This is a genomic window from Solibacillus sp. FSL W8-0474, assembly GCF_038004065.1.
In the GTDB taxonomy this organism is placed as follows: domain Bacteria; phylum Bacillota; class Bacilli; order Bacillales_A; family Planococcaceae; genus Solibacillus; species Solibacillus faecavium.
The window spans coordinates 3110043-3223053 of record NZ_JBBOQJ010000001.1 but is presented as its reverse complement, the minus strand read 5'-3'; the positions used below and the strand labels follow the sequence as shown (position 1 = coordinate 3223053).

The window sequence follows — 113011 nt, the reverse complement described above, 5'->3', positions numbered from 1 at the left end:
TATTCTTAAATACTCATCAAATCCATATTCTCCACCTACATCTTCAGGCGGACGTTCGCCGTTTCCTTCTAAAAATACTACTTGTAATGAATGGGCTTGTACTTTTTTTTCTAGCGTAATGATATGCGTCCAGGAATCGCCGAAATCATACTGATACAAAACATCTGAGTGTGTTGAGAAGACATCATGTAACGACACAAAGCGCTCTTGTAAGATTCCTTCATTATCAAAATCGAAGAATTCCATTGTGTGTGGTTCATCATCCATCACAATTTTAAGCGGTTTGTTGTTAGTACGTTTGACGGTAAATTCATGTAAGTGATAGTTTTGCCAGTCAAAAACTGTTTGAATGATATTATGAAGATGCCTAAACGAGAAGCTGGAAGGTACGAGTACCCGTCGCCAAATGTGATGCCCCTCTATATCTAGTTGAATATTTAGTTGATAAAGCTCGATATCCAATACTTGTTCGGCTGCCTGATTTGCATCTAAGCCATTTAACATCGCTAAACTTTCTATCATTTTATTTCTTGGGTAAAATCCTTTCTTTGGTCCATCTAGTTGAATCATTCTACTTACTACGAGACTAATATATCGTTGAATTGTCGTATCTTTATCCAGATATTCTGACATCGCTTCAATGTCCCGCATGGTATTGTTCAGTTTTCCAACCATGCTTCTACTTGCAGTTTTAGAAAATGTAATGTCTCCATCCGAAGCTAAATAATCTTCAATAATGGCTTCTTTGATACCCTCCATTCGAAGAGCTACTCGAATCGCTTCTTGAATTACTGCGTTGATATTAGAAAGGTCTTTCTTTAATAGACGGTTAATAACGACTGGATATCTTGTTTCATTGTTCAGCAAAATCATGACTTTTCTTCTATGAATCGTTACTAGGTTAGCATGCCAGCCCATCAAACTTTTATGGAATTGCTCGTAGCCTTCTGGCGAAACTAAATCACTTTTTTTAATTTCTAGTTTGTCTAGTAATGCCTTTGTACATTGGATAATCATCGCGCTTCGTCCTTTCATTCCGTGAATAATTAGAATAAGCTCTCACATGGCTTATCAGTATTGTTTAAAGTATAAGTATTGATAGTAATCACTGCAATGTTTATATAAAAGTATTTGCATCTGTACACGGTACTTTAATCTTCTAAAGTGTACTTGTACATAGGTTGGGTATCTTCGTATAATTAAAATACCGGAATAATGCAGTTTTATAGAGAACAGAACATATACAAATTGAGTGGAGGAGAAAAGGTGTTAGTAATTCGAATTGAAAGTTTAAAAAATCCCAATATTTATCGGGTTGTTCAAGTAAACGATCAATTAACATTTTTTGATTTTGATACAATTATTTCTACAGCTTTTATGATTGAAGAAGAGAATGAAATTATTTTTTATTCAGTTCGATTAAAAGGTAAGGAAAACGATCAATTCATACCTTTATATGAAAATGATTTTTCCACATATGATAGTTTGGAAGAGACGGTTGATGATTGGTTTGTGGAACTTGGGGATGAGATGAAGTATGTAAATGAGGCAGGCATTCAACTGAAGCTCACTTTAGAAAATATGCTTGAAATTGAAGGGTTAGAAGATTCCATTATAGAGGGTAAAGGGGATTTATTCTCAAGACGAAAAAATATTGAAATCGATAAGTTAAATAAGATATTACAGCATGAAAGGGAGTTAGATGAGCTTTTATTTGAGGATGTTGCGAATTCTTTTGCGCAGTTTTTACCCCCGGATTATTTAACACTGTTTCAAGTAGCGGATGAATTAAAAAAAATGAAGCCGTGGAATTATTTTGAAAACGGTGATATTGTTGCGATTCAATTAGGTGGGATGAAATTTTTCGTTTCAGTAATGGGCGCTGGTGGTCAAGAGTACGGATTAATGATGTATGATGAGGAAATTGGCTATCATTCATTAGAAAAAATAATTACAGGTGCACAATTGAATGAAGATTTTACAGTTGAATTGAGCGCCCTTACTGTCAATTATTTAGACCGAGATGAACTTGAAAAAGATGACTATGAATTAATTAAGGAGCAAGGCTTAACATTCCGAGGTAAAAAGAATTGGATTTCGTTTCGAACATATGATCCAGGATTATTTCCAGCGCATCCTGATTTTGAGGATGTAGAAGTGATGATTGATTTAATTAAGGCAATGATTTCTATCACAACAATGCGTATGAACGGCTGGGCGTATCCAAGTGTAGCTATAAATGAATTTCCCTTTTTTGAAGTACGAGATGATGGGGAAATGGAACTGCTAGGCATTATTCAAATGGAACGTTTAGAAAATACAACGATTGAAATAGAAATCAATGATCTTGAAATTATGAAAGTGAAGAAGAAACCTAAAAGTGCGTTACAAGCAGAATTTGACTGTCTTTATTTACCATTCCCAGTGTCGGAACAAGGCGAACGCCCAATATATCCATTAATAAATGTAATTGTAGACCACTCGACAGGTGCAGTCCTTGCAAATGAAGTAATACCATTTCCGAAGCACACATTCGTTCAACAACAATTATTTTGGAAAGTGTTAAAAGAAATGCCGTCCCTACCTAGCAAAATTTATGTTACGAAAGAAACTCACCACATATTAAAGCCGCTTGCTAAACTTGTTGGTATTGAGCTAGTAGTAAGTGAGTTATCTAAGATCAAGGACTTGAAAGAAATGCTATACATTAACCCACCATTTTAAGTTTCTATAATTGTATAAAAAACAAAAAAATCAATTATGATCCAGGTGTGAAGGGATGAAAAGAATGATGGACGAAAAAGTAAAAGAATTGACACTATTACTCTTATATTTAACCTCTTGGGAGGATGACGAAGATTTTGTAACGCTGAAAAAAAGCTGGAAAAGCTATCCCTTCCATATATTGGATGATTTAAAAGAGGCAGATTTTATAAAGGGCAGCAACAAGTCAAAATCGGTCTATTTGACAAAAGGCGGTGTTCAGCAGGCAGAAAAGTTAGTTGAGAAATATTTTGTACGGTTGGAGCGATAGAGCGTTGAACACAACAGCATGCAACTGCTTGCTTACATATTAAATAAGCAAAAAGCAAAACCAACGTCTTTCAAATATCTAATAAGTTGATAGTTTATACTTCATAAAGATTAAACGAAAATGAGGGATAAGAATGAATCATTTTATAGAGCGTGTAAAGGAAAATATTCTGAAGGAGGATGAAGTACTTCAAGATGTTTGGCTTTCTCAATTAATGGAATATCCATTGGTGCCTGCTGAATTTACAAATGAGCTTGTTGCATTTGCAAAAGAGCATGAAAGATTTCAAAAAAAACTGCTACTAAATGGCGATGGCTTTGAAAAGAATAAAGAAACGATAACATTATTGCAATCATGGATAACAGGGGTTCCGGCTGATAAAAAGCATTTAATTACGAGATTTTTAATCAAAACACCGACAAAGACTTTATTGGAATTTGAAAAATCGTTAACACCCTATATGCCAAAAGGATATTTCGATGTTTTAAAGAGGTACAGTATTTTTGAAACGAATGTCGTACATGACTTTGAGCCACTTTGGGAACATTTTGGTGAGCTGCTGTCAGAAATGGATATAAAATTTGATTCGGATATATACTTTACAGCCAAAAAGGTTCAGGATTTATTAATTCGTTCAGGTGAATATGATCCGACAGAGGTTGAGTATATACTTCGCGATGAGGTAGAGGAAAAATATATAAGTGTTAATGGGATATTAGCTGTACGCGCTGTAGGATGTATGGGGCTATCTCAACATATTCCAAAGCTTGTGTCACTGTTAAATCGTATTGAAGAGGATATTTTGCAGGAGGAAGTGTGTGAAGCGCTTATTCGCTTCCAATCGGATGAAGTAGTAAAGCTGCTAGCACCACATGTTGTAGATGAATCATTATTTATATCTGTCATTTCGGTTTTAAAGCATACGAAAACAAAATTAGCCGAGCAAGTTTTGGCAGAAGCTTATGGTAAGGCGGAAGATGTCGATATGCAGGAGCTAATTCTTGAAGGCTTAGCTGCCCATTTTTCAGAGGCAGCATTTGAATGTATTGAAGAATATATAGAGCGCGGAGAAACTGGCTATATGGTTGATATGGATGAATTGTTCTATGCCTATTTTAAAGCAATGAACCAAGACCACCCATTATTAGAAACATGGCGTGCGGATGCAATCGAGCGCAACGAGTTTTTTGAGGAAGAAATGCAATCAATGAAGTTGCCGTCCTTCACGGATGAACAGACGACTAAAGTTGGCCGAAATGATCCGTGTCCTTGCGGGAGCAAAAAGAAATATAAAAAGTGCTGTGGGAAATAAATATAATCTAACTTGGTTCTTTCAAAAAAAGGATCAACTATTTCTGTAATAACATCGGCCCAAAATGCGCATAATAAGTACGATTGATAATTTGCCTCAAAAATAATGAAGATGTATATTTAATTTGTTAATGATTATAATTATTTAACGATACTGGGAACAATCACGTGAGTGTTGTGGTTTTTCTGAGAAGGAGAAATTGTATTGAAATTAAAAGACAAGGTAGTGATCATTACAGGTGGTGCTGGCGGTATTGGCGCTGGTATGGGGCGTGCGATGGTGAAAGAGGGAGCAATTGTTGTAGCAGTTGATCTTAATCCGGAAGCAGGCGCAAAAGTATTGGCGGAATTACAGCAACATTCACCACAATCTAGCTTTATTGAATGTGATTTGACAAAGCATGATCAACTAAAAAATGTAGTGGAACAGGTTGTCGAGAAATATGGTCGTTTAGATGTGTTAGTGAATAATGCACACGCTTCGAAACAGGTACCATTCCTAGAAACAACTCCAGAACATTTAGCATTGTCAATGGATACAGGCTTCTATCCTACATGGTACTTAATGCAGGCGGCTATTCCACATTTGAAGAAAACTCGTGGTAATATTATTAACTTTGCTTCAGGTGCCGGGTTAAAAGGGCATAAAACACAAGCTGCTTATGCGGCAGCAAAAGAAGCGATTCGCGGGATTACGCGTGTCGTAGCCAATGAGTTTGGAGCAGATGGTATTACAGCAAACTTAATCTCACCAATCGCCAATTCAGAAGGTGTACAAGCATGGGCAAAAGCTCAGCCGGAATATTATCAAGGGGTACTTGCAGGTATTCCGATGGGTAAATTCGGTGATCCGGAACAAGATATCGGACGTGCTGCTGTCTTTTTAGCTTCAGAAGACTCAAAATATATAACAGGTCAAACATTGATGGTTGATGGCGGCTCAATCATGCTCCACTAATATCGTGAATTTTATATAACAACAAACCGGGTGCACGAACAATTGATGAAATTGTTGATGCACCCGGTTTTTTATATTACGGAAGATGACTGTTTCAAGCTCACCTAATTTTATTCAAAATCCTCACCCGGTTCGTCTTAAACATGACATATACCATGATGTAAATGAGTATCGAGGAGATGACGATATTGCACATGGCACCTGTCAGAAAGATGAATCCACTTGAATGGGAACTCACAATTCCTGTATAAGCATGTTCGATCGCGTCAATGTATCCTACTTCATCCAGTTCGGTGACTTTAGTATTTCGATCCAATAGCAAGCTCCCGACCTGATAATTTAAGAAGAAAAGCAGTGGCCAAATAAAAGTGCCCATGACACCACCGACAAGTGCAGAAACGGTATTCGCCTTTACGATTCTGGCCATACCGACAGAGAGTACGGGGCCAAGTCCGAATGTAGGCAACCAGCTTGGAATAAACCCAATCGTTACCCCTGACGCCACTTGATGTGGACCCGATTTAAGCCGAAATAGACGGATTAAATTATATTTAACGGTTCGTGTTATTTTCATAGCTGACTATCCTCTCCAAGTAATTCGTCCCAAACGTTAAATGGTCATTATAGATATATTATACCGAATTTACAACATATAGAATTATTTTTTCCAAATAATTAAATTAGTAAGGTCGGACCGAAAATTTATTATACTGATTGATGATTCATTATGTAAGAAATAGGGTAAAGATAAGAAGGTGCTTATTTACAGCGTGTTAAATGCGGGCTGCAAGAAGCATGATCAAAGGGTGACAACACAGATACTACATAAAAAAGGGGACATGAATTATGCTACAATTATTTTTTAACGACGATAATTTAATTTCGATTACAGGAGATGAAGATATTTTATCGAGAATTCCTGACCACTATGAGCATTATGATTTAATTAACATTAAAAATGAATTGGTAACAACAGAGCATTTAGTGGAGGCATTCGAGTATGCTTTACGTAAAAAAGGTGAAGATGCAGTCAATGCAGCAGCTTATTATGCGAAATTAAAAGATATGTACGAGATGAAAAAACGTTTACCGATCGAAAACTAGTGAGTTGGCAAAGTGGATTTTTAAACGATGAGGCATGGTAACCTGGCACAGCATAAATGTGCACAGGTATAACCAGGCTTTTTTTGTGTTTGAAAATTAGTGGGAGCTAATATTGGAGGTAGGGAAAAACAGCTGTAATAGCAGCTTCCTTGCTTGCTCAAAGATTGTATATTCCTGATAGAAATGATGATAATTTGCTATGTGGTCTTCTAGAAATTCATATTGATAATGCTCAAAAAAAAGATTGAAATAGCATATCGATTTGACCTTGGGGGATTTGATTTATGTGATCGCTTAAAACATAACTTAGCGTGCCGGCTATGTTCATGCAATAAAAATGAAAATCATCATAGAAATCCACCTCATTAGGTAATTTCATAAACTCTGTTCGGAAATCTTCCGTTATTTTATTAATATCTTGGGTGGGGAATGGTTTTCTTAATTCAGAATCAATTTCGATTAATTGCTTTAAAATCGCGTTCATAGGATCTCCCTTAATGTTGGGGCTATTTTTTCTTTGCTTTCTTCTTTTTTGACTCCTCTTTTTTCTTTTTATCTTTCTTCTTGGATTTTTTCTTTTTTTCCTTTTTTAATTCGGACTTTTGAGAAGCCGGTTTTAATTCTGTTATATCAATTTCAAAGGGAATTAAATCCGCTTTCTTACTTTCTTTGAGCTCTTCTCTAACATCTATTTTCCCTTTTGGATATTTAATAATATTGTTTTTCCGTAAATCCTTTTTATTATTATTTAATGCACAGGTATCCTCGTGTTTAAGAGCATTGGTAATGAAACGTTTATACATAACGCGTGTCTTATTTTCATCATGGTAATGGAGGCTATGGGTATCACACCCACCTTGCTTCCACGTGTATTGTGGCGATTCGATATAGTGACGATCTTCTGTATCTATAAAGTAAGTGATGCTTGCAGAATTTGACGCAGGATGAAACGTGACGGTCGTGATGTTGTGCTCGTAATCTACTAAGGTATAGTGCATAAAAATACCTCCTAGGGAATAATAGGTAACCTTGTAAATTAAATGGTAAATTAAAGGGTATTGAATGTCAATATTCTACGGTAACAACTTAAAATAGAACTGAATATCTAAAAAAATTTTCATTATATACATCTAAAAAGGTATCTATTTAACTTAAGAAAGGCCTATCTCACCATCTAATGAATAAGAGCATCCTCCCAAGTTCATCGCTAAACTAAACACTATTATTATCGAAATATAACAAAAAATCTAAAAATTTGCATAACTAGTTGTTAAGTTTTTCTTGCTTTGTTATTCTTTAAAACATTAATCATCTAGGGGGGCGCATATGGAAAACAAAGTAGTAAAGAAAAAAATGGTAGATCGGTTTTTAGATGGAATCGAACGAGCGGGTAATAAACTGCCAGACCCAGTAACATTATTCGTCATTTTGGCATTTTTTGTTCTGGCGCTATCATTTGTTCTATCAAAAATTGGGGTTTCGGCCGTTAAGCCAGGAACTGAAGAAACAATTGAAGTTATTAACTTGATGAATCGTGAAGGACTTATTCAAATCGTTACGAACATGGTGACGAATTTTACTGGATTTGCTCCACTTGGTATCGTAGTTGTGACGATGATCGGTATTGGGGTAGCTGAAAACAGTGGTTTAATATCGGCATTAATGAAAAAGACGGTGTTAAGTGCACCTAAAAAACTTATTTTGCCTGTTATTATCTTTACAGGACTTGTCGGGACGGTTGCCGCAGACGCAGCGTTCATTATTTTACCTCCAATTGCCGCAATGATTTTCATGAGTGTTGGACGAAATCCACTTGTTGGGTTAATCGCTACATATGCAGCAATTGCCGGAGGGTTTAGTGCTAATATTATTATTTCGTCTTTAGACGTTTTATTACTAGGTATTACACAAACAGCAGCACAATTGGTTGATCCTACATATACAGGACTTGCAACGATGAACTATTACTTCATGATTGTTTCAACATTTTTAATAGTGATTGTCGCAAGTTGGGTAACCGTAAAATTCGTAGAGCCCCGCTTTGGTAAGTACAGCGGAGAAGTTGAGGTGGCTGAACCACTTACAGCTCTAGAAAATAAAGGGCTTCGCTGGGCAGGGATTGTCACGTTAGCCTATATCATTTTAATCGCTATTTTAGTCGTACCAGAATCAGGTTTATTACGTAATCCAGAAGATAACGGCTTTTTAAACTCACCGTTTATGACGGGGATTGTGCCGATTATGCTGTTCTTCTTCTTACTACCGGGCTTAGCATATGGTATCGTAACGAAGAAAGTAAAATCGGACCGCGATGTAGCGGAGCAAATGTTTAAATCAATCGCTGACCTTTCTTCATTCATCGTATTGGCATTCGTAGCAGCACAAATGATTGCTTATTTCGGATGGAGTAACATTGGACCAATCTTAGCGATTAAAGGTGCAGAATTTTTACAAAATATGAACTTTACCGGCGCACCAATGTTTATCGGCTTCATTATTATTTGTGCGTTCATTAACTTACTCATTGCAAGTGCATCTGCAAAATGGGCTTTACTTGCTCCAATCTTTGTACCGATGTTCATGTATTTAAACTATTCACCAGCTGTTACACAAATGGCCTACCGTGTAGGGGATTCCATTTCGAATCCGGTTACACCGATGCTTGCATACTTTGCGATTTTACTAGCATTTGCTAGACGCTACGACAAGAATATCGGGATTGGTACGTTAATTTCAGCGTTATTGCCTTATTCAATATTCTTCGCGATTATGTGGATTATTTTATTTGCCATCTGGTTCATGTTTGGCCTGCCATTAGGTCCTGGCGATGGTATTTTCTTAAAGTAATATTTTAGGATTTTGAACAGTAGCCTTTAGAAGCAGTGTAATGTTTATTCAAATACAGACAACTTAGAAAATGGAGACGAGATAAATGACGAATATATTTGAAATACTAGAACAGCATTTTGATGAAATGGTAGCGATTCGTCGTTACTTGCATGAAAACCCGGAGCTTTCACATGAGGAAGTAGAAACGCCAAAATATATTGCTGCGTACCATCGTGCCCTTGGACATGAAGTGCGTGAAGGTGTAGGTGGTCGTGGGGTAGTCGCTACTTTAAGAGGCGGCAAGCCAGGTAAAACGGTTGCGCTACGTGCAGATTTCGATGCATTATCAATTCAGGAGCAAAATGATGTTCCTTATAAATCTAAGGTTGATGGCAGAATGCATGCATGTGGTCATGATGGTCATACCGCGTCACTACTAGTATTGGCAAAGGCGCTGAACAAAATTCAGGATGAGATTCAAGGGAATGTCGTATTCATCCACCAATTCGGTGAAGAAATTGCACCGGGTGGGGCGATTCCGATGATTGAAGATGGCTGCCTGGACGGGGTCGATGTTATTTTCGGTCAGCATTTATGGGCACCGGTTGAGCATGGGAAAATTGCTGTTTGTGAAGGTCCGTTAATGGCTGCAGCAGATGCCTTTTACATTACGATTAAAGGAAAAGGCGGACACGGAGCAAAACCACAGGAAACGAAAGACTCAATTTACATCGGCTCACAATTTGTTGTGAATGCCCAGCAGCTATTAGGGCGACGTATTAATCCAGTGAGACCGGCTGTTGTTTCAGTTTGTCACTTTGAAGCGTTAAACCCATTCAACGTTATTGCCGATTCGGTAAAAATTAAAGGAACGGCCCGTGTATTTGATGAAGAAACGCGTGACATCATTGAACGTGAGCTAGAAGATGTGCTGAAGGCATCGTGCTTAGTGATGAAGGCAGATTACGAATACAATTATGTGCGTGGCTACTCGGCTGTCATTAATGATCGTGAAACGACGAGATTCTTCATCGAGCAGGCAAAAGAAACACCAGGTGTTGAGGAAGTTGTCATTTGTGAACCAGAAATGGGCGGCGAGGACTTTGCTTACTATTTAGAAAAAGTACCGGGAACATTCTTCTTCACAGGTGCTCGTGATCCTGAGAAAGAAGAGGCGTACCCGCACCACCATCCGAAGTTCGATATCGACGAGCGTGCACTTTTAGTTGCTGCCAACACACTTGCGAAGGCAACGTTGGAGTATTTGAAGAAGCATGCTTAAATTGGAGGCGCGAAAACCTGTTGAGTGTAACGGTTTTCGCGTTTTTTTGTTTAAAATCATACATAAGTAGGGATTTTCATTATACACATCTCTATTTTCAATAACTTTCATAGTAAAGGGTATTAAATATCGTTGATTTTTAATAAATTTCTATGTTTCCGGTTATCGAAAACATCTATAACACTTAACAATTTGCCCTTTGTTATGTTAGACTCCTAACCAATTACTTAGGAGGGATTTTTTGAAAAAGGATACGGTAAAAAGAATGACGTATATGATTATAGGAAGCTTAATTGGTCTAGCGATAGCGAGTTTTTTTAATAACGGAAATGAAAGTTTTTTAAGTAGGGATAACGTGCTAACCGTTATATTAATTGTGGTAGTTGGTGGGTTGATCGGAAGTATAGGGAGAGGATGGCTGGATAAGGTCAATCATCGTTCATCTGACGAATGAGGGAACGGAGTAAAGCGGTCAAAATAGAGGGAGGAATTCCCCTTATTAAGAAAATAATGTGAAAATGCATCTAAATAAGAGGAGAAATTCCGGTTATTGACTAAAAAAATATAAAAATCAGTGTTGAAAATGAAAATAAGAGTAAATCCTCCGCTTATTTTCATTAAATTGAGTGAAATTTCCCAAATAAGGGGAGATCCTCCGCTTATTTGGTATGGGAATTAATGTTTTTTATTAACCAAACTAAATATTTTGCTGCAAAGTATGTTAACGGGATACCTAATAACAAAATAACTAAGCCGAAATAATAACTATCAAAAAAATATTGATTTGATATATACGCAGCTATGTTAAAGAATGGAATATAAAGTATAATCATTAACGCAATAATGCCCACTTGTCTTATCATTAATTTATTTTCTTTCCCATTCAGCTCTTCTTTACGTTTTTCATCCATAAGTAACTTCACCTTTCCCATTCATAGATTTTTGGAATACTCGTGTTGCAGAATTGGGATTCATCTTGTTAATGTGAGTGTAACATAGTTCGGTTGTGTTCATAAAAAATATTATGGAAATGGCTAGAATTACTAATGCGGCAGTTCCAACAGGAGTCTTAACGCAATAAAAGGGGGATGATGTTATAGTGACTTTAGTCGTTTTAATGGTAGGTTTATTTTTAATAATCTATTTGAAGAAACCCTATCTATTTAGTAAAAGAGTATTTGATTCTATATATTTAGGTGGTTATTTATTACTTCTTACACTTTATATTATTAACACATCTTTTTCTAGAATAATGTCTGATGAGTTATTTTTAATTGTTACAATTATTTTCCTATTACCTTTGTTTATTAGATTTATTACAGTTAAAAGTAGTACCCAATAAAAGATTCAAGGAGGTCGGAAAAATGGATTATACAAAAGTCTATAATGAGGAACTGATTATTTTAGTAAAAGAGAAAATACAGTCCGTCGGTGAAGTGAAGGCAGTGAAGTATGTAAGAGAACAAACAGGTTTGTCCTTAATACAGGCAAAAAAATTCGTGGATTTTTGTAAAGAATAGATATAGAAACTCAGACTGTAGACAAACTCGAAAAAATTCGGGTTTGCTTACAGTCTTTTTTATTAAAATAAAGTTAACTAATCATAACCGTTGATTTCCATTCCGGGACCGATGCTTTCCCCGGGCACGGCTTCAGCTAACTAAATTGTGCCATGGGCGGCAGGCACAATTTAGTGGATCTTCCGCGCGCACCATTCCCGGTGGAGTCACGGTCCCTCCATTCCAATCAAAATTCATCACTTTAAATAAAGTGAGATACGATATCTACGATGACTAGTAATCAAAATATATAATCAAACATTTGAAACATTTGTTCCTTCCGAATCATTCGGATAATAGAGCTCTTTTCGTAGGCACACGTCTTTATGACGTAATTTTTCACCCTTAAATCGTATCCAAATTTCGTCATCTGCCATGACACCATGTGTTTTACGAACAATGCCCCAACGATTATAGGCTTGCATGTCAAGGCTTTCAAGTAGTTCATTGGCATTGGCACGTGTTGGTGGGAACGTACGCCACTTAAGCCATTTTTCAAGTTCTTCTAGTGTAATATGCCCTTCCATCATTGGTGAAAACTGCTTGTTAAAGTCATCAATATAATTTAAAACATAAGGAGATCCTCCATTTGCAGGCTTTAAATCGACTGTTGCAATGATGTCATCCATCCACATGACATTAAACTTCATATAATCAATCATGTGTTTCACTACCTTCCACGAATAGATGTTTAAAAATCGGATCATTCAATTGTGAGAGAAGAACTTGCTTCGCTCGCCCGAAATCAATAGTACTTGATTCAATCGCTTCTAAAAGTGCCTGTTTTTTAATAAAGGCTGGTCCTGTATAAAGGGCAAGTTGTTTTGAAAAGCTTGAATTGAATGGTTTCGCTTTCACTTTACGCTTTAAAATCGTCAATGGCTTACCTTGTGTGTAATCTTTTTCATCAGACAATAAACTTAGCCCATTATCAAAAATAGGTGCAAGCTGCCATGTTTTTTCGATTGGATTGTATAGAAATAGAATATTATTTGTATGACGGTCTTCGTTTAAAATAAGGGCATCGAACGCAAGTAACTGGGCGATTTGTACCCGGAAGTCTAGTCCTGTAAATTGTTGTACTTGCTCCATGATTTGCTCAAATTTTTCACCCGTTGATAACGATTTATTATTTAAAATAGGATCTGTCGACGTGAAGTTTGCTTCAAATAATCGTTCAAACGTTACTTCTTGCAGTTTACCCCTGAAATCGTGTGAATAGCAGCCCAGTGACTTGTCACCATATGGGAGAATGATTTCACAAGGATGATACATAACATAATCCGTTTGTTTTAACGTAGAATGCGCCAAGACTAGTGAAGCAAGAACCTCTGCTTGCCCTTCGTACCCTCGTGTATTTTGTTTTACCCATTTGTCACCAACACGCCATTTTGATTGGTCGCCTTTACTACATATACTTAAAATTCGTACAGCATGAGGGATAAGAATGGTTTCCATAATTCTCACGTCCAATTATTATGAGTTTCCACTATTATATAGGGAGTTAGAAGTCTTTTCATTAGAAAGCTGCTGAGACGAATCACTAAAGCATCGAGAACCAATTGATCAGTCAAAGGGGCTTATAGATTTCAATAATTCTAGATAAATGTCTTTTACACCTTTAAATGATGCAAGTTAAATGGTTTATGTGTTTTTGTAAGTTATCAAATCATTCAAAAGTAGGGGGTTTCTTTCTCGAAAGCGCTAGTTTGAATAGATTTATATTAAACTTATTTTATTTTTATTGTATTAATAATATTTTTTTGCGGTTTCGACTATTAGTAGCATGCGAGCTAAAGAAAAATTTACTTTTGATTATGGTAAACTCCTAAGTAATCACTGTGAAGGCAATTATTAGAAAGATATTTACTGAGGAGGGGAAAGATGGATTTTTTATCGAAAAAGATTTTAGGCAATACATTAATTTTCTGGCTACTCTTTTTTACATTCGGGTTAACAGGATTTTATTTAGTGTTTATGAAAAGCGATATGAGAGGGTTTTATTTGTTATTTTTAATGGTCGGTTTATCCATTCTTTTTGAAAAGGTGTTATTTAAAAAGAATAAATAAAGGAGGCGTATTTGTTGAAAAACATATGGCGTATAGAAGAAGGAAAAGAAAAGCTAACTGATGATATGGTAAAAAATGCAGAGAAAAAATTAGGTGTGACATTACCGGCTGCTTACATTGAGCTATGCAAAATTCAAAATGGCGGCTATATCACTTACGATGCTTTTCCAACGTCGGTTCCTACAGGGTGGGCGGAGGATCATATTGGTATTGACCACATTCGAGGTATTGAAGAGGAGGGCATCCTTTCCAATGATTATTACATAGAAGAGTGGGACTTACCGAAAGATATCATCCTTTTAGGCGGAGACGGGCATACGTGGACGGCAATGGATTACAGAAAGACGAAGGAAAATCCACCTATCATTTATATAGATTTGGAATGGGGCGAAGACATTTTTATTTTGCAGCTAGCACCGGATTTCGAAGCATTTGTTGATGGGTTGTTTCATTACGATGGTTGATCATATTGTCATTATGTATAAAGAGCTGTAGCCTCTTAAGTACAAAGGGAGGGGAAAATTTTGAACAAAGGGTTCGTTATCTTTGTTATAGGAATAATCATGTTCATGTTAGGGATCTATTTATCTACTAGTTGGATTGTAGTTGGATCTATTATTGGGATTAGTGGAGGATTGCTCTTAGGCCTTAGCTCTTATTTTATGGCAATGGAGGATTAAACCAAAAAACATATGTTACAATAATGAAATTAAAAATTAAAGGAGAAAAAGTACAATGGAAGAAACAGCTATATTCAAAAGTTATTCTAGAAAATTAATGAGAGATTTAAATGATATAAAGAAAGCCCTAAAAGAAAAGGATTACGAAAGTGCGGAAAAACTTTTAGATCATCTAATTGAAGATACTCAAAAGGGTATTGAAGACTAGTATAAAAGGTGCCAGCAAAAGCATCTTTTTTATTTTGTCGTTTTTTCCTTTCGAAAGGAGCACCTATTATGAAAAAAATTTGGCTGATAATTATTAGCTTTATAGCAATTTCAATGATCATTATTATATATCAGCAAAATCAATTAATTAATGACTATCGCAGTTTACTTCATTCTGAAATGGAAAAATTAAATGTTCCGATAGAACGTATTCTCGAATTTCATCAAGAAGCCGAAAATTATAATGAAAAAGAACGTGCTGAAAAACTTGAGCGTATAGATGAAACCTTTGCGGATTTTTCGAACTATACTGGGAGTGGACTGCAATTAGAGTCTTGGATAAGGGACAGATATTTTATAACCTATAATGACACTAAATTAGCTTATTTTTATTTTATTAAAAATTATATGGCCGCACCAACCACAGAAGAAAGAGATATAATTTATAAAAATTTAAAGGAGCGATATGACCAATATCGTGAATTTCTTAAAGTTGCTGAAGAAGAGTTAACGGAACCTTTTGAATGAGGGGTATTCACTACAAGCAAATTTTTCTACGGGACTCAAGCGCGTGGAAAGCACAAAAAAAACACCATTTTTCTGAAGTGACCCCTAAAAGTTAGACACGGTTATTTCATCTAGGCAGCTTGGGTGAACTGAGTTCGGTATTGCACCGGACTCAGTTTTAATTTTGCCTTGATTCGTTTCGTGTTGTAATATTTCATGTATTTTTCTAGTTCTACTTTAAAATGCTCGACACTTTTGAATTCCTTTAAGTAAAGGAATTCAGATTTCATAATCCCAAAGAAATTCTCCATCACTGCGTTATCATGACAATTCCCTTTACGTGACATGCTTTGCACAACGCCTTTTGCTTTTAGGGCATGGCGATATTGTTTCATTTGATAATGCCAACCTTGATCGGAATGCATCAATAGCTGGTGTTCCTTTGGTAATCTTTCTAAAGCTTTCTCTAACATCTCTGAAACCAATGAATACGTTGGTCTTGAGCCAATCGTATATGTAATAATTTCTCCGTTAAACAAGTCTAAAACAGGCGATAAATACAGCTTCTCACCAAACAATTTAAACTCTGTAATATCCGTTACCCATTTCTCATTAGGGGCGTCGGCTTTAAAGTTGCGATCCAGAATATTATCCGCAATTTTACCAACTGTGCCTTTATACGATTTATATTTTTTCATGCGAACGATGCACTTCAAACCTAGAACCTTCATGATGCGTTGAACCTTCTTATGATTCACTTTTTGCCCACGATTCGCGAGCTCGTCCCGAATGCGACGGTAGCCGTAACGACCCTCATGTTCGTCATAAATCGCTTGAATTTCAGCCTTTAAATCAGCGTCTGGGTCTGGTCGATTCATCTTCTTCACTAAATTGTAGTATGTGCTACGTTTGATTCCTGCGAATACCACAAGCGCCTTCACCGAGTATTTATGCCTTAATTCATAGATGACCTTTACTTTGTCTTCTTTGGTGATTTTTTCTTGGCTTGAACTAAGGCGTTCAACTTTTTTAAATACTCGTTTTCCATACGTAGACGATTGATTTCCGCTTGAAGCGCTTCAGGTGAGCCTTCTACTGGTGCTATTTTTGATTGTTTGTTCGTTTCTTTTTTCATGGATGGACGCCCCTTTTTCTTTGATTGAAGGGCATCGAATCCTTTTGTTTCAAACTGTTTTCGCCATTGAAGTATGGTTGATGGTGCTGCTATACCAAAGATAGCCGCTGTTTCATTTAAGGACGTACCGTATTCAATCATGTAATTTAGTACGTCTAGTTTAAACTGCGCCGAGTAATTTGTATATCGTTTTATAAAGGCTTCTGCTCCGTTATATTTATATTGTTTCGTCCATTTTATAATTGCCGCATGGTCTGTTCCTATCGATCGGGCGATTTCGATAGAACTCTCTTTCCCCTCTAGGTATCGTAAAACGGCTTTCAGTTTGTCCTCTGCTGAATATTTCGCCATATAAAAACTGCACCTCCAATTGTTAGATGTGTCTAACAATTGGGGTGCAGTTCATTCTTTGAAAGAAAAATGGTGTTTTTGATTCTGTCCAGCCTTCTTTTTGATAATTCCGGGCAGCTATTATCCTACTTACTAGGGGTAAAAGATTCTAATAAAGCCTTCGTTTCCTCGAGTGTGATTTTTTGACTCACGACCTCATATATATAATCACCTTTCATGCCTATAAACTTGGCACCTAAAACATCTTTTATTTCATAGCTTTTCCACTCAATGCCGTTTAATGTAAAGGTTTCTAGTTGTTCTCCCGTTTCCTTATTAAAATCAGTCGAAGAACGAATAAAGGAATCCTCATGATAAGTGCGTACGTACACTACTCCCGTTTCATTTTTGGGAATATACGTAAGGTAAGCATGGTGGAAGTTTTTATATTTTTCATAGCCTGCTGAGAATAGATCAAGATCGGGATGAGTAAATTCATACAAGAAAGGCAGGTCCTTTCGAAGTAAATCTACCACAGCCTCTGTATCTTCTTTAAAAGTGTCTGCATAATCTACAACTTCTATTTCTGCTTCTCTTGGATCAAGATCAGGCTTTTTCCCGTAAGGAACAAAAGGTTTATAGCCATCTAAATTTGGCACAAAATCTTGCGGATCAATAGGTATATTCACTTCCAAACTTTCTGGATGGAGATAGCCTGTAAGTTGACCGTCCGTATCATACGTTTCGTATTGAACTAAGATTCCAGTATCTTTATCTACCCAAAAGCGAAAAGTGTCAGTCGTTCTTTTCATTTGGAATCTATTTATCACTTGCTCATCCATTTTTCCGTATAAAACAATGGTATTATGACCTAACAATTCTTCGTTTTGTTTTTCTATGTCCCAAAGCTCTGTATTTCTTAAGTAACTTGCTGTGATTTCATAGGGAAACAAAGACATGCCGCCAGGGGCAATTTCCGGGCTTTCCCTAAAATTGGCCTTATCTGAATAAATGTCTTTCAATTCTAAACTAAACGCTTCCTCTGGTGTTATCGGATCTCGTGTGGGTTTAGATTGATAGTCATGAACGAAATATGTTTTATTTACACTTTCTTTATGCCAGCGCTTTTCTTCATTATAAATAAATTCATTTATCATTTCCGCATAACCCATTAACTCTTCATCAAATTGAGAGGTACTTTTCTGATAGCCACCAATTACATTTTTTATACTTACTTTGTACTCAGTCACTGACTTACTATCTGAGTCGTCATAATATTTGGCATAATCTTCAAATTTACCGGCAGCTGTGTAAAAATAATCCACCGTATTTAAAAGCTTGCTAACCACATCTTCTTTTGTCATCTCTTCGTATGATTCTTCTTGTGCGGGAGGCGTATAGATGTTGGTTTCATCTTTTGATCCTGGTGGAACATCTCCCTTGTTGTTATTTAAACCTGCCGTCTGCTCTTCACGCGAAAAAATTTCCAACTCACTTGCAATATAATAACTTGTGCCTAAAAAAAACAAACTCGCTACAGCTATTGGCAACAAATAATTCAATATTGGCTTGATATGGCGCTTCTTTTTTCTTTTGTATATAACTTGCCTTACGTTTTCTTTTTGTTTCGCATCGAAGTGAATGTCCTTTAATACAGTTTTGTTCATAGTCTCTACGATTTGTTTAAACATGTCATCCATGTTTGATGCTCCCTTCTAGTGACTTTTTTAACAAGAGGCGCGCCCTATGTAATCGGGACTTTATCGTTTGTATACTCAAATTTAATAAATCTGATATTTGGTTATATGACATTTCTTCATAGTAATATAAAATTACTACTTCTCGATACTTCACGGGTAAGGAAAGTATTTTTTCTGCAACTAATCGTTTTTCCTCTAGACCGACTAATTCCATTTCAGGTGATTTATTTGTACTTTTTATTTTTGTGAAAAATTCAGTAAGGACGATATTTTTAAAAGACCAGCTCCTTAACTTATCTTTACAGAGGTTCACCGTAATACGGTATAACCATGTTTTATAAGAAGATTCATTCCTAAAGTTGTCTAAGTTCTCGTAGCACTTAATAAAAACTTCTTGCGCAATATCTTCTGATAGTTGCTTCTGCTTAGTATAAGTAAATGCTAAACGAGCTATATTTTGGCCGTATTCATTCATCAACCATTCAATTCTCTCCTCTTTATTTAACTCATTTTCATCTACTTGTTCTATCACTCGTTCAAGCATCCTCCTCACCCTTTCAATTATTAGACGGAGCAAATCTGATTTGGTTGTAAAAAAATTACTGTAATGAAATATTAAAACACATTGGCTTATTATAAAAGTCAACGGGGCTTACTGAAGGGAGGGGGCGGAACAAAATAATATTGAAGCGCGGTTAAAATAGAGGAAGAAAGTTCCCTTATTTAAGAATTCATGTGAAAATTCGCATAAATAAAGGAAGAAAATTCCCTTATTTACTAAAATAATTTAAAAATTAACCATTTTTACGTAAATAACGGAAAATCCTTCCGTTATTTTCACTAAAATGAGCAGAGTTCTTCAAATAACGGAAAATCTTTCCCTTATTTAATTCTCTGAAGGAGTATCCGTACTAGTTAGAGAAGTAACATAAAAAGTCAGTGGGAGGTATTTATGTTGAAAAAAAGAATCCTTTTAATCTTCGCATTAATTTTATCGTTTGCAATTGCAGGCTGTAAGGAAGAGGAGTCCATTGGAAAAAATGAAAAAGTAATTAAAAACAATTGGAAGGAAAGTTCACTTTTTGAATCAGGCGGTTACACAATGATTGGAGAAGAGGGGCGATTAGGTTTTATTTACGATGATAGTGAAGAAGTTCGGTTCTATCCTGATAAAGAGCAAAAGTACATGTGGCATTTTTGGGGGGAAGAACAAGAGCTAGAAGGAGAACTAAAAGTTGTAGCCACACAGGAAAATGAAGATGAAGAAATCCTTGTAACCAGTGGCGTACTAGGTGGTGCTAATAATGGAGCAGACAAACACGCCCCATCTAACATGTCATTACCGAAAAGTGGAATATGGAAGTTAGATGCTTATATAGGAGAAAGCCTATTTGGAAGCGTATATGTGAAAGTTCATGAGAAGTAGTAATTTATATTTGATTGAAACTTGCTGTTAAATATAGTTAGCTAATAGAGGATATCCTATTTTATACAAAAAGGTATCCTTTTAATTTTTACCCAAAAAATGCATACTTCAATTTTTATATGGAAAATTTATGGTAAAATAAATGGATTGTGAAATAATGTGCTTTAACTAACGAAACGAGGGGGAATTAATTGAAAATTATTAAAATAATCCTGGCTTTAGCTGCAATGGGAATATCAGCATATGGCTTAATTACAAAAGATTTTTCGTATGGTCCAATATCATCTTTACTACTTGGTATTTTCTTTGCACTTATTGGAATAGAGGAATTTAAAACGAAAGGTAAAAATAGCTGGGCAATATTTTTTATACCCGTATCATTAATCATTATCGTGATGGCGCTTTTTACTTTCTAAGTATATTTAGCAAGGAGTGGAGTACATGAATAAACGTGGAACTGGGGTTGCTTTTATAGCGATAGCTGCATTTTTATTTTCAGCAAATTACATTAGCGCAGCTATTTTTGGTTCGAGTTTAAAGGCTATAGATTGGAGTGTAGCGTTATTGGTTGTAGGGGAAACTTTAAATATATTTAGCAGCATTGCTTTAATCATAGGTATAGCATACATAGCCTGGGGAGAATATGAAGAGTTTAAAAGTAAAAAGCAATAATTAATGGCCTTAAGATATAGAAATTCTTTATAAAGAAAAGGTTGGTGAAAGAAAATGAAATCAATACTCAAAATACCGATGAAGCCAATTGCTAATCTGAAAGAAGAACTGAAAAAAATGTCGCCTCTTTCAATTGCACTTGGACATGAAAACGATGTATTTGTTCTACTGAGGGAAGAGCAAATTCCACTAATTGGTGGTTCCTTCCCTGCAACTGTTACGGAAAAAAGCTATAGATATCAAGTCGTTCATCTAAAAGATGGACAAAAGAAAGTGCTGGATTTGCCGGAAGAGACATGGAATTATCATTACATACAGCCGATTGATAACGGTCACATTCTACTTGTAGGTGCGCGGTCGGTATACTATGATGCGCAAAATATTGAAGAAAACGCACGAGTCTATGATGAAAATGGGTATTTTATCCGTTCATTTTGTTTAGGGGATGGTATAGAGCATGTGTACGTAACGAAGAATCAAGAGATTTGGACAGGCTACTTTTCTGAAGGCGTTCACGGCAATTACGGTTGGAAGGAACCAATTGGCAGCAGCGGGCTAGTTGGCTGGGACGCGTCGGGTGGTAAGAAGGATTCGCTTGAAAAGGATACGGAATATTATATTTTTGAGTGTTTGGCGTTGAATGATATAACTGATGAAGGAATTTGGTTTTACTTTACCCTGGATTCAATGATTGGTGTACGGAAAGAAGGTGTCACAAAGTATTATTCAACTGAAGATATGCATTTTAATGCATTTGCGGTAAAAGGTGAGACAATCGTTGCGTATCATGGGAGAAGGGAACATGCATTTTTTGAGCTACAACGTGAAGGCAATGAATATAAGATGGTCCGTAAACTCGAACTGATGAAACCAAATGGTAAGCCTCTCGAACCGCAATTAGTGAATAACCGGGAGAATAAGTTGCTGTTTTTGGACGGGAATGAGTTGTATATGTATGAATTGAAATCCGGTGTGTGATCGTTATTACTCAGTAAATGAGACGTTTGAATAATTAAAAGTAGAGGGAAATAGGGAGAGCGGATCTGAAAGTTAAGGATCGTGAGGGGGTATGGTGTGAAAAATATACTTGGATTAATATTGGGTTCTTTAGCGGGATGGCTTATATGGGGGTATTTTACGAATGATTTCTCTGTAGAAAGACTCTTCATGTTTTTAATGGGTATCATTTTAGGATACATATTTGGCAGAAGTAATCCAAAAAAAGAAAGAAACAAAATGATAAATTCATAACTGTACTGCAATCGGGGGCTTTCTTTGAAATAAGGAAAGGCTCTTTTTTTGGGGAACTAAATAAAATTAAAAAAGTCTACAGTAAAAGGAATTATTTAACTTTTCAACGAAATAACAAAAGGGGTGTGTTTTATGAATGCTAACTCAACGATAAAAAGGCCAAAGCGAAAAAAGATTGTTAAAATTTCATTGGTTTTTAGCTTTTTAATTATAGGGTTTATTGGATATGGAGTTTATTGGGCATTTTTCGATATGAACAGGCTGCCCACTGGTAAATATCTTACGGAAGAAACCTCCCCTGATGGTACATATACTTTAAAAGCCTATATATCGAGCCCAAGTTTAAGTGCTGATGCTGTAAGAGGTGAATTAGTATTTAATGAACGTAATGGCAAAACAAAAAATATCTACTGGAATTATCGAGAATCAACAGCCAAAATTGAGTGGTTAGATAATAAAACAGTAGTAATTAATGGGCACACTCTTGAAGTTCCTAATGGCAAATTCGATTTTCGTAAACAATAAATCAGTTTTACAGTTTTCTTGCAAATATATAAAAGAGCTACGATATTACTTTTCAAAATTAGGCGGAGTTTAAAAATATATGGAGGTGAACATATGAAAACAAAAGTTCGTCTTGCGATAATAATGATTTCAGTTCTAGCTATAGCATTCGGTTGTTCAATGCAGAATGATGAAAATGAAACAGAACCTTATCATGGCAAGCCGTTACATATTGGGATTATTGGTGAAGAACCAGATGTTAGAGAAGAACAAATACAATTTACAAGCATCGATTTTACTGATCTGCAAAAAGTAGAAAATTATGATGCTATATTTATTACGAAGGAAAATCTCAAAGAAGCAGATAAAGCTCAATATGCGAAGGTTTATAATAATAGTACTCGTCCATTCTTATTTATCGACTCACAAAAAGGATATGTTCCTTTCATTAAAGAACAGTTTGATTTTGAAAATTATCCGGATGTTGAGTCAGGTGTTTACGCCTATCTTTATGATAGTAAGAGTCAAAGGTATTGGGGTTATGTATTATCTAATGAAGTAGTAAACGAACAAAGTATTCAAGGTGTATACTCAAGAATTTTTGAAACTATTGAAGATTTATCAGGAACTAACTCGGATTAAAAAGTAACTTTAAATAGAAAAAGAGCAACGCCATAAAATGAAGTTGCTCTAATGTTTGTAAGTATTTAAAATTGAAAATCCTTGCCGTTCTTGTCTTGGATAATTAACTCATAACCTTGATTGTCTGTCTTTATTTTTACTTCTTCACTATTTAGGAATTCAGTAATTCTTTCATGGATTTTGTTTACTGCCTCTTTAGCTTCAGTATGCGATGTGTTCATGTTCAGCTTGATGGTAATAGATACTTTTTCAGGTTTGAAGGTATAACGAATGTCATCTACCCGGTACTCTTTTCTCAGGTATAACTCTTCTTCAATACTCGTAATGACGGGCATCCACTTTGTTTCAAGTTCCTCAAATGAAACATCTTTCGTTATAATGTGTACACTTTTCAATGAACCGTTTGATTCCAGAAATTCATTCGCTACCGTGTTAATTTCTGCTTTCTTAGCTTCATCAGTAACCGGTATATATACTTTGATGATAGGTGAGTATGCGTTAACATCTAAAATCGTATAGCCTGCTACTTGCAACTCCGACTTCAACTTTTCGCCTATTTCGGCCCTTTGATTAAATATTTCAGCTAGCACAGGTGATATTTCATTCGTCTCAGAAATCGTTAACTCGTAGTTATCATAACCTCTTTTTTCCAAAACTCCCGACAAAATAGCTAAAACATTGTCTTCTTCTTGATTGACGTATTCTTCCGTTCCTTTTAGTTGTATGTCAAAAAGTGTCATATCCTCCCATCTGCTCATACCGACTCCTGCCGTGTTATATCCTTCTTTCTCCAACACTTCTGTAATTACTATTTGGATCGGTTTTTGGAATACTTGTCCTACATATGGGATTTTTGAAACCATTTCCGCCATAGTTGGATTCAAAAATGCAGAAGCTGTTAGGACACTAAGGCTGATCACCGCTGCAACTGCGAACTGGAACTTCCTCCAACCTCTTTTTCGTTCTTTTGTATTTACGAAATCCACTTTCATTTCCGACTCTTCCTTAATATTTTTCGCAAATGTATATAAGGAAGATGGTGCCTGGATTGTTTCCATCTCTTCTTGAATCTCTTTCTTCATTGAGTCATCGATTTTCATGTGAATTCACCCCTATAAACTGATTTTCCATCAATCTTTTTTTCAAAGCGTTACGTGCTCTGCGAAGGTGGGATTTGACCGTCGAAGTTTTCATTCCCAGCAAATCTGATATTTCCTGTATAGCGTGGTCTTGGTAATAGTAGAGGATGAGGACATTTCGATAGTCCCTGTTGTCGAGGGATAGTATGCCTTTTTTAAGTTCATTTTCGGTTTCCTCTTTTAGCACGCTTTCCATGACGCCAAGTTTTTCTTTCCCCACATCATGTTCAAGCGGAGATTCCTTCAGCCGGTCATTCTTTCTCCATGCGTCTATTGAGCGGAGGGAGACGAGTTTATAGAACCAGGTATTGAAATAGGTGATTTCTTTTCCGCTCATGATGTTGCGGTACGCCTCAATCAATGCATTTTGAACAACCTCTTCAGCCTGTTCTTTTGACTTGAGGATACTGAAACTGGTCCTGTATCCCTTTTCTATCAAGGGGTTTACGAGTAGAGCAAAAGCTTCATCCTCACCGTTTCGAATTCGTTTCATCAGTGTTTCTTGTTCCATTAGGATAACCCCCTTTTTTGTTTTTACCTTATAGGCGATGGCGGAGGAGCTTAGGATGCACAATATGGAAATTAAAAAGAAAAAGAGCTGACTTATGAACAGCTCGATTTTCGAATGAAATAATGGTTTGTTTCAAAATTTAATTAATATTATTTTACAGCACTTCTGGTTTTTATTTACAAAATATGTTTTATGTAGTAAATTAAATAAAAAGATTGATTAATCAATCAAAAGTAGGTGACACAAAATGAAAAAGACAATTGAAGAAAAGAGAAAAGATATTTTAGAGGTGGCGACTCAATTATTCGCAGAAAAAGGATACGAAGCTACGACAATGGCTGAAATTGCTAAGCTAGCAAACGTAGGGTTTGGGACAGTGGCTACATATTTTGAGAACAAAGAAAATTTACTATTAAAGTGTGTTGAGGAACCTATGGCAGATTTTTTGGAGGAGGTATTAAGATTTAATACGCAACCGAACGATTATCAAGAGGAAATTCATCAAATGACATTGCGGCATTTCCAACTTTTTAGTGAAAAACGTTTATATTTACTGTTATTAATTCATGTGACATCCCAGTGGGAGAAGTATATGAAGCCCTATCTTATTGCGAATAAGGCTGCTCGGGAAATGTCAGATAAATTTGAGCAGTTGATTCAAAATGGTCAGCGAGAAGGGAAGCTTGCAGAGGCCAATGCAAATGTTTTAGCTATTTCATATATATCCCTTTTATTAGGCCTGTTCTTATCTAATACAGATCAATTTTCGGAGAGTGCTTTAAAATTATATGCTGAAAATGCTACGCGTTTATTTGGATTGCAATAAGCAATCCTTTTCTTAAACAATTTATTGATTGATTAATCAATCAAAACAGGGGGCTATGTATGAATTTCCGAGATTTTAATAGAAGTGTACAAATACGAATTATATTAAAATTTATTACCGTTATAACAAATACAGCAGTGTTACCATTTATTGTTTTATATTTTGCGAATGAAATCGGAAGTGTAAAAGTTACTATTTTAACATTAGGGATAGGGGTAATAACTTTATTTGGTGGTTTGCTTGGCGGTCAACTAGCCGATTTAAAAGGGAGAAAGCTAACGATTGTTATAGGAGAATCGATGACAGCGGTTGGTTTTATGTTGTTATTGTTAGGACAAATACTGAATGAATACATGATTCTTTTGAGTGTAGTAGCCTTTGTTTTAACAAACTTTTTTACAGCCATGGCTTTACCGGGATATAGTGCACTAATATTAGATGAAACGACTAGGGAAAACCGCAAAAGTGTTTATATTTATTCAATGTGGACGGCATACTTAGGGTTTGCAATAGGAAGTTCACTAGGGGGACTATTATTTGCGGAATATAAAATTTTACTGTTCACTTTCATCATTATAAGCTCGATTATTACTGTTATTGTGATCATGAAGTGGATTCCCGAAACGCTTCATAAAGCGACACAAGAAAATTCTCTATCATTCAAAGAAGAGGAAGGACATCTAAAGAATAACTCCATCTGGATGGTTGTATGGAACAATAAGATTTTACTTTTATTATTATTTTTAGGCTTTGTATTTAGTTTAATGGATCAACAAATTGGTTATTATTTAAGCTTGCATTATTATGATTTATTTGGTGAAGACAGCTATTCTTTATTAGGGTTTTTACGGACAGAAAATACGGTGATTGCCGTGGTATTTTTATTAGTAGCAAAAAAATTACTCGTTCGTTTTAATGAAATGAACGTGGCGTTAACGGGAGGAGTTTTGCTGTTTGTAGGTTATATTTTGCTAAGTATGCTGCAAACGCAACCACAACTATTTAGTGCCATGTTTTTAGCAGCGGTAGGTGAAATATTGCTTTTCCCCGCATTACAGGGCATTTCAGCGAACTTTATTCCAGCATCTTTTCGAGGAAGATATTCAAGTCTAGCAAATAATGTAGGGATGCTAGGAGGCATGTTCGCAGTGACGTTTATGTTACTTCATCCATTAGGATTACCACTTATAGTAACCATTAGCTATCTTATAGTAGGTATATTAACGATTTTATCGCTATCCATTTTAAAAATAAAAGTTGAGAAAATACAGCAGGAAGAATATGCGTAATTCTTCACTTATAATAAACTCAGCATGCATTTAAATGAAACATTAACTGTTAGGTTGGCTAGAAGTCGAGCTATTTCTTGAGGGAATTCTTTTCTTCTCGTTTCTAGCCATCTTTGTATCACTCCGATAGGTGTCGATGCAACATACGCAGCTAAATAGTGTTTGGAAACAAGCAAGCTCCCCAAAAGCCCATTATACTCACTTGCACTAGTGCAATGCTTTCTTGAATAGGCGTAAACCAAAGTAAACAAAAGCAAGGAAGCCAATTAACGCAACAAGAATATTTAAAATATTACCAAGAACTCCTCCTAGACCGATTAATCCGAAGAACTCTGAAATGAATCCTAATAATGCTAGCAGCAGCCATATCACACCTGTAAGAAATCCAAGGAAAATGCCATTCATAGAAACACCTCCTTTTCAAAGATGGTTTATTATTATAGTAAGCAGATGCAGTCAATATGATTGGGTTATCTAGATTAAGACTTAAGGCTTATTACAGTCAAAGGTGAATTTGATGAGCAAGTTTTAGCACTAGTAGATCATAGAAAAAATATGGGAAACAGCAGGAATAGAGAAGAACGAATCGCTGCCCACAACTTATATGGAGATTTAGTATACTTAGGAAAAAGTACGGGTTTTACATTAACGATTAAAAGGGTGAGTATGTTGAAATTTAATTATAAAATTATAGGCATAGGATGGGCTATATGCGAAATACAGACAGTAAATGAAACGTTTACTTTTAGAGCGAGTTATCTTTCTGATGCTTTAGGTGATTTGTTAAATGCTTTACTGTCACTGAATTCTGATATGAATACAGAATCTTATGGCGATGAAACGAATTTTAGTTGGTATCAAGAACCAGGATTAACAGAGTGGCACATCAAAGCGTTTGATATAAAAAGTAACAGAGAAAACCTACACTTTAAAATCAACCAGTATGTAGACGACACTGAAAAAGGTGCTCCAGAGACTACATCAGCATTTACGTGTAATTATGATGAATTTGTATATTCAGTAGTAGAAAGTTTGGACCGTCTGATGCAAAAATTTGGCTTAGTAGGTTATCGGGCAATATGGCTTGATTCAGATTTTCCAGTGGTCGCCTATTTAAAGTTAAAGCATTACGCTATTCACAAAACAGCATTTCCATTTGTTGATGGAAAAAATGGGACTCTTAAAACGATGACAAGTAGGGACTATGAAATGAAATTGCTCACGACGGATTTAAAAGATTGTTAAAGGGGGAGGGGATTGAAGGGAAAATAGCTTGCAGGTGTACAAATAAATGTACACCTGACTATTATATTTTTCTTTGTTCCAATTAAGGGTTCCCATGTAGACGCATAACATCGCGCATCAGTTTGTCATACGCTTCTTGTTTAAATTCAATCGGTTTTAATGGCGCACTTTCAATTATTTTTAACTGATCGGCAGTCGTAATCGTTACAAAGTAGTGTAGTTTATCATCCAAAAAGGATGGACTACCAATGATTTCTCCTCTTACATCAACAGCATTCGCATAGCCAATATTAAACTGAATTAAATAGTCGCCAAACTGTTTAGCAAAATAGCCTGTTTGTAAATTAGCTTGATGCATATAAAGCGGATTATAAAGGATTTTCATTTTTTCTTCATACCAATCGATTGCTTTACTCGCTTCGGTTTTCATTAAATAAGCTAAAAATTGATTGAGTACCTCTTTATTATTATAGTAAGCATTAATTACGATATTATTTGCCTGCTGATTAGGACCCTTTTTCGGTAAAGTTATATTAAAGCTCGGATTATTATTAGGGTTGTGGAAAAATGATATACCGTTCACATTATCGTACCGTTCATAATCGGTTGAATTTAACTTCAAGTCTTTCTTTACAAATTGCTCTACTTCATCAGGAGTAGGCATGCTGTAATTGGAATGTTCGGCTATTTTTTTAGCCACATCATTTGAATAATAATATTCATTTTCACCCGTTTTCATTAAATACTTCACTGGTTTTACTTCATAACCTAAAGATGGTGTCCAACTAGGGAATAATGGATGGATGACATGAGTTGGTCTGTTATCACCTATAGTTAAGTACTCATAGGCGAGTACAAATCGACGATAATCTTCACTTGTGTAATTTGTCGGTAAAAAGATGGCACCGCTCAACTCAGTTCCTGGCATGTTACCCATTTCTCGCATTGCACGATAAATAAAAGCAGTGTAGTGCGCACGTGTTAAATACGTGTTTTCACGAAACGTTCCATCTTCATAGCCTGATGTCACATTTGCTTGGTAAAGTGCCGTTATATAAGAATTGTATTTCGAGGATACATCCCGGAACGGATGTTGTCCTGTTGTATCTAGTTGATAAGCGGTAGTAATGATTTTCGCCATTTCGCCACGTGTTAATGGAGCATCGGGATTAATATTACCCTTCTTATCCAGTTCCAATAATCCAGCTTCCATTAATATTTTCATATCCTTGTAGTATGCGTTCTTTGTAGATAAATCTTTAGGTGCTTTAAACACGGTTGTTTTCGGCAATGTTTTGACAGTTCGCGTAATGAGTGCCGCTGCATGTTTACGAGACAACGTTTGATTCGGTTTGAACGTACCATCAGGATAACCACTAATAATTCCTTTATCTGCCATCATGTGAATAATTTCAAAGTTTGGATTCTTTTTTGTTACATCTTTAAAAAGTTTTGTATCAGTAGCCGCACCAGTTGTAGTTGGCGCGATGAACACAGGCGTCATTAAAGATAACGACAATGCCATTAATGCGACTTTATTTGGTCGTAATTTCATTGTTTATCTCTCCTAAGTGAAGGATTTGTTTGTCGGTAAACTTTTTATTACTAAATCCTAATATACTAGTAGAAAAATTTAATATCAAATTTTAACAAAAACATCCATCCACCCGTTAGTTCAATAAAAAGTAAAACAAAATCGCTACCGCAAAATTTGGAATGGCAATTAATACCGAATGTAAAACAGTATCATTTCTTTGTTTACTACCTTCGACTGATTCAGTAGCTAAGTTAGCCCGCATCCGATCTCCACTTACAAATGCACCCGAAATAATGAACGAAATCACAATAAAAAACAAGCCAATTCCACCTGTAATAGTAGTAACCATTTCAATATCCCATATCACAATAGATGCTAACATACCTACCAGAGCCAGAAGCGTACCAAGTAATAAATATTTCATTTTATCCCTCCTAAAAGTTACTACGGCTATGTATGGAAAAAGTTACAGTCATTAAAGTATTCTGTTTCGTTAGTTTTATAAAACCTAACCCAAAAAATCGTAGGGAGAACCTAGTGGAACAATATATCATTTTCAAATTTATCACTTGAACCTCAAGTTGCTTGAGGTTTTATAATAAACTTATACTTTTGTTGGGAGGAATTTTGATGAATAACAATAACAGGTTTTCCATTGGGGAGTTTTCAGAAAAAACAGGAATACCTATTCCTACTTTACATTACTATGATGAAATTGGTTTATTACGACCAGAAAAGAATCCTTCTTCAGGGCATCGCATTTACAATTATCAAGATATTATAATATTACAAAAAATTCTGAGTTTAAAATTCCTAGGATATAGTCTGGATGAAATAAAAAATTTATTAAATAAATCAAGCTTTACCGTTGATTTAAATGAAAGCTTGTCTCTCCATTTTCAAGCTTTAGAAAAAGAGAAAAAACGAATCGAACAGTCAATGAAATCTATTAATAGAGTAATTAGGTTAATTGAGGAAGAGGGAACAGTGGATAGTAACTTAATACTTAACCTTATTCACAGTATGCGTACTGAACATATACAAGAAGAATGGATGGATCGCCATATGTTAACGGATTTCAAGGATGTCATGGAAGAGTTAGAAAAGAAATCGGAAGAAGAAAAATTCCCTTTAGATAAAACGATTTATCAAGTGTCTAAAGAAGTGAAACAATTATATGGTAAACCCGTAGAGGACCCGAAAGTACAACGAATGATTAAGAACTATGTAGAAGAATATTTTTCATTTCTTGGTGAGGATTTGATGCAAAAACTCGCTGATAAGAAAATAGAAGGAGAAGTTGATATGCAAGAACTTGAAAATATGACACCTTCTCCATTTACAGAAGATGAACAAAAATGGTTTGATCAAGCGATGGAATATTATATTCAGCAAGAAGAAACGGAATAGATCGGTATCATATTAAAATAACAAATAAAACCTGTATCACTTCGTATGCCCCAATCTATTATGTATTTCAAAGTTGATGGCAAATTGTTTCATTTACTTTTACTTTTTGATGCATGAGGGAGGTTTGCCCAATTAAATATTACAAATGCTAAGAAAACAATTACAATAGCAATTACTGTAAGGGATAAATTTTCCCTCCATCTAATATTTCCACTTGTAAAATATTGACCAACTGTTGCAATAATAAAATATATTATAGGATAAATAAGATAGTATAATTGATTTTTTCTCATATAACCCCTCCACTTATTTCCAATCATACTATTAATAATAAATGAAAATGGGTTAATAAATTTAATTATCTTAAACTTGACAGAGAAATAACTAAGTATTAATATTTTTATATATTGTAAATAGCGTTTTATCCTTAGTTTGGTAGTCAATATTTTGGACATTGGTTATCCATTCAAAAAGGAATTAGAAAAATAATTTTAAATAATAGGTAGACATTTTAGAAAACCTAGATTAGGTTAGTTAAAAGTAAACCGACAATTTTAAAAGTAAATGGTTTGATAGTTGAAACCATTATTTTTGGATTGTCGGTTTTTCGTTTTTTAGAAAAGGTACAGAGAAAAAATATTTATATATGCATATGGGAGAAGCTAGAGGTACCATTGACTATAAAATAAATGTATAACAATTAATTGTGAAGTGGAGGGGTGGAAGTCACGATGGATAAAACAAAAGGTGCTCTTGAAGCCGAAATCAGTAAAGTGTTAACTAATTGGGAGAAAAGTTATCTAGGGCGCGGTTCCGTATCGGTTAAATCAGATATCTTGCGAGATATGGTAGTTGTGGTGTTAGGAGGGGTCTTAACACCTGCCGAATATGCAGTATGCCAAAATAAAGAGGGCCTATTATCAGTCAAAAAAATGCGAAATAGCCTAGTGGAATCTGGTGTAGAAGAAATAAAAGAAGCAATACTTACCATAACAGGTATAGAAGTCGTTAGTTTTTATAGTGATTTGAGTACAATCACTGGGGAACGCATTATGGTTTTTAAGCTTTCAGAGGATTTACAAAGTAAATTATGAGTAACGTAGTAGTGAATTAATAGTCTTCCAGGAAAAGAAAAGATATCCCACATTATAATAGCGGAAAAAGGAGGTTTAAATTGATATGGAAAAGAATAAGACATCAGTACCTCACTTAGATACAAAACTTTACGACAATGAAATCCATCAAAATATAAAGGAAACGATCGCTAAAAATAAGGAAATAATAGAGGAAAATCGTGAAATTACGGAAGTATTGAATTATATCTCCTCTAAATTTGCTGACGACTTGAAAAAAACAACATAATAAGTTTTCTTTCTTCCTTAAAAATAATGTTCCAATAATAAACCGGTAAACGCTGTTACATACACCAACGTTTACCGGTTTTTCTATTGCCTTCAAACTTTCAGTATTACACTTTTGAAAGAGCGTTTTTGGCTTTATAGACAAAGAATAATAGAATTGTAATAAGCAATAATGAAAATAATAAACCTAGAATTTTAAAATCACCAAATACATTATGAAGGAATAAGTCATAATGTAGACTAATTCCGAACGATCTTAAAATAAACGAAACCAATAATCCCGTAAGTACCCCTAACAATAACAAAATATTTGTTTTTATAGTTTCCACCCCCTTTCAAATTACTATAATAGTATGTTCTTAAGTAAGGGATATTAGTCCTTTAAAAAAATGAAAATAATATATGCCTTATCTGATAGGTTATTGGTGATTTTGAAACGAAAGCTATGAACCCCCGTCTAATGATAAGAGGAGGTGTGACTAATGAGAAAAATAACAGTAATTTTATCTTTCGTATTTATATCAATTATTTTATTTGGTTGCCAACAAAGTAATGACAAGAAGCTTGATAATGAGGTGTCCTACACGGATAAGCTGGAAACACAGGCCGAAGTCACAGAGGGGGATTTTACCTATCGACTTGTAACCGAGAAAGCAGAGTATAGTGAAAATGAGCCGATAAAAATATATGCAGAACTAGAATATACAGGTGATAAAGGAGAAATTGAAATTTTCCATGCTGCTTCGCCATTTTCTTTTCCAATGGTTGAGATTACGAGAAATTATGAAGTTGAATACGGAATGGATATGCCGCTATTAAGTACGACATTAGTTAAGGGAGAACCCCTTCGAGGAGAATATGTTGGTAGTGGAGGATATAGTTCCGAAGACCAAAATGAATATCAAGATTTCATGAAACAAATTATGAATAAAGAATTCCCTGCTGGATATTATGTCGTAAACGGTATTGCAGATTTTGATATTAGAGTTTCAGAGGGAACTGGACCAGCGGAAAAGTATCAATTAGAAGCACAGGTAGGATTTAGTGTTATTAATTGAAATCGCATTATAGTTATTCAACAATCTGATGCTTTTCTTAAAAAGGAATTGCGCCTTCTTAAAGCTAAAGATCCAATTTCTTGAATATGAATTCAAAGAACTTATTTTTTACTCTAAAACATGGGTCTAAAATATTTGTTGGGGATATAGAGCAATCGAGCATTGTTCATAATTTATAAAGAGGATGATTTAAATTAAACTGGAATATTTATAAAGAAGGACATTGGCATTGTTCTATCCCAAAATGAGGGGGGGAATGGTTTTGATAAAAAAAGAAGCACAAATACTTAAAACGCACGATCATCGAAAAATTTATAAAGATATATACCAAATCAAACGGGATAAAACTATTATTCAGCAGCTGCCAGAACTTAAGTATGTCTCGCAGCAAATGACAACTTCATATAATATGAACTGGGACGGACGACCTGAACCGATAGATGAAAAGTGGTTGGCTTGGAAAGTTGTGAATCAAATAAAGCAATTTACTAAAAATCAGTTAGATTATAAATTTAAATTAATGCCGCCCGAAATCATCTGGCATGAAGAAAAAGAGAACAAATGGCTAGTCGATCAAATGATGGTCGTCGCGGATTGTGTGACGGATGACATTTATGAGTATGCACTGAATCGAGTAATTAAAAATTTACGTGTAAGTGATTTACCTACACTTACATTTGTGAAAAGTACCCCAATATTATGTGCTCAAAGGTTACATGTAGGTGATTATAAAAATACAGTGGAAACGCTAGCAGTGCTAAAAGAGGATATAGAAAAACAAGGCTACCGCGTAAAAGGTCCTCACCGTGAAATCTATTTATTGCCTGCAATGGGCTGTTATCCTGCTGAGAAATGTCATACGATTGTAAGGGTAGAGTTAGAAGCCTTGAATTAAAGAAGTAAAAGCGTCATTAAAGTTATATCTAAGTGCAATAAGATAAAACAAAAAACCACTGAAATTATTCTTCAGTGGCTTCTTTTTGTTTCTTTGATTCAAGAATTTTCCGGTTTTGTTCTATTATTTCTTTATTCTTCTCTATTGTAACCTTGATGTTTTCAAGCATTTCTATATCTTCATTACTGCTAGTTTCAGAATTATTCTTTAGGTGTTCATCTAAATGGGATGATCTTGTATCTTTAATAATCATTAAATTCACCTCTCATACTATATTTTTAGTATAAATGATAGAAAGTAACTTTTATATTAAATTTATGTATCATTTTCAAAAATTAAGTTTATATTACTCAAATGATGGGTAAAAAGTTGCTGTTTTCGGAGAACGAAATAGCTTCTTTTCCAATCTACTACTTCCTGTTCCTGTCCTTTTATGTATTTATTTTTTATAAAATATGTTCTTCTTACTAAAAACACGAAGGAATCAATTTAGATTCCTTCGTTTTTTTATCAGCTTAAATTTAATTTACTGAATTTGAACTTTAATAGGGTATAACCGAACTTGCTTAGAAGGACTATCGCTGTTGATTGAACGATAGTTCGCTTTGACTAAATTTCCATCTTTATCTATATCAATTATATCGTTTTCAGTGAGCGTAACAATTGGCATTAAATAAAGGGCCTTCGCACGAGCATCCAATTGATCGTAAGTGGCAAGCCAGTTTTCCGTGAAATCTGTTCGCGCTCCATGATTTAAGCCATTTAAGGAAGTATATTTATTTCCTAAATCATCCTCTATTTCTACAGATACGAAAATATTGTCCCATTGATTAGACAGATCGGCTGTAACGTTTGTTTCATATGATAGAATGAATGACATTGGAGTGACAGTTAGGTTTTGTGCTGTAAATGTAAGCCCATCTTCCTGTAATGTTTCATTTACTACAATCGAGTTAGTATCGACTGCTGATAGTTGGAAGTCGAAATTCCAGTTGCCTTCATAAACGGTACCTGAATGATTAATACCTGTTGAAATACTCGTAATATCCCATTTCACGTCGATATCAGTTAGCGGGTGACCAGCATAGTGATCAATTGTCATGAGACTAATATATTTTCCTTCCTCGGTTTTTACTAGCTGTTCACTACTTACTAGTCCTGTATCGCCATATATCGGTAAACTATTGATAACGGGCTTTTCACCTAAATCATTGTCTGTTTCGATTGTGTACGTAAGGAATAGCGTTTTTCCATCGAAAACTCCATCTATAATACTAAGCTTTATGCCATTGCTTTCTTCAACGAGGTGAAGCTTTTTAGCATTTTGTTCATACGCTACATAGCTACTATTAGAAGTAAATAATTTGAAAATGCTTCCTAGTAAAGGAATATCTTTTGCATAAGTTGTGGTAGAGAGACCTGCAATGGAACCTGTTAGGATGACTAATGCAATAATAGATGCGACTAAATTTCTTTTTCTTTTCTTTTTTACTATTTTACTTTTTAAAGCTTTCGTTACCTTTTTCTTTTCGAATTCAGAGACAGGGGCAAAATCGTCATCAGATAGATCTACGTTAATATCATTTAATAGCTCATAAATATCCTTCAATTGATATTTCCTCCAATCAGATTAATTGCATAATGTTTTAGCTTTTTCTTCCCTCGAGATAAGCGACTGTCGATAGCTGACTTAGAAATGCCAAGCTTCTCAGAAATTTCATCTGATTTCATACCAAGGAAAAGGCGCATTATAATTATTTTTTGATCAAGTGGATCTAATGTGTGAATATAAGCGAGTATTTCTCTTTTATTTTCAGAAGAAATTATTTGCTCTTCGACGACGTCACTTTGAATTAGCTCAATATCCTCAGTTGGTACTACAGTGTTTTTTACTGTTTTGCGATAATAATCAATTGCTTTAAATTTAGCAATCGAAGCAATCCAATATTTAAAGTTGGTCGTGTCTCCTTTGAATTTACTAGCATGGTTCCAAATGGATAGAAATATATCATTGACGCATTCATCGATTAGCCCGTCATTTTGAAGTGGACTAAGAATTTTTAATGAGATGCCTTTAATGAGTGGTAAATATTGATGGACGATATATTCAAGTGCATCCTCTTTTTCCATTTGGAGGCGTTCAACAAAATTATGTTCATTTGATTTATTCATTTAAACCCTCCTACTTTTTTGTAAAAGCTTTTACATATAATAAGACGAAATAAAAAATCAAAATTTGCAAATTTAGTAATTTTTACAGATATTATACTCAATGTTTATGGAGAGAATATTGACTCTTTTCAATATGAAATAAATGAAGGCGTTTTTATAAAAGATGTAATCCTTACAAAGGAAGAGGGAAAAAGCTTAAAGAACACGAATTATATATGTTCTCTAAGCTCTTTTATTAGATGCTAACGGGAAGATTTATTGGTTGCAAAATTGTTTCAGCAACATCTTCTATTGAGATTTTTTTGGAAGCATATTGCTGCACTTCATTATCACCTACACATACACTATAGGCTGCTTTTTCAAATAAACATTGGTCGTTGCTATCGTTTCCAAAAGCAATAAAATCATGGATGTTTAATTTTTCAAGACCGACTACTTTATTAATACCTAATGGACTGATATCAATCGCATTTTCTTTTTTATAAGTGGTGATTGAAACAGGTAATTGTTCAAGCTGAGTGATTACTTGTTGTGCAGGATTAAAGATGACTAATTTGCAGATTTTCTCAAGCTCTGTAATAGCTAAATTTTTAGCGGAAGTTTGGTTAATATTTTTATAAATAGGATGTTCAAAGCTGCCAGTGAATGCATAATCCCATTCGCCATCCGCTAAATAAGTAAGTTGGTATGTATGGATTATTTCATGTAGCTGCTCTCTTAAATTAAAATCAAAGAAAGTAGAGCTAACTTGACCGTTTACTGAAGTGTAACAACCGTTACCTCCAACTAATTTACCCTTGATAAATTGGGCTGGAATAACGGAAACTAAATCCCGAATCGGTCGTGCAGATGCAAAAATAACTTCATGGCCAGCATCGGATAATTTGGTTAAAGCATCTATTATTGATGGATGAATCGTTTTTCCATCAAAGCAAAGTGTACCATCAATATCAAAAACAAAGTTCATTCGAATCGCCTCCTGTAAATAGTATAATAAGAAGAAACAGCTGCTGAAAGGACAGGTGTCTTCAGGTAATGGATTTAAAAAAATTTGCGCAGCATTATACATATAAGTTTCCAAACAAAGTCATAAAGGAGCTTCAACTAAAAACGTATCAACGAAATGAATATATAGTAAAAACGGGTAATGAAATTGATGGATTATATTTTTTAATAGAAGGTCAATATTATGTCTCAAGCATAGAAATCACAGGTAGAGAATTGTTGTTGAGGTATTGTAAAAAGCCTGCCATATTAGGGGATATTGAAATAATTGAACAATGCATAATTCAATCAAATTGTATTGCAGCAGAAAACTGTGAATTTTTATTTATACCGCTTCATACATATAAAAAATATTTACAGCATGATGCCGATTTTACACAGCTCCTTTTAAAAGAACTGGCTTATAAATTAAAAACTTGTACGATCTCTTCAAGGGTAAATGCCCTATCTTCTGTAGCTACACGTTTAGCAGCCTATTATTGTACATTGGCATCTATTGAGACAAGTAGTGAGTATATTGAAACACGTACGTTAGATGAAGTCGCTTCATTAATTGGCACAACAAAAAGACATTTAAATCGTATCTTGAAAAAATGGAGTGAAGAAGAGGCCATTATTCGAAATGGAGATACGCTTCAAATTTTAAATTGGGAAAAGATGAAGCGATATTCAAATGATGTAAGATTTGAATGAGGATTAAAACCGCACTTAGTTTCATAGGAGAACCGTATCATAAATAAGTGCGGTTTAATAATCAATCTTGTTTTATTGATTTAAAAGTCTTGTAATAAACCCATCATCTTCATCCGTCACTAGAAAATCAAAGCCTAAATACGCGGCACCGCCAAGTGAAACTGCCCAAAATGCGATGCTTGCTGTCATTAATACTAAAGTTTTTAGGCGTGTCCACCAAAAGTGACAGCTAGTAATGCTGTTAAATGAGTACCTATAAAAAACGGACCGATAAACGCTAAACCTGGTAAACCATATTTATCGCGAATTTTCTTCGCACGTTGATGACGTTTAGAATCATTTGTTTTTACATTTGTTTTTCTCTTTTTACGCCAATTACGGATCGAGTCTACAAATATAATAAATAAAGCAACCGTTAATAAATTCCCTAAAATGGCAATAAGAATTACTGGAACTGCCGGCATACCCCCGATAATGGCAATGGGTACGATCATCGTCACTTCAAAAAAAGGAATTGCAGCTAATATAAAAATAATAAAATATGTCCAAATCATTTATAATCCCCCTTACTAAAATTTCTCCTTAAAAGTCCTCAAATTTCTTCTTTGCCTTCTGTTTTAATTTAAAACCAAACCGGCCTGTATGCTCATCATTTTTAACCAATAATTGATATGCGGAAAGAATTATAAGACCACGAACCGATATATAAAGACCAACAGCTATTAAAAACACAAAGATCGGATAATAAGGAACCAAAATGCCCATCTCTAATTTGTTCTCCAGTGCAAAAGCTAAGAATCCCACCGCTAGTAAACAAGCACCGATCACCATTACTCCTGAATATTTTCTTTTAAAGCCTTCGTATCTCCCTGTTAACTCTTTAAAATAATTGGAATCAAATAATAAAACTTCTTTTTTGAGAATGGAATATTGCCCTTGATCAAAACCTAATGTCGCAAAAGAAATGATTCCTAATGTCCCAATGGCAATAATCAAGAGAACCCCTAGCATTGAATTCGTCCCCATAATTAAGTACGGTTCAAATGCCAATGCAAAAAGTCCAAACCCCAACGCAATATGTTTAGCAGTTTTTTGAGTGCTTAACAAAAAACCTTCTGCCATCTCTTTGCTTACATAATAACCTGCTTCATTTGCTTCATTGTTTTCAACAGAATCTTTCAATAAGTAATCGATCGATACCTCAAAGATATTTCCTATCATTAAGAGCTTTTCTGTTTCAGGAAACCCTTGACCGTTTTCCCATTTGCTAATTGCCTGTCTTGAAGTGTTTAGTTTTTCAGCTAAAGTTTCTTGAGAAAATCCTTTTTCTTTTCTTAGCTTAAGTAGTTTTTCACCAAATCCCATTTATTTCAACTCCCTTGTATTTTGTTAGTTATAATGTATAAAAACATGGACCCTTTTTCTATCATGTGGGGAATGCAAATTGTCAAATTGAGGTTGCATTGTTGTTATAACGGGCTTTAAAAGCCTTTTCCACAAAAAAAGTTTGAAAAGTAATTTACGATAAAAAAATAAATTAAGGAGCCAGTTATTTATCATTATAGGGCATATCGAGGAGTAACTTTAAATTAAATTGGAAATTTATGTTATGATGAATAAGATTTAAGGAGGCAATTAATGAGGAAGATACTTATTGGAATATTAATATTAACGGGATTGATAACGTTATTTTTAATTTATAATCATAAACAACTGCCGACAGAAGAAGATGTATTTAACATGACGGACAAATGGTCTTTAAGAACTGAAGAGGTCTATTTTGTGAGGGAAATAGATGGGGACTGGTTAACCATGTTTAGAAATAGCCATTCAATTACGGTGGCTCGGTTAGAGCAAAATTGGTTGGGGAATTGGAAGGTGAGAGATGAAGAGGGATATGAATCTACATTAATTTCAACATCTTATCCGCCTAGAGAAGAGGATGAAATTACTTGGGCAAGCTCAGGTTCAAACGGTAAAAGCCTTTCATACTACTTTGGTCAAATTCTCAATCCAATGATTTATCGAATAGAAGTAGAAACTAAGAAAAACGTCTTTGAAGATGCTTTAATCTTTAGTCCCCAAGGATTGCGATTTTTCTTTATTAAATCCGATGAAGATATGTTCTTGCCTGTAAACATTCGGGCATTTTCTGAAGCTGGAGAGTTAATTTATTCTACAGTTAAATAAATTAAAGAGAGTAAATTAATTTAAAAGGTTTTTCAACTAACCAGCATTCACCTGAAACCCATTATACAAAAGAAGCGATTTTTTATGATAGTGATGGCTCTTCTTATGATAAAACATACAAAAGAATGGATTTAAGGAAGTTGTTGAACTAATGAAGAGCATAAGTCACGATAGCGCAATTCTTGAAAAGGAATTGCGCTTTCTTTAGCAATCTGGACACTTTTCATGAATAAGACATAATAAAGGAATTGGATATTTATGTTAAAATCAAGGGGTGGATGTTAATTACACTTTGGTATGGATGAAACGCTTTAGTTCAGGAGGGGAGTTTGTATGGACTTTACAATTCGTAAAATGCAATCAGAAGATATCAAACAAGTACAAGATGTAGCAAAAACAAGTTGGAATGCTACTTATGAAGGAATAATTCCTTTAGAGGTGCAAGAGAAATTCTTGAAAACTGCTTACAGTAATGAAAGAATGCAACAACGTTTAGAGCAATCTTTTCTCTTCGTGGCAGAGAGAGCAGGTAAAATTGTTGGATTCGCTAACTTTTCTCCAGTAAGAGAAGATGGTAAAGCTGAATTAGGTGCTATTTATCTCTATCCTGAAGAACAAGGTAAAGGAATAGGTTCAGCATTGTTACAACAAGGAATCGATAATTTAGACGGTATAAAAGAAATTTATATCAACGTAGAAAAGGACAATAAAATAGGAAAGACTTTTTATGAAGCAAAAGGTTTTGACGTTGTGAAAGAATTTGATGATGAATTTGATGGCCATATTTTAAAAACGGTACGAATGGTTTTAAAAGTTTAAATCTAATTGGATAAGCGTTTAGTATTGTTTCATGGAGTGAAAGGATCATTCTTTTTTGAAAACAGTTTATTTATTGCGAGAGGGCTTACGAAATAATGTACTTAAATGACCGGGAGCTGATAAATTGACTAATTTATATTTTGTTAGGCACGCACATTCTATATATACACCTGATGAATTAAATAGACCTTTATCGGAAAAAGGTTTTGCTGATGCAGCAGTTGTTACAAAATTATTAAAAACAGAGGAAATTGGTATTGTTGTGTCCAGTCCGTATAAACGAGCTGTTCAAACAGTCAAAGGCATAGCAGAATACATAAATACAGAAGTTGAAATTATAGAGGGTTTGAAAGAGCGTACTTTAACCACAGTCCCAGCCAACGATTTTACTCTTGCAATAACAAAAGTATGGGAGGACTACAATTTTTCGTGGGAGGGTGGAGAGTCTAACATCGTCGCTCAAAAAAGAGGTGTAGAAACCACTTTTAATATATTAGAGAAATACAAAGATGAAAATGTTGTTATCGGAACACATGGAAATATAATGGTTTTAATCATGAATTATTTTGATAGCCAGTATGATTTTTCCTTTTGGCAAAATCTCGATATGCCAGATATATATAAATTAACTTTTGATGGTGAAGTGCTAAAAAACGTAGAGAGAATATGGGGAAGAATTTAATATATTTTTTCAACTAACGGGAGGTTTAGTTGAAAAACGATTTTCAATAATCGGGCCATTTAATGGAATAACGTCTGGTTGAAATTTAGGTTAGATTGTGTAGTAAAGTACTCAAACAACAGGGCAGTTTAGTTCAATAAGAATAAATGAAAAATCATTCGGTAAGGAGTGTAGAAGTTGAAGGTTGCATTTTTTGATAGAGATGGCACTATAATTGAAGATTATTTAGATCATGAATGGACTAGAGTAGAGCATCCAGTATTTATAGAAGGGTCAATTAGCACATTAAAAGAAGTCATTAAGAAAGGTTATAAAATTATAATCATTACCAACCAATATATTATTAACGAAGGATATATCACGGTTGACCAATACCATGATATAAATAATCAAGTGGAAAGAGAGTTAACTCGCCAAGGTGTTGAACTGCTTGATGTCTTTTATTGTCCGCATGGTAAAGATGAGGGATGTACTTGTATAAAACCAAATATTGGAATGATTAAGCAGGCAATTCATAAATATCCTGAAATTAATTTGGAAGAGTCCTTTATGATTGGTGACTCAGCAGTTGATGTAGAATTAGCAATAAATATAGGAATTAAAGGTTTTGGAATCAGAGTAGGTTCTAATTACAAGGAAGGAAATATATATCAATTGAACAGTGTTAAAGATTTACCACTATATATTTAATATTGGTTTTTAGCTGTGCCATCATATTTTTAATTAAAAAACTGTTCCTTCTTGAACTAACTGGTTTAGTTGTATAACAATTTTCAACAATCGGACGCTTTACTAGAATAAGAATAGTGCTATTCAAATTTAGGGTCAGATTGTTGAACAACATTCTTGAGATGTAATATTCTGCGTTTCGAAAGGTATAAACTGCCACCCATACAAGACATATATATAAGACCATTGTTGTGACAACGGTCTTCTTTTTTATTGCATTGCTTTTTTTGTGTAATTTCGATACATTTCCAAATGCACTGCTATAAATATTTCTTTGTATGCATCAGGAAGGATTATAAGCTAGCTATGGCTACGGAGGTCATCAAAAACCCACTGGTAGGAACCATATAATTCCAATTTGCGTCTATAGAGAAGTACCTAATTTTGAGAAAGTATTTTAATTTTTTACAATTATTTCCGAAGTGATTTGAGATAGCAACCTTACAAAAGGGGTGTGGAAAAAATGGCGATTTACAATAAAATTGGGAAGACCTATAACACTACTAGGCGTGCAGATACACGTATTGTACAGAGATTAATACTGGAACTTGATGTAGATGCTCCAGCAACGATATTAGACATTGGTGCGGGAACAGGAAACTATAGTTACGAATTAGCAAAGATAGGATATCGTGTGATTGCTTTGGAACCTTCGGAAGTAATGAGAACACAAGGTAAACAACATAGGAATGTTATTTGGAAAGAGGGGGTTGCAGAGAGTCTACCGTTAGAGGATAAGTCAGTAGACGGAATTATCTGCACGCTTGCGTCACATCATTTTAAAAACTTATCCTTATGTTTTAGTGAAATGAAAAGAGTTTTAAAAGAAAATGGTAGGATCGTGATTTTTACTTTAGACCCAAGAATGTGTGCTACAGATTGTTGGTTGCTGGATTATTTTAAGCCTTTATTGGAAGACGCATACAAAATTCATCCACCTATAAAGGTTATATCACAAATGGTAGAGGCTCAGATTACACAACCTGTAAAAATAAAAGCATATCCACTTCCGTATGATTTAGTAGATCATTTTTTCTTTAGTGGTTGGAGAAAGCCTGAATTATATTTCAACAAAGATTTTCAGGAGGGTACATCTCCACTTGCTAAAGGTCACAAAGAGGTCGTTTATGAGTGTCTAAATAGATTAAACACTGATTTGGAGAATGGAGATTGGTATGAAAAATATGGTGATACTTTAAAGTTAACTGAGTATGAATGTGGGCATTTCTTTCTAATAGTTTAAGGGGAAATTTAAATTATTTGTGAAAATACTCTTTTTCTGTATTCAACAATCAGGCGCTATTCTGTAATAAGAATCGGCGCTCTGTTTCGTTATAGGGCCATATCGTTGAATAGAGGTTTGGACTGAAAAAATTAATTAAACGAAAATGAAATAAAGACATATTGTTTTAAGTTCAGTAAAATTATGTAAAAGGATTTTTGGGGGTTAATACTTGAATATTGTAATTTTAAGTAATACTGATAAAAAGATTAAACCGAATGATTTAATTAAGTTGTATCAAAATGTAGGTTGGTGGGAGGAAAGAAAACAACAGGATATTGAAGATATGCTTCTAAAAGTAAAATCAGTAGGTGCGTGGAAAGACGATACCCTTATTGGTTTCGCAAGAGCTGTTTCAGACGGAAAGTTTAGAGCGTATATTGAAGACGTAGTTATACATAATTCCTTTAGAGAGGAAGGTATAGGAACAAAAATGGTATCAAAATTGTTAAATGAGCTATCACATATCGATGTAATCAGTTTGTTTTGTGAAGAAAAGTTATTACCATTCTACGAGAAGAACGGTTTTAAATACAGCAAATCACAATTTATAATGCATAAGAAATAATCGAGCAAAAAAGTTTAATGTTCAATAACATCTTATTCATTAATAGGAGCTATAGTTGGAAAAGTATCTTCAACAATCAGGCGCGATTCTTCAATAAGAAGATCGCGTTTTTCCGTTAAAGGACCAGGTTGTTGAATAACTTTTATATAGGATAGTGTCTGAATAGATTAAAATTTCGCCGATAAGAAATATGTTAATAAGCAAGATGGCACCATGGTAAGCTATTTTTATAAAGGGGGGTTTAATTAAATGAAAAGAAAATTATTTTTCAGACTTTCAATAGGTTTGAACATATTACTCGTGGCAATTGTAGCTTGGGGAATTATAAAGATGAACTTCGTAAAGGAGCAAGTTGTTGTTACAGAAGTCCAAAGTAATTTAGTAGAGTTGGAAGGCTTGATTGCTAACCAGATGGAAGATAATTGGTCTGAACCTAATTTGGTTACAACTGAATTAGGCGATGTATTAAACGGTATATGGCTTGGAATGACTACTGGAAAGCAGTTGGGAACGCTTTCAAAAAGTGAAAAGGAAATTCTTGAACATTTATATTTCAAGTTAAACCAATATCCAAAAGATGAATTATATAGATTTGCTGATTTAACCGTAGAAGATAAGCGGAACTTTGAAAACTTACGGGAAGCACTTCGTGAAGTTGGATTAGGATTAGGTATTACTAGAAGTGCCAATATGAATTCTTTTATGAGCCAAGCAGAAGCGTTAAATAATAAAATCGAATCTCCATTAAATTAACCTGTGCTTGATATTGTGCTAACGGTGGCTTTAGTGAAAGATGAATAAATTATAAGGAATGAGACACGATTTTAGTTATTCAATTAAAGTGCGCTTTTCTTTTACAAGGAGTGCGTCTACTTTCATTTGTAAAGATCAAGTAAGTTTATTTCCTTTTATTCAGTCATATCCTTAGATTAAAAAAGGAAGTGTATAAACTGAAAAAGGATAGAATTGCTTTAGTCGGAGCCGTAGTAATTTTAATTGTAGGAACCTTCTTATTTATCAATAACTCTTCGCCAAAAGGAACAGCATCTGAAGTTCCACCTACAGTAAGTTCTGAGGAAATGGAGAATTTCCTATATGGAGATAATGGAATCGTAAATCATGTGCATAATGAATTGTCGGAAAAAGGTTATATATACCGTCTTTTAATTGCTGCTTATTCGAAAGAAGATATTCAGATGAAAATTATCTTATTAAACAAAGAAGCTACAGAATTAGAGCAAGAAGAGATAAAATCAATCTTCTATGAATTAGTTAAAAAAAACAATCTAAATCCCAAAGCTTTTACTCTTAAAGTGAGTGATTCTGATGAAGGACCAGATTGGTAAAAGGTTCAGCTTTTTAAAAAGTGAAGTAATTTGGGTATTGTTCTACAATCGGGCGCTTTCCTTGAAGAAGGAAAATCCATTTTTGCGACGCACATAAAAACATGAAGTATGGAATTCTTCTTTTCCACACTTCATGTCAATTATTCAATCCTATCCAAATCATAATACATGATAAACTCTAATGTCGTATCCGCTTTCCCTGTCCAATAACTTTCTGTGCCATTTGTCTCGAAATCTTCTAAATTATATTCGGCTGCAATTAGATAATTCGGATTGTAATTGAAAAATGAGAACATAGAATTATTTGTTACGCCAGCGGACTTATCAAGCTCAGCCATTAGTTTAGACCATTGTTCTGGCACTTTTGTAATGCCGTATTCCGACAATGTTATTTCCTCCGTTAATAGTACATGTGGCGTAAAGAAATGATTATCCCCAGATGAAAGGAAGTTACGCTCACGGTAAAATAGTAACTTCATCGTTGCGTCTTCAGTGGAGCTTCGATTCCACACGATAAAACTTGATGATAAATCTTTTTCATCTAATTGCCAGCGCATTTTTTGATGGGTTGTTAAATTAACTAATTTCCACTTTGCCTTATCCCATTTCCAAAACGACATCGCTTTCGTACCGTCATAATTTACAAACGGCACGAAGTAATGGTGTTCATCTACTTGGAGCACATCTTGTATTTCTTTTACGTTAAGGGAACTTGTGTAGCTATTCATTTCCTCGACCATTGCTGCTTCAGACAAAAATGACGTTGGCTGTTTAAAGTTTAGCCATAAAAGAAAGCCTGCTATAGCGATCACTATGACTACAACGATTCCAATGAAATATTTACTTTTCTTCATTTGTCGTCACCTCCTGTAAAATCGATTCATCGAGGCGGTAATACAAATGTTTAGTCGGGGATGCGATCAGCAGGCCCTTTCCATCCTTCTCCACATAAATCGTTGCCTTCGCCTGACTACCCCATTTCGGCGCTATATTTGCTAAAATGTACGGGAATCGTTCAACCTCAACTCGGTCATCTCCAACACTTTCGTAGTACCAATCTATATTCACAGGTTGCTCTTTTGCAGCTTTTACTTGCTCGAGGATAGATGCACGAACAGCTATATTGTCATTTGCTGACGGATGAATGCTCAAAATTTCTATGTTATCCGAATGAGCTATATACGTAAGGATATCGTTTTTATCATAAAGAAAAGAATAGAGTGGAATAATTAATAACGTACCTACTAAAAATAAATAATTTGAAAAAAATCCAAACCATGCAAATGTTAAGTATGTATTAAAATTAGGCCGCTTTGAAAAAAATAGATAGATGGCTATCACGCCTAATGGAATAAGTGCGAAGTGAATTGCCTTTTGCTCAAGTGGATAATTAAACGTAAGTGCAAATTTACCGATAAAATAAACAATGACTGCTTTCCAAATAATCGGCTTTATCTCTTGCTTTTTATATAACTTAAAACCGATGACAAAAATTAGCAACCAGCAAAAGCTGTAAACGACTGCTTCTACGAAATTCATACCCACCAATTACGCCCCTTTATAGTTTAAAGTATAAAAATAATTACAAATTTTAACAATGAACGTTCACTTCATTTGCAGTGTCGATCTGTTACAAAACAATGTAGATTTCTTTTTTTATGTCATAGCGAAATAATTATATGCTTCTATATTTTTGTGGATCATGTTATTCAACAATTATGCGTTTTCCTGGAAAAAGAGGCAGGTCCTTTTCCATGTTTAATTCTAAATACAGAACTTTTAGAACATTTTTATGGTTTAAGTGGAATATTGGATATTGCAGAGGTAAAAGTCAAATAATGTCTATCTAGTTTTTTAGTAAACATTATTTGGCGCATTTGAGTTTTATTTCTGAAGATATTTTTCTAGAACTTGAGATTTCAGTTTATTATAATCTTCCATGTTTTCTCCGAAATATTCTGTATCTCTTACATCTGCGTATGTCTTAAAGGATTGAACAGATTTCACGGCATCACTAGAACTTAAATTATATTTCCCTTGATACATCCCGACAATAACGTAAGTGTCATCATTATTTGCGGGCCTTAGAAATAACAAGTAGTCTTCTTTTTCAATCAAAAGATTGTAACCTGCTATACTAACAAAAGTACTATTTTCAAAGTATGCAGGTTCATAAATTGAAATCGTAGAAGAGTTGTTTTCTATTGCACCTTTATAAATTTTACCGACTTTAATTTCAGATTTAGAACCCCTTGCGATTACCTCACTAGTAGAACTTTCTTTCCAGTTTTTTTGACTCCTATTTCCTGTGAATGAACCCTGGATTATAAGTGTTGATCGCTCTTCTAACGTATTAATATCCTCGATTAGAAAATACTCTACACTCGACATGATAACAGGGAATTCATTTTTCTGTAGACCTTCTGCTGTGGAAATATCATTTTTACTTTCTGAAAAATGATTGATTAATAAAATTAAAGATAGCCCAACTATAATTGAAAAACTGAATAATAAGAGTCTTTTTTTCATTTAAATTACCTCCAAATATTCCTATTAAATATTTTAACGAGTCTCGGTTGTTAATTGTTCAAGTGTTTTCCTTACAACGATTTTTTCACCGTCAACCTCTTTGACCTGTTCGCTACACCCAGCAAGTGAAGCTAAACAAAACAAAATAAATAAATTGAATAATATTCTTTTCATAAAACACCTCTTCAAAATTTTACCATAGAATGTACTTAGTGAACGCATAGATTTAATGCTCCTAGCGTAATTCTTTAATTAGAAAATTTAATAGTAATATGGATTAAATTTTACAAATATTGTTATTAGCGTTATGGTCATTATATAAATTTTTAATTGCATAAAAGGGGGAATCATTAAATGAGGAAACTACTTTTAATTTCTATACTTTTACCGCTACTGACTGCCTGCTCCATTACTTCAAGTAATAATACGGACGAATTTTTAGAAAGTGTTCCATATCCAAACTCAACAGAGATTTTAGATAAACAGCAAAAGGATGATTATGAAGTTGTGTTCTATAAAGATGAAACCGGATTTCGTATTGGATATAAAAAGTTGGATTATGAGTATTGGACAAATACTTCCAACGGTGAGATAAATCCAGAAGACGGTTTTGACTGGGTAATGATTAATAACCCAAAAATACCGATAACTTTGTTTGGTGGAATTATTACAAATGAACAAATCACAACTGTTCTTGTAAAACAAAAAACAATAGAGAAAGAAGCAACAATTGTTGAGACGAATGAAGGGTTTAGAGGTTGGTTTGTTACCTTTGATTCTTTAGAAAATGCAAATCCTGGTGAACCAGACCCATTGAAAATCGAAGCATTTGATACTAATGGAAACATATTGTGGAAAGACGGCGTGTATGAAGATGAGTAAGTAATTAGCCTAAACTTTCTAACAAAACCAGCTAATTTGAATTTGCGCGGACGCCTACAAAGGAAGCGCTATTTGATTAAAACTCTAGTCGTCATAAACGTATTAAAGTAAAAAGATAAATGAAGAATGAAAAAGAAATATCGTTATGTACCTTAAGGGGGAAGTAATATGAAAAAGTCTTTATTGATTTTTTTAGTAGCAATATTAGGGCTAATTATTTTAAGTGGTCTAATGGCTATTGCATTGTTTTTTAAATATATTTAACTATCTCAAAGGGGTGCAAGTCATATGGATGGATCGCTTATTATCTTATATTTTGTAGTTAGTAATCTTTTAGCCTTGTATTTATACCGCAAAAAGAAAATTCAATTATGGATTTCTGGAATCGTTATGGCTCTTTTAGTTCCAGTAATAACCTATAGTTTTATATCATTAGACATTTATTATAGTAATAAAAATACCGGAGATGGTTATAGTGATGCATCTTTTGGGGGAGGCACTATAGCAATAATCCTAGCTTTCAATGCAATTGCTATGTTTGTCATAGGAGTTCTTTTAAATATTTTCACATTCATTAAAAAGAAACGAAAAGCAGGAGAAAGCCATGTGTTAGAACGATAAAGTACACCCTAAAAGGTATCGGATTACAGATTCCCAACTGTGTTCGATGCTTTTTTACTGAAATTTCTTTCAAGTGTATTTTAATAAAGACAAAGTCTAAATAAAAAGGAGATGCCACATTCAAATTGAGGCATCTCCTTTTTCTATTAATAAGTAGTTACTTTGGCTATTTTTTGCGCCATGTAAATCCAGCGCTGCCACCAGGAGAGGTTATCCTGATATTCTTCCACATCAAGTGTGTAGAGGGCATCTTCATTTTTCCAGAGCCGTTCAAAATATCGTTCCATATCCAAGGCAAGCGCGCTATCATTTGGAGCGAGGATGCGGATGTTATTTTCCAGGTTGTAATCATCCAATGTTCGTTCCGTATAGTTGGAAGATCCACTTGAAATGATTGTTTGTTCCGCTGTTTGGATCCAGATGGCTTTTGTATGGTATTGACCGACTACGGTATTGTACCAGCGAATGTTGATCTGTTCCTCTGTATTCTCAAGCAGTTCGTTCACAACCGGTCGATTTGGCAGACCGGATTTTTTCTGACCGAATGAGTTTTCATTTGGGTCTAGAATCATATTCACCTGCACACCTCGGTTTACTGCATCGGTTAAGGCGTTGACAATGTCGCGCTGGGCAATAAAGAACATGCCTATCCAAATTTTATCTCCTGCTTTTGTCGCTGCTAAATCTTCGAGTAAGGCATCTAAAATCTTTTTCTCGGTCAAATATTGCACAGCATACTGACCTTCACCTTGCTGAGGAATATCAGCCCTTGGCAATTTCGGACCATCCGACATAAGCGACACCGCTTCTTCTGACTTGAGAATATCGTTTATGATGGGCCCTGTTACTTTCAAAGCAAGATTTCCGTGGAAGCCACTTGCATCATGTGGGTTTGATGATGTAATAATCGCTTCCTTTTCCGAAACGGCCGCTTTACGGTGATTGGCTTTCACATTGAGCAGTTCTAAGTAGGAGGATAATGTCATTTTTGGTGCTTTGCTCGACATGGCATTGGCAATCCATCCTTTTCCGTCGTTATCGAACCATTGAAAAAATAATCGGTATAAGCCTGAATAAATCGGTGTGGAATCCCGAAGTGGCTCTAAATTGGTGTAAACAATTTCTACTCCGGCTTCACGCATCTTCTTGAACCACGGAGTTTCATAAGAGCCATAGCCTTTATTTAGCGGATCGGTAATAAATATAACAGGCATATCGGGATTGTTTTTCTTTTTCTCGGTAAGCTTGTCAGAGAGGAGATTCGCGATTGGGGGGAAATCTTCTTTTTCATCGAAATACCCATCAACCAAAAAGAAATCGACAACCACAAACTGTTCTGCTTCATCAATCAATGTATAAACTTCATCAAATATATAATTCTCATGTTTCCGATTGGTCCCTTCTTTGTCTTGTGCATAAGTTAAATCCGTCAGCATCTCAATATTGTCCGTTCTATGCAAGTCTCCTTCATAGGAAATACCTTCCGGCAACGGTTTATATGTATGCCATATCATTTCTCCTATATATAGCAAAATAAAAAGAAGTAAAAGAGCGCTTAAAACTTTATATTTACGACTCCGGTTGTTCCATTTCTTCAGAACTTTTTTCATTGAAATTCCTCCAATACTCTTGCTGTTTTAATTCCCGTGGAAAAGCAAAGTTAAACAGCGTTAGCTTGCATGGCAGCGGGTGATTTTTGAGAGAAAAATGAATTTTAAAACACGTCCGATCGAGCGCTTTTCTGGATTACGAAAAGTGCTTTATTCAATAGCAGGACCATATATATTTTAGTATGTTACAATACCAAATATTGGATAAAGATGTCTGGGAATAAGTTAATCAAATCTTCAATCGATGGGGTGATTGTTTGTTAAAAGTATTTTTTTCAGTATTATCCGCAATTCTTTTTCTGTTAATAAGTTCATCGTTTACACAAATGCCTTTTCATTTGGAAAGAAAAATTTTTGATTTAATTATAGGACCTACTTTATACTTACCATTTGGGTTAGGTATTATAGGAATAATCTTTGGCATTTTCGGTGTGAAAGGATATGTAAGACTTACATTAGTATGCTTAAATATATTTGGTTTGATTGGCTATCTTGTTATTTTTATAATGGCAACAATAGGTTTTCAAGAACCATAAAATTAAATAAAGTTCTTCGCGATTCTGCAGTAATGTAGATATTTCTCCTATTGAACAATCTCCAAAAGAGTATAATAATATTTGTAAGAATATTACAATGCGTTACGAAGGGGATGCGTTAAGATGTGGGAACAGAAATTGATTGAAACAGCCAGAGGCACTTTCGAATATTTTGTGAAGGGAAGCGGTCAGCCTCTTGCTATTACGCATTTTTACAGTGCTTTTAATGAAAAAGGCAGTTGGTTTGCTAATCCATTCACTGAGCATTATCAAGTATTTTTAATTAATGTCCGTGGTGCAGGTAATTCAGATGGTATTGAAGCGGATGAGCAAATGACTTTAGAAGAAATTATTTTCGATTTAGAGGCGATTCGTGAAGCATTACATATTTCAAAATGGGCTTTTGCAGGGCATTCAACAGGAGGTATGCTTGCATTACAATATGCTGTATTAAAGCAACAATCTTTAACAAAATGCATTTGCGGTTCCAGTGCAGCAAGTAAAGCTTACGCAGCCCATCCAAATAGCATTTACTGTATGGAAAATAAAAATTTTAATCGGATTATCGATATAATGGAGAGTTTAAACGATCCGAACACGCCACAAGAAATACGAAAAAAACTGGATTTTGAATGGGCTTTGATGTCCTTTACTAGTGAAGAAAACCTAAAACAAGCCCTCACAATTCCGAATAGTGGACGTACTGTTGGTCGAGCACTGGATTACTTCAGAAAAGTAGCAGTAAAGTCATTTGATTTACGTAATGAGCTGCCGACAATTCATGTAGATACCTATGTGTTTGGCGGGAAATTTGACGCGCAATGTCCAGTTGAGTTTAGTGTTGAAATTGCTGAGCTCATTCCTAACTCTGAATTAACGATCTTCGAACAATCCAATCACTTTCCGTTTGTTGAAGAAGAGAAGGCATTTAAGGGCTTTGTTGAAGAAACTACCAAGACACAAAAGCATGTGTAGTATATAAATTAAAGTGCCATTTAATTGAATAACCTTCTTCTAAAAAATGACATGCCTGTTATCATTAGAAGAAAACCCGATTTAGCTAAAATGCAAAATCGGGTTTTTGAAGTATATATTTATTTTACAACGTCTATAACAACGTACGGTTGTAATTGGTATGGTTTTGGTGCGATATTGCGGTCATTCCACATACCGAACCAACGCTCTAATGGGTAGTAATAATAACCATCTTGCCAATGATCTGATGTATCATATGGGTCAGCAAAAATTAACATATCATCACCGATACCTGGTGTACCGTTGTTATCATAACCAATAATTGCTTGCCAATGACCACCCCAGTCAGCCCACTCTACCATAATTGGACGGTCGTTTTCTAAATGACCTGTTAACCATTTTACGAAGTAGCTATCCTTAGCATCTGAAACCCATTTTTCTGTTTCGTTTGAGTTTTCTGATGCGTATAAGCTATTCCATGTAAATGTTTCTGGTAAATTGCCAACGTTAGAGCCAGTAGCACTGCCATCTGCTTGAATTAAATCAGACTCTTTGTAGTCTGCACGGTAGCTAGATTCTACAACTTCAAAGCCTTCTAAGTTTTCAAAGAATGTGTGAATTCGGCTAACATCTGAACCGTATTCATGGAAGCTATTTGCAGAGCCTGGTTTTGCACCTTCAACATCAAGGTCTGTGTGTGCTTTCATTGCTTCAGCGATGTCCATTTCTGTCATGTCTTCTTTGCCAAAGTGATGAAGCACCATCAATGAAGTTGCTGGGCCGCAAGACCATTCCGTTGTTTGTTGGAACGTTTTAAAGTTTTCAATGATTGTTAAGTTTTCATCTGATTTCATGTTGTAGAAATCTGGTGTTTTGTAGTAGCGTGATTCTGCATTGTCGCCTGCATTGTCATATGCATCTGCGCCGCCATTTGCATCATAATCTTCGCCTTTAATGGTTGTTGGTTTAACTGCCACAGTAGTTTCTGCTGACGCTTTCGTGTCGACTTTAGCCTCCGTGTTTTCTTTCTCGTCTCCTGAGCATGCACCGAGTAGTAATACAGATGCTAAAACTGCTGTAAGGGTTTTTTTCATTTATCATTCCGCCTTTTAATAGATTTGTATCAAATATTTGATACAAAAAAACATTATATACATTTTAGGGGAGAGAGCAATAGGTTTAAGAAAGTGCGGAATATTATATTTATTAGCAGTAGGTATAAAATCGATTTTGAAAATACACTACAATTTTATAACTACATTAACAACAAATATGAAATTAGAGGTGGCTAATGGATTTTTACTAGCTGGTTTGAAATAAAAATATCACCATAGGGCTCATACTTTGAATAGCTGAATTTCCTTAAATAGTTTAAAGGGAAAAAATATCGGGCAATTAAGGAATAAGAGAACAAATTTAAATATAAAGGAGCATAAACTATGACACAAACTTCTTATAATGATGTATACACGACCACTGAAAATGAAAATAATGGGAAGCTTTTAAAAGGTATAGTGTTAGGAGCAATTATTGGTGGTGCGCTGACACTGCTTGATTCAACGACACGAAACAAAGTAACTACTACAACAAAAAATATGAAAGATTCGACACTGGATATGTATAGCCATGTCAAAAACAATCCATCAGAAGTGAAGGATGACTTGCAAGAACGGCTGAAGTCCGCGTCTTCTGTTCTCAAAGAAGCAATAAGCGATGCACAAAATCTTTATGAAAAAGTAAACGAGAACATTATTATCCCAGTTAGTACAGTAAAGGAAGAATCAAGTGAAATTCTTGCCCAAGCAAAGGAAGCCAAGACGGACTTAAAGGTAATTAGCGGGAAAGTGAAAGAAGCCGGCGAAGAAGTGATCGATAGTAGTAATGGTCAAAATCAAGGTGCAAAGAAGTAGGCATAGCAATTTGAAAACAAATAATCTTTAAATCAGCAGGCTGGGACATAAGTAGAAATTTCTTTGTAAAAGGAAAAAAGTCTTATTAAGAAATTGATATTATATGAATTGATTGGAGTGAAGGGGCGACTCCTGGGGGAACAGCACGACGCCTGAGACTACAGGCTCAGGCCGTGCCCCCGGAAAGCGTCCCCGTAACGGAAATCAATTCTGGCAGAAGCAGAAAAACATCTATTTTTTCTTTAAAAAAATAGATGTTTTTCGTTTTGTCCCAGGCTCTTTTTCTGTTTCGAGGAAACGGTAATCGGAAGAAATTCTACATATTTAATCCAAAATAAGGAAAAATGAGTTACTATTTGAATATAAAAGAAAATGAGGTGTGATGATGAATGATAAAATAAAAAATAAAAAAATAGTCTATGGGATAGGCGTATTGTTTATTGTAGCTCTAATTGTAATAGTAGTAACGGTCTTTCCTTTTAAAAGCAAAAGCGAAATATTAGCCAGTAACGAAGTTTTTAATGATGTAGATTTTAAATCAAAAAACCTAGATGTGAACGGCTCCTATATTGACTATGAAAATGCGAATAATGAATATTTAAAAAAACTGCAACTGTCAGATGATGATAAATCTGCAATTATACAAGCTATAGAAAACTCTAAGTTTGAAAAAATACCAAAGCCAGATAAATTACTCGATGATTACGACTATATTGTTTATATTACATTAAATAAACTGTATGAGTTATATCTCGATTCAACAGAAAAACTATTAGTATTCGCCAATGAATATGATAACGATAGCGATCATTTGTATTATAAAATTTCTAATGACAGTAACTTATTTGAGTTATTAGAAGATGCGGCTTTTTCTAACGAGTGAAAATTAAAACGGTCACTGCTCTCCAGGAGTTAAGTGACCTTGTTTACTGTGTTGGTAATATTAAATGATTACTACATGAATTTCACCTGTAATAAACATTTTTATTCCTATTAATGAAATGATAATACCAAGATAAAATGGCCAAGGATTATCTTCTTTTTCCTTATCAAATGTAAAATAGGTTAATATACAAAAAACGAGTGTAAGAAAGGATAGTCCATATTGTGGAAAAAGGAATGCAAATCCACTCATAACAAGACTTATCATGCCATAAGGGTTTTGATTTTTAATACTTTTACTATACTTAGTTTGCTCCGCATCTTTTTCTCCCCAAATATCAATGTGTTTCATTTTGTTAAGAAAATCAATTATTTTTCTAAAAATATTCATAATTCACCCTTTTATATTTTACCATAATTATACATGTGCTAAAGCGAAAAATTTAAGGAGTAATCAAATGAAAAATCTTTTATTAGCGTCACACTGTATATTTCCAACATCGGATATAATAAAAACCGCTGAATTTTATGAACAGAAAATGGGATTTAAAGCTGTCACATATTTGAATGCAACTGAGCCTCATATATGTTTGTATCGTGATATAACAGAAATTATCTTAACTAAAACTAACGGACGAAAAGTAATTCCTAATAGAGATTTATATGGCTATGGGTACGATGCTTACTTTATTACAAAAAACCAAGAAGAACTTCAAAAAGAGTTCATTAATTCAAATGTGAAGATCGTTCGTTTATTAAATAATACGGATTACAACAATAAGGAATTTGTAGTTGAAGATATAGATGGAAGATGGATAGCGTTTGGCATTAAAGCCGAGGGAAATGGATGAAGCATTGTCCTTAAATTAACAGGAGTTAACATTCGGGCACTTTTCTGAAAAGTGCCCTTGGAAATAGAAGGAAACTGACTGTATTATCATTTTAAATAACTGCACTTTTTAAAACTTCTTGTTTTAACTTTGAATAAAGGATTGTAAACTGTTTTATTTCATCTTGGTTTTTATGTAGGTTGTGTTGACAATTGTAAGTCGCCATCCCTAACTTCGTAAGTTGGTTGATCAACATTTTCCACTCTGCCCATTCGGCTGATTGACTTAAGAACCCATTATAATACTGATCGAATTGTTCAATGAGGTAAAAACTTGAGAGCTCCTCGGAAATAGCATTAGTTGAATCTAATGCAACAATACAAAAAGGTATTATTTGTTGCGAGGTTGGTATAGATGCTGGAGAAAAACTTATCCTCGTTTCCAACCAATGCTTCATACCAAATACACCAAAAGCTGTATCTATAGGAATCCATCGGTTAGAATCTTTGTTGTAATACTCAATCCATCTATGGTCATTATGGTTCCATCCAAAAATGGAGTAGAAATTCCCATCCTTTTCAATGAGATTTTCAGAAAAATTTTGTCGATCCTCCCATTCTGGATGTGAGTTTATTTCCAAAATCCAACGTGTTTTTATTCCTATATGGTTTAAAACTTTTTCAACGACCTTCGCCTGTTCCGCACAATTCCCAGCCTTACGTAATAAGATTTCTTCCACAGTTCTTTCCTGATAGTCCGTTTCAATCCATTCAAATTCATCATTGATCCAGGAGAAGATGCGTTTTACTTTCTCATCTTCCCTTGTTGCACCCATTATTCTGTCGCTTATTAGATTAGAAATAGTTGTGTTGAAAGACACTTAATACCCCCCTTGATTTTAAATATTCTACCATTATACCAAATTAATGGGTATTTGATCTTTGAAGAAAACATCTGGTGATTGGTGAGTACTGTAATATAGAGGAAGGTAAAAACTAATTTAGGAGGTCGACAATCTTTTTACTTCCGAGGACTTTATTAGGGATACTGTGTTTCGGAGTTACATAAGAATTTTAGCGTCGCTTTATTAAACAAAACATATAGTACAACTAAAGAATGAAAACGTTTTACCTCTTATCAATTGGGGGATTGATTGTTAAATGTAATTTTTTCCAAAATTATCTACATTTCTTTTTCACTTAGAGGGGAAGAGTGGGTTTTCAAGAGCCATATTCTTTGAATATAAAAAAACCAACATATTCTTCTCCGAAATCAAAGGAGGTGATTATAATGAATAAAATACTCTTTGGTGTGTCTTTAGTTGGTTTAGTGTTCTCATTTATATTTATGGTAGTATCAATCTGGAACAATACTGATTGGATGTTGCTTGAAAGAGGTTATTATACTTTCGGAGTAATAACTGTAACAATAGCCGTATACTTAGCAATTCAACTCTTAGTGGAATTAAACAATCTCGACATATTAGGCAAATTCAATATGTTTTTATCCGTGGCATTTGCCGTAATCTCGATAATCTTCATGGCAATTTCTATAAGAAATACCGAGTGGGTGCTGCTAGAAAAAGGTTACTATTGGATGGGGCTAGGGTTTGTTACTGTAACATCAGCAATGGTTTCTGCTACTATATCAAGTATCCTTAAAAGTAACAAAGAATAACGTCAAAGGGTGGTGAGACGCAATGTTTCATCGCTCTTTCTATTAGTATATGAAAAAAGTAGCTCTCAGGGGGAACTTTTAAAATTAAATGTAGTATATTTATAGAAAATACCTTGATTTATCCTAAAGTAACTTTAACAGTAGAGTTTACATAGTCTATTACCTTTCCAGCAAAAAGGTCCTCTACAAACTTAATTGTAGAGGACCAATTTTTAAATTATTTAGCTTATGAAGCTCTACGCATTGATTTCATAATGAAGCTCACTATGAACACAAGGATTACGGCTCCAATAATAGCAGGGACGATATAGAAATCTGAAACTTTAGGTCCCCAACTTCCAAGAAGCATACCACCAATCCATGCACCAACAATACCTGCTACAATATTACCTATAATTCCGCCTGGTACATCTTTACCTAAAATTACACCTGCTAGCCAACCGATAAGGCCGCCAATTACTAAAAACCAAATGAAACTCATACTATCCAACTCCTAATTTTTATTTGTGATATTTCGCTATAGTGTTTTATAACCTTTATTTAACGAATTTAAACTTTTAGGAGAAAAAATTATTTTTCTCACATGCAAATAGATAGTTACAATTAAATTGGGATATATGAAATAACCGTGCGTAAAGCCGATGATTTATAACATACTAAGATTAAAACTTAAAGGTGTGATTGGATTGAAAAGGGCAGTTTTTTTAGATCGAGATGGCGTCATAAATGAGGTTCTGACACATCGAGTGAAATTTGTAAACGAACCGAAGCAGTTTTATTTTTTACCTGGGGTAGAAGAAGCAATTAAAAGTTTAAATGAGTATTTTGATTATGTGTTTGTCGTAACAAATCAAGGTGGAATCGGATTAGGCTTTATGAAGGAAAAGCAGTTACATAAAATTCATGACCATATGGTAGCTGAATTGGCGAAAAAGGGAGCAACGATTCATGAGGTTACCTATTGTCCACATAAACCAAAGGCTGGGTGTAAATGTAGAAAACCAAATAGCAAAATGATTGTAGATCTAGGGAAAAAGTTTAAAATTGATCTTGAACAATCATACATGGTGGGAGATACGGATACGGATATACAGGCAGGTAAAAAAGCGGGAACAAGAACGGTTTTTATTGGGAAGCACGATCCATTAGCAGATGCAGTGTATCCAAATTTAAAAGAGGCCGCACAATGGATTATTCAAGATTTAAAATGATAAGCGGTAGTGCCAAGCGATTTCTACTCGGCACTATGCTTTTTTACATTACAAGTGTCTTTAATTTAGCTAAATTTTCTTCTAAAAAAATAGCGTTTTTTTCAATACCACGACGCTTAGACCATCCAATACTATTGAAGGCATCTATAAATGAATAAAACGGTAACACAGTCTCTAAATCAATGAGCGGCCTAATACTTTTATAGCCTTCTTGAAATGCTTCATAGAAAGCAGGGTTAAAGCTTAAGAAATCACGGTTCAATTTGGTGAAATCGATTTCTGTTGAACCGAAGCGGACACTTTCAAAATCAATCATGCCTGAAACTTGATCACCGTCAATAATAATATTGGCCGGTCGGAAATCCATATGTACAAAGCTCGGTCCATCATGAGGAGGAAGCTGCTGTTTCATTTCCTCAAACTTTTCAATAGCTTTCCTGTACAAATGCTCGTCTACAACAGTGATCACATCTTCAGCAAAGCTATAAAATTGTTTTTCAATAAAATGAGACCAGTTTGGAAATTCATTTTGTATACCAGTTAATAATTTCCCCACTGGCGGACTAACCGTATGCATAGTAGCTTGTAGGACACCTACTTGAAATGCTACGGTTGGCGAAACATCTGTTGTTAACGGTTTTCCTTTTAATTCAGACAATAAAAAAGCGCCGGGACAGACATCATCACCAGACCAGTAATCCAACATTTCCGGAATAGCAACACGCCCCTTCAAAAACTCATAAGCTTCTAATTCACGCTGCCATTTTAATTTCGTATAGGGAATTTTCAAAAAAACAATGTCCCCATTTAATAACGTGCATTTATAGACGGTAGAACTATGAGAATTTTCCACATCACGAACAGATTGCACCTGCAGCCCAAATCGCTCAATTAAACTATTTAACAACAAACAAACCTCCCTTAAGCTAACTCTATTTTTGTAAGTATAAAAATAACAAGAATTATAAGCGTTAACATCAGAATACCGATTAAGGACATCCATTTTGTATAACGAATTGCGCCTTCAGTTACGTCTTTGTACTTCTCCCGTTTTAGCCACGCTAAACTTTTTTCGGGGTTGAAAAAGATCCAAATTAAAATTGCATATATTAGATTAATTGACAGTATAATCGCCATTTACAGCACCTTTCAAGAAGAATAAGTATTAGTTCGTAACCGAAATGAGAGCCACTAAATCCGTTAAACTGCTCAAATCCGTACGTTTAAGTATAACAGCTTTCAGTCTTTAAATGGTATAATTTTACACATGTAATTTTTTAAATTTAGTTGAAGTGAATAGTTTGAGATCAATGAAGGGAAGGGGGCATTGCTTTGCTAGAGTTAAGAAAAATTAATAGCGACAATTACGAAGAATGTTTAAATTTGCGTACAATTGATACCCATGTGGACTTTGTAGATTCTGTAGCATGGTCATTAGCCGAAGCGTGGGTGTTTTATGATGATTCCCGCCCTTTTGCAATTTATGCCGATAATGTGATGGTAGGTTTTGTTTCAATGTATATTGGCGAAAATAACCCCCAAATCATCAATTTTATGATAGATAGCCGGTTTCAAAGAAGAGGCTATGGATCAGCAGCGGCTAAGCTTTGTATTGAATATTTGTGTAAAGAATTCAATGCACGTAGGATTTCCGCACCAGTTAATCTAGAAAACATCACCGCACAAAAATTTTGGAGTAACTTAGGCTTTGAATCAACAGACGATATAGAGGATGGTTATCTTTATATGCGGTTATACATAACAGAAAAATAGGTCTGAGTGTCTTTCTCCTCCATAATCAGCATAGGCTACGGTTATGGAGGGTATGGTCTTGAAAAAAGATAAGCAAGTTCTCTATTTTTATATGATTTCGGTCACAATCGGAATCACACTCATTGCTATGGCAATAATCAAATATATTGTTGAAGTAAATGAACCTAAAGGATACTTAATCATAATTTTGGGATTTGTACTTACATTTAACTATATTATTTACTTAGAAAAAAAAGCAGGGATAAGTAAAAAAGTCATTTGGGTTAGAAACAGTTTGTATATAGTATTAGTAGGTTCTTTTATATACTTTTTATATTTTTAATTAGTGAAACAAGGACAGCACCTCCTTGATAGATGTGTCTAACAAATGGGGTGCTTTGGAATGTTTAAAGGAATGGAGGTTCAATGCTTTGGATATTAAGACGTTTCTTCTTAGTTCTATCGTTATCTATCTATTGATTAGCCTTCCTACGATGTTAGGGATTGGGTATGTTATTGATTGGATGCCAGAAGCAACAGAACTACAAAAATTTAAAGGATACGTTATGGAAGGACTTACAAACAATTACGTCATCAAAATTGTAATTTCCATAATAATCGGCGCTATCTCTAGCTTCTTTATACAAAACCGTAATTTTAAGTTGGATTAATCCGTTTAATATTTTTTTGCTTTCATTCTAGAACTATAATTAAGGATAAACTCGTACCCAAAAGCTACTATCAATCCAGTCCAAAAGATGATGCCGGAAGTAAGAAGTTCACTTCCAACTATTAGTGAGTAAACATAATTTATAAGTAATAGCAGCATATAAGTGTAAAAACCGAGGATGGCACCTTTTCTCCAATTATTCTGCTCAACCTTAGCCATCTTTCTGGAAAATTTCATTTTTAGCCCCCATATTGTTAGTTAACCAAAGATGATACAGCAATACTCCATACAATTAAAACAAATGACGCTGTTAATAAAAATGTATTGAAAGTAGTAGGTAAATCTTCTTTAACTTTTTTCATTATAATTACTAAATTAACACAAAATATAATAGCTAAAACAGGCATCAAATAAAGACTAATTACTAGAAATACTATCATCGTGTACTTTTCCTCCCATCTTTAAATCAAAAAAGCCCAATTCCTTATGAATTGTGCCCTTATGTGGAAAACAAATATTTTATTTCATTACACTTTCAAATTCTGCGATCGTCTTAGTAAACTTTGATTGAGTTTCTAGGACAATTTTTTGTAAATCGTCTGTAATTTTGCCGACATTTCCTACATCTTTTAAAATGGTTTCAACATTCAGATTGACATTTTTAATGGCATCATCAACATTACCAGCCAATCTTCTTACTTCTTCGGCTACTACTTTGAAACCTCGACCTTGTTCTCCTACACGGGCAGCCTCAATTGCTGCATTTAACGCGAGCACATTCGTTTGTCTGGAAATATTGCGAATCGTTTTAGTGATTTCCGTGATTAAATCAATGTGATTCTTTAATGATTCTACTGCCTGTATTTTTTCATTTGAATTTTCAACGACGAGATTCACTAATTCGATGGGCATTTCCTTTAATTCTGCAGTAATTTTATTGGTAGTATTTTCACGCTCATTAATATTCGTTGCTATTTTAAGAACGGCTTCTACGTTACCATCCTGATTTAGTATGGGGATATAGGTAGCTTCCAACCAAATGATATTGCCTAATTTAGTGACACGTGGAATCTTTGATTGAAACTTTACCCCTTTACTAAGATTACTCCATAATTCTTTATATTCTTTACTGTTTCTAAACTCCGACGTACAAAACTGCTCATGCTGCATATTTTTCATTTCGTTAACTGTATAGCCTAATGTTTCAGAAAAATTTTCATTTACCCAAATTACTCTTCTGTTTAAGTTGAACTCAATCATTGCTAAATTTGTTTCCATTGCAGCCAGAACAGATTTTTCATTTAGCATCTGAGTACTTACGTTAACGCCCGGAGAAAAGAACACTCCTTAGAAACCCCCTTATAAAGATATTAATTGCCTATTATCTAGGAAACCTCATTATATAGTAAATTAGTGCTAATTCGAAAGTATTTTGCTTGAAATGATTGAAATATATGTAAAATGTTCATTTCAAAAGAAGGGGAGTGTATTATATAAATCTTTTAATTGAAGGTTGTAGTTATAATCCCTTATGTGATTTTGTCCTTCCAATATGCTACATTTAAAATAAAAAGTGTTAACTAAGAGAGGGAAACCAAAAGTGGCTTCGCAATTAACAATGTATATTACACTTGTTTGTACTTCTGGAATACTGAATTTGTTCTTATGCCTGTATACATTTAAGAATCGTTATAAATATACGAATATCTCAAATTACTTTATTTTTTATACAGCAACAATAGGCATCTATTGTTTTGCTTCCGCGTTGTGCTTAATATCCACAACGCTTGAACAAATAACTTTTTGGAATATCATCTTATACATCGGGATGACCTTGTCTCCACCTTTAGGGTTATTGTTTATTATGGTTTATTTGGGCATTAAGGTTACGTTAAAAAGAGCTATCCTTCTTCTTGTTATTCCGTTCACTACTGTAATAATGGTAGCGACGAATAACTGGCACCATCTTCATTATCGGGTATTTGAACTAGACCCGAATTTAGGTGCCCCTTACGTTTACCAAGAGATTGGTATTTGGTATATGGTACATGGTATGTTCACATTTGCCTGCATGTTAGTAGCCTTTATCCTATTAATTTCTCGCTGGAAAGAAACAGCTAAGGGATATCGCCCACAGCTTATAGCGTTAATGTTCGGTCAACTTCTTCCTATGATAACGGCGTTTCTCTATTTGATAGGTTTCACACCTGTAGGAATTGATCCGGTACCAATGATTTTATGGATTTCTTCTGTGCTCTATTTATGGTCTATTAGCACATCGCGGCTGTTTACCATCATGCCAATTGCAAAAGACACGATATTTAATAGTATTAATGATTGTGCGCTTGTATTGGATAAATCTCACCGGCTAATTGAGTACAATCAAGCTTGCAGAGCAATACTTCCACTAACGGATAAATCCATGCTCGGTAAGAACTTTGCGGAGATATGGACGGAGCAAACAGGAGAGGCCTTGCCATTCCAATTAGGTGCCGATATTGTGGACATTCAAGAATTTAAACTTACGACGAATGATTCAGAGCGAATGTATCACGTTCGCATTACATCATTAGAACAGGAAAAAAATAGCAAAGGTCTATTGTTAGTATTTACGGATATAACGGAAATAAAAACGTTACAAGAAAAACTAGAGCAGCAGGCTTATTATGATGAGCTTACACAGATTTATAATCGACGCGCCTTTTTACAGAAATGCGAGCAGGATTTCATGGCAGCAAAAGAAACGTCCTCACCATTTACGATACTATTAATAGATATCGATCATTTTAAACGGGTGAATGATACGTATGGGCATCATATCGGTGACCAAGTAATCGTGCACGTAGTAAAGCTTTGCCAATCACAATTGCAGGAAGAACATGTCTTTGCCCGTTATGGCGGAGAGGAATTCGTCATTGCATTGAAGGAATACAATGAAGCAGAGGGCGAAGCATTAGGCAAGCGACTTTGTGAAACGTTGGAAATGGAGCAGCTTATGACTCCAGAAGGAAAGCTTTCTGTAACGTTAAGCATTGGCGTTGCGGAAGTAAAGGATTGGACAGAGGAAACGCTGCATCAGCTACTGCATAAAGCGGATAAAGCTTTGTATGCTGCAAAGGAAAAAGGACGCAACAGGGTAAAAACTTTCGGGGCGAGCTAGGAAGTAAATTCCTCTCATTGAGCTAGGAAAATAAGCGGAGAAATTCCTTCTATTTGCTAGATGACCGCTGTTCGGGGGTAAAATAAGGGTAAGTTTTCCGCTTATCACCTCGGAAAAACCTAATTGTAACTGCTTTTTCGATAAATAAGCGGAATTTCTCCGTCTATTTTGGCTGATTTTCCGGTGTGATTCAAAATAAGCGGAATTCCTACCGTTATTTTAAGGCTGAGGTATAAAAGTTACACGAACTAGCTAAAGGGAGGGATTGTACATGTTTGGATTGATAATGAGTGGATTACTTTGGATATTTTTGATCATGAAATTTTATAAAAATAGAAGCCTTTTTATGAAGCTTTCAAAAAAAGAATGGCTCCAGTTTGGTGCAGGGTTTTTAGTTGCATGGGCTGTAGCTGTGGTCGTCATTATTGGTGGTTCCAACTTTACGGATACTGTACAAATAGCTTGGCTAGTAAACGTTTTGGAGATTGCCATTATTTTGGTAGGATTAGCTTTAGCAGGCTTCATTATGAATAAAACCTTGCCGGAAAAATTAAGAGAATTTTACTCATAAAGTCAACAGGTGAACGGGGGGAATACAATGGATGACATTATAGGATATGCAGTAGTTTTTTTCATCATTTCAGGGTTGATTTATGCTTTAGTAAAACAAATTGATGATACAAAGAGTAGCGAAAATAGTGGGGGAAATCCGCTGTTCCGGAAACAGTTGCAAAGAAAAAATAAGGTGATGACTGCTACGTTATTCGGTATTTTATTATTTTTCACATTAAACATCATTAGCGGTATAACAAGTATGCCGGTATCAAATTCCATTACGGTTATCGGGATCTTTGTTAGCTTTTCTATATACTTATATGCAATGTTTGTAATGCCACCAAAAGAGGAAAATCAACGCTTTTTAAAGAACTAGGAGAGCTGCAGTGAGAATTAGATCAAGATGATCACCCCCAGGAAGAAAAGAGCAGCATATCCTAGTCTGGCAGTAATCATCTAAATGGTAAAGTGAAGATATAACCGATATAAAAGAACAACTCTCGGAAGAAAAAGGGCACTTTACTATTCAATGTCTTATATACTGAGCTTTGCGTAGGTGATGAATATACCTCCATCCCCATATATTTTGCCATTACGATGGCTCTTTTCATATGCAAAGGGTCACTTACAATAGTAAAAGTGTTCAAGTTTTTCTCATTTGCGATTTCATAAGCGTATTGCAAATTTTCTTCTGTAATTTTTGATTTCGTTTCAATAAAAATATCTTCTGCATTAACATTATTTTTAATAGCATAATTTCTTGCTACCTCTGATTCTGCATATGCATCATCCTCGGCCTTGCCACCAGTAAAGATAATTTTTTCTACATAATCATTCTCATAAAGCCAGATAGAATGATTTATCCGTTCTCGAAAAACAGGAGAAGGTTCATCCTCCCAAACAGCAGCACCAAGTAACCAAGTACTACAGCTGCATCAGTTTTAACTAATTGATTTTTGTTACCAAAAGACCAAATGCTAATAGCTGAATAGCATATGAAAATAAGAAAAATAACTATTATGGCAATAAACAATCTTAGCACGATCTTTTTGGTCAATTGAAATCAGTCCTTTGCAATATCTTACTGCTTTTGTTCAGGTACGTTCAATACCTTTATTTTTTTATACGAAATATAGTTGTATATGAAATCAAATATCGAAACGAAATAGGCAAAACAAACAAATAGTATTATAGGCGAATCATAACTGTAATAAATAAAGTCTTGTGAATGTAGATAAAGGAACCAAATTGATGTGATGACAAAAAGAGAAATATCGTAAGCAATACTTAGTGGGCGCTTAATCTTTGTTAGAGCAAAATTAAAAACAACAACTCTAAAAAGAACAAATAGGAGTAAATAGATAAAGTAAGCATATGTGACATAAAAGATTGATGGCTGTATAGATTCTGGTATCGTCAGCATCGGTATATAATCTCCTTTTAAATAGTTTATCGATAAAAAGTACAACTCAATAAAACGCCTAGTAGATGCTCATTCAAACACATCAAAAACTTTTCTTTCACCATCTTCAAATGGGCAATTAACAATTTGTAGATCTTTCATTTCCCAAGATGAGGAACGTAGATAGATAAATGAGTGATCCAGTTCGACAACATTGTGACTAGTACCATATTCTATATCGTCGTATTGCTCATGATAGCCAGGTTGTTCAATTGTTTTAGGCCTAAATAAATTTGGTGGCTGTTGTGTAGTTTCTTGAATTAATCCCGTACGAATATTGTATTGATGCGTATATATAAATTCATTAGACGACATCGGGAGATTATCATTTCCTATAAAGATCGTTGTACCGTCTGGCGAAACAGCTGCTAACATCATTGTAATCCCATATGACCTGATTTGTTCATATGAAATGCGATTCGTAACGCCTGAATCTTTCATATTAAATACGACCACTCCAAATGTCCCCTGCATAACGACTATGGTGTTATCGGCATATAAAAGTCTTGGCATCTCTGCACCGATATTCATTTGTTCAATGTCAGATAAGTCTAATGCTAATTCTTCCCCTTCTTTAACTTCTATGTTAGACGAACAACCAAATAGCAACAATAATAGAATAGCTAAATATAAAAATTTCAATTTCAAATACCCTTACACCGCCTTTTCTAAATTAGTCGTTAAAAATCCATTAAAGTTTCATGAAAATTCAGTTAATATTAAGGTTGTAGAAATTTATTAGGAGGTGTTTTATTTTGGGAGAAAATTCATTCCGCCATTTTCTTGATTCGTATTTAGATATTTGGCGAAATTCATCGCTATCAGACATGAAAAGAATAATTTCTAAAGATTATAAAGCAAGGGAGATTTCAGCAGGTGAAGTAATAGATTTTGGTTATGAACAGTCTATAGCTGGTTGGGAACAGGGTTTTGATTTTGTAAAGCGGGAGGGAAATAGCTGGAATTTAAATGAGGTTTCCATAATTCCTTTACGACAAGATGAAATGATGGCGATCTTATCAGCTACATTAGTTATTGATGGAAAAAAGTTAGAGAACGTTAGCTATTTTTTCAGACATTTAAAAAACAAGAAAATGAGGATTGGACATTAATAAGAAGTTACATAGAGACAGGCGTTTTGAGTAAAATTGAATTCCCCGGTGCGATTTTGTAGCTAGGGTACTTTTGGAAAGAGAAATAAGCGGAGTTTTTACTGTTATTTTCACAACGCACACCATTTCGGCATGAAATAAGGGGAGTAATTCCGCTTATCAACCTAAAAACCACCAAATATCCCCACCCGAAAGGCCAATAAGGGTAATTCCTCCGCTTATTTAGACCCATAATCCGTAAAATTTCAAAATAAGGGTAAATTATCCCCTTATTTTCACAACGCCCCCAAGCTAAATATATAACGGAAATCAATGAGTAAAGACAAACTTAAACTCATAGTAGATATCCGTTATTTTTTTATCTCTATTTAAGTGAATCCAAGAGCTCTTTTACATAAAAAATGGTTTATCACAATAACATTAACAGTTGTTGATTGATAAGGATTGAGTTTATCTAAGGAGAAGTAGATGCCGCTAGTTGCTTGATCTAGGATTGTTTGTATTTCTGAGAAGAGTAAGGGAGACCACGTTTTTTTAACATTTGTTTGATTTCTACTGTTTGGACGCCCTCTTCCACACATTCTGCGATGAGGCTGAGTATTTCGATATCTATTAAAGAAAATTTCCTTGTACCTTTGGACGAACGTGCGGGGAGGATGAGGCCACGCTCCTCATAATATCGGATTTGACGAATGGATAATCCAAGAAGTTCACTAACATTACCGATTGAAATGATTTTCTTATCGCGAAAAGATTGATAGTTTTCTTTCATAATAGACCACCTCTCGTTAATAAAAGTTACATACTAGTATTTTTATTGTGAATTTTATTGATCGCCTAAGTGGTATGTTAGGATAGTTAACATTTTATTTCAATAAAACATCTAAAAATGAGAAGTATGTTAGAAAATCTAACAAGATAGTAGTCAGAAAATTATAAAAATATATACTAAGGTTATCTCAAGCGAATGACCTTATCGAAAAATGGAACGCATTCCGTATCGTGAAACAGGTCTCTCGAAAACATTTTAGAGGAGGAAACCAAGATGATGAAATTAAAAAAGAATGGTTTTTATTTACTAATGCTGATGATGCTTCTTTTATTAAGTGCATGCAGTAAAGATGAAGCGAAAACAACGGCTTCAGCCGAAAATGGCGGTGTGATTCCTTTAAAAGTTGGTATTCAGAAAAATGCTGCTTTAACGAATGCCTGGATTGCAGAAAGTGTCGGTATTTATGAGGAGCACGGATTAGATGTCAAACTAATTGAATTTAAATCAGGCTCAGAATCGATCAATGCACAGCGTTCTGGCAGTGTAGATATTATTTTATCGGCACCAGGTACAGCGATGGTAGCCAATGAATCCGGATTTGACCTAGTATCCATTGCTCAAAATGAAATTGCACAAGCAGAAGGACCGGATACAGCGTCTGTTCAAGTATTAGCCGATTCGAATATTGAAAGCTTAAAAGATTTAGAAGGAAAAAAGGTAGCGATTTATGACTCACGTAACCAGTTAGTTTTAGGACTGAAAAAGATTATTGAAGAGTCTGGTGCAGATGTCGACAAAGTTGAATTTGTAGAAGTACCGTTTTCAAGTATGGGAGATGCCCTTAAGAACAATCAGGTTGACGCTATTTCTTTAGTAGATCCTTATACAACACAGCTCGTTTCTGAAGGAACAACAAAAGTAATCTCTTGGAATTACGTAGAAAGTATTCCGGAACAACCGGTAGGCGCTTGGTATGCGCGCAGTAAATTTGTTGAAGAAAACCCGGAAGCTGTTTCCCGCTTTTATGATGCGATCTCTGCTTCGATTGAATATATGTTAGCGGATGAAGAGCGTGCCAAAAAGCATATCGTTGATTTCACAGGTGTGGATGAAAAGTTAATTACCGATATGCCGCAAATTGCGTGGAGCAATGAATTCAATAAAGACGTTTGGCAACAAATTGTTGATATGTATGTAGAAGCAGGCGAGTTAAAGCAAAAGCACGAAGCAACAGAGTACTTTTCACAATATGTTACGGAAACTTTGAAGTAAAGAAAGGGTGGATTGTTATGAATTTATCAAATGTATATGAATTAGGTACAGACAGTGAAATGCAAATAGAGACAGGCCGTCCGAAAACGCTTATCCATATTGAAGGAGTGAACAAGGAGTTTTCTGTAAACAAAAATAAGATTACCGTATTTGAGAACTTTTCGTACAAAATCCCCGAAGGCAGCTTTCTTTCCATTGTCGGGCCTTCCGGATGCGGGAAATCAACACTGCTGAAACTGATTTCCGGGCTGGAAACTCCTACAAGCGGAACAATCAATTTCGATGGGCAAGTCATTAGCGGACCGCCCAAAGGAATGATTTATGTATTCCAGCAATATACGAAATCGATTTTCCCGTGGTATACCGTTTTGGAAAATATTGAATTTGGACTGAATACGCAAAAGAAAAATATTTCTAAGCAAGAAGCGAAAGAGCGCTGCATGGAATATATAAAACTCGTTGGTCTTGAAGGATACGAAGACTATTATCCATCTCAGCTGTCAGGTGGTATGCAGCAGCGTGTTGTCATAGCCCGTGCGTTAATTTGCGAACCGAAAGTACTTTTAATGGATGAGCCGTTCAGTGCGGTCGATGCGATGACACGAGCAATCTTACAGGAGCTACTACTGAGTATTTGGGAGAAGTTGCCGATTACGATTTTGTTTGTAACACATGATGTAGATGAAGCTGTATTTTTATCAAGCCATATTATTTCATTAGGGAAGGCACCTATTGGATTAAAAGAAGATATCGTTGTGAATCTGCCGTATCCCCGAAACCAAATTGATACGAGAAAAAGTAAACACTTTACGACGATGCAGTTGAAGCTGTTTTCAAGTATCTTCTCGCAGGAAAAAGGACAGGCGTAAAAATGAGATAGGAGGAGATGTATATGTTAAAACGTTGGCCGGGATTTGTATTAATAATAGCACTTTTAGTAATGTGGGAGATTGCCTCAAAAACGGGGATCGTTGACTCTGTAAGCATGCCTCCAGTCAGTCAGGTATTTACAACATGGGGCGGTATTATAGCTAACGGTGAACTATTAAATTACTTGCTGCCGAGTTTAGGGAGAATATTCAGTGGCTTCTTATTAGCAGCATTAGTAGCAGTTCCACTTGGTTTATTAATGGGAACAACACCATTTATTTATCGTTTGTTAGAGCCGATTACAGAGCTTATTCGTCCAATACCGGCTTCAGCTTATATTCCGGTAGCGATCTTATTTTTAGGAATTGAAAATGAAATGAAAGTATTCGTTATCTTCCTTTCAAGTTTATTCCCGATTTTATTAAACACTTACAGCGGTGTACGTGGTGTAGATCCAATCTTAATCGATACAGGCCGTACATTTGGTGTTTCGAAAATAAAATCTCTATTTAAAATCATTTTGCCGGCAGCACTTCCTTCTATATTAACTGGTATGAGGGTTTCGGTTGGTATTGCACTAGTAGTGGCTGTCGTAGCGGAAATGATTACGGGTAACAGCGGCATCGGGTATTTCATTTTGGACATGCAGCGTATTTTCCGTGTAGCAGAAATGTTTGCAGGTATTTTCACATTAGGAATTATCGGTTACTTAATTAACTTCGGTTTCTTAAAAGTAGAGCAATACTTCCTGCGCTGGAGAGGGAATACAGGCGGAGTTTAAATTTCGGGTTAATAAAAGGTACGAACGATAAAGGAGGAAATGACGATGGCAAGAATTTGGGATGAACTGCTTTCAGAAACGGATAAATTGGTGATCGAAAGAGGCGGCTACGGGAAGTCGAGGGGGCTAGGCAAAAATCCGCTGCTGCTAATCATTGATCCGCAATATAACTATATGGGAGAAAATGTGCCGATTGAAGAGCAGCTGCATAAGTATCCGAGCGGTGGCGGCGAAAAAGCATGGGCGACACTTGATAATGTGAAGCAGCTCAAGGCATTGGCGGATGAAGTGGGCATTCCGACAATTTACACAAGAAATGTGCAGAAAAGATCAATTCAGTTTGATTCCTTTGCTTTAAAAGCGAACCGCGACAATTCCAACTATGTGGACGGCATGCCAGGAACAATGATTATTGATGAACTATTGCCGTCAGATAATGATATCGTCGTGGACAAAAGCTACGCCAGTGCATTTTTCGGGACACCGTTAATTAGCTATCTTGTGAAGTTAGGTGTCGATTCGTTAATTGTTGTCGGCGGCTCAACTGGTGGCTGTGTCCGGGCAACGATTGTGGATGCTGTCACACATAATTTCAATGTAGCGATTGTAGAAGACGCGGTATATGACAGGATTGAACTGTCCCATAAGGCGGCTTTACTGGATTTATGGATGAAATATTGTGATGTTGTACCAACCGAGGCTATTAAGGAATACTTGCTTAACTTAAAGGCGGCCGTCAGATAACTATTTGAATGGAGGTTGTGGGATGAGGCAACAAACTTCAAACGTTCAATCAGTAGAAAGAGCTTTGCAAATTTTAACTTGTTTCACAATCGAAGAGAACAGTTTATCCGTTAAAGAGATTTCAGAAAAACTGCTGCTGCCTAAAAGTACAGTAGTCCGGATTTTGCACACATTAAAATCGCAGCGCTTTATCGAACAGGACAACTTAACGCAACTCTATCAATTAGGCTTTAAAGTGTTTGAGCTAGGGAATGCCTATGCAGCGACAATTGATTTAAGACAGGTGGCGCTCCCAGTTATGCGGGCGCTTAATGAGGAAACATTGGAAACGGTAAGTTTAAACGTACTCGATGGCTACAACCGTGTCTGTATAGAAAAGGTGGAAAGCAGTCAACAAATCCGAAACTTTGTAAAAGTCGGTGGACGTAGCGCACTTTGCTACGGGGCTTCCGGAAAGCTGTTGTTCAGCTATTTATCGAATGATGAGAAAAAAATGGTGATGCAGCAGGAAGCACTTGATTTCAGTCAGCAGGAAGTTCTGCTGGAGCAAGCCCGGCAAATTCGGAATGATGGCTATGCAATCAGTTTAAGCGAGCGGATTGAAGGGCTGCTATCGATTTCATCCCCGATCTTTGACAGCAAGCACCAGATCATTGGGGGATTATCGATTTCTGGCCCGGTAGCGCGGATGGGGGTCAAGCAGGAGCAGATGATTCAGTCATTACTAAAGGCTTCTGTAGAAATCTCCGAAAAAATGGGCTACATCCAACTGATTATAGCTTCTGAGTAATGGGATCATGAGAATGGAGTAGATGTGTATGGGGGACAAGTTTAATCCTTGGAAAGTACTGATGATAACGAGCTTAGGTGTTCTTTTAGTCATGATGAATATGAGTACGTTAAATGTAGCGCTTCCCTCGATCACAACGCATTTCCAGGCATCATCTTTAGAAGCGAGCTGGATATTGCTGTCCTACATGCTATTCAATACGGTCTTCATACTAGTTTTTGGGAAGGTCGCGGATTTATTCGGACGTAAAAAGCTTTATATTATCGGCATTGCGAGCTTTACTATATTCAGCTTTTTATGCGGATATGCAACAGATGTTGGCATGCTGATTATTTTAAGGGCACTGCAGGGAATTAGCGGGGCGCTTGTCATAACGAATACGACACCGATGATTGTATCTGCATTTAAAACGGAAAAATTAAGTTCAGCGCTCGGAATTAATGTAGTCGTTTCTTCGATTGCGCAGCTCATCGGACCGGTTGTAGGCGGGTACTTCACCTATATGTTCAACTGGCAATGGGTGTTCTGGTTCAATATCCCAATCGGTGTAATCGGGACGGTTTTAGCAATTTGGATGCTGCCAAAAAACGTAGTGAAGCATTCGAAAATAACGTTCGATTATTATGGAAGCTTACTTATATTAGCAGGTTTAGGCGGATTAATTTATGGGATATCAAGCAGCAGTGAGCTTGGCTGGACGCATATATCCGTTATTGCAGGAATTTCGATTTTCGTACTACTCGCCATTGTATTTTATTTTGTGGAACGCAAGGCGAAGATGCCCGTTGTGAACTTTGCATTATTTCGTCAACAAACCTTTTCAATGGCAAATATGACGACATTTTTAAACTCGCTAGCACGGTCATCGGTTGTTCTGCTAATGGCATTATTTTTCCAAATTATTTACGGGGCGAATGCTTTTCATGCAGGCTTATGGGTATTGCCGATGACGGGAGGAACCGTTGTCGCATCGCTACAGATCGGAAGGCTAAGCAGTTACATACGAACAAGAATGCTAACGACAGCTGGTCTTTTCATTTCAACGATCGGCATGAGCTTACTGGCACTAAACATGCATGTGGAAAGCTCGTTTACCGCATTAATGATCGGCCAGTTCTTAATTGGATTTGGATCAGGGATTTTTATGACCCCGAATACACAGTTAATTATGATGAGTGTCCCAAGTCATTCTACAGGTGTCGCAAACGGACTACGATCGATGCTACAAAATATGGGCGGGGTACTGAGCACGGCGTTAGCGTTAATGATTGTCGTCTCAGCTGTTCCGGATGATTTAAAGGGAGCGGTGTATGCCGGTGCTGCAGCGAACGTTTCGGTAAACGGCTTAGTATTTATTACGAATGGATTCCAGTTGGCATTTATCATTACAACGATGATTACACTATGTGCTGCATTTGCAGCTTTTTGGACAAGAGAACCAACATCACAGGAAAAGGCAGTGGAAGTAGAGGGAAAGCGTGATGTTGCCTAAACTAAAGGAGGAACGAGTATGAAGACGATTATAAAAGGTGGAAATTTAGTTATTCCGTATGAAGGTGTAAAAAGAGCGGATATCATGATAGAGGATGGAATCATTGCAGCAATTGGCAACGATTTAAATGAGCACAATGCCAAAATTATTGATGCAACTGGCAAGCATATTTTCCCGGGCGCAATCGACGGTCATAGTCATTATGGCGTTTACGGCAGCTTAGCGGAGGACTATTACAAAACTTCGCGTTCTTCTGCCATTGGTGGGGTAACGTCAGTCATTAACTTTATGCGCAGCTCCCAATCGTACAAAGATCAGCTACCAACGGAAATCGGGATTGGCGAAAATGAAAGCATCATTGATTTTTGCTTCCACCTAGGTATTATGACGAACAAGCATTTAAAGGAAATGAAATCATACGTCAATGAATTTGGTTCAACTTCCTTTAAATTATATTTAGGCTACCGTGGTCAGGAGCAAAGTCGCTTTGGCACGGACCGCTTATTGGATGATGAACTATTATTGGATATTTTCGCTGAAATGAACAGTATTTCAAAAGATCTTGTATTAGCCATTCATTGCGAAAACGTGGATATGGGGAAACATTATACGAAAAAGTATGAAGACGTAACCGATAAAAACGAATTAATTTTCTTTGAAAAATATAATCCGGACATCGTCGAAACAGAGTCGGTTGTACGCTGTGCGACATTGGCCTTACACTATGATGCAAAAATTACCGTCGTGCATATGAGTGCCGGTACGAGTATGCAGGCATTGGAAAAAATGAAGCATTTCAATCCGGATATCGTCAATGTAGAAACATGTCCGCACTACTTACTCGAAACGGTAGACAATAAGAAAGGCTTAGGGGCAATTGTTAAGCCACCACTGCGATATACGGAAGATAACGAACTGTTATGGGAAGGTATTAAAAAAGGGATTGTGAAGTTTGTCGGAACAGACCACGTATCGATTTTCTGGAAAGATAAATTTAAAAATGGCTATGATATTGATAAAACGGTATTAGGCTTTGGCGGTGCCGAATTCATGTTCCCGCTAATGCTGAGCGAAGGCCATTTCAAACATGGATTACCTTTAGAAAAAATAGCCGAGCTGACAGCTGCAAATACAGCTAAAACATACGGCATGTATCCTCAAAAAGGAACAATCGGAATTGACTCGGACGCTGATTTAGTGCTAGTCGATTTAGAGAAGAAATTAACAATCGATGCGAAAACAATTCCGATCAATTCGGACTACACAATTTACGAAGGCCGAGACGTCCAAGGCTGGCCAGTCATGACAATACGCCGCGGCGAAGTAATCGCAAAGAACGGCAAGGTTGTGGAACCGAAGACAAAAGGCAGATACATTTTCCGCAAAGCAGAGCCGGTGGGGAATGCACCGTTAGTTGAAGCAGCGGTGAATTAAAGGAATGAGAATGAATCGCCCCTTTTAGTAGTGAGGGGCGGTTTGTTTCTTTTTAAGGCCAGTAAAATAAGCGGAGAAATTCCTGTTATTTGCTAGTTGACCGCTGTTTTGGGGTTAAATAAGGGTAAGATTTCCGCTTATCGCTTAAAATATCACACATTTTCATGATTTACAGGTCAATAAGCGGAAAATCTCCCGTTATTTCAGCAGATTTTTAAAAGAAATTAAAAATAAGGGGAATTTCTCCTGTTATTTTCACAGAAAAAGATTGATGAGGTTAAAAGCCAATTACTCCTCCTCAACCTCTATCAAATAAATCCCTTCCTCAAATCCACCGTGCTTTTCTTTTTTGCAACCCGAGTTGTTTCCAAGTCTTTAAAAGTAGCTTCGGGAATAGGGAGTGCAGCATGAATTAGCTCCAAAATTCTTGCATGTCTTCTTCCAATTTCTTCTTGAGCTCTGTTAAGTATTCAGAACAATGGAGTGTACGTGTAGTAAATTTACTTCCTGATCTTTCAATACAAGTTTGTTGTAAACTGGCATTGGATATGTCCCTTCTGTAAATCTTAACAAGTAGAACAGTGCTGGTTTTTAATAAACTAAAAACACACCATTGTCCCGCGTACCTTTCCATCCATAAGGTAACTTTCCTTGTTCGTAAATGACGAACAGTTCATTGTAAAATGGCGGTATTTCCACAAAAGGCTCGTACGCTTTTAGAAGAGCATAATTTAGCACATTAAAAGAAATATCCATCAGTATAGCTCGTTCAGCTAAGTCATATCGGTTTAATGCATCGTGCCAGATGACTTCAAGTTTAGGTAGTTCCTGCTGTTTGAACTGAGCGGTTAGATTATTCCACTCTCTATAGGCAGTAGGATGCTTCTTAGCTAGTATCGCACTTGATTCTTCTCTGTGATGCAATACTAAGTTTTCCCAACTTGTCTTCGTAATTGCTTTCATAATTGCTTCTCTATTTATATTGTTCTCCCCGCAATGAGAAAACCAATCGATTGTATATAGGTATGAAAGGAAATCAGGTGAATGGGATATATTCAAGAAAGTTCCTCCTATTAATTTTTATATTATTGAAGATACTGATTATCCTATACTTGGAAACTAATCCAGTCAATTTAAAAATAAGTGGAGAATTTCCGTCTATTTGCTGGTCGCCCACTGTTTTGAGATTGAATAAGGAAAAAAATTTTGTGAAATGTCGTTATCAATAACCATCTTCATAGATAGCCGAAATTTGGTTAATCTATTAGCAATATAACTTACCAGGAGATGATTAAATGGGTTTCTTTGATTTAAAAGCGACTTGTGGTGTGTGTAATCAACAGGTTGGATTGAATCGATTTAAATTAAGAAAATCAAATGCGTGGATTTGTCCAAGTTGCTTAAAGGAAGCTGGCGGAGCAACGCGTATTAATGTGAACAAAGTAACGATTGAAGAAGTGAAAGCCATTATTCAAGAAAAAGAAGACAAACTGGGTGATGATCCAATGTCATGAGCAGAGAATATGTACCAGTATTGTGTAGACAATCAATTCGGCTCGGGCTTTAATCAAAGTTGGGGAGTAAAGCATTTTAAAGTATTGCAGGATAATTTAATTCGTGATGAAAAAGTATTGATGACTTTTATTGGCTTGCACAATTACAATTCGGTAACAAAGCATGATAGTAATTATGCATACGCCATTACGAACAAGCGCATCCTATTCGGACAAAAGTCAATGACTGGTGAAAAATTCAAAGCAGTCAACCATGAAAGAATTAATGATATCTCTTTTGAAAAAGGGATGGTATTTGGTGTTTTAACAATCGATACACCCCAGGAGAAATTTAAGGTTGGTCTGGATAGCGGTTCTGCCACTGCAATAAATAATGCCATTCATGAAATACTGGATAAATTAAAAACAAGTGACAAAAATGATCACACATCGGTCCCTGTACCTATATCAATTACCGAAGAAATCATAAAATATAAAGAGCTACTAGACGCAGGAATTATAACTCCCGAGGAATTCGAAGCAATGAAAAAGCAACTTTTAGGATTATAGTGTAGTAAGAGAATATGAAGGTGTTGTTAATAATTATTAAAATAGTTATTTTTTCTTTCTAGTTGGAATATAGTTATCGATAATTAGGGTAAGGAGAGATAAGAACAAAAAAAGAGGAAAGGCGGTAATGGGGTAAAAGGAAGCAAGATTGATATTTCTCCATATGTGAAAGATCGTTTTGAATTATTCGAGAAAAGGGTGAGATAATATGAATCAAATTTTCAAAAAAGATGAGTTCATTATTATTCCTTTCTATAAAGGGCGAAAGCAAGAATTTATGGTAGTTAATACGAAGAAGGAATTCAAAAATGGACATACACACTTAAAGTCATTTAAGATGGCCAAGTATTTGATTAATCTTGCACGTTTCCAAAAAATCAATTCCGGATTAAGACCCTATTTATTAACAAGCCTTACAAGAATATCAATGGATCATGAATATATTCAGAAATTAGAGGAGCTTCTAGCCGTCAAACGAAGTAAAGGAACGAAAGCTTCTTATTATAACCGAGCAATTTAAATATAAATAAATAGACCGCTTTTTCAAGAAATTGAAAGAGCGGTCTTTTGCATGTAAATTTGCCTATCAAACCAATTTAAATCATTTTTAATAAAGCCTCTTCACCAATCATACCTTCTTCGATGCCACACGCTCTCGCTTCATGTGTGATGGACTCTAATGGTGCTTTAAGTAAGTCGTCAATTGTTCTGACACCAACTGCACGACCCGCTATAATTTTACGATCGGCCAACTTTTCATTTAAAAGTCCGACATCAAGCGCACCACACATAATGTACCCACGCTCATTCGAAATCGTCAGCAAAGTTGTCTTAGGTAAATGAACAGTTACAGCATAAAATAAATGACCTTGAAGATCAATCGTTTCCGTATAGACGATAACCTTCGCCCCCCTTCATATAAATCATATGAAACAATTGGAAATAGGTACTTGTTTTGGGGGAAATAAGTAGGGTATTTGAAAAAAGCCGGTGCTTGAATTGTATCAAGCACCGGCTTATATAATTACTGACTTTCCCTCAATTGTAAAAATAGATCAGGGAAATGATCCGTTGTTAAAGCATAATATTTATCATAGTTCTCAAAACTTAAAGGGAAATTGATATATGTACGATCCGATTCATCCTTATAAAACTGGATTTTTCTGAAGAAACCATCGTTATCTGTAAACATTAATGACCCTATAAATGAAGTCGGATGTTCCGGACTTGGATTCTTTTCCGCATGCTGCCTCATCAAACTAGTAGTTAAGGATTTTCGTATATCATGTGTCAAATCGATGTAAATAATATTATCTTCCTCCGCGTCTAAAGCTGATAATATAGAAAATGAGAAATCCACGTTATCAGCACTAAACCCACCTATTGTAGATATTTTTGCTTCCTCAGTACTTTCCCCAATTTCTCCATTAAAAAAGATGAACAATCCTACAGAAATAATAACTATTAATAAAGCAACCATGCTAATTTTCTTCATAAGACTTCCTCCTTTACAAAATAACCTTAGCAGAATTTTACAGTATGTCGATAAATTATTTTGTGAAATGGTTGATATTTTTTTATAAGAACCCCTTTATTATATGTAAACTAATTAGTAATAGAGTTTGTTCTGATTAAATCCTAGATAAGCCATGTTAAAATAGAAAAAACGCTTGAAAGGGGGCGGAACGTTGGTAACTCGCCTAAGGCAATCTTTAACAGCAAGACTCATTATTACGATTAGCGGAATCATATTTGCGATTTGTGTGCTGTTTTTATTACTAATCAATCACCATTTAGATGAATCGATACTTGAGGAGATGGGGGAAAAGGCGTTAACGAGTGCTTATTTAATTGCTGAACGTCCAGATATCATTTCCGCATTTTCTACAGAAGACCCCTCTTCCATTCTTCAGCCAATTGCAGAGGAAATCCGACAGCAGATCGGTGCTAGTTTTGTTGTGATTGGGAATGAACAAGGGATTCGATATACTCATCCTGACCCACAAAAGATTGGTCAGTCGATGGTAGGAGGGGACAATGATTCTGCGCTTATTAACAAAGAGCCGATTGTTTCGGTAACAACAGGTTCACTAGGTGAATCCATCCGCGGGAAGGTACCGGTTCTTGTTGACGGCAATGTCGTAGGTATTGTTTCGGTCGGTTTTTTAACTAAAGATATTCAAAGAACCATTGATACCGCATTTTCTGGATGGCTTCAAATAACGCTTCTTGTTGCGGTTTTCGGGATAATTTGTGCAGTACTGTTATCGCTTTATGTAAAAGAACAGCTGCTCGGTATGCAGCCGGCACAAATAGCCAAAGTTTATTCTGCCTATCATACAATTTTAGAGGAAACGACGGATGGAATTATTTTAACGACACTAAATAATGATGTCGTAATCTCAAATTCCCGTGCGAAGGAACTTATTTCATCCCTAAAAGAAGGGATCTCGTTACATACACAGCTTCCTGAAAGGCTTTTTCAAGAAGAGGTGGTTCGTGCTTTGGAAATTCCTTTGCAGCAGCAGGACATGATTATTACAAAGACGCCGTTAAAACATGATAAGCAGCTCGGCTATTTATATATTTTGCGTGCAAAGCTTGAGTATGAAACCGTGATTAATGAGCTGACACTTGTGAAGCAGCAAGCACGGATGCAGCGGGCAAAAACGCATGAATTTGCCAATAAACTGCATGTAATCCTCGGCTTAATAAAAAATGATCATATTGAAGAGGCGATTCAATATATTCGGCAAGAGCAGCAGGATACAACAAAACAGCAGCAAGTACTTGCTGCACAACCTTCTATCCTTATACAAGCATTATTAGAAGGGAAAATTTCAGAGGCTAAGGAGCGAGAAATTACGATAACTATTGAAACTCAAGACGTTTTAATCGATTATAGTGATGAAGAAGTGGATGCATTATTAACCGCGTTAGGCAATGTTCTTCAAAATGCTATGGATGCGTTACATAATACGAACATAGCCGAGAAGCAAATTAACCTTTTTATTCACCAATATAGCCATGAACTGATTATTGAAGTTCATGATAACGGACCTGGTATAGAGGAAGAAACGGCAGAGCATATTTTTACACTCGGCTATACGACAAAGGATGGCTATGATAGGGGTTACGGTTTAGCAATCAGTGAGCAGGCACTGCAAAAGGTGGGCGGCTCCTTATTAATAGAAGAAAGTGACTTAGGCGGAGCTTGCTTTTTAATTATTTTACAAAGGGAGTGATGTAATGGATATTTGGCTGCTAGAAGATGATTTTCGTATTGCGGCGATCCATGCCGACTACATAAAAGCGATACAGCCGGAAGCACAAGTAAAGCAATTTTTAAGTGGTGCATCTTTAATAGAATCGCTCACACATACAACACCTCCAACCGTTCTTTTAATGGATTTATATATTCCGGATGTAAAAGGTTATGATCTTGTTGCCTATGTACGGGCGCATTATCCGGAAATCTATATCATGATGGTAACTGCGGCAGCAGAGCGTGAACATGTCGAAGCATTATTTGCATATAGGGTATTTGATTACATTGTGAAACCGTTCGATGAAGCAAGACTCCAAAAAGCATTTCAGCACCTTCACGTCACACGGTCAGCATTTCAAAAGAAAACGCATTTTACACAGCACGATCTGGATATGCTTTTTAACCGGAACAGCAACAGCAGTGCGGCGACCGAGAAAGCATTGCCAAAAGGGATTGATACATTTACGCTTGATCAGGTCATTCACTTATTTAAAGAGCAAAAATACACAACGCTAACAGCTACCCAGTTAAGTGAAGTAATCGGGACAAGCCGATCCACTGCCAGACGCTATTTAGAATATTTAGTGGAAATGAATGTCCTAGAAACGAAGCTGCTTTACGGAACAGTTGGTCGTCCGGAACGCAATTATGTCCTTCGTGAAACTTATGAACAAAATTAATTTTATTGTATTTATTAAATAAATGATCACATTATTCCTCCATGCACAGAATTGTCATAAAATTATAAGAATTCTAAGCAATGGGGGTTGTTTAATGTTAAGTATTATTGGAATTATCACGATTTTAGTCATTGTCGCGCTGTTAATTAGCGGACGGGTATCACCAATTGTTGCAATGGTCATTCCGCCAGTAATTGCGATGTTTATTGCAGGGTATTCGTTTGATGATTTAGGGGTGTTCTTCGGGGATGGGATTAACTCCGTCATCAGTGTTGCAGTGATGTTTATTTTTGCCATTATCTTTTTCGGAATTATGCAGGATGTCGGGTTATTCGAACCAGTCATCAATAAAATGGTAGCGCTGTCAAAAGGAAATGTCGTACTTGTTGCGATTGTAACGGTTATTGTTGCTGTCATTGCACAGCTAGACGGTTCAGGTGCTTCTACATTTTTAATTTCGATTACGGCGCTATTGCCACTTTATGTTCGACTTGGCATGAATCCGTACTTACTTTTACTATTAGTCGCTGGTTCTGCAGCTATTATTAATATGATTCCTTGGGGTGGTCCATTAGGGCGTGTTGCTTCCGTTCTCGATACAGATGTAACAGAGCTTTGGCATCCATTAATCAAGATTCAGGTGATCGGTGTTGTACTAATGCTACTACTTGCTGTATTTATGGGCTTCCGTGAAAAACGCCTGATTGCAAAACGTGCGCAAACAGGACAAACGTTAAACTTTGATTTAAGTAACAGTATTCTTAACAATGAAGTAGATGAATCATTGAAACGTCCAAAGCTAATTTGGGCAAATGCTATTTTAGCTATTGTTGTTCTTGCCGTGTTAATGTCAGGTCTATTGCCTGCGGGACTAGCCTTCTTAATCGGTGTGGCAATTGCTTTACCGTTAAATTACCGTACACCTAAGGAACAGATGGGACGAATTCAGGCACACGCATCAAACGCCTTAACAATGGCTTCAATCATCATTGCTGCCGGTCTGTTTTTAGGGATTTTAAACGGGACAGGCATGTTAACAGCAATCGCTAATAATGCCGTGAATATCCTGCCTAGCTTTTTAGCGCAGTATCTACATATTATTATCGGTGTATTTGGCGTACCATTTGATTTACTGTTAAGCACAGATGCCTATTACTTTGCCTTGTTCCCGGTCGTGGATCAGATTGGATTAACGTATGGAATCGATTCGTTATCTACAGCATACGCAATGATTATCGGTAACATTGTCGGAACATTCGTTTCTCCACTTGCACCAGCAGTATGGCTAGCACTCGGTCTATCAGGCCTGGAAATGGGCAAGCACTTGAAATTCTCGTTCTTCTGGATGTGGGGATTAAGTATTACACTACTATTCATCGCGGTTTTATTAGGTGTAGTACAGGTTTAAATAGATTGAAATGAAGCTTCTTTTATAAGGGGCTTCATTTTTTTAGGCTTTGGAATTGCTCTGCAACGAATTGTCAATGCAGACAAAAACCTGTCATGAAATTAGATTTCAAATATAAAGAATTTTTATAGTGCCTATCATTAATTCAATAAGAATTTTCTTATTTCAATAATTAATAACCAATATAAGGTATTTTATTATAGAAAAATATCTTAAACTATTAAATTTATGTCATAACAAAGGAAAAAAGGAGGGAAAGGGTTGTAATGATAGTTTTTAAATAATAAACTTAATTTGGAACTATCTAAATATAAAGAAAAGGGGATAATTCATGAAAAAGAATCTATTAGCAAGTTTCTTACTCGTACCAGCATTGTTATTAGGAGCATGTAACAGCGGGGATGAAACAGAAAAGTCATCATCAACTAATTCAGACAAAGAGGTTTATAAAGTAGGTATTGATGTTACATACCCACCATTTGAGTTCGAAAAAGATGGTAAATATGTTGGGATTGATGTGGAATTAATCGAAGCAATTGCTGAAGACCAAGGTTTTGAAGTGGAATTAAAAGCAATGGACTTCAAAGGAATTATCCCTGCATTACAAGCAGGGCAATTAGACGTAGCTATGGGTGGAATGAGTATCACGGAAGAACGTAAAAATGTCGTTGATTTCTCTGAACCTTACTTCGATGCAGGTGTGTCTCTTATTGTAAGTGACGCAAATACAGATATTCAATCTGTAGAAGACCTAAAGGGGAAACGTGTAGCAGTTAAAAAAGGAACAGTTGGCGCAAACTATGCGACTTCTATTGCATCAGAGGTCGGCTTTGAAATGGTGCAGTTTGATGATAGCCCATCGATGTTCTTAGATGTACAAAACGGAAATTCTGTAGCACTATTTGAAGATTACCCAGTAATTTCATATGCAATCGCACAACAAGATTTACCTTTAAAAATTGTTGGTGACCGTCTGAATGACGATCAATATGGGATTGGTGTATTAAAAGGTAAAAATCAAGAAATTCTTGAAAAGATTAATGAAGGTCTAGAAAACTTGAAAGAAAGCGGAGAGTACCAAGAAATTCTAGACAATTATTTAGCTGAATAAAACTCTAAGCACGCATAAAGCGTGCTTATTTTTAAGAGGAGGGAAATACATATGGAAGTGGCAATTGCTGCCTTACCTTACTTACTTGAAGGGTTAAAGATGACTCTTTATATTTTTGTTATTGCTATTGTATTAGGATTTGCTATTGGCCTTGTCGTGGCATTGTTCCGTTTAGCACCTTTAACAATTTTAAATATCATTGCAAAAGTCTTTGTTAATATCATCCGTTGTACACCAATCATTGTACAATTATTCTTCATCTACTTCGGTGTAACAAAGTTTATTCCGATGGATAATATTACAGCAGGGATCCTTGCGATTTCATTGAATGCCGGCGCTTATTTTTCTGAAATTATTCGTGCTGGAGTACAATCGATTGATAAAGGACAAACAGAAGCAGCTCGTTCACTTGGCCTTTCAGGATTTCAAACGATGAAGGACATTATTATGCCACAAGCACTTAGAAGAATGCTTCCTACCTTTACGAACCAAGCGATTATTAGTTTGAAAGATACATCGCTATTATCTGTTATCGGTATAGCCGACTTAACTCAAAAAGGGGACATACAGGCTTCTGCTACTTTTGCTGCGTTTGAAATTTGGTTAACTGTTGGAGCAATCTACTTTGTGATTTTATATGCGTTAACATTGTTTAGTAATTATCTTGAAGGGAGAATGGCCCTGCGATGAGCATTATTACCGTAAATAACCTTAAAAAATCATTTGGGGAATTAGAAGTTTTGAAAGACATTTCCACTGAAATCCAAGAAAAAGAAGTTGTCTGTGTCATCGGGCCATCGGGTTCAGGAAAAAGTACCTTTTTACGTTGTTTGAATCGCCTTGAAGAAATTTCAGGCGGAGATGTCATTGTAAACGGTCATGCGATTTCCACTAAAAATGCAAACTTAAATCAAATTAGACAAGAAGTAGGAATGGTTTTCCAACAGTTTAATTTATTTCCGCACAAAACTGTATTACAAAATATCACATATGCTCCGCTAAAATTAAAAGGGTTAACGAAAGACCAGGCTAATGAGCGGGGAATGGAACTGTTGAAAAAAGTTGGTTTAGTAGAGAAAGCAAATGCATATCCTGCTGAATTATCAGGTGGGCAACAACAGCGTGTGGCTATTGCACGTGCACTTGCCATGCAACCGAAAATCATGTTATTTGATGAACCAACGAGTGCACTAGATCCTGAAATGGTTGGGGATGTTCTGGATGTCATGAAAGACTTGGCAAAAGAAGGAATGACAATGATTGTCGTAACACATGAAATGGGCTTTGCGAAAGAAGTAGCGGACCGTGTTATTTTCATGGATGGTGGCTATATCGTTGAAGAAAACAATCCGATCGCGTTGTTTGAAACACCACAAGAAGAAAGAACAAAAGCTTTTTTAGGAAAAGTATTATAGACAGCATGACAGATGCCGGTTCGTACAAAAAGTACGAACCGGTTTTATTTTTGGAGCTTTAAGCGGTAGTACTTGATTAAACAATAATAAAAGTCAGGTCGATAAAATTTACATTATTTGTTAAAAATAGGGTAGAATAGGATGGGTATCTAATAACATAGGGTTAATTTTACGGGGGAATGGTATGTTAGTTATCGGTTTATTATTTTACATAATAATTAGTTTGTCTTTTGTGGCTTTCATTGTTTTTATAGCTTATTTAATACAACCGAAAGGGGCTGTTGGAGAACGGAGGGTTAGCAAATTGCTTGAAAGTTTAGGTGAGGAAGCTATGATATTCAATGACCTATATATACCGAAGAAGGATGGTGAAATGACACAGGTCGATCATGTTTTACTGTCGGCTTACGGTCTGTTTGTAATCGAAACTAAAAATTATAAGGGCTGGATTTTTGGCGGTGAGACCCAAAGGAACTGGACTCAAACAATTTATAAAAAGAGATCACGGTTTTATAATCCGGTGATGCAAAATAACACACATCTAAAAGCGTTACAGCACCATTTAAATATGGATGTGCCGGTACATTCAATTATAGTTTTTTCGGATGCTGCAACATTCAAATTTAAGGAGCCCTTTCAAACAGCACATGTAATTCAAACAAAACATTTAAAACGGACAATTGAACAATATAAAACACAGGAAATTTCAGCGGAGCAACTGATACGAATTTCGAAGCTCCTAAATGCCCTAATTCCAAAAACGAAGCAGCAAAAGAATGAAATTAAAAAACAACACTTGGAGCATGTGAAGGAGATTGTTAATTCTAAAAAGAAAAAAGTGAATGCGGTGAAAACCGAGCCGATTACTATAGATCGAGTTGTTATGGAGCCAGCTAGTAGTACTTCAGTTGACACTTGTCCAAAATGCGGCAGTAATTTAGTATTGCGAAATGGTAAGTATGGATCATTTTATGGTTGTAATGGCTTTCCGAAGTGCAGGTATACGAGGAACCACGATTTCAACTTAAATAGGAGTCACCTCTAATTCGAGAATCATCAAATAATATACTATAAACAATTCTAGCGAGTGAAAAATAATTCGTCTTTCCGAATTTTTCATTTGCTAGTTTTTTAATGGATTGCCAAGTACCTTTCATAAAGGCATTTTAGCTATAACTATCATTTTCTTAACAACTAATTTAATAATTTAATCATTTCTCGTCATATTTTAACAGAATATTAATAATTATATGATAATATGTTGGTAAGTTAGTTAGCCTTTGCTATTTAACTTAAATTAAAATGCTAGGAGGAGAAAAATGGTTAAAAATCGAAATACACGTTTACTTTTTTCATGGGTACTTATTGTTTTCATTTTAATTACGCCACTTCAATCTACAGTAACAAATGCATCTACTGGGGACGGTTCATGGTCTTCGCCTTATTCTGTTTCTCAGGCAATCAGCAATCAAAACAGCTCCGCAAAAACTGTTAAAGGGTATGTAGTTGGACAACCAACATCCCAAACGACAGTGCTTAAAAGTAATTTTCCAAATGACTATGCATTAGCTTTAGCAGATAGTGCGACAGAAACTAATACGGCTAAAATGATTTATGTACAAATCCCTTCATCTTTCCGATCCTCATATGGATTAAAGTCCAATCCTTCGTTAATGGGGAAATCTTTAAAAGTCACAGGAACAATGTCAGCCTACTTTTCACATCCTGGATTAAAAGACGGTACTGCCTTTACAGTACAGGAGGGTGGCACTGTAAATCCTGGACCAACACCAACTCCTCCGTCTAATAGCTATTATGATGCGGCTTACGGAAAAACTGGGGAAGCGTTAAAAACAGCTTTGCACAATATAATTGATGATCATACAGAGATTTCTTATTCAAATGTTTGGACTGCACTGCGAGAAACCGATGAAGATCCGTACAATCCTAATAATGTCATCCTTCTTTATACGGGACGCTCACAAAGTGAACTTACAAACGGTGGCAATGCGAATGACTGGAACAGGGAACATGTTTGGGCAAAATCGCACGGAGACTTCGGCACATCAATGGGGGCAGGGACAGACTTGCATCATTTGCGACCAACCGATGCGAGCGTCAACAGTTCGAGAAGTAACCTCGATTTCGATAACGGGGGTAATGAGCATTCAGAGGCAAGAGGAAATTATTATGACTCTGATTCATGGGAGCCAAGAGATAGTGTAAAGGGAGACGTTGCCCGTATGCTGTTTTATATGGCGGTTCGTTATGAAGGGGACAGCGGAGAGCTTGACTTGGAATTAAATAACCGTGTAAACAATGGCTCAGCTCCTTATCATGGCAAACTTTCTGTATTGCTTCAATGGCATAAAGAGGATCCGGTAGATAATTTCGAACGTACAAGAAATGAGATAATCTACACAGACTACCAGCACAACCGCAATCCATTTATCGATCATCCTGAGTTTGCTTCAGCGATTTGGGAATAATAAATTTATTATAAAGAATGTACTCTCCTGCAAAGGGGAGTATTTTTATTTAGGAAGACAATTTGTAGATAAGCACTGTCTTTTGCCTTAACAATTTCTACCGATTATAATGAAACGATAGTTAGATATAAGGATAATAATTTAATGATATTGTGTTGCTAAGTAATAGATTTCATTTCTAATAGGAGTGGGGAATTTGAATTACTGGTACAAAAAAATTATAGGTATAATAGGATTCTTAATTGCTTTCAGTTACGTTATCTATTTCTTAGTAAAAAGTGAGGTTTTACTCCATCTTTTAACGGTATTAATAGTTCTATTTTTAGTATTAGTCTTACCACAATTAGAAAAGCGAGTTTTAATTTTAAATTTAACGATGTTATTAGCAATTTTGTATATGCTGAAGGACTCTTCGGTTAATAATTCTTTTCTTACAATGGGTATTCGTTCAAACTTACCCCTATTTAGCATCATTGTTATAACCCCATTATTAGGGATTTTAATAAGTACCGGAGATTATATTCAAGCTTTAAAGCAAAAAACAAATAAAATTTGGAATAATATGTATTTGTTTTATTGGTGGATGACCTTTTCAACACATGGCCTGGGTGTACTATTAAATGTAGGTTCAATTACAATTAATCATCAACTGATGGATGTAGCTAATATACACAATAAAAAAATAGTCGGATCAATTTTAAATCGGGCATTTATTACAACGATGTTTTGGTCTCCATATTTTGCTGCAATGGCATTGGTTTTAACAAACTTAAATTTACAATGGACGGATGTTGGGTGGCAGGCATTATTATTTACATTCATAGTGTTAGTAGGTAACTTCTTTATAAATTATAAAGACTTAAAGGATGAACAAACTTTAAAAAATAATATATTAAATACAGATATAAATATAAATGATTTGGAGAGTTCAAAGAAAGTTGGGGAATTACTTTTTGTTTTAGGAAGTATGGTTACCATAACATTTTTTTTGAATAGCCTCTTTTTACATAGTATGGTTATATCTATTTGCATTGTAGCTTTGATTTATCCTATGGTTTGGTGTTCAATAAAACAAAAATTCATTTTATATAAAGCTGCATTTAAGTCGCATTTATTCATAGTAATTCCAAACATGAAGCAAGAACTTTCTCTCTATTTAATTGCAGGGTTGTTTGGAACAGTCTTCATTCATTCTATCTGGAAGGATAAATTACTAGAATTTTTAATAGGGAATTTTGGCGATTATCCGATTGCATTTATTTTAGTAGTAATTTTATTCATTATGGGTTTTGCGTTAATTAGTATTCCACCAATAGTCACAGTAACTTTATTAAGTACTAGTGTTGATCCAGTTCTATTTGGCATGAGTATAGAAATATTTGCATTAACATTGTTATTTAGTTGGGGAGCAGTAACCTCAATAGCTCCAACAACTTCTGTAAGCAGTATTTTAAGTGCAAGATTAAATATTCCCATAACAACTGTATCTTTAAAATGGAATTTAAAATTTTTTTTAATGCTTATTTTTTTAATTCCTATATACTTGAGTTTATTTTTATAAAAAATTTTTTTAGAGATGAGATTTTTCTATTAATAAAAAGGGATAGTTGTGAATATTATTTTCTTAGATGTGTTGAATTCTTAAATGTATATTATTCTCTTTTAAGCACTTTTCTTGTTGACAAAGAGGGGTATTTTATTTATTCTAAGTTTAAATAAACAAATTATTCTAAATAAAAAAATATTGAATTATTTACTGTTTGATTGCTTGGGAGAAGATAGTGTATGGACACTGTACTAGTAACCGGATATTCTAAAGCACCACAAGGTACATCAATGTATGAAGTTTACAAACATGTCGGAATTATATTAGAAATAGATCCAAAAACAAATATTATTCAAAATGCATCCTTTACTTTTGTTTCCAGTTTAACTACCGAATTTTTTGGTGAAATGGTAAAGGGCTATGATTTGAGTGATGGGATAGAGTATTTGATAGAGGAAATTAAAAATCGGTATTTAGCTCCATCACAACAGGCTGTAATTGTTGCTTTAAAAGCTGCAAATCAAAGATATTGGGATTATAAAAATAAATAAAATGCGGTTTTTTTGCGATAAGAAAAACTAAACCTTTTCTTATACTAACCATAAAAACTTAGCGATTGTAACTAGAATTAACCACTATGGTTATTTTGTGTTGCGATTTGCTAAGTTTTTTTTATTGGAGGAATAATATTGACTATACTATTTAATGGACTGAGAACTGGATTTACACCAAGTGTAAAGGTATTTGATTTTCGTCAACCCAATGATGTTATAGCAACAGTAATTTTAAATTTGTTAGCAACTACCGTTGTATCACCAAATGATATTGATGAACTAATTATTATTAAAAATCCTGAACTTGAGTTGGATGTGGAGTATATCAAAAGTGCAATCGATCTGGAAAAAAGTGCAGAGGTAATAGTGAAAAATGAAATGAGTCTCACCGATTTTTTAACTAATTATTCTAATAAAAATACATTGTTAACCGTAATAAATAAGTTTGACAATGGGATTTTAGATCAAGATGCATTTATACCTTTACAAAATGAATTTGCTTTTGTAGAGAAGGTTGGAATAGAAATTAGTGCCGGCAATATACAACGTTACTGGTTTGAGGATTACACAATGAGTAATCAAGAATCCGTATTCAGTTCAAATGTTGTGATGACTTTATTTTTTAGCAAAAGCGATTATATAAGCGAGAGTAATAGGGAAGTCTTCAACCTTATAATGCATGAAGATCTGGAAAAAGGAGATTTAGATTTCAGCAAGTTGGAAAGGGTCCTACAACTCGAATTTGAATCGGTTTTAGAGGCTGATTACTTGGATTATCAAAATTTTTTAGCCCTTGAAACTGCCTTCAGCAAATTAAAGATTAATAAGAAGATAGAAGAGCCTAACTCCATACATTATGGGAATTCTCCTCATTTAAATGGGATAAGAGCGTTATTATCGCTTTATCATAAACTTGCTACAACTCAAATAAGTAGCGGATTAGTGTTTGTAGAAGAAAAAAAGAGCTGGAAGGTTATCCAAGTTCAAAAAAGGGGTGAATAGCATGGTAGTAATAGCCGAAATTGAAAATCATGTTGGCTATATCACTTTAAATCGACCAGATGCCTATAACGCATTGAGTACGAATTTAATGGAGCTGCTGAAAGAAGAGTTAGAGTTATTTGAATCAAATGATGACGTGCATTGCATTGTTTTAAAAGCGAACGGTGAACACTTTAGTACTGGTGCTGATATTAAAGAATTTGGACAACAAACACAAAATAATGAGGCGATTGAGTATCGAGCAAAATTAACTAAGAGTATACATCAGCAAATTCCGAGTTTGAAAAAGGTCATTATTAGTTCTGTAAAAGGTTATACATTAGCGGGGGGCTGTGGAATTGCATTAGCTTGTGATTTGGTTATCGCTGCCGAAAATACAATGTTCTCTTATCCAGAAATTAATAGAGGCTTTGTGCCAGCAATCGTAACGCCAAACTTAACAAAAATTAGTCATAGAAAAAAAGCATTTGAAATGTTAATTACTGGTGATCGATATAGCGCAAAGGATCTTTTAGTTGCCGGTATGATTAATACGGTGGTAGCTCCTGATAAGTTAGAGGAAGAAACTAAAAAACTTGCAGAAAAAATTGCTTCACATAAACCTCAATCTTTAGCAATGACGAAAAGCTTATTTTATGAAGCAACTGATATGAACCTCATTCAAGGAATAGAATATGCAAAAGATTTTAATATTAAAATGCGAAAATCCGATGAATTTAAACAAGGAGTACAGCAATTTTTGGAAAGGAAGTAATGTATTGTTTAAAAAAATAATGATTTTAAATCGAGGCGCAATTGCAGTTAGAATTTTAAGAACTTTAAAAGAAATGAATATTAATAGTTTAGTCGTTTATTCAACAGCAGATAAAGACCTACCTTATGTGAAGGAAGCGGATGAAGCAGTAGAACTTGAAGGAAATACCGCCCAAGAAACATATTTAAATCAGGATAAAATTATTGGAATAATCAAAGAGTTCAAGGTGGACGCGGTTCACCCTGGCTATGGGTTTCTAGCTGAAAATACCTCGTTTGCGAGAAAGCTAGATGAAATCGGAGTCAAATTTATTGGACCGAGCACAAAGTTAATTGATTTAATGGCAGATAAAAATCGTGCGCGGAACACTATGGCTCAGTATTCCATGCCAATCGGTGCTGGATCGGACCGTTTACCAGATGACGAAGAAGAAGTGAAGCGTATTGCAAATGGAATTGGCTATCCTGTGTTAATTAAGCCATGTAATGGTGGTGGCGGAATTGGCATGATTCCGGTTTATAAAGAAGAAAAACTTTTAAAAAGTATACAAAAGGCGAAATCAATGGCAGAAAAATTCTTCTCAGATGATGGGATCTATTTAGAAAGCTACCTAGAGAACCCAAGACATATTGAAATTCAAATTTTAGGTGATTTAGAAGGAAATGTCGTCAACCTCTTTGAACGGGACTGCTCCATTCAACGCCGCCATCAAAAAATTATTGAGGAATCTCCTGCTCCCAACATAGAGAGAGCCGAATTAAACGATGTATTAGAAAAAGTAACAGCTTCTATACAGGAACTTGGTTATGACAATGTTGGAACAGTTGAGTTATTGCGTGGAAGTAATGGCAATTATAGTTTTTTAGAAATTAATACCCGGCTTCAAGTAGAACATGCTGTTACAGAGGAAATTGTGGATATTGATTTAGTAAAGTCTCAGATTTTATCCGCAGCAGGCGCAAGTTTAGTGACTATTTTACCTGATGAAATAACCCAAAGAAATCATGCTATTGAAGTAAGGATTTATGCAGAAGATCCAGTTACATTTTATCCTTCGCCTGGTGTACTAGAAGTATTTGAATTACCTGATGAGGAAGGAATCCGCGTAGAAACAGGATTTACCAAAGGCAACAAAATTACACCGTATTATGACCCAATGATTGCAAAAATAATTGTAAAAGCGTTAGACCGAACACAAGCAATTAACCAATTGATTGCCTATTTACAAAAGGTGAAAATCGAAGGCTTAAAAACAAATGTACCGTTTTTATTATTTGCTTTAAATTCATCTCAATTTAGAGCTGGTAACGTTACAACTAAATTAACAGATGAGTTGGTAGAACAATTTAAAAATGAACTTATTAAACATTAAAGGAGAGATATTATGTCAATCGAAGTTAAATCCCCAATGACGGGCTCAGCATGGAAGGTGTTAGTAACTGTAGGACAAGAAGTAGAAGAAGATCAGGAAGTAATTATTTTAGAGTCAATGAAAATGGAGATTCCTATTCTAGCACCAGAAGATGGCATCATTAAAGAGGTTCATATTGCAGAAGGCAATTCTGTTTCTGAAGGTGACGTAGTTGTTGTAATGGAAGAATTATAATTAGTTTAAATAAACTGAGGTGATTAAATGAACTCGAACAATATTAAAATGGAAGAAAAAAATTTGGAAGCCTTAGCAAAGGATCTTCTCGATATCAAAAAAGAATATGAGCAAATGGGTGGAGAAAAATATATTGAAGCCCAGCATCATGCAGGCAAATTAACTGCACGTGAGCGGATTGATTACCTTTTAGATGAAGGTACATTTAAAGAAATGGGGATTTTAGCACACCATCAAAATTCACATCCAACGATGCAGGGAAAATACACACCGGCAGATGGTGTAATTGCCGGAAGAGGTCTGATTAACGGAAGGCAAGTCTGTATTGTTGCTCATGATTACACAGTATTAGCAGGTGCAATTGGTAAAACATCGGAGACAAAAGTATCACGTGTCCGTGAATGGTCTTTACGCAATCGAATTCCAATGATTTGGTTAGTGGATTCTGCCGGTGTACGTGTACAGGAGTCAATTGGCTCTTTATTTGCAGGCAACGGCCGCCAATTTTTTGATCAAGTAAAAATGTCCGGAGTTGTGCCGTTGATTTGCGCAATGATGGGACCAGGTATTGCTGGAACAGCATATTTACCAGCTTTGGCGGATTTTGTTCCCATGGTAAAAAAGACGAGTTATATGGCATTAGGTGGACCGCACTTAGTAAAAACCATTGTAGGTGAGGATGTAGACGATCAATCGTTAGGTGGTTCTAAAGTTCACACTCAAGAAAGCGGCGTTGCGGATATAGAAGTGAAGGATGATTACGAATGTCTAGATACAATCAAAAAGTACCTTTCATTCTTCCCGTCACATTCAGGAGAACAGCCACCAATCTATGATGTCGACGTAAATGAAAAAATTGCACGTTCAGAGAAAATTTATGAAATCGTTTCCACAAGTCCTAAAAAGGTCTACAACATGTATGACGTAATTTCAGAACTAGTAGATGATGGGGATTACTTACCGATGAAGCCTAAGTGGGCAAAAAACATGGTTACAGCATTTGGTAAAATTGGCGGCATCCCAGTCGGTATCGTTGGAAACCAACCTATGCATTTAGGGGGGGCAATTGATGGAGATGCAGCTGATAAAGCAGCAAGATTCATTAATATATGCGATTCATTTAATATTCCACTTGTATTTTTACAAGACGTTCCAGGCTTTATTGTTGGATCAAAAGTTGAAAAAGCGGGAATCATTCGCCACGGTGCGAAAATGCTTCATGCTGTTGCAGAAGCAACTGTTCCAAAATTTACAGTTATTTTAAGAAAAGCATATGGAGCTGGTTACTTTGTAATGAACGGGAAAGCGTTCGAGCCGGATTTAATTGTAGCTTGGCCAACTGCAGAAATTAGCGTAATGGGTGCTGAAGGGGCTGCCAGTATTTTATATCATAAACAAATTCGTAACTCAGAGGATCCGAAAGAGGCATTAGCTGACTATGCAAATCAGTTTAGAGAATTAATCGATGTAAAAATTGCTGCATCCAATATGTTAATTGACGATGTAATCGATCCGGCAGAAACAAAATTAGAACTCTATTATGCATTAATCTCTTCTACAAATAAACAAGTAGAGCGACCACATAAGAAAAATAGTGTTCGTCCAGTGTAGGGGTGCCTTATGACGCAAATTATTTTAAATGAATGTTGGGCACGTGATGGGTTACAGAATCAGCCGAATTTTATCGAGACAGAGGATAAGTTGAAAATGCTTCAAAAGATTGCTGATGCAGGGTTCAAACGAATTGAAGCAACTTCCTTTAGTCATCCTAAATATGTGCCTCAGTTCAAGGATTCGGAAGAGTTGCTAAGTAAGCTTTCTCATATTCCAGGAGTAGAGTTTAAAACGACTTGCGTGAACCGTAAAGCACTCGATCGAGCTATTCACGCTAAAAATTTAGGCTATCCAGTAGATGAAATTAGTTTTGTCATGGCAGCAAGCAATGAGTACAACAAAATTAATGTAAATATGGAAAACGAAAAACTATTAAAAGCGATTACCGAAAACATATTAGTCGCACAGCAAGAGCAATTTAATAGCATTTTAGTAAGTATATCAACGGCATTTGGATGTAAATTTCAGGGTGAGGTGAAGAAAGAAGAAGTTTTAAAGCTTGTAAACAATTTCGCCGAGACCGGAATTCAAAAATTCGCAATCTCAGACACTATGGGCGTTGCAAATCCAAAGCAGTCAAAAGAATTATTCCAAATATTAAAACAGAATTTTCCTGAATTAACTTTCATCGCTCACTTTCATGACACAAAAGGTTGGGGAATAGCAAACAGCTTTGCAGCATTAGAAGTAGGGATTACTCATTTTGATGTAAGTTTAGGCGGGATTGGGGGACCACCTGCTGAACGAATAGTTGACCGCACCCAAGCGACAGGGAATATTTGCACAGAAGATTTTGTATTCATGCTGCATGATATGGGATTTAAAACAGGTATTGATGAAGCAAAGTTGATGGAAATAGGACGCCTATCAGAGCACTTATTAGGTCGACAAAGATCTTATTTATTAGAACGAATTTAGGAGGAGAAAATATGGCACGTTATTTTGAGGAATTTGAAATTGGTGAAAAATTTGTTAGCCCGGCTCGGACAGTAACAGAAACAGATATCGTATTATTTGCAGGTTTATCAGGTGATTATAATCCGCTACATACAGATAGCGAGTTTTCCAAAGATACAATTTACGGCGAAAAAATTGCACACGGCTTACTCGGACTTTCTATTTTAACAGGTTTAAGTACACGATTAGGGATTTTCGACGGAACTGCAATCGCTTTTTTAGGTATTAACGATTGGAAATTTTTAAAGCCTGTGTTAGCGAACGACACGATCCATTTTGAAATGGAAGTTATCGAAAAGCGTGAAACATCGAAAGCAGACCGCGGCATCATTTTCCGTAAGTTTGAACTGTACAATCAACGGAAGGAAGTTATTCAATCAGGCGTACTGCCTATTATGTTGAAGAGGAAGTAAGGGGGAGGGCTATACATGCTTAAGCCTTTTGCAGGTGTAAAGGTGTTAGATTTAACAGAAGGTGTTGCCGGTCCTTATGCAGCTATGATGTTAGGTGACCTAGGTGCAGAAGTTTATAAAGTAGAGCGTCCAGAAGGTGATTGGGGAAGAATTCTTGGAACGGTCAAAGATGGTTTTTCATCACAATATATAGCATTAAATCGTAATAAAAAAAATATATCTTTAAACACTCAATCTATTGAAGGTCAAGAAATCTTTAAAAAACTTGCTAGTTCTGTTGAAATTATTATTACTAGCTTCAGACCAGGTGTGACAGAAAAGTATGGCTTAGGTTATGAGGATATCAAAAAAATAACACCTAATATTATTTATGGTCGAATTAGCGGATACGGCTATAAAGGGAAAAATAAATTACTAACTGGTGTAGATACAGTTATTCAAGCGAATTCTGGCATTATGAATCATATTGGACCTACTGATGGTACGCCTTATCGAACAGGGTTTCCCATTGTAGATCATGTTGCTGCACGCGATCTAGTACAAGGAATCCAAGCAGCTTACATTACAAAATTAAAAACAAATCATGTAGCAGGACCAATTGATGTCAGCTTATATGCTACGGCAGCTGCATTACAAGCACAACAGTGGCAGGAATATTTTCTTAATGGAAAAGTACCACATAGAACTGGTAATTTCAATCCGGTAATTGTTCCTTCTGCAGTATATGAAACAAAGGATAATCGATATATTTCAATAGCTGTAGTCAGAGAAAAGCAATGGGAAAGATTTTGTGAAATGATAGATTTAGAAGAATTATTATCCGATGAAAGATTCCAATCAAATGAACTACGTTTGAAAAATAGAGTGCCTCTAGAGGGAAAAATAATTCAACAGATAAAATTAAAAACCCGGGAAGAATGGTTAATGCTATGTGTTAAAAATGACATTACACATGCTCCTGTATTAGATATGAACGAAATCTATCATTCGGATTATTTTGAAGCAATTCCTTTAACTAACTTTAGAATGAATAACGAAGTAATAAAGTCAATTGGAATGCCATTTGTTTATAATGGAGAGATTTATCAAGGTGAACAGGCACCACCAGTTAAGACAGGAGAAAATTCATTAGAAATTCTCAGAAGTTTAAATTACACAACAGAGGATATTGCAGCATTAGTAGAAAAAGGCATAATTGCAGTTTCTGATAAGGTGAAAATATGAAAATAAACGCCATGCTGTCTTATGGGGCCGAAGAATTTGTTCAAGAAGAAATACTGCTAGGTGAAATTGATTGTGATGAAGTATTAGTGAAAATAAAGGCAGTTGGAATATGCCATACAGATATTGCTTCAACAAAAAGTATTTATCCATTTACTTATCCGGTTGTATTAGGACATGAAGGAGCAGGTGTGGTTGAAAGAGTAGGTTCAGATGTTAAACATATTATACCGGGCGATCATGTAGTCTTAATCTATTCATTTTGTAATAGCTGTGAAAATTGCTTAGCCGGAAAACCTTATATTTGCGATGAATTTTATCGGTTAAATACTACTGGATATAGTAAATCCCACACTAAAAAAAGATTAACACTGAAAAATGGTGAGGAAGTATCTAATTTTTTTGGTCAGTCCAGCTTTGCAGAGTATTCAATAGTAAGCCAGCAGAGCTTAGTGAAAATTGATAAAGATGTACCGCTAGAATACCTTGGGCCCTTAGCCTGCGGAATAATGACTGGTTTTGGATCAGTAATTGAAAAACTAAAACCTAATGGAGGAGATTCTATTGCAGTATTTGGGTGTGGAGCTGTTGGATTAAGTGCCATCATTGCTAGCAAAATTATAGGATGTGCAGAAATCATTGCAATAGATGTGAATGACAGTAAATTGGAGTTTGCTAAAAAATTTGGTGCTACGAAAACGATCAATTCATTGAAGCAGAACTTAATACAAGAGGTTCAGAATATTGTTAGCAAAGGTGTTCATCATGTAGTGGAATCCACAGGAAATCCAACGATTATACAAAATGCATTAGATATTACTAGGCTGTCCGGTAAAGTCGTTGTCTTATCAGCCGTAAAAAAGGGGTTGGAAGTTTCTGTTGATTTTAAATCAATTCAGTCTGAACGAACATTAATGGGAACCATTATGGGGAGTGTTAATCCTCATACATTTATACCTAGATTAATTGATTGGTATAAACAAGGAAAGTTACCTTTGGAAGAGCTTATTACTTTTTATAAGCTAGAAGAAATTAATGAAGCTGTAAATGATTTAAATGAAGGGAAAATAGTTAAAGCGGTACTAACAATTTAGGAGGCTATCTATGAAGAATTTATTTATTAATGGAAAATGGCTATCTTCTGAATCTGGAGAGACATTGAAAGTCTATAACCCAGCTAATAACGAACTATTAAAAGAACTTTCTTTTGGTAATGAAACAGATGTGAAAAAGGCTATTGATGCAGCATATCAAGCATTTCCAGTATGGTCGAATATGTCACCAAACGAAAGATCAAAAATACTACGCAAAGTATCGGATTTGATAACTGAAAATTTAGAAGATTTAGCATTAACGATTACAAAGGAGACAGGTAAGCCAATATCAGAAGCTCGTAACGAAACATTACGTGCTTCCGAAAACTTCCTATGGTATTCAGAAGAAACAAAGCGAATTAACGGTGAAGTTCTTTCTTCTAATATACCAACTAAGCGACTAATTGTTGTGAATCAACCAATCGGTGTTGTTGGGGCAATTACACCTTGGAATATCCCATTGAATATGATAGCTAGAAAATTAGGACCAGCTTTAGCGGCGGGATGCACCGTAGTTTTAAAGCCAGCGGAAAGCACCCCACTTGATGCGATTAAAATGTTTGAGATTTTTGAAAAAGCAGGTTTCCCTAAGGGTGTCGTTAATCTAATTATCGGAAAGCCCGAAAAGGTGGGGGAGGAGTTCATTAATAATAGGAAAGTTAGAAAAATAACTTTCACAGGTTCGACTAGAGTGGGGAAATATTTGATGGAAGGTGCTTCTAAGCAAGTAAAAAATATTAGTTTAGAACTGGGTGGACATGCACCGTTCATAGTATTTGAAGATGCAGATTTAGATCAGGCTGTGGATTCCTTATTATTAACTAAATTCGGAAATAACGGTCAAATGTGTATTAGTGCAAATAGGATTTACGTTCAAGAAGCTGTTGTAGAATCTTTTTCTGCCAAGTTAATTGAAAGACTAGAAAAAATGAAAGTGGGCAACGGTGCGGAAGAAGATACTAAAATAGGTCCCCTAATTAATGAAAGCGCTTTAAATAAAGTACTGTCTCATATTGAAGATGCTAAAGATAAAGGGGCAAAAGTGTTGTACGGAGGCGAAAGACTGGTTGGAGGTGGATTAGAAGAAGGATTTTTCTGTAAACCAACTATATTAGTGGAAGTGAATTCAAAAATGAAAGTAGCCCATGAGGAGACTTTCGGTCCAGTTGCACCAATCATTTCTTTCAAGAATGAAGAAGACATTATTGATATTGCAAATAATTCCGATTACGGGCTGGCAGCGTATTTTTTCACTAAAAGTACGAAGAAAAGTTTTGAAGTTGCTGAAAAACTTCAGTACGGAATTATTGGTGTAAATGATGGCTGGCCAATTCAAATCCATACACCATTTGCAGGGCATAAAGAGAGTGGTATAGGTGTAGAAGGTGGAACATTTGCGGTTAAGGAATTTTTAACTACCAAACTGATTACGATGAATATTGAAAATTAGGGGGCAAACGATGAAAAGGTTCTTAAGTATGTTAATGGTATCTGCTGGAATTTTAGTGTTAGCTGGCTGTGGAGGAGATGACACAACTAAAGCATTAGGAAATTCTAAAGAGAAGGTCGATTTACGTATTAGTACAGGTTTACCAGATACACACCAATGGATGTTAGGGTACTTTAATCCAATGCTTGAAGAAATTAAAGAGTTGTCTGGTGATAAATTAGATTATACTCTTTTCACTTCAGGTGAACTAGTAGCTACTCGTGAAGAATTAGATGCATTAAACTCTGGAACAATTGATGTTGCCATACCACTGCATCCTATTTATGACCCTGAGCGGTTCCCTTTGTCTGAAATTACGATGTTGCCAATATTGGAATCAGATGTTCAAATCGCAACAGAAGCATTCAATAACTTATTTAAAGATGATGTCGTTTTAACAAATGGCAAAACATACGAGGAATATGTGTATGTTGATAAAGGAATAAAAGTATTCCCAATGGTATCTACATTCCCATATGTAATATCAACGACAAAATCAGAAATTAATTCGCTAGATGACTTAAAAGGGTTAAAGTTACGTTCCGGAGCTCGAGTACATGATCTATTTACAAAAAATATTGGTGCTTCACCGATTTCTTTACCATTTACAGATTTATATGATGGGCTAAGTAAAGGAACATTAGATGGTGCATTACTGGCTGTACCAGACTGGACTAGTTACGGACTTGAGAAATTATTTAATTATACAATCGAGGGGCTTAACTTAGGTCATTATTCGGCATTAACAACAATGACTATGAAGACGTGGGATTCTCTACCTTCAGAAGTTCAAAGTGCATTCGAAGAAGCAACTCAAAATCAGTTACAAGCTGGAGTTGATAACTGGATTAAAGTTAACGAAAATGTACGTGAAACATCAACGGGTAAATATGTAAATGTTAGTGAGTTAGAGCCAGAATTACAGACTAAACTTGAAGATGCTATTGCTAAAACTTGGACTGATTGGATCAAAACAGTTGAAGCAGCTGGACATCCAGCAAAAGAAGCAGCAATTATTTGGCGCGATTTGATTGTTGAAGCTGGCGGGAAAGTTCCTGATGCAGTAATGGATATTAAGTAACTATCTAAAGTGTAGACCCCTAATGGGGTCTACTACTTGAAGGGGAGATAAAATGGATGAAAATTTAGTCATTATAATTATTGGTGTTTTATTTCTTATCTTTCTAGCTTTAGGCCAAAATATTGCTAGCTTACTTTTATTTTTTGGGATTCTAGGCGTATTTTTATTAGATGGTTGGGGTACTATTGCTGGATTTATGGAAACAGGGACATTTTACCGAGTTGCAAGTTATACATTAACTACCATTCCTTTATATATCATTATGTCTCAATTTATTTTACATTCAGGACTAATCGAGGATATGTTTAAAATTATTAATAAGTACACAAAAGGTCGTTCAGGTATTTTAGGAACCTTAACAATTATCATTGGAGGGTTAATGGGTGCTGTTTCAGGATCCGGTGCTGCAACTGCTGCTACTTTAGGGCAAGTAGCAACACCACAGTTAACAAAGTATGGATATCCACCATATTTGGCAGCAGCTATTGCGGCTTCTGGTGGTTCACTTGCCGGATTAATTCCACCAAGTATTATTTTAATTTTATACGGATCAATTACACAAACATCTATTGGTCAGTTATTTATGGGTGCAGTATTCCCAGGAATTATCTTGGTTTTAGTATTCATTTTATACACACATTATTTATTATTGAAACATAGAAAGTCACTTAATAAGGATGGAATTAATTCTTCTAAGAATGTAAATCCGGAAGAGGTTGAAGAACTAGGATTAGGTCGTACCATTTTAGTTCTTGGTGTAGGATTAGTAGTATTTTCAGTAATATTTGTAGGGATATACTCAGGAGTATTTACTCCAAATGAAGCAGGAGGTATTGCTGCTGCTATCGCATTTATTACAGCATTAATTTTCAGAAAAGTGAATCGGGAGTTTATTAGAGTAACTTTTTCAGAAACAATTAAAACTTCAGGTATGATTTTAATGATTATGATAGGTGCTCAAATATTTAGTAAATTCATTTCATTATCACTAATTCCAAGAAAGTTAATTACTTTACTGGAACCTATTTTAGATATGCCAATACTCATTATATTAATTTTAGCTATTTTCTACTTTATTCTATTTATGTTTTTAGAAACTGCTGCAGCAATTGTAATGAGTGTCCCTATTACTTTCCCTGTTGCAATGGCAATAAATTTAGATCCAATTTGGTTCGGTGTATTTATCTGTATCATTTCGGTATTAGGCTTATTAACACCGCCAGTTGGTGTAAGTACGTTTATGGTTGCAAGTGTAGCAAAACTAAAAGCTGGGAGTTTGTTTAGAATTACGACAAAATATGCAATAGTCGGAATGGTAGTAGCGGGAATTTTAATTACAATTTTCCCTGAAATAATCACTTGGTTACCATCGAAAATGGAGTAGGAGGGATTAAATGAGTACATTTGATAAAGTATATAGTTACTTTGGAAAGGTAAAGAAAGTAACACTATTTATATCAGGTATAAGCATAGCCATTATGATTCTATTAATTTCTCTTGACGTTATATTAAGAAACTTGTTTTCTTATGGGCTACCAGGAAGTTATGAAATTACAGAAAGTATATTAATGCCAACAGTTATATTTTGGGGATTACTTGTAACCTATTCATCGGGCTCCATTCCAAGGTTAGATATGCTATCAACAAAACTAAACGGGAAAGCTCAGTTAATAGTAGGAATTATGATGATACTTATAGATATATTTATATATTCTACTATGGCTTTTTATGCTCTAAATCGAGCAATAACAGCAATGACTGATGGAGCTGCTATTTCTGCTGGAGGTACATTAATAAGTATTGCAATTATTTTTGCATTTGTTCCCATCAGCTTTTTGCTTGTCACAATAGAGGCTATCTTTATTCTAGTTAAATCTATTAAGGATAAAAAGGTTTATTATAGCGTTGATAATGAAAATGAAGCAATGCAAGAATAAAACTAAAAGTAATTGAGGTAGATAAAAAATGAAAACGAAAGCCGCGGTATTATATGAGGTTAATACAGAAATGCCATTTAGAAAATCTGTTCCGTTAAAAATAGAAGAGGTAGAGCTAATGGAACCAGGCATTGGTGAGGTAGTTATCAAAGTAATGGCAGCAGGTTTATGCCAGTCTGATATATCTGTAATAAAAGGAAGTATTGAAAGACCTTTGCCAATGATCATTGGCCACGAAGCAGCTGGAGTAGTTTATAAAACAGGAGAAGGTGTGACTGGTTTAAAGGCAGGTGATAAGGTCATTACTACGTTTATTCCATCCTGTGGTAAATGTATACCTTGCTCTGAAGGAAGACCTGGATTATGTGAGCCAGGTGTTGAATCAAATAAAAAAGGTGAACTATTCAATGGCGGGAAAAGATTTAATGTTAGAAATAGAGATGTGAGTACACATGTCGGGGTGTCAGCATTCTCAGAATATACGATTGTATCGGAGAATTCTTTAGTAAAGGTAGATACAGAAGTGCCATATGAAATACTTGCTTTATTTGGTTGTTCAGTAGTAACTGGAGTTGGAGCTGTTATTAACTCTGCCAAACTACAATTAGGTCAAACAATTGCTATTTTAGGATTAGGTGGAGTAGGCTTTAGTTCCCTACTAGGAGCTAAAGCAGCAGGAGCTTCTAGAATCATAGCAATTGATATTAATGAAAAAAAGTTAAATATGGTTAAGGAAATGGATCCATTAATTGAAGTGTATACACCAAGTGAAATTAAAGATAAAAACATACTAGTGGACTTAGCAGTTGAAACTGCAGGTGTTTCAGCCGCCCTAAAATTAGGGTTCGATCTACTGAAGCGGGGAGGAAGGCTTGTAACTACTGGGCTTCCAGGAATGCAAAATAAAATCGATATTCCAATTATGGAAATTACGTTTCAAGAAAAAGAGATTAAAGGATCTTATTTAGGGAGTTGTGTACCTAAAAGAGATATTCCACGATTTTTGAACTTATATGAGAAAGGTCTTTTAGATTTAGACAGGTTACTTTCCAAAACAATTCAGCTGGAAGATATAAATGAAGGTTTCGATGATTTAATGAGTGGCGAATATATTAGAATTGTAGCCAAAATCTAAAAGTTAATAAGGTGCATAAATTGATTGAATTAAAATTTAATGAATTGAAGACAGCATTTGAACAATCGGTATATTGGAGAAAATTAGGTCTTTTACATGACGATATTGAAATAGGATACTCCTCGATTAGACTGCCGATTTCAGAAGACAGTCTGAATATAAATGGTACTTTACATGGTGGAGTTATGATGACAGCTTTAGATATAGGTATGAGCTTAGCCGCTAGATCGCTAGGGATAAACAAAGTTTCAACCATTCAGCTTGAAGTAAGATTCCTTCAAGAAGTTAAAGCAGGTGAAGTGCTTATATGTTCAAAGGTAATTCATACAACAAGTAACACCGCAGTTATTGAAGGTAAGATAATTGATATTGATGAAAATCTATTAGCATATAGTACATCCACCTTTAAATTGTATATTGACTAGGGAAGTATTTCTAAGCAGGTATGAATAATAAATCTATTTTTATTATCAATACCTATTAATCGGCTACATCCAAGTTTATTACCGAATGGTACTCTAGCTTGAGTGTAGCTTTTTTAAAGGAGATACTTTTTATGAGGTAAGAATACTTACTATTCAGAAAATATAAGCGAGTTTTATAAATGATAATAGCTGAATTTCACTTATAGTTCGAAGTAATCAAGATTTGCATAATGGATGAGGTGATAAAATGAAGATTTTTAATACGGCACAAGAAGCTCTAGCAAAGGTTAAGTCTGGTGACACAATTATGGTAGGAGGATTTGGACTCATTGGTGCCCCGCTAACTTTAATTGATGGTTTAGTAGAAATGAATATAAATGAGCTGACGATAATTTCAAATAATCTAGGTGAGCAAGGTAAAGGGTTAGGTATATTGTTACAGCAAAAAAAGGTAAAAAGAGCTATTGGTTCATACTTCACAAGTAATCGTGATGTTGGTGATGCCATGCAATTAGGAGAACTTACTGTAGAGCTTCTACCTCAAGGAACTTTATCTGAATCCATTCGTGCTGGTGGAGCTGGTATCGGAGGCTACTATACAAAAACAGCAGTAGGAACCGAACTGGCAAATGGAAAAGAAATAAAGATAATTGATGGAGAACAGTATGTTTTCGAAAAAGCTTTAGTAGCTGATGTAAGTTTAATAAGAGCTCGAAAGGCAGATAAACTTGGAAATCTAGTTTATTATAAAACCGCCCAAAACTTTAATCCCCTTATGGCAACTGCAGCAAGGTATGTGATTGCAGAAGTAGAGGAAATTGTGGAAGTAGGAGAATTAAATCCAAACGAAATTACAACCCCCCACCTTTTTGTAGACGCTATCATCCTTGCAAAGAGAGTTTTAACTAAGGATGGGGTGAAGGAAGTTGGTTAATCACGTTCAGGAAATAATCGCTAAAAGGGCTGCCCAAGAATTAAATGATGGAGAAATAATTAATTTAGGAATTGGGATTCCAACATTGGTCTCTAAATATGTCAGTTCTAAAAACATCTTCTTGCATACAGAGAATGGTATGTTAGGGGTGGAAGAAGCAAATGAAGACAATATTGATCCCAATTTAGTAAACGCTGGTAAGTTACCTATTTCGGAAGGACTAGGTGCTTCTTATTTCAATAGTGCAGAATCGTTTGCCATGATTAGAGGTGGCCATATTGATGTAGCAATTTTAGGGGGATTGCAAGTAGACCAAAATGGTCGAATCGCCAACTGGGCAGTCCCTGGTAAAAATATAATTGGTGTAGGTGGGGCAATGGATTTACTAGTTGGTGCAAAAAAAGTAATAGTTACAACTACCCATACATCAAAAGATGGTCAAAGTAAGATATTAAAAGAGTGCACATATCCTTTAACATCAACGAGAAGTGTAGATTTGATTATTACAGAGTTAGCCGTGTTTAAACCAGTTAACGGAAAGTTACATCTTATTGAATTGGTAGGAGACACAGAGATAGAAACTGTTCTTCAAAATACAGATGCTGAGCTTGTTATTCCATTAAAATATGAATCAAACCTATTTTAAAGTGTATACCGTATTGGGGGAACTCGAGAGTAGTTTCTCTAAATAAGGAGGAATTTAATGCAAGAAGTAGTAATTGTAGATGCAGTTCGTACGGCAATTGGTAAAATTGGCGGTACTTTAATTAATGAGACGGCAGATTTATTAGCTGCTCATACTTTCACTGCGTTATTAGAGAGAAATGAAATTAAACCATCAGAAATCGATGAAATAATTTTGGGACAGGCTAAACAGAGTGCTAATCAATCTAATTTGGCTAGGGTTGCAAGCTTACAGGCAAATTTACCAATAGAAATACCTTCGTATACTATTCATCGTCAATGTGGTTCAGGTTTACAGGCTATTAATAATGCAGCACAACAAATTGCTATAGGAATAGCGGATGTGATTATTGCAGGAGGAGCAGAATCTATGAGCACTGCTCCATATTATATTAATGATATGCGGTATGGTAGAGGTGCTGGTAATGGAATGATATTAGATCCTAATACTGAAAGTCAACCAGGTTCACAACCTGCTGAATATGGGATTAAAACAATGGGCGAGACTGCGGAAAATTTAGCGGAAAAATATAACATAAGCAGATTAAGACAAGATGAGTATGCCTTTTTAAGTCAAAATAGGGCTAAAAAAGCAGTGGAAGAGGGCTATTTTAAAAAACAAATTGTACCTTATGAAATAAAAACTAAGAAAAACTTAATTCATTTTTGTACAGATGAACATCCACGTCTTACACCAATTGATAAATTAAACTTATTACAACCAGTATTTAAAAAAGATGGGACAGTTACAGCTGGCAACAGTAGTGGAAGAAATGATGGTGCTGCATCATTGTTAATTATGTCGGAAACTAAAGCTAAGAGTTTAGGTTTTAAGCCCTTAGTCAAAATAATTGCTCAAGCAGCTGCAGGCGTAGATCCAAGAGAGATGGGGATTGGTCCAGTACCTGCAACTTTAAAAGCTTTAATGCAAGTCAATCTGACAATAGACGATATTGATATTATTGAATTAAATGAGGCTTTTTCTGCTCAAACACTTGCAGTAATTGATGAATTAAAATTAGATATTGAAAAGGTGAACCCCAACGGTGGGGCAATTGCATTAGGACATCCAATAGGAGCGACTGGTGCGATTTTAATGACGAAATTAGTGCATGAACTTATTAGAAGTAAAAAGAAATATGGATTAGTTACACTTTGTATAGCTGGTGGGCTAGGGATTACTACAATAGTTGAAAACGTTTTTTCCTATGAATAGAAATAAATTTGAAGTCTTAAAATAAAAAAGTATTTGCTGTTTCCTCTAATTAATCTACATCCTACAAATGTTTTGGGGATGTAGATTTGAAAAATAGGGTTAACCTATAACCTCATGTCTTTCTCCATAATTTTCTTAATATAAAAAGGTAACTATATTCTAATTGAATTAATTCTTATGTAAGAGCAACCTTTTGCCTAAATTTCTCTAACTTATTATAATTAAGCGATTAGAAGTTAAAGGAGATTTTCAAATGAACACAAGATATAAAATTACACGCCATGATACAGAAGGCAATCCGACCCTCAAATTAGAGGAGTGCCAAAGCTTCTTTGCAGCAAAATCCGATTTCGAATACAGAGATTTCTATAGTGTTACTCAGGATGGCGTAAATATGAAGATTGACGGTCACTTTTTCATGTGGCAAGTTGAAGGCGTGGAAATACCGTTCCGATTTTTCGAAGATGAAATTTATGTAGCAATTTCACATCCAGCTGTTATGGAAAAAACAATGGAAGTAGCGCGCGGTATGGAAGCGAACTACATTGAAGGATAATTTATAACTAGGAAATGAAGGATTAGTTTCTACTAATGTTTCATTTCCTATTTTTTATGGAGTCCGAGAAGGAGGATTTCATTTAATAAAAGAGAATTACTTTTTAATCTTTAATTTGTTAGGGGCGGAGACTGATGGAGAAAATCGTATGGGTTAAGAGTAATATGCGAACAATCGGTGCTAAGGAAGACGATGGGTTAGCTACCGTAAATAAGTATTTGGAAGAGGGGTGGAAAGTGAAACATATTTCTGCCTGTGCTATGGGGGACAGCGTGGTTTTAGGGCAAGCGTATGTAGTTATTGAAAAGGAAGATAACTAGCCGAAAGAGCCTTAGCTAAACGGTAGCTAAGGCCTTATATTCCAACCTAACTACACTTCGCCGAAATCATTTTGAAAATACCGACGCCTGAAAGTTTCATAATCAGTTTTTCATTTCGTAAAAGATGCTTCTCCACAAAAATTGCTAAGTTGTCTATATTAAATTCCTCATAGTTATGTAAATCTTTCGGCTTTCCTAAATGGGTCATTAATTCCTGGACAGGGGGAGCACAGCAGGCATTCACTTGAATCATTTTTACAGAAACAGGCTTCCCTTTGGATTGAATCCATTTTTTCGCATTTGCATCAAGCTCTATATGCATCATAATCCCTCGCTTCCTTTAATTATATTTTAGTATATGTGCCGTAAAATGTTCTAATAAGTATGCACGAATTTCTAATAAAATCTAAAATGTACTAATAAAATTGAGATGTTCTAATATATGAAACCAACCTTCAAATATAAGTCCCCGATTTTCGAATATCTGTTCCAGAAGGTCTAATAAAGCACCGACATGGTCTAATATCGCGATAAATCTTCTAATATTCGTCCGTACAAGGCGATCCAAATAAAAAAAAACGAACTACACGAATAGTCCGTTACCTAAATCTAGATTTACAATGCCAAAATATTCTCAGCCAAAACTCGTTGAACCGCATAAATGTTCGTTGCTTTATTGAACTTCTTTTCAATCGGAACACTATTACCTGAAATCCAAATTTTCAGCTCAGCATCCAAATCGAATGTACCGGCTGTTTCGATAGAAAAGTTCGTTATACTTTTGTACGGAATCGATAAATACTCTGTTTTCTTACCAGTCATACCTTGTTTATCAACGAGTATCAATCTTTTATTTGTAAATATAAATGTATCTCTTATTACTTTAAAAGCATGCTTTACCGTTTCTCCACTCGTGATAATTTCATGCATATCCTTTTGAACATCTTCCGTTTTTAATTCACTTGCATTGCCCATCAAACCGTCAAAAATACCCAATATCCTCACCTCATCTTTCTATAGTTTATAATATTTTTCACAACATTCATCCAAGCTATACTCGTACATTTATGTAAACAAAAAAGAACACGAAAATTATCCCGTGTTCTCAGTAAGTATCAATACTATTTTCTAGTTGTTGTCGTTTCCCACATAACCTTCAGCCAAGCGTCAAATTGAGCGCCCTTTTCACCTTCGTATGTGTTGTAAATATCGCTACGCATTTTTTCTAATTTTACCTTGAAGTCCTCGTATGTGTGGTCAGCAGGTAAGCTTTTCTTAATACGTTTGAAAATTTTGCGAAGATCTTTAAATAGATCGCCTTTAGGTGTTTCAGCAGTTTCTACTTCTTGACCCATTTTCTTCAAGTGACGAGCTGCTGCATCGCGAACTTTTGTTACTAAATCCGATTTTGCTACATATTTAAGGATCTTAATTGTTTCATCCGTTTTATATTTCGCTAATTCCTGGACCGCATTTAAACGTTCTTCCCAGTCTGCTGTTCTGTTGACAGCCTTCTTTAGCTCACTGAAATTTTCAGGTAATTGTTGTGCTGATTCTTGTTTTTGTTGATTCATTCTGTTATCTCCTTTGTCAATGCCTTACTAGCAATGATCTACTTTACCCATTATAGCATGAAAGTGAAGTATTTACCTGTTGCAACGGATTGCCGGACGAGGTACCCTAAATTGACTTTCAAATAAAGCCTTTAATTGTTCTAATATGTTGCGCAATTCTTCTAATAAAAATCGGATTTTCTAATATAAGTTTAAATTGTTCAAATAAGTGTCCGAAATGTGCTAATAAAGACCGCAGATGTTCAAATATCCAGCACAACTCTTCTAATATCCGCACAAATTGTTCTAATAAAATCCCAACCCTCATCCACGAAATTCCAACCTATTTCAGTTACACTCTTAATAGAGATTTTGTAAAGGAGGAATACAAATGTTTGAAAATAAAACAGTCGTTATCACAGGTGCAGCGCAAGGAATCGGTCGCTCGATTGCGATTCATTTTGCACAAGCCGGGGCAAATGTCGTTATTGCGGATATTGAGCATGACTTAGGTGTCCAACTAGCAGGAGAACTCCAAAAAGAGGGCTATACTGCTATCTTTATAGAAACGGATGTACGCAGTGAAGAAAATGTTCGTCAAACGATGGAAATGGCAGAAAACCGTTTTGGCGGGCTTCATATTTTAATTAACAATGCCGGGAAAGGGAAATGGGTTTCACCACTCGAATTATCATTAGAAGATTGGGATGATATCATCCAAACGAATTTGCGCAGCGTCTTTTTATGTTCGCGTGAGGCAGCAAAATTCATGCGAAATGGCGGGGCAATTATTAATATGGCGTCAACCCGTGCAGCGATGTCCGAGCCAAATTCTGAAAGTTACGCAGCATCTAAAGGTGGGATTGTGGCACTAACACATGCACTAGCAAGTTCATTCAGTGAATTAAATATAACCGTAAACAGCATTTCTCCAGGCTGGATTGAAACAGGAGACTACGATGCACTCAGACCGTCTGACCATTCACAGCATCTTTCAAACCGCGTCGGCAAACCGGATGATATTGCGCGTGCATGCCTGTATTTAGCAAACCCGGACAACAATTTTATAACAGGTACGAACTTAACTATTGATGGTGGGATGACAAAGAAAATGATTTATGAAGAATAATAGATAAGTCAATTCATTGACAGCAATGCGCTTTCCTTCAAAAGGAACAGCGCATTTTTAGTGAAAGCGTTTCCTATTGGTTCTATTATCGTATTTTGACAGAACTCTCTGTATTTTCTGATTTAGTGGTGGTACATTAACAATGATAAATTTAGGGAGGGTTGCTGATATGAAAATTGTAATCGTACCATCAGGGTTTAAAGAATGTTTGGACGCAGAGGAAGTAGCTTCAGCAATGGAACGTGGGGTCAGGCGTTTCGATTCGACCGCTGATTTGGAAGTGATACCTATGATCGATGGCGGAGAAGGATTTGTGAAGACAATTGTCCGTTTAAAGCATGGGGAACTGATTTATAAAAAAGTAACTGGGCCTCTCGGTAAGAAGATAAAGAGCTATTTTGGTATTTATGAAGAGGATGGAAAACGGACTGCGGTAATTGAGATGGCGGCAGTAGCCGGTTTAAAGCTAGTCCCGCGTAATCAAAGAAACCCATTAAAAACGACTACATACGGTGTAGGGGAACTCATCGTTGCAGCGCTAGATATGGGAATTGACAATATTCTGATTGGCTGTGGGGATTCGGGTACGTCTGATGGGGGTGCAGGAATGGCACAAGCATTAGGAATTCAATTTTTAGATGAAAAACAGCAAATCGTCGAGATTAATGGCGCAGAAGATTTAATGGCTGTGGATACCATTGTGACGAAAAATAAAGATCGACGGTTAAAGGAAGTTTCAATTAACGTAGCATGTAACTGGAAAAATATTTTATGTGGGGAAAAGGGGGTTGCACATATATTTGGACCCCAAAAAGGAGCCACTCCAAAACAGGTGAAAAAGTTATCATACGCGCTGGACCATTATGCATC

Annotated in this window: 141 protein-coding genes and 1 pseudogene (2 of these 142 only partly in view); 96 read left to right on the top strand and 46 right to left on the bottom strand. The window is 35.5% G+C overall.

What is annotated here, in order from left to right:
• Positions 1-1035 carry the 5' portion of a plasmid pRiA4b ORF-3 family protein gene (locus NYE67_RS16460; protein WP_340730574.1) on the bottom strand. 132 nt of this gene lie to the left of the window's left edge, so 1035 of the gene's 1167 nt are visible here — the first part of the coding sequence; it begins with the start codon at positions 1033-1035; its stop codon lies beyond the left edge, outside the window.
• Positions 1036-1266: 231 nt separating this feature from the next.
• Between NYE67_RS16460 and NYE67_RS16455 the strand changes: the two genes are divergently transcribed.
• The 4 genes from NYE67_RS16455 (at position 1267) to NYE67_RS16440 (ending at position 5303) form a co-directional block, all read left to right on the top strand.
• Positions 1267-2724, top strand: coding sequence for a DUF7309 domain-containing protein (locus NYE67_RS16455; RefSeq protein WP_340730573.1), 1458 nt, complete (start codon positions 1267-1269; stop codon positions 2722-2724).
• Between the two features lie 55 nt (positions 2725-2779).
• Positions 2780-3034, top strand: coding sequence for a DUF6429 family protein (locus tag NYE67_RS16450; protein WP_340730572.1), 255 nt, complete (start codon positions 2780-2782; stop codon positions 3032-3034).
• A 133-nt stretch (positions 3035-3167) separates the two neighbouring features.
• The gene (locus NYE67_RS16445; RefSeq protein ID WP_340730571.1) at positions 3168-4346 is read left to right on the top strand and encodes a HEAT repeat domain-containing protein; all 1179 of its coding nucleotides are present in this window, start codon (positions 3168-3170) and stop codon (positions 4344-4346) included.
• A 204-nt stretch (positions 4347-4550) separates the two neighbouring features.
• On the top strand, positions 4551-5303 hold the full coding sequence (locus NYE67_RS16440; protein WP_340730570.1) for an SDR family NAD(P)-dependent oxidoreductase: 753 nt from the start codon (positions 4551-4553) through the stop codon (positions 5301-5303).
• 100 nt (positions 5304-5403) lie between these two features.
• On the opposite strand, the gene NYE67_RS16435 is transcribed toward NYE67_RS16440, so the two are convergent.
• Positions 5404-5877 carry a DUF2062 domain-containing protein gene (locus tag NYE67_RS16435; protein WP_340730569.1) on the bottom strand — a complete coding sequence of 158 codons (474 nt, stop codon included), beginning with the start codon at positions 5875-5877 and terminating at the stop codon, positions 5404-5406.
• Positions 5878-6149: 272 nt separating this feature from the next.
• Here NYE67_RS16435 and NYE67_RS16430 point away from each other — a divergent pair, with 272 nt between their 5' ends.
• The gene (locus NYE67_RS16430; protein ID WP_340730568.1) at positions 6150-6407 is read left to right on the top strand and encodes a UDP-glucose 6-dehydrogenase; all 258 of its coding nucleotides are present in this window, start codon (positions 6150-6152) and stop codon (positions 6405-6407) included.
• A 96-nt stretch (positions 6408-6503) separates the two neighbouring features.
• Here the strand turns inward: NYE67_RS16430 and NYE67_RS20825 are convergent, their stop codons facing one another.
• The 3 genes from NYE67_RS20825 to NYE67_RS16420 are packed head-to-tail and all read right to left on the bottom strand — an operon-like array spanning position 6504 to position 7405.
• Positions 6504-6608 carry a hypothetical protein gene (locus NYE67_RS20825; RefSeq protein WP_445683387.1) on the bottom strand — a complete coding sequence of 35 codons (105 nt, stop codon included), beginning with the start codon at positions 6606-6608 and terminating at the stop codon, positions 6504-6506.
• Positions 6609-6639: 31 nt separating this feature from the next.
• Positions 6640-6891, bottom strand: coding sequence for a YxiJ family protein (locus NYE67_RS16425; RefSeq protein ID WP_340730567.1), 252 nt, complete (start codon positions 6889-6891; stop codon positions 6640-6642).
• Between the two features lie 22 nt (positions 6892-6913).
• Complete coding sequence (locus tag NYE67_RS16420; protein ID WP_340730566.1) at positions 6914-7405, bottom strand: hypothetical protein; 492 nt, start codon at positions 7403-7405, stop codon at positions 6914-6916.
• 328 nt (positions 7406-7733) lie between these two features.
• Between NYE67_RS16420 and NYE67_RS16415 the strand changes: the two genes are divergently transcribed.
• The 3 genes from NYE67_RS16415 to NYE67_RS16405 all read left to right on the top strand — a co-directional run bounded on the left by NYE67_RS16415 (position 7734) and on the right by NYE67_RS16405 (position 10972).
• Positions 7734-9254: an AbgT family transporter gene (locus NYE67_RS16415; RefSeq protein WP_340730565.1), complete on the top strand. Its 1521-nt coding sequence runs from the start codon at positions 7734-7736 to the stop codon at positions 9252-9254.
• Positions 9255-9339: 85 nt separating this feature from the next.
• On the top strand, positions 9340-10518 hold the full coding sequence (locus NYE67_RS16410) for an amidohydrolase (RefSeq protein WP_340730564.1): 1179 nt from the start codon (positions 9340-9342) through the stop codon (positions 10516-10518).
• A gap of 241 nt (positions 10519-10759) precedes the next feature.
• Positions 10760-10972 (top strand): hypothetical protein, encoded by a 213-nt coding sequence (locus tag NYE67_RS16405; RefSeq protein ID WP_340730563.1) that lies wholly within the window; start codon positions 10760-10762, stop codon positions 10970-10972.
• A gap of 205 nt (positions 10973-11177) precedes the next feature.
• Here NYE67_RS16405 and NYE67_RS16400 read toward each other — a convergent pair whose 3' ends face one another.
• A complete protein-coding gene (locus tag NYE67_RS16400) occupies positions 11178-11429 on the bottom strand; it encodes a hypothetical protein (RefSeq protein WP_340730562.1) in 252 nt (83 codons plus the stop codon).
• 453 nt (positions 11430-11882) lie between these two features.
• Between NYE67_RS16400 and NYE67_RS16395 the strand changes: the two genes are divergently transcribed.
• The gene (locus NYE67_RS16395) at positions 11883-12038 is read left to right on the top strand and encodes a hypothetical protein (protein ID WP_340730561.1); all 156 of its coding nucleotides are present in this window, start codon (positions 11883-11885) and stop codon (positions 12036-12038) included.
• 293 nt (positions 12039-12331) lie between these two features.
• Here NYE67_RS16395 and NYE67_RS16390 read toward each other — a convergent pair whose 3' ends face one another.
• Both NYE67_RS16390 and NYE67_RS16385 read right to left on the bottom strand, forming a co-directional pair.
• A complete protein-coding gene (locus NYE67_RS16390) occupies positions 12332-12739 on the bottom strand; it encodes a hypothetical protein (protein WP_340730560.1) in 408 nt (135 codons plus the stop codon).
• On the bottom strand, positions 12732-13535 hold the full coding sequence (locus NYE67_RS16385) for a HipA domain-containing protein (protein ID WP_340730559.1): 804 nt from the start codon (positions 13533-13535) through the stop codon (positions 12732-12734). The genes NYE67_RS16390 and NYE67_RS16385 overlap by 8 nt, the downstream gene beginning before the upstream one ends.
• Positions 13536-13961: 426 nt before the next feature.
• Here NYE67_RS16385 and NYE67_RS16380 point away from each other — a divergent pair, with 426 nt between their 5' ends.
• From NYE67_RS16380 to NYE67_RS16360, 5 genes are all read left to right on the top strand, one after another.
• Positions 13962-14147, top strand: coding sequence for a hypothetical protein (locus NYE67_RS16380; protein ID WP_340730558.1), 186 nt, complete (start codon positions 13962-13964; stop codon positions 14145-14147).
• A gap of 14 nt (positions 14148-14161) precedes the next feature.
• On the top strand, positions 14162-14611 hold the full coding sequence (locus NYE67_RS16375; protein WP_340730557.1) for an SMI1/KNR4 family protein: 450 nt from the start codon (positions 14162-14164) through the stop codon (positions 14609-14611).
• Positions 14612-14671: 60 nt separating this feature from the next.
• Positions 14672-14827 carry a hypothetical protein gene (locus tag NYE67_RS16370; RefSeq protein ID WP_340730556.1) on the top strand — a complete coding sequence of 52 codons (156 nt, stop codon included), beginning with the start codon at positions 14672-14674 and terminating at the stop codon, positions 14825-14827.
• 55 nt (positions 14828-14882) lie between these two features.
• Positions 14883-15035, top strand: coding sequence for a hypothetical protein (locus NYE67_RS16365; protein WP_339213881.1), 153 nt, complete (start codon positions 14883-14885; stop codon positions 15033-15035).
• A gap of 68 nt (positions 15036-15103) precedes the next feature.
• On the top strand, positions 15104-15562 hold the full coding sequence (locus NYE67_RS16360) for a hypothetical protein (RefSeq protein WP_340730555.1): 459 nt from the start codon (positions 15104-15106) through the stop codon (positions 15560-15562).
• A 110-nt stretch (positions 15563-15672) separates the two neighbouring features.
• On the opposite strand, the gene NYE67_RS16355 is transcribed toward NYE67_RS16360, so the two are convergent.
• From NYE67_RS16355 to NYE67_RS16345, 3 genes are all read right to left on the bottom strand, one after another.
• Positions 15673-17027, bottom strand: a protein-coding gene (locus NYE67_RS16355) for an IS3 family transposase (protein ID WP_340729482.1) whose coding sequence is annotated in 2 segments (ribosomal slippage) — positions 15673-16574 and positions 16574-17027 — 1356 coding nt in all. Because the reading frame shifts where the segments join, the coding sequence is not laid out codon by codon here.
• A gap of 125 nt (positions 17028-17152) precedes the next feature.
• Positions 17153-18706, bottom strand: a complete 1554-nt coding sequence (locus tag NYE67_RS16350; protein ID WP_340730554.1) for a hypothetical protein — start codon at positions 18704-18706, stop codon at positions 17153-17155.
• Positions 18699-19238, bottom strand: coding sequence for a sigma-70 family RNA polymerase sigma factor (locus NYE67_RS16345; RefSeq protein ID WP_340726007.1), 540 nt, complete (start codon positions 19236-19238; stop codon positions 18699-18701). Before NYE67_RS16345 ends, NYE67_RS16350 begins: the two co-directional genes overlap by 8 nt.
• A gap of 420 nt (positions 19239-19658) precedes the next feature.
• On the opposite strand from NYE67_RS16345, the gene NYE67_RS16340 reads away from it, so the two are divergent.
• The 7 genes from NYE67_RS16340 (at position 19659) to NYE67_RS16310 (ending at position 23201) form a co-directional block, all read left to right on the top strand.
• The gene (locus NYE67_RS16340) at positions 19659-20132 is read left to right on the top strand and encodes a hypothetical protein (RefSeq protein ID WP_340726006.1); all 474 of its coding nucleotides are present in this window, start codon (positions 19659-19661) and stop codon (positions 20130-20132) included.
• A gap of 191 nt (positions 20133-20323) precedes the next feature.
• Positions 20324-20548: a hypothetical protein gene (locus NYE67_RS16335; RefSeq protein ID WP_340726005.1), complete on the top strand. Its 225-nt coding sequence runs from the start codon at positions 20324-20326 to the stop codon at positions 20546-20548.
• Positions 20549-20573: 25 nt separating this feature from the next.
• Positions 20574-20804, top strand: a complete 231-nt coding sequence (locus tag NYE67_RS16330; RefSeq protein WP_340726004.1) for a hypothetical protein — start codon at positions 20574-20576, stop codon at positions 20802-20804.
• Between the two features lie 54 nt (positions 20805-20858).
• The gene (locus tag NYE67_RS16325) at positions 20859-21782 is read left to right on the top strand and encodes a hypothetical protein (protein ID WP_340730553.1); all 924 of its coding nucleotides are present in this window, start codon (positions 20859-20861) and stop codon (positions 21780-21782) included.
• A 96-nt stretch (positions 21783-21878) separates the two neighbouring features.
• The gene (locus tag NYE67_RS16320; RefSeq protein WP_340730552.1) at positions 21879-22055 is read left to right on the top strand and encodes a tRNA U-34 5-methylaminomethyl-2-thiouridine biosynthesis protein; all 177 of its coding nucleotides are present in this window, start codon (positions 21879-21881) and stop codon (positions 22053-22055) included.
• 132 nt (positions 22056-22187) lie between these two features.
• Positions 22188-22580, top strand: a complete 393-nt coding sequence (locus NYE67_RS16315) for a DUF5412 domain-containing protein (RefSeq protein ID WP_339213863.1) — start codon at positions 22188-22190, stop codon at positions 22578-22580.
• Positions 22581-22673: 93 nt separating this feature from the next.
• A complete protein-coding gene (locus tag NYE67_RS16310) occupies positions 22674-23201 on the top strand; it encodes a hypothetical protein (RefSeq protein ID WP_340730551.1) in 528 nt (175 codons plus the stop codon).
• A 65-nt stretch (positions 23202-23266) separates the two neighbouring features.
• On the opposite strand, the gene NYE67_RS16305 is transcribed toward NYE67_RS16310, so the two are convergent.
• Together NYE67_RS16305 and NYE67_RS16300 are read right to left on the bottom strand one after the other, a co-directional pair.
• Positions 23267-24301 carry a DUF4179 domain-containing protein gene (locus NYE67_RS16305; protein ID WP_340730550.1) on the bottom strand — a complete coding sequence of 345 codons (1035 nt, stop codon included), beginning with the start codon at positions 24299-24301 and terminating at the stop codon, positions 23267-23269.
• The gene (locus NYE67_RS16300) at positions 24288-24851 is read right to left on the bottom strand and encodes an RNA polymerase sigma factor (protein ID WP_340730549.1); all 564 of its coding nucleotides are present in this window, start codon (positions 24849-24851) and stop codon (positions 24288-24290) included. The genes NYE67_RS16305 and NYE67_RS16300 overlap by 14 nt, the downstream gene beginning before the upstream one ends.
• Before the next feature lie 247 nt (positions 24852-25098).
• On the opposite strand from NYE67_RS16300, the gene NYE67_RS16295 reads away from it, so the two are divergent.
• Both NYE67_RS16295 and NYE67_RS16290 read left to right on the top strand, forming a co-directional pair.
• Positions 25099-25677, top strand: a complete 579-nt coding sequence (locus NYE67_RS16295) for a TetR/AcrR family transcriptional regulator (protein ID WP_340730548.1) — start codon at positions 25099-25101, stop codon at positions 25675-25677.
• A gap of 59 nt (positions 25678-25736) precedes the next feature.
• Positions 25737-26966 carry an MFS transporter gene (locus tag NYE67_RS16290; protein ID WP_340730547.1) on the top strand — a complete coding sequence of 410 codons (1230 nt, stop codon included), beginning with the start codon at positions 25737-25739 and terminating at the stop codon, positions 26964-26966.
• An 8-nt stretch (positions 26967-26974) separates the two neighbouring features.
• Here the strand turns inward: NYE67_RS16290 and NYE67_RS16285 are convergent, their stop codons facing one another.
• Together NYE67_RS16285 and NYE67_RS16280 are read right to left on the bottom strand one after the other, a co-directional pair.
• The gene (locus NYE67_RS16285; RefSeq protein ID WP_340730923.1) at positions 26975-27142 is read right to left on the bottom strand and encodes a TetR-like C-terminal domain-containing protein; all 168 of its coding nucleotides are present in this window, start codon (positions 27140-27142) and stop codon (positions 26975-26977) included.
• Between the two features lie 31 nt (positions 27143-27173).
• Positions 27174-27371: an ABC transporter gene (locus tag NYE67_RS16280; RefSeq protein WP_340730546.1), complete on the bottom strand. Its 198-nt coding sequence runs from the start codon at positions 27369-27371 to the stop codon at positions 27174-27176.
• A gap of 150 nt (positions 27372-27521) precedes the next feature.
• Here NYE67_RS16280 and NYE67_RS16275 point away from each other — a divergent pair, with 150 nt between their 5' ends.
• Positions 27522-28211, top strand: coding sequence for a hypothetical protein (locus tag NYE67_RS16275; RefSeq protein WP_340730545.1), 690 nt, complete (start codon positions 27522-27524; stop codon positions 28209-28211).
• Positions 28212-28293: 82 nt separating this feature from the next.
• On the opposite strand, the gene NYE67_RS16270 is transcribed toward NYE67_RS16275, so the two are convergent.
• Together NYE67_RS16270 and NYE67_RS16265 are read right to left on the bottom strand one after the other, a co-directional pair.
• Positions 28294-29766, bottom strand: coding sequence for an S-layer homology domain-containing protein (locus NYE67_RS16270; protein WP_340730544.1), 1473 nt, complete (start codon positions 29764-29766; stop codon positions 28294-28296).
• A 115-nt stretch (positions 29767-29881) separates the two neighbouring features.
• A complete protein-coding gene (locus NYE67_RS16265; RefSeq protein WP_340730543.1) occupies positions 29882-30172 on the bottom strand; it encodes a DUF5316 domain-containing protein in 291 nt (96 codons plus the stop codon).
• Positions 30173-30378: 206 nt separating this feature from the next.
• Between NYE67_RS16265 and NYE67_RS16260 the strand changes: the two genes are divergently transcribed.
• Positions 30379-31158: a MerR family transcriptional regulator gene (locus tag NYE67_RS16260; RefSeq protein ID WP_340730542.1), complete on the top strand. Its 780-nt coding sequence runs from the start codon at positions 30379-30381 to the stop codon at positions 31156-31158.
• 89 nt (positions 31159-31247) lie between these two features.
• On the opposite strand, the gene NYE67_RS16255 is transcribed toward NYE67_RS16260, so the two are convergent.
• Positions 31248-31451: a hypothetical protein gene (locus NYE67_RS16255; RefSeq protein ID WP_339213841.1), complete on the bottom strand. Its 204-nt coding sequence runs from the start codon at positions 31449-31451 to the stop codon at positions 31248-31250.
• Positions 31452-31889: 438 nt separating this feature from the next.
• Between NYE67_RS16255 and NYE67_RS16250 the strand changes: the two genes are divergently transcribed.
• The 4 genes from NYE67_RS16250 (at position 31890) to NYE67_RS16235 (ending at position 34472) form a co-directional block, all read left to right on the top strand.
• Positions 31890-32252: a DUF2294 domain-containing protein gene (locus NYE67_RS16250; RefSeq protein ID WP_191705379.1), complete on the top strand. Its 363-nt coding sequence runs from the start codon at positions 31890-31892 to the stop codon at positions 32250-32252.
• 85 nt (positions 32253-32337) lie between these two features.
• Positions 32338-32520 carry a multidrug transporter gene (locus NYE67_RS16245; protein ID WP_191705380.1) on the top strand — a complete coding sequence of 61 codons (183 nt, stop codon included), beginning with the start codon at positions 32338-32340 and terminating at the stop codon, positions 32518-32520.
• 481 nt (positions 32521-33001) lie between these two features.
• Positions 33002-33577, top strand: a complete 576-nt coding sequence (locus tag NYE67_RS16240; RefSeq protein WP_340730541.1) for a hypothetical protein — start codon at positions 33002-33004, stop codon at positions 33575-33577.
• 262 nt (positions 33578-33839) lie between these two features.
• Positions 33840-34472: a hypothetical protein gene (locus NYE67_RS16235; RefSeq protein ID WP_340730540.1), complete on the top strand. Its 633-nt coding sequence runs from the start codon at positions 33840-33842 to the stop codon at positions 34470-34472.
• A gap of 64 nt (positions 34473-34536) precedes the next feature.
• Here the strand turns inward: NYE67_RS16235 and NYE67_RS16230 are convergent, their stop codons facing one another.
• The 4 genes from NYE67_RS16230 to NYE67_RS16215 form a co-directional block, all read right to left on the bottom strand.
• Positions 34537-34725, bottom strand: coding sequence for a hypothetical protein (locus NYE67_RS16230; protein ID WP_340730539.1), 189 nt, complete (start codon positions 34723-34725; stop codon positions 34537-34539).
• Positions 34726-34998: 273 nt separating this feature from the next.
• The gene (locus tag NYE67_RS16225) at positions 34999-36081 is read right to left on the bottom strand and encodes a DUF4179 domain-containing protein (RefSeq protein WP_340730538.1); all 1083 of its coding nucleotides are present in this window, start codon (positions 36079-36081) and stop codon (positions 34999-35001) included.
• Positions 36078-36644 carry a sigma-70 family RNA polymerase sigma factor gene (locus NYE67_RS16220; RefSeq protein WP_340730537.1) on the bottom strand — a complete coding sequence of 189 codons (567 nt, stop codon included), beginning with the start codon at positions 36642-36644 and terminating at the stop codon, positions 36078-36080. The genes NYE67_RS16225 and NYE67_RS16220 overlap by 4 nt, the downstream gene beginning before the upstream one ends.
• A 235-nt stretch (positions 36645-36879) precedes the next feature.
• Positions 36880-37611 (bottom strand): HAD-IIB family hydrolase, encoded by a 732-nt coding sequence (locus NYE67_RS16215; protein WP_340730536.1) that lies wholly within the window; start codon positions 37609-37611, stop codon positions 36880-36882.
• Positions 37612-37679: 68 nt separating this feature from the next.
• Between NYE67_RS16215 and NYE67_RS16210 the strand changes: the two genes are divergently transcribed.
• On the top strand, positions 37680-38342 hold the full coding sequence (locus NYE67_RS16210) for a Crp/Fnr family transcriptional regulator (protein WP_340730535.1): 663 nt from the start codon (positions 37680-37682) through the stop codon (positions 38340-38342).
• Between the two features lie 203 nt (positions 38343-38545).
• Here the strand turns inward: NYE67_RS16210 and NYE67_RS16205 are convergent, their stop codons facing one another.
• Complete coding sequence (locus NYE67_RS16205; protein WP_340730534.1) at positions 38546-38896, bottom strand: small multi-drug export protein; 351 nt, start codon at positions 38894-38896, stop codon at positions 38546-38548.
• A 28-nt stretch (positions 38897-38924) separates the two neighbouring features.
• Positions 38925-39707 (bottom strand): helix-turn-helix domain-containing protein, encoded by a 783-nt coding sequence (locus tag NYE67_RS16200; protein ID WP_340730533.1) that lies wholly within the window; start codon positions 39705-39707, stop codon positions 38925-38927.
• A gap of 273 nt (positions 39708-39980) precedes the next feature.
• Between NYE67_RS16200 and NYE67_RS16195 the strand changes: the two genes are divergently transcribed.
• From NYE67_RS16195 to NYE67_RS16160, 8 genes are all read left to right on the top strand, one after another.
• Entirely contained in the window at positions 39981-40532 is a 552-nt protein-coding gene (locus NYE67_RS16195) for a hypothetical protein (RefSeq protein ID WP_339213822.1), read from the top strand.
• Between the two features lie 333 nt (positions 40533-40865).
• Complete coding sequence (locus tag NYE67_RS16190; protein ID WP_339213820.1) at positions 40866-41351, top strand: GNAT family N-acetyltransferase; 486 nt, start codon at positions 40866-40868, stop codon at positions 41349-41351.
• Between the two features lie 124 nt (positions 41352-41475).
• Positions 41476-42033 (top strand): histidine phosphatase family protein, encoded by a 558-nt coding sequence (locus NYE67_RS16185; protein ID WP_340730532.1) that lies wholly within the window; start codon positions 41476-41478, stop codon positions 42031-42033.
• 177 nt (positions 42034-42210) lie between these two features.
• Positions 42211-42723: an HAD-IIIA family hydrolase gene (locus NYE67_RS16180; RefSeq protein ID WP_340730531.1), complete on the top strand. Its 513-nt coding sequence runs from the start codon at positions 42211-42213 to the stop codon at positions 42721-42723.
• Positions 42724-43225: 502 nt separating this feature from the next.
• Positions 43226-44005: a class I SAM-dependent methyltransferase gene (locus NYE67_RS16175; RefSeq protein ID WP_340730530.1), complete on the top strand. Its 780-nt coding sequence runs from the start codon at positions 43226-43228 to the stop codon at positions 44003-44005.
• A gap of 211 nt (positions 44006-44216) precedes the next feature.
• On the top strand, positions 44217-44612 hold the full coding sequence (locus NYE67_RS16170) for a GNAT family N-acetyltransferase (RefSeq protein ID WP_445683378.1): 396 nt from the start codon (positions 44217-44219) through the stop codon (positions 44610-44612).
• Positions 44613-44861: 249 nt separating this feature from the next.
• Positions 44862-45365: a hypothetical protein gene (locus NYE67_RS16165; protein ID WP_340730529.1), complete on the top strand. Its 504-nt coding sequence runs from the start codon at positions 44862-44864 to the stop codon at positions 45363-45365.
• Positions 45366-45553: 188 nt separating this feature from the next.
• Positions 45554-45958: a hypothetical protein gene (locus NYE67_RS16160; protein ID WP_340730528.1), complete on the top strand. Its 405-nt coding sequence runs from the start codon at positions 45554-45556 to the stop codon at positions 45956-45958.
• Positions 45959-46098: 140 nt separating this feature from the next.
• Here the strand turns inward: NYE67_RS16160 and NYE67_RS16155 are convergent, their stop codons facing one another.
• The 4 genes from NYE67_RS16155 to NYE67_RS16140 form a co-directional block, all read right to left on the bottom strand.
• Entirely contained in the window at positions 46099-46812 is a 714-nt protein-coding gene (locus NYE67_RS16155) for a hypothetical protein (RefSeq protein WP_340730527.1), read from the bottom strand.
• Positions 46799-47497 (bottom strand): hypothetical protein, encoded by a 699-nt coding sequence (locus tag NYE67_RS16150; protein ID WP_340730526.1) that lies wholly within the window; start codon positions 47495-47497, stop codon positions 46799-46801. Before NYE67_RS16150 ends, NYE67_RS16155 begins: the two co-directional genes overlap by 14 nt.
• 345 nt (positions 47498-47842) lie before the next feature.
• The gene (locus NYE67_RS16145) at positions 47843-48487 is read right to left on the bottom strand and encodes a hypothetical protein (RefSeq protein WP_340730525.1); all 645 of its coding nucleotides are present in this window, start codon (positions 48485-48487) and stop codon (positions 47843-47845) included.
• 33 nt (positions 48488-48520) lie between these two features.
• Positions 48521-48661, bottom strand: a complete 141-nt coding sequence (locus NYE67_RS16140) for a hypothetical protein (RefSeq protein ID WP_340730524.1) — start codon at positions 48659-48661, stop codon at positions 48521-48523.
• A 180-nt stretch (positions 48662-48841) separates the two neighbouring features.
• On the opposite strand from NYE67_RS16140, the gene NYE67_RS16135 reads away from it, so the two are divergent.
• Positions 48842-49369, top strand: a complete 528-nt coding sequence (locus tag NYE67_RS16135; RefSeq protein ID WP_340730523.1) for a hypothetical protein — start codon at positions 48842-48844, stop codon at positions 49367-49369.
• Between the two features lie 288 nt (positions 49370-49657).
• Positions 49658-49990 carry a hypothetical protein gene (locus NYE67_RS16130; protein WP_340730522.1) on the top strand — a complete coding sequence of 111 codons (333 nt, stop codon included), beginning with the start codon at positions 49658-49660 and terminating at the stop codon, positions 49988-49990.
• A 146-nt stretch (positions 49991-50136) separates the two neighbouring features.
• Here the strand turns inward: NYE67_RS16130 and NYE67_RS16125 are convergent, their stop codons facing one another.
• A complete protein-coding gene (locus NYE67_RS16125) occupies positions 50137-51600 on the bottom strand; it encodes a phospholipase D family protein (RefSeq protein ID WP_340730521.1) in 1464 nt (487 codons plus the stop codon).
• A 257-nt stretch (positions 51601-51857) separates the two neighbouring features.
• On the opposite strand from NYE67_RS16125, the gene NYE67_RS16120 reads away from it, so the two are divergent.
• Both NYE67_RS16120 and NYE67_RS16115 read left to right on the top strand, forming a co-directional pair.
• Complete coding sequence (locus tag NYE67_RS16120; protein ID WP_340730520.1) at positions 51858-52136, top strand: hypothetical protein; 279 nt, start codon at positions 51858-51860, stop codon at positions 52134-52136.
• 123 nt (positions 52137-52259) lie between these two features.
• Positions 52260-53111 (top strand): alpha/beta fold hydrolase, encoded by an 852-nt coding sequence (locus NYE67_RS16115; protein WP_340730519.1) that lies wholly within the window; start codon positions 52260-52262, stop codon positions 53109-53111.
• 119 nt (positions 53112-53230) lie between these two features.
• Here NYE67_RS16115 and NYE67_RS16110 read toward each other — a convergent pair whose 3' ends face one another.
• Positions 53231-54205, bottom strand: a complete 975-nt coding sequence (locus NYE67_RS16110) for a papain-like cysteine protease family protein (RefSeq protein ID WP_340730518.1) — start codon at positions 54203-54205, stop codon at positions 53231-53233.
• Positions 54206-54550: 345 nt separating this feature from the next.
• Between NYE67_RS16110 and NYE67_RS16105 the strand changes: the two genes are divergently transcribed.
• A complete protein-coding gene (locus tag NYE67_RS16105; RefSeq protein ID WP_340730517.1) occupies positions 54551-55021 on the top strand; it encodes a YtxH domain-containing protein in 471 nt (156 codons plus the stop codon).
• 385 nt (positions 55022-55406) lie between these two features.
• Positions 55407-55904, top strand: coding sequence for a hypothetical protein (locus tag NYE67_RS16100; RefSeq protein WP_340730516.1), 498 nt, complete (start codon positions 55407-55409; stop codon positions 55902-55904).
• A 60-nt stretch (positions 55905-55964) separates the two neighbouring features.
• Here NYE67_RS16100 and NYE67_RS16095 read toward each other — a convergent pair whose 3' ends face one another.
• Positions 55965-56294, bottom strand: coding sequence for a cell division protein FtsK (locus tag NYE67_RS16095; RefSeq protein ID WP_340730515.1), 330 nt, complete (start codon positions 56292-56294; stop codon positions 55965-55967).
• 67 nt (positions 56295-56361) lie between these two features.
• Here NYE67_RS16095 and NYE67_RS16090 point away from each other — a divergent pair, with 67 nt between their 5' ends.
• Positions 56362-56754, top strand: coding sequence for a VOC family protein (locus tag NYE67_RS16090; RefSeq protein ID WP_340730514.1), 393 nt, complete (start codon positions 56362-56364; stop codon positions 56752-56754).
• Between the two features lie 91 nt (positions 56755-56845).
• Here NYE67_RS16090 and NYE67_RS16085 read toward each other — a convergent pair whose 3' ends face one another.
• Positions 56846-57613: a transglutaminase-like domain-containing protein gene (locus tag NYE67_RS16085; RefSeq protein WP_340730513.1), complete on the bottom strand. Its 768-nt coding sequence runs from the start codon at positions 57611-57613 to the stop codon at positions 56846-56848.
• A gap of 410 nt (positions 57614-58023) precedes the next feature.
• Between NYE67_RS16085 and NYE67_RS16080 the strand changes: the two genes are divergently transcribed.
• The gene (locus NYE67_RS16080) at positions 58024-58410 is read left to right on the top strand and encodes a hypothetical protein (protein ID WP_340725947.1); all 387 of its coding nucleotides are present in this window, start codon (positions 58024-58026) and stop codon (positions 58408-58410) included.
• 226 nt (positions 58411-58636) lie between these two features.
• Here the strand turns inward: NYE67_RS16080 and NYE67_RS16075 are convergent, their stop codons facing one another.
• Positions 58637-58891 (bottom strand): GlsB/YeaQ/YmgE family stress response membrane protein, encoded by a 255-nt coding sequence (locus NYE67_RS16075; RefSeq protein WP_340730512.1) that lies wholly within the window; start codon positions 58889-58891, stop codon positions 58637-58639.
• Between the two features lie 205 nt (positions 58892-59096).
• On the opposite strand from NYE67_RS16075, the gene NYE67_RS16070 reads away from it, so the two are divergent.
• The gene (locus NYE67_RS16070; RefSeq protein WP_340730511.1) at positions 59097-59621 is read left to right on the top strand and encodes a D-glycero-alpha-D-manno-heptose-1,7-bisphosphate 7-phosphatase; all 525 of its coding nucleotides are present in this window, start codon (positions 59097-59099) and stop codon (positions 59619-59621) included.
• Between the two features lie 43 nt (positions 59622-59664).
• On the opposite strand, the gene NYE67_RS16065 is transcribed toward NYE67_RS16070, so the two are convergent.
• A complete protein-coding gene (locus tag NYE67_RS16065) occupies positions 59665-60528 on the bottom strand; it encodes a phosphotransferase family protein (RefSeq protein ID WP_340730510.1) in 864 nt (287 codons plus the stop codon).
• Between the two features lie 14 nt (positions 60529-60542).
• Positions 60543-60758, bottom strand: coding sequence for a hypothetical protein (locus tag NYE67_RS16060; RefSeq protein ID WP_340730509.1), 216 nt, complete (start codon positions 60756-60758; stop codon positions 60543-60545).
• Positions 60759-60953: 195 nt separating this feature from the next.
• On the opposite strand from NYE67_RS16060, the gene NYE67_RS16055 reads away from it, so the two are divergent.
• From NYE67_RS16055 to NYE67_RS16045, 3 genes are all read left to right on the top strand, one after another.
• Complete coding sequence (locus NYE67_RS16055) at positions 60954-61394, top strand: GNAT family N-acetyltransferase (RefSeq protein WP_340730508.1); 441 nt, start codon at positions 60954-60956, stop codon at positions 61392-61394.
• A gap of 58 nt (positions 61395-61452) precedes the next feature.
• Positions 61453-61716, top strand: coding sequence for a hypothetical protein (locus NYE67_RS16050; protein ID WP_340730507.1), 264 nt, complete (start codon positions 61453-61455; stop codon positions 61714-61716).
• 88 nt (positions 61717-61804) lie between these two features.
• The gene (locus NYE67_RS16045) at positions 61805-62044 is read left to right on the top strand and encodes a hypothetical protein (protein ID WP_340730506.1); all 240 of its coding nucleotides are present in this window, start codon (positions 61805-61807) and stop codon (positions 62042-62044) included.
• Between the two features lie 5 nt (positions 62045-62049).
• On the opposite strand, the gene NYE67_RS16040 is transcribed toward NYE67_RS16045, so the two are convergent.
• Together NYE67_RS16040 and NYE67_RS16035 are read right to left on the bottom strand one after the other, a co-directional pair.
• Complete coding sequence (locus NYE67_RS16040) at positions 62050-62280, bottom strand: hypothetical protein (RefSeq protein WP_340730505.1); 231 nt, start codon at positions 62278-62280, stop codon at positions 62050-62052.
• Between the two features lie 282 nt (positions 62281-62562).
• Entirely contained in the window at positions 62563-63351 is a 789-nt protein-coding gene (locus NYE67_RS16035) for a methyl-accepting chemotaxis protein (RefSeq protein WP_340730921.1), read from the bottom strand.
• 292 nt (positions 63352-63643) lie between these two features.
• On the opposite strand from NYE67_RS16035, the gene NYE67_RS16030 reads away from it, so the two are divergent.
• The 3 genes from NYE67_RS16030 to NYE67_RS16020 all read left to right on the top strand — a co-directional run bounded on the left by NYE67_RS16030 (position 63644) and on the right by NYE67_RS16020 (position 66134).
• Complete coding sequence (locus NYE67_RS16030; protein WP_340730504.1) at positions 63644-65203, top strand: histidine kinase N-terminal 7TM domain-containing diguanylate cyclase; 1560 nt, start codon at positions 63644-63646, stop codon at positions 65201-65203.
• Positions 65204-65474: 271 nt separating this feature from the next.
• On the top strand, positions 65475-65774 hold the full coding sequence (locus NYE67_RS16025; protein WP_340730503.1) for a hypothetical protein: 300 nt from the start codon (positions 65475-65477) through the stop codon (positions 65772-65774).
• 27 nt (positions 65775-65801) lie between these two features.
• On the top strand, positions 65802-66134 hold the full coding sequence (locus NYE67_RS16020; protein ID WP_340730502.1) for a 4-aminobutyrate aminotransferase: 333 nt from the start codon (positions 65802-65804) through the stop codon (positions 66132-66134).
• A gap of 76 nt (positions 66135-66210) precedes the next feature.
• Here the strand turns inward: NYE67_RS16020 and NYE67_RS16015 are convergent.
• A pseudogene (locus NYE67_RS16015) lies at positions 66211-66815 on the bottom strand (YdcF family protein).
• Between the two features lie 435 nt (positions 66816-67250).
• Positions 67251-67862: a hypothetical protein gene (locus tag NYE67_RS16010; RefSeq protein ID WP_340730501.1), complete on the bottom strand. Its 612-nt coding sequence runs from the start codon at positions 67860-67862 to the stop codon at positions 67251-67253.
• 113 nt (positions 67863-67975) lie between these two features.
• On the opposite strand from NYE67_RS16010, the gene NYE67_RS16005 reads away from it, so the two are divergent.
• Positions 67976-68332, top strand: a complete 357-nt coding sequence (locus tag NYE67_RS16005; protein ID WP_340730500.1) for a flavoprotein — start codon at positions 67976-67978, stop codon at positions 68330-68332.
• A gap of 487 nt (positions 68333-68819) precedes the next feature.
• Here NYE67_RS16005 and NYE67_RS16000 read toward each other — a convergent pair whose 3' ends face one another.
• Entirely contained in the window at positions 68820-69104 is a 285-nt protein-coding gene (locus NYE67_RS16000; protein ID WP_340730499.1) for a MerR family transcriptional regulator, read from the bottom strand.
• Positions 69105-69377: 273 nt separating this feature from the next.
• Here NYE67_RS16000 and NYE67_RS15995 point away from each other — a divergent pair, with 273 nt between their 5' ends.
• The 7 genes from NYE67_RS15995 to NYE67_RS15965 are packed head-to-tail and all read left to right on the top strand — an operon-like array spanning position 69378 to position 76487.
• Positions 69378-70376 carry an ABC transporter substrate-binding protein gene (locus tag NYE67_RS15995; protein ID WP_340730498.1) on the top strand — a complete coding sequence of 333 codons (999 nt, stop codon included), beginning with the start codon at positions 69378-69380 and terminating at the stop codon, positions 70374-70376.
• A gap of 17 nt (positions 70377-70393) precedes the next feature.
• Positions 70394-71245, top strand: coding sequence for an ABC transporter ATP-binding protein (locus tag NYE67_RS15990; protein WP_225231197.1), 852 nt, complete (start codon positions 70394-70396; stop codon positions 71243-71245).
• 23 nt (positions 71246-71268) lie between these two features.
• Positions 71269-72027 carry an ABC transporter permease gene (locus NYE67_RS15985; protein WP_340730497.1) on the top strand — a complete coding sequence of 253 codons (759 nt, stop codon included), beginning with the start codon at positions 71269-71271 and terminating at the stop codon, positions 72025-72027.
• Positions 72028-72072: 45 nt separating this feature from the next.
• A complete protein-coding gene (locus NYE67_RS15980) occupies positions 72073-72771 on the top strand; it encodes an isochorismatase family protein (RefSeq protein WP_340730496.1) in 699 nt (232 codons plus the stop codon).
• 22 nt (positions 72772-72793) lie between these two features.
• Positions 72794-73561 (top strand): IclR family transcriptional regulator, encoded by a 768-nt coding sequence (locus tag NYE67_RS15975; protein WP_340730495.1) that lies wholly within the window; start codon positions 72794-72796, stop codon positions 73559-73561.
• Between the two features lie 28 nt (positions 73562-73589).
• Positions 73590-75053: an MFS transporter gene (locus tag NYE67_RS15970; protein ID WP_340730494.1), complete on the top strand. Its 1464-nt coding sequence runs from the start codon at positions 73590-73592 to the stop codon at positions 75051-75053.
• Between the two features lie 18 nt (positions 75054-75071).
• Entirely contained in the window at positions 75072-76487 is a 1416-nt protein-coding gene (locus NYE67_RS15965) for a dihydroorotase (RefSeq protein WP_340730493.1), read from the top strand.
• Positions 76488-77078: 591 nt separating this feature from the next.
• Here NYE67_RS15965 and NYE67_RS15960 read toward each other — a convergent pair.
• Complete coding sequence (locus NYE67_RS15960; protein WP_340730492.1) at positions 77079-77546, bottom strand: hypothetical protein; 468 nt, start codon at positions 77544-77546, stop codon at positions 77079-77081.
• Between the two features lie 236 nt (positions 77547-77782).
• On the opposite strand from NYE67_RS15960, the gene NYE67_RS15955 reads away from it, so the two are divergent.
• From NYE67_RS15955 to NYE67_RS15945, 3 genes are all read left to right on the top strand, one after another.
• Positions 77783-78001 (top strand): DUF4428 domain-containing protein, encoded by a 219-nt coding sequence (locus NYE67_RS15955; RefSeq protein ID WP_340730491.1) that lies wholly within the window; start codon positions 77783-77785, stop codon positions 77999-78001.
• 9 nt (positions 78002-78010) lie between these two features.
• A complete protein-coding gene (locus NYE67_RS15950) occupies positions 78011-78550 on the top strand; it encodes a PH domain-containing protein (RefSeq protein ID WP_340730490.1) in 540 nt (179 codons plus the stop codon).
• 208 nt (positions 78551-78758) lie between these two features.
• A complete protein-coding gene (locus NYE67_RS15945; protein ID WP_340730489.1) occupies positions 78759-79070 on the top strand; it encodes a hypothetical protein in 312 nt (103 codons plus the stop codon).
• 76 nt (positions 79071-79146) lie between these two features.
• Here the strand turns inward: NYE67_RS15945 and NYE67_RS15940 are convergent, their stop codons facing one another.
• Positions 79147-79449, bottom strand: a complete 303-nt coding sequence (locus NYE67_RS15940) for a YunC family protein (RefSeq protein WP_340730920.1) — start codon at positions 79447-79449, stop codon at positions 79147-79149.
• A 125-nt stretch (positions 79450-79574) separates the two neighbouring features.
• Positions 79575-80045: a hypothetical protein gene (locus NYE67_RS15935; protein WP_340730488.1), complete on the bottom strand. Its 471-nt coding sequence runs from the start codon at positions 80043-80045 to the stop codon at positions 79575-79577.
• 193 nt (positions 80046-80238) lie between these two features.
• Here NYE67_RS15935 and NYE67_RS15930 point away from each other — a divergent pair, with 193 nt between their 5' ends.
• The 30 genes from NYE67_RS15930 to NYE67_RS15785 all read left to right on the top strand — a co-directional run bounded on the left by NYE67_RS15930 (position 80239) and on the right by NYE67_RS15785 (position 109459).
• On the top strand, positions 80239-81795 hold the full coding sequence (locus tag NYE67_RS15930) for a sensor histidine kinase (protein ID WP_340730487.1): 1557 nt from the start codon (positions 80239-80241) through the stop codon (positions 81793-81795).
• A gap of 4 nt (positions 81796-81799) precedes the next feature.
• Complete coding sequence (locus NYE67_RS15925; RefSeq protein ID WP_340730486.1) at positions 81800-82498, top strand: response regulator; 699 nt, start codon at positions 81800-81802, stop codon at positions 82496-82498.
• Between the two features lie 94 nt (positions 82499-82592).
• Positions 82593-83906 (top strand): CitMHS family transporter, encoded by a 1314-nt coding sequence (locus tag NYE67_RS15920; protein WP_340730485.1) that lies wholly within the window; start codon positions 82593-82595, stop codon positions 83904-83906.
• Positions 83907-84237: 331 nt separating this feature from the next.
• Entirely contained in the window at positions 84238-85017 is a 780-nt protein-coding gene (locus tag NYE67_RS15915) for a transporter substrate-binding domain-containing protein (protein ID WP_340730484.1), read from the top strand.
• A gap of 51 nt (positions 85018-85068) precedes the next feature.
• A complete protein-coding gene (locus NYE67_RS15910) occupies positions 85069-85707 on the top strand; it encodes an amino acid ABC transporter permease (RefSeq protein WP_340730483.1) in 639 nt (212 codons plus the stop codon).
• Complete coding sequence (locus tag NYE67_RS15905) at positions 85704-86432, top strand: amino acid ABC transporter ATP-binding protein (protein WP_340730482.1); 729 nt, start codon at positions 85704-85706, stop codon at positions 86430-86432. The genes NYE67_RS15910 and NYE67_RS15905 overlap by 4 nt, the downstream gene beginning before the upstream one ends.
• Before the next feature lie 184 nt (positions 86433-86616).
• Positions 86617-87477 carry an NERD domain-containing protein gene (locus NYE67_RS15900; RefSeq protein WP_340730481.1) on the top strand — a complete coding sequence of 287 codons (861 nt, stop codon included), beginning with the start codon at positions 86617-86619 and terminating at the stop codon, positions 87475-87477.
• A gap of 274 nt (positions 87478-87751) precedes the next feature.
• Entirely contained in the window at positions 87752-88921 is a 1170-nt protein-coding gene (locus NYE67_RS15895; protein ID WP_340730480.1) for an endonuclease, read from the top strand.
• A gap of 196 nt (positions 88922-89117) precedes the next feature.
• On the top strand, positions 89118-90482 hold the full coding sequence (locus NYE67_RS15890) for a hypothetical protein (protein WP_340730479.1): 1365 nt from the start codon (positions 89118-89120) through the stop codon (positions 90480-90482).
• Between the two features lie 224 nt (positions 90483-90706).
• Complete coding sequence (locus tag NYE67_RS15885; protein ID WP_340730478.1) at positions 90707-91018, top strand: DUF3870 domain-containing protein; 312 nt, start codon at positions 90707-90709, stop codon at positions 91016-91018.
• A 138-nt stretch (positions 91019-91156) separates the two neighbouring features.
• Entirely contained in the window at positions 91157-92023 is an 867-nt protein-coding gene (locus NYE67_RS15880; RefSeq protein WP_340730477.1) for a hypothetical protein, read from the top strand.
• Between the two features lies 1 nt (position 92024).
• Positions 92025-92777 carry an enoyl-CoA hydratase/isomerase family protein gene (locus NYE67_RS15875; protein WP_340730476.1) on the top strand — a complete coding sequence of 251 codons (753 nt, stop codon included), beginning with the start codon at positions 92025-92027 and terminating at the stop codon, positions 92775-92777.
• 4 nt (positions 92778-92781) lie between these two features.
• A complete protein-coding gene (locus NYE67_RS15870) occupies positions 92782-94149 on the top strand; it encodes an acetyl-CoA carboxylase biotin carboxylase subunit (RefSeq protein ID WP_340730475.1) in 1368 nt (455 codons plus the stop codon).
• A 12-nt stretch (positions 94150-94161) separates the two neighbouring features.
• Positions 94162-94383: a biotin/lipoyl-containing protein gene (locus tag NYE67_RS15865; protein ID WP_340730474.1), complete on the top strand. Its 222-nt coding sequence runs from the start codon at positions 94162-94164 to the stop codon at positions 94381-94383.
• A 27-nt stretch (positions 94384-94410) separates the two neighbouring features.
• Positions 94411-95994 carry an acyl-CoA carboxylase subunit beta gene (locus NYE67_RS15860; protein ID WP_340730473.1) on the top strand — a complete coding sequence of 528 codons (1584 nt, stop codon included), beginning with the start codon at positions 94411-94413 and terminating at the stop codon, positions 95992-95994.
• A 9-nt stretch (positions 95995-96003) separates the two neighbouring features.
• The gene (locus NYE67_RS15855) at positions 96004-96915 is read left to right on the top strand and encodes a hydroxymethylglutaryl-CoA lyase (RefSeq protein ID WP_340730472.1); all 912 of its coding nucleotides are present in this window, start codon (positions 96004-96006) and stop codon (positions 96913-96915) included.
• Positions 96916-96926: 11 nt separating this feature from the next.
• Positions 96927-97367: a MaoC family dehydratase gene (locus NYE67_RS15850; protein ID WP_340730471.1), complete on the top strand. Its 441-nt coding sequence runs from the start codon at positions 96927-96929 to the stop codon at positions 97365-97367.
• Between the two features lie 15 nt (positions 97368-97382).
• A complete protein-coding gene (locus NYE67_RS15845; protein WP_340730470.1) occupies positions 97383-98591 on the top strand; it encodes a CaiB/BaiF CoA transferase family protein in 1209 nt (402 codons plus the stop codon).
• A complete protein-coding gene (locus NYE67_RS15840) occupies positions 98588-99682 on the top strand; it encodes an NAD(P)-dependent alcohol dehydrogenase (protein ID WP_340730469.1) in 1095 nt (364 codons plus the stop codon). The genes NYE67_RS15845 and NYE67_RS15840 overlap by 4 nt, the downstream gene beginning before the upstream one ends.
• A 10-nt stretch (positions 99683-99692) precedes the next feature.
• Positions 99693-101132 (top strand): NAD-dependent succinate-semialdehyde dehydrogenase, encoded by a 1440-nt coding sequence (locus NYE67_RS15835; protein WP_340730468.1) that lies wholly within the window; start codon positions 99693-99695, stop codon positions 101130-101132.
• A gap of 10 nt (positions 101133-101142) precedes the next feature.
• Positions 101143-102252: a TRAP transporter substrate-binding protein gene (locus tag NYE67_RS15830; RefSeq protein WP_340730467.1), complete on the top strand. Its 1110-nt coding sequence runs from the start codon at positions 101143-101145 to the stop codon at positions 102250-102252.
• A 52-nt stretch (positions 102253-102304) separates the two neighbouring features.
• A complete protein-coding gene (locus NYE67_RS15825; protein WP_340730466.1) occupies positions 102305-103636 on the top strand; it encodes a TRAP transporter large permease in 1332 nt (443 codons plus the stop codon).
• Positions 103637-103646: 10 nt separating this feature from the next.
• Positions 103647-104189: a TRAP transporter small permease gene (locus tag NYE67_RS15820; RefSeq protein ID WP_340730465.1), complete on the top strand. Its 543-nt coding sequence runs from the start codon at positions 103647-103649 to the stop codon at positions 104187-104189.
• 28 nt (positions 104190-104217) lie between these two features.
• Positions 104218-105324: an alcohol dehydrogenase catalytic domain-containing protein gene (locus tag NYE67_RS15815; RefSeq protein WP_340730464.1), complete on the top strand. Its 1107-nt coding sequence runs from the start codon at positions 104218-104220 to the stop codon at positions 105322-105324.
• Positions 105325-105344: 20 nt separating this feature from the next.
• Positions 105345-105749 carry a PaaI family thioesterase gene (locus tag NYE67_RS15810; RefSeq protein WP_340730463.1) on the top strand — a complete coding sequence of 135 codons (405 nt, stop codon included), beginning with the start codon at positions 105345-105347 and terminating at the stop codon, positions 105747-105749.
• Between the two features lie 247 nt (positions 105750-105996).
• Positions 105997-106683, top strand: a complete 687-nt coding sequence (locus tag NYE67_RS15805; RefSeq protein ID WP_340730462.1) for a CoA transferase subunit A — start codon at positions 105997-105999, stop codon at positions 106681-106683.
• Entirely contained in the window at positions 106676-107329 is a 654-nt protein-coding gene (locus tag NYE67_RS15800) for a 3-oxoacid CoA-transferase subunit B (protein WP_340730461.1), read from the top strand. The genes NYE67_RS15805 and NYE67_RS15800 overlap by 8 nt, the downstream gene beginning before the upstream one ends.
• 57 nt (positions 107330-107386) lie before the next feature.
• Positions 107387-108583, top strand: coding sequence for a thiolase family protein (locus NYE67_RS15795; protein ID WP_340730460.1), 1197 nt, complete (start codon positions 107387-107389; stop codon positions 108581-108583).
• Positions 108584-108836: 253 nt separating this feature from the next.
• Positions 108837-109139, top strand: a complete 303-nt coding sequence (locus tag NYE67_RS15790) for an excinuclease (protein WP_340730459.1) — start codon at positions 108837-108839, stop codon at positions 109137-109139.
• A 134-nt stretch (positions 109140-109273) separates the two neighbouring features.
• On the top strand, positions 109274-109459 hold the full coding sequence (locus NYE67_RS15785) for a hypothetical protein (protein WP_340730458.1): 186 nt from the start codon (positions 109274-109276) through the stop codon (positions 109457-109459).
• A gap of 46 nt (positions 109460-109505) precedes the next feature.
• Here NYE67_RS15785 and NYE67_RS15780 read toward each other — a convergent pair whose 3' ends face one another.
• The 3 genes from NYE67_RS15780 to NYE67_RS15770 all read right to left on the bottom strand — a co-directional run bounded on the left by NYE67_RS15780 (position 109506) and on the right by NYE67_RS15770 (position 111033).
• Complete coding sequence (locus tag NYE67_RS15780; RefSeq protein WP_340730457.1) at positions 109506-109784, bottom strand: CC/Se motif family (seleno)protein; 279 nt, start codon at positions 109782-109784, stop codon at positions 109506-109508.
• Between the two features lie 290 nt (positions 109785-110074).
• Entirely contained in the window at positions 110075-110455 is a 381-nt protein-coding gene (locus NYE67_RS15775) for a PH domain-containing protein (protein ID WP_191703741.1), read from the bottom strand.
• A 125-nt stretch (positions 110456-110580) separates the two neighbouring features.
• Entirely contained in the window at positions 110581-111033 is a 453-nt protein-coding gene (locus NYE67_RS15770; RefSeq protein WP_340730456.1) for a HEAT repeat domain-containing protein, read from the bottom strand.
• A gap of 370 nt (positions 111034-111403) precedes the next feature.
• On the opposite strand from NYE67_RS15770, the gene NYE67_RS15765 reads away from it, so the two are divergent.
• Both NYE67_RS15765 and NYE67_RS15760 read left to right on the top strand, forming a co-directional pair.
• Positions 111404-112141 carry an SDR family NAD(P)-dependent oxidoreductase gene (locus tag NYE67_RS15765; protein WP_340730455.1) on the top strand — a complete coding sequence of 246 codons (738 nt, stop codon included), beginning with the start codon at positions 111404-111406 and terminating at the stop codon, positions 112139-112141.
• Positions 112142-112310: 169 nt separating this feature from the next.
• Positions 112311-113011 carry the 5' portion of a glycerate kinase family protein gene (locus tag NYE67_RS15760; protein ID WP_340730454.1) on the top strand. 481 nt of this gene lie beyond the right edge of the window, so only the first 701 of its 1182 coding nucleotides appear in the window; its start codon is at positions 112311-112313; its stop codon lies beyond the right edge, outside the window.

Excerpts from the sequence above, each read along its gene's own strand:
- NYE67_RS16265 (WP_340730543.1), bottom strand. The coding sequence starts at position 30,172 with ATGAAATATTTATTACTTGGTACGCTTCTGGCTCTGGTAGGTATGTTA.
- NYE67_RS15825 (WP_340730466.1), top strand. The coding sequence starts at position 102,305 with ATGGATGAAAATTTAGTCATTATAATTATTGGTGTTTTATTTCTTATC.
- NYE67_RS15840 (WP_340730469.1), top strand. The coding sequence starts at position 98,588 with ATGAAAATAAACGCCATGCTGTCTTATGGGGCCGAAGAATTTGTTCAA.
- NYE67_RS15995 (WP_340730498.1), top strand. The coding sequence starts at position 69,378 with ATGATGAAATTAAAAAAGAATGGTTTTTATTTACTAATGCTGATGATG.
- NYE67_RS16060 (WP_340730509.1), bottom strand. The coding sequence starts at position 60,758 with ATGGCGATTATACTGTCAATTAATCTAATATATGCAATTTTAATTTGG.
- NYE67_RS16110 (WP_340730518.1), bottom strand. The coding sequence starts at position 54,205 with ATGAAAAAAACCCTTACAGCAGTTTTAGCATCTGTATTACTACTCGGT.
- NYE67_RS15935 (WP_340730488.1), bottom strand. The coding sequence starts at position 80,045 with ATGAAGAAAATTAGCATGGTTGCTTTATTAATAGTTATTATTTCTGTA.
- NYE67_RS16420 (WP_340730566.1), bottom strand. The coding sequence starts at position 7,405 with ATGCACTATACCTTAGTAGATTACGAGCACAACATCACGACCGTCACG.
- NYE67_RS16245 (WP_191705380.1), top strand. The coding sequence starts at position 32,338 with ATGGAAAAGAATAAGACATCAGTACCTCACTTAGATACAAAACTTTAC.
- NYE67_RS16240 (WP_340730541.1), top strand. The coding sequence starts at position 33,002 with ATGAGAAAAATAACAGTAATTTTATCTTTCGTATTTATATCAATTATT.
- NYE67_RS16330 (WP_340726004.1), top strand. The coding sequence starts at position 20,574 with ATGAATAAACGTGGAACTGGGGTTGCTTTTATAGCGATAGCTGCATTT.
- NYE67_RS16155 (WP_340730527.1), bottom strand. The coding sequence starts at position 46,812 with ATGAAGAAAAGTAAATATTTCATTGGAATCGTTGTAGTCATAGTGATC.
- NYE67_RS15895 (WP_340730480.1), top strand. The coding sequence starts at position 87,752 with ATGGTTAAAAATCGAAATACACGTTTACTTTTTTCATGGGTACTTATT.
- NYE67_RS15910 (WP_340730483.1), top strand. The coding sequence starts at position 85,069 with ATGGAAGTGGCAATTGCTGCCTTACCTTACTTACTTGAAGGGTTAAAG.
- NYE67_RS16140 (WP_340730524.1), bottom strand. The coding sequence starts at position 48,661 with ATGAAAAGAATATTATTCAATTTATTTATTTTGTTTTGTTTAGCTTCA.
- NYE67_RS16340 (WP_340726006.1), top strand. The coding sequence starts at position 19,659 with ATGTTGAAAAAAAGAATCCTTTTAATCTTCGCATTAATTTTATCGTTT.
- NYE67_RS16220 (WP_340730537.1), bottom strand. The coding sequence starts at position 36,644 with ATGAATAAATCAAATGAACATAATTTTGTTGAACGCCTCCAAATGGAA.
- NYE67_RS16205 (WP_340730534.1), bottom strand. The coding sequence starts at position 38,896 with ATGATTTGGACATATTTTATTATTTTTATATTAGCTGCAATTCCTTTT.
- NYE67_RS16165 (WP_340730529.1), top strand. The coding sequence starts at position 44,862 with ATGAAAAGAAAATTATTTTTCAGACTTTCAATAGGTTTGAACATATTA.
- NYE67_RS15985 (WP_340730497.1), top strand. The coding sequence starts at position 71,269 with ATGTTAAAACGTTGGCCGGGATTTGTATTAATAATAGCACTTTTAGTA.
- NYE67_RS15965 (WP_340730493.1), top strand. The coding sequence starts at position 75,072 with ATGAAGACGATTATAAAAGGTGGAAATTTAGTTATTCCGTATGAAGGT.
- NYE67_RS16300 (WP_340730549.1), bottom strand. The coding sequence starts at position 24,851 with ATGGAACAAGAAACACTGATGAAACGAATTCGAAACGGTGAGGATGAA.
- NYE67_RS16255 (WP_339213841.1), bottom strand. The coding sequence starts at position 31,451 with ATGAGAAAAAATCAATTATACTATCTTATTTATCCTATAATATATTTT.
- NYE67_RS16250 (WP_191705379.1), top strand. The coding sequence starts at position 31,890 with ATGGATAAAACAAAAGGTGCTCTTGAAGCCGAAATCAGTAAAGTGTTA.
- NYE67_RS16325 (WP_340730553.1), top strand. The coding sequence starts at position 20,859 with ATGAAATCAATACTCAAAATACCGATGAAGCCAATTGCTAATCTGAAA.
- NYE67_RS16215 (WP_340730536.1), bottom strand. The coding sequence starts at position 37,611 with ATGAACTTTGTTTTTGATATTGATGGTACACTTTGCTTTGATGGAAAA.
- NYE67_RS16115 (WP_340730519.1), top strand. The coding sequence starts at position 52,260 with ATGTGGGAACAGAAATTGATTGAAACAGCCAGAGGCACTTTCGAATAT.
- NYE67_RS16360 (WP_340730555.1), top strand. The coding sequence starts at position 15,104 with ATGAAAAAAATTTGGCTGATAATTATTAGCTTTATAGCAATTTCAATG.
- NYE67_RS15925 (WP_340730486.1), top strand. The coding sequence starts at position 81,800 with ATGGATATTTGGCTGCTAGAAGATGATTTTCGTATTGCGGCGATCCAT.
- NYE67_RS16315 (WP_339213863.1), top strand. The coding sequence starts at position 22,188 with ATGAATGCTAACTCAACGATAAAAAGGCCAAAGCGAAAAAAGATTGTT.
- NYE67_RS15905 (WP_340730482.1), top strand. The coding sequence starts at position 85,704 with ATGAGCATTATTACCGTAAATAACCTTAAAAAATCATTTGGGGAATTA.
- NYE67_RS15855 (WP_340730472.1), top strand. The coding sequence starts at position 96,004 with ATGACGCAAATTATTTTAAATGAATGTTGGGCACGTGATGGGTTACAG.
- NYE67_RS15970 (WP_340730494.1), top strand. The coding sequence starts at position 73,590 with ATGGGGGACAAGTTTAATCCTTGGAAAGTACTGATGATAACGAGCTTA.
- NYE67_RS16175 (WP_340730530.1), top strand. The coding sequence starts at position 43,226 with ATGGCGATTTACAATAAAATTGGGAAGACCTATAACACTACTAGGCGT.
- NYE67_RS16100 (WP_340730516.1), top strand. The coding sequence starts at position 55,407 with ATGAATGATAAAATAAAAAATAAAAAAATAGTCTATGGGATAGGCGTA.
- NYE67_RS15790 (WP_340730459.1), top strand. The coding sequence starts at position 108,837 with ATGAACACAAGATATAAAATTACACGCCATGATACAGAAGGCAATCCG.
- NYE67_RS16130 (WP_340730522.1), top strand. The coding sequence starts at position 49,658 with ATGGATGGATCGCTTATTATCTTATATTTTGTAGTTAGTAATCTTTTA.
- NYE67_RS15850 (WP_340730471.1), top strand. The coding sequence starts at position 96,927 with ATGGCACGTTATTTTGAGGAATTTGAAATTGGTGAAAAATTTGTTAGC.
- NYE67_RS16305 (WP_340730550.1), bottom strand. The coding sequence starts at position 24,301 with ATGAAAATCGATGACTCAATGAAGAAAGAGATTCAAGAAGAGATGGAA.
- NYE67_RS16035 (WP_340730921.1), bottom strand. The coding sequence starts at position 63,351 with ATGCTAAATGAAAAATCTGTTCTGGCTGCAATGGAAACAAATTTAGCA.
- NYE67_RS16350 (WP_340730554.1), bottom strand. The coding sequence starts at position 18,706 with ATGGATGACATGTTTAAACAAATCGTAGAGACTATGAACAAAACTGTA.
- NYE67_RS16430 (WP_340730568.1), top strand. The coding sequence starts at position 6,150 with ATGCTACAATTATTTTTTAACGACGATAATTTAATTTCGATTACAGGA.
- NYE67_RS16415 (WP_340730565.1), top strand. The coding sequence starts at position 7,734 with ATGGAAAACAAAGTAGTAAAGAAAAAAATGGTAGATCGGTTTTTAGAT.
- NYE67_RS15900 (WP_340730481.1), top strand. The coding sequence starts at position 86,617 with ATGTTAGTTATCGGTTTATTATTTTACATAATAATTAGTTTGTCTTTT.
- NYE67_RS15795 (WP_340730460.1), top strand. The coding sequence starts at position 107,387 with ATGCAAGAAGTAGTAATTGTAGATGCAGTTCGTACGGCAATTGGTAAA.
- NYE67_RS16080 (WP_340725947.1), top strand. The coding sequence starts at position 58,024 with ATGAATAAAATACTCTTTGGTGTGTCTTTAGTTGGTTTAGTGTTCTCA.
- NYE67_RS16230 (WP_340730539.1), bottom strand. The coding sequence starts at position 34,725 with ATGATTATTAAAGATACAAGATCATCCCATTTAGATGAACACCTAAAG.
- NYE67_RS15990 (WP_225231197.1), top strand. The coding sequence starts at position 70,394 with ATGAATTTATCAAATGTATATGAATTAGGTACAGACAGTGAAATGCAA.
- NYE67_RS16195 (WP_339213822.1), top strand. The coding sequence starts at position 39,981 with ATGAGGAAGATACTTATTGGAATATTAATATTAACGGGATTGATAACG.
- NYE67_RS16125 (WP_340730521.1), bottom strand. The coding sequence starts at position 51,600 with ATGAAAAAAGTTCTGAAGAAATGGAACAACCGGAGTCGTAAATATAAA.
- NYE67_RS15820 (WP_340730465.1), top strand. The coding sequence starts at position 103,647 with ATGAGTACATTTGATAAAGTATATAGTTACTTTGGAAAGGTAAAGAAA.
- NYE67_RS15955 (WP_340730491.1), top strand. The coding sequence starts at position 77,783 with ATGGGTTTCTTTGATTTAAAAGCGACTTGTGGTGTGTGTAATCAACAG.
- NYE67_RS16390 (WP_340730560.1), bottom strand. The coding sequence starts at position 12,739 with ATGATTGATTATATGAAGTTTAATGTCATGTGGATGGATGACATCATT.
- NYE67_RS16025 (WP_340730503.1), top strand. The coding sequence starts at position 65,475 with ATGTTTGGATTGATAATGAGTGGATTACTTTGGATATTTTTGATCATG.
- NYE67_RS16400 (WP_340730562.1), bottom strand. The coding sequence starts at position 11,429 with ATGGATGAAAAACGTAAAGAAGAGCTGAATGGGAAAGAAAATAAATTA.
- NYE67_RS16000 (WP_340730499.1), bottom strand. The coding sequence starts at position 69,104 with ATGAAAGAAAACTATCAATCTTTTCGCGATAAGAAAATCATTTCAATC.
- NYE67_RS16450 (WP_340730572.1), top strand. The coding sequence starts at position 2,780 with ATGAAAAGAATGATGGACGAAAAAGTAAAAGAATTGACACTATTACTC.
- NYE67_RS15765 (WP_340730455.1), top strand. The coding sequence starts at position 111,404 with ATGTTTGAAAATAAAACAGTCGTTATCACAGGTGCAGCGCAAGGAATC.
- NYE67_RS16090 (WP_340730514.1), top strand. The coding sequence starts at position 56,362 with ATGAAAAATCTTTTATTAGCGTCACACTGTATATTTCCAACATCGGAT.
- NYE67_RS16020 (WP_340730502.1), top strand. The coding sequence starts at position 65,802 with ATGGATGACATTATAGGATATGCAGTAGTTTTTTTCATCATTTCAGGG.
- NYE67_RS16280 (WP_340730546.1), bottom strand. The coding sequence starts at position 27,371 with ATGAATGGCATTTTCCTTGGATTTCTTACAGGTGTGATATGGCTGCTG.
- NYE67_RS15980 (WP_340730496.1), top strand. The coding sequence starts at position 72,073 with ATGGCAAGAATTTGGGATGAACTGCTTTCAGAAACGGATAAATTGGTG.
- NYE67_RS16095 (WP_340730515.1), bottom strand. The coding sequence starts at position 56,294 with ATGAATATTTTTAGAAAAATAATTGATTTTCTTAACAAAATGAAACAC.
- NYE67_RS16295 (WP_340730548.1), top strand. The coding sequence starts at position 25,099 with ATGAAAAAGACAATTGAAGAAAAGAGAAAAGATATTTTAGAGGTGGCG.
- NYE67_RS15975 (WP_340730495.1), top strand. The coding sequence starts at position 72,794 with ATGAGGCAACAAACTTCAAACGTTCAATCAGTAGAAAGAGCTTTGCAA.
- NYE67_RS15835 (WP_340730468.1), top strand. The coding sequence starts at position 99,693 with ATGAAGAATTTATTTATTAATGGAAAATGGCTATCTTCTGAATCTGGA.
- NYE67_RS15815 (WP_340730464.1), top strand. The coding sequence starts at position 104,218 with ATGAAAACGAAAGCCGCGGTATTATATGAGGTTAATACAGAAATGCCA.
- NYE67_RS15875 (WP_340730476.1), top strand. The coding sequence starts at position 92,025 with ATGGTAGTAATAGCCGAAATTGAAAATCATGTTGGCTATATCACTTTA.
- NYE67_RS16385 (WP_340730559.1), bottom strand. The coding sequence starts at position 13,535 with ATGGAAACCATTCTTATCCCTCATGCTGTACGAATTTTAAGTATATGT.
- NYE67_RS16445 (WP_340730571.1), top strand. The coding sequence starts at position 3,168 with ATGAATCATTTTATAGAGCGTGTAAAGGAAAATATTCTGAAGGAGGAT.
- NYE67_RS16435 (WP_340730569.1), bottom strand. The coding sequence starts at position 5,877 with ATGAAAATAACACGAACCGTTAAATATAATTTAATCCGTCTATTTCGG.
- NYE67_RS16290 (WP_340730547.1), top strand. The coding sequence starts at position 25,737 with ATGAATTTCCGAGATTTTAATAGAAGTGTACAAATACGAATTATATTA.
- NYE67_RS15805 (WP_340730462.1), top strand. The coding sequence starts at position 105,997 with ATGAAGATTTTTAATACGGCACAAGAAGCTCTAGCAAAGGTTAAGTCT.
- NYE67_RS16190 (WP_339213820.1), top strand. The coding sequence starts at position 40,866 with ATGGACTTTACAATTCGTAAAATGCAATCAGAAGATATCAAACAAGTA.
- NYE67_RS15920 (WP_340730485.1), top strand. The coding sequence starts at position 82,593 with ATGTTAAGTATTATTGGAATTATCACGATTTTAGTCATTGTCGCGCTG.
- NYE67_RS16075 (WP_340730512.1), bottom strand. The coding sequence starts at position 58,891 with ATGAGTTTCATTTGGTTTTTAGTAATTGGCGGCCTTATCGGTTGGCTA.
- NYE67_RS15860 (WP_340730473.1), top strand. The coding sequence starts at position 94,411 with ATGAACTCGAACAATATTAAAATGGAAGAAAAAAATTTGGAAGCCTTA.
- NYE67_RS16270 (WP_340730544.1), bottom strand. The coding sequence starts at position 29,766 with ATGAAATTACGACCAAATAAAGTCGCATTAATGGCATTGTCGTTATCT.
- NYE67_RS16425 (WP_340730567.1), bottom strand. The coding sequence starts at position 6,891 with ATGAACGCGATTTTAAAGCAATTAATCGAAATTGATTCTGAATTAAGA.
- NYE67_RS16105 (WP_340730517.1), top strand. The coding sequence starts at position 54,551 with ATGACACAAACTTCTTATAATGATGTATACACGACCACTGAAAATGAA.
- NYE67_RS15885 (WP_340730478.1), top strand. The coding sequence starts at position 90,707 with ATGGACACTGTACTAGTAACCGGATATTCTAAAGCACCACAAGGTACA.
- NYE67_RS16040 (WP_340730505.1), bottom strand. The coding sequence starts at position 62,280 with ATGAAATTTTCCAGAAAGATGGCTAAGGTTGAGCAGAATAATTGGAGA.
- NYE67_RS16310 (WP_340730551.1), top strand. The coding sequence starts at position 22,674 with ATGAAAACAAAAGTTCGTCTTGCGATAATAATGATTTCAGTTCTAGCT.
- NYE67_RS16275 (WP_340730545.1), top strand. The coding sequence starts at position 27,522 with ATGGGAAACAGCAGGAATAGAGAAGAACGAATCGCTGCCCACAACTTA.
- NYE67_RS15915 (WP_340730484.1), top strand. The coding sequence starts at position 84,238 with ATGAAAAAGAATCTATTAGCAAGTTTCTTACTCGTACCAGCATTGTTA.
- NYE67_RS16380 (WP_340730558.1), top strand. The coding sequence starts at position 13,962 with ATGGATTTTTTATCGAAAAAGATTTTAGGCAATACATTAATTTTCTGG.
- NYE67_RS15845 (WP_340730470.1), top strand. The coding sequence starts at position 97,383 with ATGCTTAAGCCTTTTGCAGGTGTAAAGGTGTTAGATTTAACAGAAGGT.
- NYE67_RS16200 (WP_340730533.1), bottom strand. The coding sequence starts at position 39,707 with ATGGGATTTGGTGAAAAACTACTTAAGCTAAGAAAAGAAAAAGGATTT.
- NYE67_RS15830 (WP_340730467.1), top strand. The coding sequence starts at position 101,143 with ATGAAAAGGTTCTTAAGTATGTTAATGGTATCTGCTGGAATTTTAGTG.
- NYE67_RS16135 (WP_340730523.1), top strand. The coding sequence starts at position 48,842 with ATGAGGAAACTACTTTTAATTTCTATACTTTTACCGCTACTGACTGCC.
- NYE67_RS15865 (WP_340730474.1), top strand. The coding sequence starts at position 94,162 with ATGTCAATCGAAGTTAAATCCCCAATGACGGGCTCAGCATGGAAGGTG.
- NYE67_RS16145 (WP_340730525.1), bottom strand. The coding sequence starts at position 48,487 with ATGAAAAAAAGACTCTTATTATTCAGTTTTTCAATTATAGTTGGGCTA.
- NYE67_RS15945 (WP_340730489.1), top strand. The coding sequence starts at position 78,759 with ATGAATCAAATTTTCAAAAAAGATGAGTTCATTATTATTCCTTTCTAT.
- NYE67_RS15780 (WP_340730457.1), bottom strand. The coding sequence starts at position 109,784 with ATGATGCATATAGAGCTTGATGCAAATGCGAAAAAATGGATTCAATCC.
- NYE67_RS15950 (WP_340730490.1), top strand. The coding sequence starts at position 78,011 with ATGTACCAGTATTGTGTAGACAATCAATTCGGCTCGGGCTTTAATCAA.
- NYE67_RS15785 (WP_340730458.1), top strand. The coding sequence starts at position 109,274 with ATGGAGAAAATCGTATGGGTTAAGAGTAATATGCGAACAATCGGTGCT.
- NYE67_RS16365 (WP_339213881.1), top strand. The coding sequence starts at position 14,883 with ATGGAAGAAACAGCTATATTCAAAAGTTATTCTAGAAAATTAATGAGA.
- NYE67_RS16260 (WP_340730542.1), top strand. The coding sequence starts at position 30,379 with ATGAATAACAATAACAGGTTTTCCATTGGGGAGTTTTCAGAAAAAACA.
- NYE67_RS16150 (WP_340730526.1), bottom strand. The coding sequence starts at position 47,497 with ATGAATTTCGTAGAAGCAGTCGTTTACAGCTTTTGCTGGTTGCTAATT.
- NYE67_RS16395 (WP_340730561.1), top strand. The coding sequence starts at position 11,883 with ATGGATTATACAAAAGTCTATAATGAGGAACTGATTATTTTAGTAAAA.
- NYE67_RS15770 (WP_340730456.1), bottom strand. The coding sequence starts at position 111,033 with ATGAATCAACAAAAACAAGAATCAGCACAACAATTACCTGAAAATTTC.
- NYE67_RS16410 (WP_340730564.1), top strand. The coding sequence starts at position 9,340 with ATGACGAATATATTTGAAATACTAGAACAGCATTTTGATGAAATGGTA.
- NYE67_RS16210 (WP_340730535.1), top strand. The coding sequence starts at position 37,680 with ATGGATTTAAAAAAATTTGCGCAGCATTATACATATAAGTTTCCAAAC.